We start from the raw sequence: 111,841 nt of genomic DNA, 5'->3' as shown, positions 1-111,841 counted from the left end.
TGTCACCGACGTAGTCGGCACCCCAGACCCGGTCGATGAGCTGCATACGGGTCAGGACGCGGCCCGCGTTGCGCAGCAGCATCTCCAGCAGGTCGAACTCCTTGAGCGGGAGGTCGACCTTGCCGCCGGAGACGGTGACCACGTGCCGGTCGACGTCCATCCGGACCGGACCGGCCTCCAGGGCGGCCGGGGAGATCTCCTCGGGCTCGCCGCGGCGGCGGAGCACCGCGCGGATGCGGGCGACCAGCTCCCGCGAGGAGAACGGCTTGGTCACATAGTCGTCCGCGCCTATCTCCAGGCCGACGACCTTGTCGATCTCACTGTCCTTGGCGGTCACCATGATGACCGGGACATTGGACTTCAGCCGGAGCTGGCGGCAGACCTCGGTGCCGGGCAGGCCCGGCAGCATGAGGTCGAGCAGCACCAGGTCGGCGCCATTGCGCTCGAACTCGTCCAGCGCGTCGGGCCCGGTCGCGGATATGGCGACCTCGAAGCCCTCCTTGCGGAGCATGTACGACAGCGCGTCGCTGAAGGACTCTTCGTCCTCGACGACGAGTACGCGTGTCACGGAAGGACCTCCGGGGCGGGGATGTGTTCGGGGAGAGAGCGGAAGAGCTGTTCGTCCGACGGCTCGTCCAGCGACTCCTGGTCGGAATCGAGATCGGAGTCGCGGTCGGAGTCGGGATCGGAGTCGGGGTCCGCGTCCGCCTCGGCCACGGGATCGGTGCCGGGCGGCAGTGCGCGGTCGCGGGCGATCCCGGCTTCGGGAAGCCGCAGTGTGAAGGTGGAGCCCTGACCCTCGGCGCTCCACACGGTGACCTCCCCGCCGTGCGAGGCGGCCACGTGTTTGACGATGGACAGCCCGAGCCCGGTGCCGCCGGTGGCCCGCGAGCGCGCCGGGTCGACCCGGTAGAAACGCTCGAAGACCCGGTCGCGGTCCTTCTCGGAGAGGCCGATGCCCTGGTCGGTGACGGAGATCTCAATGAGATCCCCGCCGGGTGCGTTGATCCTGCGCCCCGCGATGCCGACCCGCGTACGGGCCGGACTGTAGTTGACAGCGTTCTCGACGAGATTGCCGAGGGCGGCGGCGAGCTGGCCCCGGTTTCCCCATATGTGCAGGTCAGGGGTGGTTCCGGTAGCCATGGTGATCTGTTTGGTGTTGGCCTGGTGACGGCAGCGGTCGACGGCCTCGGCGACGAGGTCGTCCACGGCCACCGGCTCGGCGTCGTCGAGCAGGTCGTCGTCCTGGACCCGGGAGAGGTCGATGATCTCCTGGACCAGGCTGGTCAGCCGGGTGGCCTCGATCTGCATCCGGCCCGCGAAGCGGATGACCGCCTCGGGGTCGTCGGAGGCGTCCATGACGGCCTCCGACAGCAGGGAGAGCGCCCCCACGGGGGTCTTCAGTTCGTGGCTGACATTCGCCACGAAGTCACGGCGGACCGCCTCGATCCGCCGGGCCTCGGTGAGGTCCTCGACCAGCAGCAGCACCAGCCGGGAGCCCAGCGGGGCGACCCGCGCCGAGACCGCGAGACCCTCGCCGCGGCTCACACCGCGGCGCGGCAGGTCCAGTTCCACCTGCCGTATCTCGCCGTCCCGCCGGGTCTCGCGGGCCATCTGCAGCATCTGGTCGACGGCCAGCCGGCCGCCGCGTACCAGCCCGAGGGCGTACGCCGCCGAGCTGGCCTTGACCACCGTGTCGCCCTCGTCCAGGACGACGGCGGAGGACCGCAGGACCGAAAGTACGGTGTCCACGCCCGGCGGCAGCGCGCCGGTCATGTTGTCGGGCCGCATGGCCGTACGGGTGGGGCGGGCCTGTTCCCGCTCGCTCCAGCGGAACGCGAGCACGGCGATCACACCGGTCAGCAGACCGGCTATCGCACTGGCTGCGGCGACTGCCGCGTTCACGTCCATAGCCCCAGGTTAGGTGGGTCGCGCAAGCGATCCACAACCCCGGAAGCTACCTCTCGGATGCTCGTTGCCAAGAGTTCACCTTCACGTGGGGAGTGGTTCACTCAGGGTGTGCGGTCGGTACGCGTACGCCCATCAGCGTGGCAGCGTGGAGGAGAAACCTCTGTTCGGACGGAAGGAAAGCGATGCGGGACGCATATCACGAGGAGCTGGACTCGATCGGTGACGGTCTGGTCGAGATGGCCCGGCTCGTCGGCTCCGCGATCGGCCGCGCCACCACCGCGCTGCTCGACGCGGACCTGAAGGTCGCGGAGAGCGTCATCGCCGCCGACGAGAAGGTCGACGAGATCCAGCGGGAGCTGGAGAACCGGGCGATCACCCTGCTGGCCCGGCAGCAGCCGGTCGCCACCGACCTGCGGATCGTGGTCACGTCGCTGCGGATGAGCGCGGACCTGGAGCGGTCCGGCGACCTCGCCCGCCACGTGGCCAAGCTGGCCCGCCTGCGCTTCCCCGAGTCGGCCGTGCCGCGCGACCTGCACAGCACCATCCTGGAGATGGGCCAGCTCGCGCAGCGCCTGGTCGCCAAGGCCGGCGAGGTCATCGTCAGCAAGGACGTGGACGACGCGCTCCAGCTCGAAGCGGACGACGACCGCATGGACGAGCTGCACCGCACGCTCTTCCAGCACCTGCTGGACGACCGCTGGAAGCACGGCATCGAGACGGCCGTGGACGTGACGCTGGTCGGCCGGTACTACGAGCGCTTCGCCGACCACGCCGTGTCGGTCGCCAAGCGCGTCGTCTACCTGGTCACCGGTGAGCACGCGGACGAGATGACGCCGCAGACGCCGTCGGCGGTGGAGGGCGCGTAGCGCCGTCCGGCGGGGGCGGGGGCTTTCGCGGCGCGTCGCGGGTCGGTGGCGGCGCGGAGGTCTTTCGCGGGGGCGGGGGGCTTTCGCGGGGGCGGGGGTCTTTCGCGGCGCGCGGGCCGGTGGCGGCACGGAGGGCTTTCGCGGCGCGCGGGTCGGTCGCCGCGCGTAGGGCGCGTAAGGCATTCGGGGGAGGCCGGAGTGCGCTCGTGCGCCGGGGGTGCGCTATTGAAGGGCGCGGCCGGCGCGGAGTTCACTGGTGGGTAGGCAAGCCTGAGGAGGGTGTACTGATGCAGGAATCCCCCGTCACGCCAACTCCCGTACGCGACCAGCCGTCTTCCGACCACGCCCCGCGGCCGCTCCGGACCCCGCTGCCGCTGGTCGCCGCGTGCGGCTGCGGCTCGGGGTGCGGCTGTGGCTGTCAGTCCGGCGGCGCCTGCCAGTGCGGAGGCTGCACCGGCTGACGCCCCGTCCGTCCCGACTCGTCTGATCCGTACCGTCCCGTCGCACCAACCGTTCACACGGACGACGGCCCGCGCTTCCTGACGGACGCGGGCCGTCGTCTGCCCGGCCAACGACGACGGCCGCGCCCTCGGACCGCCCTTGTGAAGACTCGGAAGGCTCCGTCGAGGTCCTGCCGGCCGACGGGCTGCTCGGCCGCCGACCCGCCGTCGACCCGTGAACGACAACGCCCCCCGTCTGCGGGAAAACCCGCGGACAGAGGGCGTGGCGGTGCGAGAGGACTACTTCTTGCCCTGGTTCTTGACCGCCTCGATGGCGGCTGCCGCGGCGTCGGGGTCGAGGTAGGTGCCGCCCGGGTTGAGGGGGCGGAAGGAGGCGTCGAGCTGGTAGGAGAGGGGGATGCCGGTGGGGATGTTGAGGCCCGCGATGTCGGCGTCGGAGACGCCGTCGAGGTGCTTGACCAGGGCGCGCAGGGAGTTGCCGTGCGCGGCGACCAGGACGGTGCGGCCCGCGAGCAGGTCGGGGACGATGCCGTCGTACCAGTACGGGAGCATGCGCAGGACGACGTCCTTGAGGCACTCGGTGCGCGGACGCAGCTCCGGCGGGATGCTCGCGTACCGCGCGTCGTCGCTCTGCGAGAACTCGGCGCCGTCCTCCAGCGGCGGCGGCGGGGTGTCGTACGAGCGGCGCCACAGCATGAACTGCTCCTCGCCGAATTCGGCGAGGGTCTGCGCCTTGTCCTTGCCCTGGAGCGCGCCGTAGTGCCGCTCGTTGAGCCGCCAGGAGCGGTGGACGGGCACCCAGTGGCGGTCGGCGGCCTCCAGGGAGAGCTGCGCGGTGCGGATCGCGCGCTTCTGGAGGGAGGTGTGCACCACGTCGGGGAGGAGACCGGCGTCCTTGAGCAGCTCGCCGCCCCGGACCGCCTCCTTCTCACCCTTGTCGTTGAGATTGACGTCCACCCAGCCGGTGAACAGATTCTTCGCGTTCCACTCGCTCTCGCCGTGGCGGAGCAGGATCAGTTGGTACGGAGCAGCAGCCATGGGCCCGAGCCTAATAGAAATCCCCTGGCGCCACCCGACCGCCCTCTGTAATATTCTCCAGCCGGTAGAGGTCATTACACAAAGGGGTCGCGGTGACGGCGTTCAGTCGGGCGGTACGGGAGACGGTGAGCGGTCTTCCCCGCCAGTTCTGGTGGCTGTGGACCAGCACCCTGGTGAACCGCCTCGGCGGCTTCGTCGTGACGTTCCTCGCCCTCTATCTCACCGTGCAGCGCGGCTACTCCGCCTCGTACGCGGGCCTGGTCGCGGCCCTGTTCGGGCTCGGCGGCGCCGCGGGCGCGGTGCTCGGCGGGGTCCTCGCCGACCGGATCGGCCGCCGCCCCACACTGCTCGCCACCCAGCTCGGCGCCGCCGCCACCACCGCGGTGCTCGGCTTCGTGACCAACCCGCTGGCCATCGCCGCCGTCGCCACCCTCGTCGGCCTGACCAGCAGCGCCTCCCGGCCCGCGCTCTCCGCGATGATCGCCGACCTCGTACCCCCGAAGGACCGGGTGCGCGCCTTCTCCCTCAACTACTGGGCGATCAACATCGGCTTCGGCGTCTCGGCCGCCGCCGCGGGCTTCATCGCCTCGGAGGGGTACGTGTGGCTGTTCGTCGGCGACGCGCTGACGACCGTGCTGTGCGCGGTGGTCGTGTACGTCAAGGCGCAGGAGACGCTGCCGGTGACGGCGAAGGTGACGTACGTGGACGGGAGGACGGTGAGCGGGAAGGCGGTGAGGGGGAAGGCTGGGTGCGAGAAGGCTGGCAGTGGGACGACGGCGAGCGGGACGACGGCGAAATCCCGTCCCCGTAAGGCGACTTCGCGGCGCGCTGCGGACTCCACCGACATCCGGCTCTCCGACGTCCTCCGCGACCAGCGCTTCATGGCCCTGGTCGGCCTGACTTTCCTGCTCGGCTCGGTGATGAACCAGGCCAACTCCACACTCGCCGTCGACATGGGCGCGCACGGCCTGTCCGCCCGCCAGTTCGGTGTCGTCATCGCCATCAACGGCCTGGTGATCGTGCTGCTCCAGATCCCCGTCACCCGGCTGGTGCGGCGGTACGGCAACGCGGCGCTGCTGGGCGTCGGTTCACTGCTGATGGCGTGGGGCTTCGGCCTGACCGTCCTCGCGGGCTCGGTCGCCCTCTACTCGCTGACCGTCGTCGTATGGACGCTCGGCGAGATCGTGCACGCCCCAGCCTCGATGTCGGTGGTCGCCGACCTCGCCCCGGCCACCGCCCGTGGCCGCTACCAGGGCATGTACACCCTGTCCTGGTCCGGCGCGGCCTTCGCCGGTCCCCTGGTCGGCGGCGTCACCCTCGACCAGCTCGGCCGCACCACCGTCTGGCTGGGCTGCGCCGTCCTCGGCACGCTCGCGGGCGCCGGTTACTACCTGCTGCTGCGCGGCCGTCCGGCCGCCCCGGTCCTCCCCACCGCCCCTGTGGCGGCCGGAGTCGAGGCCCAGGCCCCGGCTCCCCGCGACGCCCCGGAACAGGTCGGCGGCTGAGGCGCTGCGGACCGTTCGCCGACAGGGGCCACCGACAGGGGCCACAGACCGGGCCACGAAGGCGCTCGACCGGAAGCCCCGGTCAGCGGCGGAGCCGCAGAGCGCGCTGCGCCTCGTAGAGGTTCGGCGGGTCGATCCCCGGAGTGCCGTAGGACTCCAGGCGCGAGTGCAGCGGGCCCGCGAAGTCGGGGACGTCGATCTGGCCGAAGGGGGTCACCGTGGAGATGCCGACGGTCGCGCTGTAGGGCGCGATGTCGTCGATCTTGACGCAGCCCGCGCGGCCGTTGGTGACGGTGACGTTCCAGTGGGTGAAGCGGGCGCCGTACAGCGGTCCGGCGGAGGCGTCGCCGCCGTGCTGACCGTCGTTGGAGACGGTGATGTCGGTACGGACGCAGGCGAACGGCAGGCCGCGGTGGGTGTCGAAGGTGCCCATCTCCATCCGGCCGCGCGACCAGACGTTGTACGACGACAGGCCCTCGGCGTTGATGCCGTGGAGCTGCGTACCGGACGGGGCGGGCACGGTGCGCCGGTCGATCGCGAAGTCCTCGACGAGGTTGTCGTGCGAGCCCTCGCGGCAGGCGTACGGGTGGTGGCTGCCGCGCCCCGAGACGCGGGTACGGCGGAAGGTGGTGGCCTTCGCCGCGACCATCAGGAAGCCGTTGTCGACGTCGACGGCGTGCACGTCGTCCACCCAGCAGTCCCAAGTGCACTGCGCGACCAGCCCGTTGTACCCCTTGTCGAGCAGGTGCGGCGACTGCGGTGTGGGCGTCATTTGGATGGTCAGGCCCTCCACACCGGAGTTGACCAGCGGCTCGACCATCGTGGTGATCCTCGGCCGCCACAGCAGCCGGGTGTCCAGCGGCAGCGGCCGGTCGAAGGTGACGCGTCGTCCCCGGACTTCGGTGATCAGGGCCGGCCATTCGTAGGGGACGTACGAGAGCAGCTTGCTCTTGTCGGACCAGTCGTACGTGGCCGCGCCGTCGACGTCGCCCGCCATGTGGTCGAGCAGGCCGTGCGCGGGGTCGTCGGCGTATTGGAGCAACACCCGTGCGCCGGGCTGCAGTTGGCGGGCGCTGTCGACGGCGACGCTCCAACTGCCCTGCGCGGCCTCCTCGGTGACGGTCGCGAGCGTCCGCCACTGGTCGCGCTTGTTGCCGGTCCAGCCCTCGAACGGCCAGTCCTTGGCGCGGATCGCGCCGGTCAGGGAGGCGTAGCGGTCGGCCGGGCACATCCAGACCAGGCCGCCCGCCCAGGACCACGACGACTTGTCACCGCCGTACCGGCTGCCGTACGGGCCGATGAGGTCGGTCAGCGACCTGGTCGCGTACAGCACGGTGCGTCCGCTGCCCGCGCCGCGCAGGGTGGTGTTGCTCCAGCCGAGCCGGATGACGTCGTCGATGCGGTACGTGCCCGGCGGGAGGTGGACGGTGCCGCCGCCCGCCCGGCCGACCTCGCGCAGGGCGCGGTTGATGGCGGGGGCCGCGTCGGCCGAGCCGTCCGCCTTGGCGCCGTAGCGCAGGACGTTCGCACGGACGGGGTGGCGGCGGAAGCGGCGGGAGCCGCCGTCGTAACCGGTGCGGGCGACGTACGGGATCTGCGGGTGGGTGTACGGGGTCGCGGTGAACTCCCGCCAGAGGGCGAGGGGTTGGCGGCCCCCCTGCCCGGACGGGTCGACGGCCGCGTCGGCGGCCTTCGCCGTACCGCCGAACGCCGTACCGCCGAACGCCGTGCCGCCGAACGGCGTGCCGCCGAGCGCCGTCGCGGCTGCCGCCGCCGAGGTGACCTGGACGCTCGCGGTCAGCAGCTTCCTGCGGCTCATCGCCATGCTTCCACCCTTCACACGTAGGCCGCTATCACGTATCTGAACGTGGTTCAGATCTACGACTGACGTGAGGGTGTCATGTGGTACGGACCAAGGGGAAGGGGTCGTGCGGTGATTCTTAGGACTGACCTTCGGTCAGGTGAGTGAACGCGTCCAGATTCCTGGTGGACTCGCCGCGCGACACCCGCCACGCGTACTCCTTGCGGATGGAGGTGGCGAACCCCAGCTCCAGCAGCGTGTTGAAGGAGCCGTCCGCGTTCTCCACGACCGCGCCGAGCAGCCGGTCGACCTCTTCCGGCGTGACGGCGGCCAGCGGGAGGCGGCCGTTGAGGTAGACGTCACCGAGCCGGTCGATGGCGTAACTCACCCCGTACAGACGGAGATTGCGCTCCAACAGCCAGCGGTAGAAGGCTTCCTGGTTCTCGTCGGGGTGGCGGACGACGAAGGCGTTCAGCGACAGGGTGTGGGCGCCGACCAGGAAGGAGCAGGTGGTGGAGAGCTTGCGGGTGCCCGGCAGTTGGGTGACGTACGTGTCCGGGCGCGGCGACTCCCACGGCAAGTCGGCTTCGCGCAGGGCCTGTTCGAGCGCGCGGACGGCTCGCGCCCGGAGGTCGCCGCGCGGGGCGCCGGGGGTCGCGCCGCCATGGGCACCGTCATGGGCTCCGTCGTCGGTGTCACCGTTGACGTCCACCGGGGTCTCCTCAGCCATGCGCCGATCGTAGGTGACGGCGGTGTTCGGCCTGCGCAGCCGCGTACACCTCGGTGGTGTCGGCCGCGGCCTTCCCCCAGCCGAACTCCCGCGCGTGCCGGGCCGCCGCCGCGCCCAGCGAGTCGCCGAGCGCCGGGTTGTCGATGAAACGGCGCAGCACCCGCGCGTAGTCCCGGGGGTCGTGCCCCGGTACGAGGAAGCCGGTGCGGTCGTCCGCCACCGCGACCGGCAGCCCGCCGACCGCCGCCGCGACCACCGGCGTACCGCACGCCTGCGCCTCTATCGCGACCAGCCCGAAGGACTCGTTGTACGACGGCATGACCAGGACGGTCGCCGCCCGGTACCAGTCCGCGAGCCGCTCCTGGTCCACCGGCGGCTGGAACCGTACGACGTCGGACACGCCGAGCCGCGCGGCCAGCTTGTGCAGCGCCTCCGGCTTGGCCAGGCCGCTGCCGCTGGGGCCGCCGACGATCGGCACGAGGAGGCGGTCGCGCAGCGTCGGGTCCTCGTCCAGCAGCACCGCGACGGCGCGGATCAGCACGTCGGGGGCCTTCAGGGGCTGTATCCGGCCCGCGAAGAGCGGGATCACCGCGTCCTGCGGCAGCCCGAGGCGCCGACGGGCCGCCGCGCGGCCCGGCTCCGGGCGGAAGCGGTCCAGATTCACGCCGGGGTGCACGACCGCGACCTTCGAGGCGGTCGCCTCGTAGTACCGCACCAACTCGTCTGCTTCCTCGGCGGTGTTGGCGATCAGGCGGTCGGCCGCCGCCACGACCTGCGTCTCGCCGATCACCCGCGCGGCGGGCTCGGGACAGTCGTCCTCGGCCAGCGCCGCGTTCTTGACCTTGGCCATGGTGTGCATGGCGTGCACCAGCGGCACGCCCCAGCGCTGCGCCGCCAGCCAGCCGACGTGGCCCGAGAGCCAGTAGTGCGAGTGCACCAGGTCGTAGTAACCCGGGCGGTGGCCCGCCCACGCCTGCATCACCCCGTGCGTGAACGCGCAGAGCTGCGCGGGCAGCTCTTCCTTGGCCAGGCCCTCGTACGGACCCGCGTCCACGTGCCGCACCAGCACACCGGGGGCCAGCTCGACCGCCGGGGGCAGCGCCCCCGTGGTGGCCCGCGTGAAGATCTCGACCTCCACGTTCAAGTCGGCGAGGCGCTTGGCCAGCTCCACGATGTAGACGTTCATGCCGCCAGCGTCGCCGGTGCCCGGCTGGTGCAGCGGTGACGTGTGCACGCTCAGCATCGCGACTCGGCGTACGCGGCGGCCTCCGGTGCGGCGACCCCTCATCCCCAGCGCGTGCTTGTGCTTCTGCGCACCGCGCAGCGCGGCGAGCCGGGACGACGTCTGCTGGGTCACCATGCGTTCCTTCCGAAGGCCGTACCCCCGCGTTCAACCATGGGGAACGCCGGAACTGGCGGTTCCATTTCCTTGTTGCCGAAGCGTGACCTTGGGGGGTGGGTGGTGTCTTGGTCTTTTTGTCTTTTTTTCCCGCCCGCCCACCCGTGCGGGTGCTTTCTTCGTCTGCGGGTGCCGCTTGTGCCTGGTCGGTCCCGGCCCGGGGCACCTCCTCGGGCGACGAACCTGCGGCCACCTGCGCCTGCTTCTGCCCCTGCCCGTTCGTCCCCCTGCGGGGGCACCCCGCACCGTCCCCTCCGGTCCATCGGCGCCCGCCTGTCCACTGTGGCTGAGGAGGGAGGGGGTGGGAGGGGGTGCGGCCCCCACGCGACCGACCGTCAGCCGGGCGGGAGGAGGGGGTGGGTGGGGTTCAGCCCGGCGCAGGCTGAGGAGGGAGGCGGGCGCCCGCGCGCGAGGCTGGGGAGGAGGGCGGGCGCAGGTAAGCCTGGCGGGGGGCCCATCCGTGGGGGCCGGGGAAGGGGTCGAGGCTCTCGGAGGTCGCTCGCCCATGGGGGCCTGGGAAGAAGGGGTAAGCCCTTCGGTGGTGGCCCATCCGTGGGCGCCGGGTGGGTGACGCAGGGCGGCTCGCCGAAAGACCCCCCTCCCCCGGCAACCCCCACCGGATAGGCGGACGCCGACGAGCGAGGAGGGGACGGGCCGGGGTGCCCCCGCAGAAATGCGGTGACAAGAAGGGCACCGGATACAGGAGACCAGGTAGCCGCATTTCGAGGAGGTACCCCGGACCGGCACCGACCAGGCACAAGCGGCACCCGCAGACGAAGAAAACACCCGCACGGGTGGGCGGGCGGGAAAGACTAGAGTCGAGGAATGCGCGGCATGGTGGGGGTGGTGACCAGAGGAACCACCGGGCCCAACCGGCTGCGCCGGATGGACCGGTGGATTGCCACCGCGCTGGAAGCGGAACTGCGGCGAGCCGACCACCCCGTCGTCGTAGACCTCGGATACGGCGCCGCCCCCTGGACAGCGGTGGAACTCCTGAGCCGCCTCCAAGCGGTAAGAGAAGACGTCCAGGTCGTCGGCGTCGAGATCGACCCGGCCCGCGTCGCGGCAGCGAAACCGTACGAGCGCGACAACCTGAGCTTCATACACGGCGGCTTCGAAGTCCCCCTCCCCCACGGAAGCCGCCCCGTCCTGATCAGGGCGGCGAACGTCCTGCGCCAGTACGACGAAAGCGAGGTCGCCGCCGTATGGACCCGGCTGCGCGGCCGGCTCGCACCTGGCGGCCTCCTCGTGGAAGGCACCTGCGACGAGATCGGCCGCCGCCACGTCTGGGTGGCGCTCGGCCCCGAAGGCCCCCGAAGCGTCACCTTCGCCACCCGCCTCGCCTCCCTCGACCGCCCCTCCGACCTGGCCGAACGCCTCCCGAAAGCGCTGATCCACCGGAATGTGCCCGGCGAACCCGTGCACGCCTTCCTCACCGCCTTCGACCGGGCCTGGGCCTCGGCCGCTCCCCTGTCCGCCCTGGGCGCGCGCCAGCGCTGGATCCGCGCCGTCACCTCGCTGCGCGCGGACGGCTGGCCGGTCGTGGACGGCCCCGCCCGGTGGCGCCAGGGCGAGGTCACGGTCGCCTGGCCCGCCCTCGCCCCGCACGCGTAACGCCCTCTCGCCCTTCCCCTTTACGGCTCGCCGTGCCACCATCCGCCAAGATGTGACGGCCCGTCAGATAAGCCCTGCGTTCAGCGGCGCGAGGAGCCGCGCGAACAGCCACCGCGCCCGTGACGTGAGGGAGGCTCCGATGACCCGCGGAATCCGAAGCGGTGCCTGCGCGGCGGCGCTCACGGCGCTCACCGCCACGGTCGCGCTGACCACCGCCACGGCCACGGCCCCGGCGCAGGCCGCACCCCCGCGCACCGTGGCGCAGGTCAGGGCCGAGGTGGACGCGCTGTACCGGCAGGCGGAGGCGGCGACGGACGCGTACAACGCGGCCGGGGAACGCGTACGGGCCCAGCAGCACGACCTAGTGGCGCTGGCGGTGGCCATCGACCGTACGCAGACACGCCTGCGCACACTCACCGCGCAGGCGGGGGCGCTGGCCCGCGCGCAGTACCGGGCCGGCGGGGTGCCGGACACGCTGCGGCTGGCGATGTCGGGGGACCCCGACACCTTCCTGTCGGACGCGGGACTCGCCGCCCGCGGCGCCCGCGCGGCGAGCGCCACGATCGACGCGCTGGCCGACACGCGCGGGAAGCTGGACGGCTACGCGCACGCCGCCACCGAGCGGTGGCAGCAACTGGTCGACGCGCAGCGGACGGCGGCCGGGGCGCGGCAGCGCGTACGGGCCAGGCTCGCCGAGGCCACCGCGCTGCTGGCCACGCTCAAGGAACAGGAGCGCGTCCGGCTCGCGCGGCTCGAGGACGAGGCGGCGTACCGCGCGCAGAGCGACTGGCTGGCGACCGGTGACGCGAAACGCCTGGTCACCGCCGCGTCCACGGCGTCCTCCGCCGCGGGCCGCCGCGCCGTGGCCTTCGCGACCCGGCAGATCGGGAAGCCGTACGTGTGGGGCGCGGCGGGCCCGTCCTCGTACGACTGCTCCGGGCTCACCTCCCAGGCGTGGGCGGCGGCGGGCCGTCCCATCCCGCGCACCTCGCAGGAGCAGTGGGCGCGCCTCCCCCATGTGCCCGTGGACCGGATGCGCCCCGGCGACCTCGTCATCTACTTCTCCGACGCCAGCCACGTCGGCATCTACGTCGGCGGCGGCGCGATCGTCCACGCGCCGCGCCCGGGGCGGGACGTGGTGGTGGCGGGGGCCGGTTCGATGCCGATCCTGGGGGTCGTACGACCGGGTTGATGACGGTTCGCGTACGTCTGGACGGAGGGAGACGTGGGGCGCGGAGGGATACGTGGGCGGGTACGCGTACGGGCGGCGGTCCGGATGCGGGCGGCGGTCCGGATGCGGGTCGCGGCGGGGGCGGGGTTGTGGCCGCCCCGCGTGACCTTGGTCATGTGCGGATCAACACATCCACCGCGAAATCCCCTGCTGACCGCCGCATATGACGCTGACGGTTCACTCTCTGCCCTCCCGTCACCTTGCCTCCAGCCACTAGGGTCTCCGGAGATCCTCGGGGGAGGGAAGGAGTCGCTTGATGTCCGCAGCCCAACGCGGCACCGATCGGCCCTCAGCCACCGACGAGACGCGCGGGGCCGAGGGCCCCGCTGCCGTACCCGGATCGGGGACGGCTTCCACGGTCGGGCCCTCGCCCATCTCCGTACCGCCGTCCGTACCGACATCGGTCGCCGTGCCGGGGTCCGTTCCCGTACCGCCGTCCGTTCACGTACCGGCGTCCACCGCCGTACCGGCGTCCGTCCCCGTACCGGCGTCCACCGCGCCGTACACGGAGTCCGGCGCCCTCTCGCTGCCCCGGCAGCGGCAGGATCCGGGCAGCGGTCCCGCGATCTTCACGCTGCTGGTGATCGGCGAGGACGCGACGGACGCCTTCACCGCGCCGTGGTTCCAGGAGGGCGGCGGGCCGCGAATCCGTATCCTGCGGGCACGTAATCTCACCGCGGCCGGCCGTCTGCTCACCGACGATGTGCACTGCATCCTCCTCGACCTGCCCGACGTGCTGGACGGCCTGCGGCAGGTGCTGCGGCTCGCGCCCGGCACCGCCGTACTCGTCCTGACCGACGGCGCGGACGACGGGCGGGCCGCGGAGGCCGTACGGGTCGGCGCCCAGGACCACCTCGCGCGGCACGAGGTCGACGCCGGGACCGTCACGCGCGCCGTCCGCTACGCCGTCGAGCGCAAGCGCGCCGACCTCGCGCACCGGCAGCTCACCGAGACGAAGCTGCTCGCGCAGGAGAACTCCCGGCTGGAGCGCGGCCTGCTGCCGACCCCGCTGCTGGACGGCGCGAGCCTGCGTTTCGCGGCGCGTTACCGCCCGGGGCGCAGCCGCGCCCTGCTCGGCGGCGACTTCTACGACACCGTCCGCGCCCCCGACGGCACCGTCCACGCGATGATCGGCGACGTCTGCGGCCACGGCCCGGACGCCGCCGCCCTCGGGGTCCAACTCCGCATCGCCTGGCGCGCGTTGACCTTCGCCGGGCTCGGCGGCGACGCGCTGCTGCGTACGCTCCAGCAGGTGCTCGAACACGAGCGGTCGGACGACGAGATCTTCGCGACGCTCTGCACCGTCGACATCGCGCCGGACGCGCGCAGCGCCGATCTGCATCTGGCCGGACACCCGGCGCCGCTGCTCTCGACCCCCGGCGCTCCCGGCAGCGTGCCGGAACTGCTGCCGTACACGGAGGGCGGCCCGGCGCTCGGCCTGCTCCCGGACGCCCGCTGGCAGCGGATACCGGTACGGCTGCGCGGCGAGTGGAGCCTGATGCTCTACACCGACGGCCTGATCGAGGGCCGGATCGGCCAGGGCACGCAGCGGCTCGGGCAGGACGGGATGGTACGGATGACCGCCCGGCTGCTGGCCGAGGGCCTACGCGGCGAGGAACTGCTCGACGCGACGCTCACGGAGGCGCGGGAGCTGAACGGCGGGGAGCTGACGGACGACGTGGCGGTCGTGCTGCTGGAGCGGCCGAAGCGGATCTGAGGCCGGTCCGCTGGGGGGCCGGTCCGCTGGGGGGCCGCCCGCCCGGTGGATACGGCCCGGTGGGTATGTGCCCCGGTGGATACGCCCGGCGGGTACGCGTCAGCCGTTGTACGGGCCGTACGGGCCGTCGCTGCTGCTGCCACCGCCGCGGCGCCGCCGCAGGCCCCCGCCACGGCGGGGTCCGGTGATCTGCCGTACGGCGGGGCGTACGTCCACCATGTACACGATCACGGCGACCAGGCCGATGACCGGCAGGAACGACAGCACCGAGAACAGCTTCATCACCACGGCCGCGATGCCGAGGATGATCAGCCAGAACGCCTTGGTGTTCTTGTCCGCCGCCCGGTACGCGTCCTCACGGCGGATCGCCGCGTCGACGAAGGCGAAGGCCGCGAAGAGGAAGAGCGCCCACGACACCAGGCCGAGCACCCCGAAGAACCCCGTGATCAGCACGCCGTCCACCGCCCTTGTCGCTGTCGGCCGGCACCGTGCCGACCGTCCGCTTGTCGCCCGCCCAACCGTACCGGCTCCTGTACGAACAACGGGCCGGGCTCGCAAAGCGTGCCCGGCCCTCGCCTCACTCCGCGGACTTGTCGGTCGCCTTCTTCGCGCCACTCGGCTTGCGGGGCGTGGTCTTGCGGGCGGCCGGCTTGTCGCCGGACGTGTCGGCGGGCTTCGCGGCCAGCCGGTCGCCGATCGACTCGGTCAGCGGCTCGTCGGCCGGGATGTCCGCGAGCTTCACGGCCGGCGGGACCTCCATGATTTCGTCGGCCGCGCCGCCGCGCCACTGAGCGACCGCGCCCTTGCCGCGCTCGGCCAGCTCGTCGTACGTCTCGCGCGCCTTGACGGCGTACTCGGCGGCCCGGCCCACGCCCTGGAGCGCCAGGTCCTGCACGGACCCGCCGATCTTCTTCAGGTCCAAGTCGATGCCGCTGATCGTCTCGTTCAGCCGCGTCTGCGCCTTGGTCGACGCGTCCTTGGCCTGCGCGGTGACCCGCTGCTGCACGTCCTTGGGGTCGGTGCCGCGGATCTTCTCGATCCGCTCGGGCGCCTGGTCCTTCAGCTTCTCCAGCAGCGCGGGCACCTCGCGGAGCTTCGCCGCGGCGAGGTCCGCCGTGCCCGCGACCGCGTACAGCGGGGTCGGGTTGCGCAGGCTCTTGACGATGTCGTCGGTGATGGTCATTTCTCGGATTCCTCCCGTACGAGTGTCGGAGACGAATCCGCCTCCACGTTCTTCCGCTCTTCTTCGGCGTTCTTCTGTTCTTCTTCGGCCTGTCGTGCGGCTTCCTCGGCCTTGGCGGCCGATTCCGCGGCGGCGTTCTCTTTCCTGAAGGACTCGTAGATCTGGATGAGCACCTGCTTCTGCCGCTCGTCGATCGACGGGTCCGACATGATCACCGCCGGCACCTCCAGCTCGTCCCGCTCCCGCGCGTCGAGCATCCCCGCCTGCACGTAGAGCGTCTCCGCCGAGATCCGCAACGCCTTCGCCAACTGCTGCAGGATCTCCGCACTAGGCTTCCGCAGCCCGCGCTCGATCTGGCTCAGATACGGATTCGACACACCGGCCGCCTCCGCCAACTGCCGCAGGCTGAGCCGCGCCCCCCGACGCTGCTCCCGCAGGTACTCCCCGACGTTGCCCACCTTCAGCGAAGCCATGCCTCCACCTTCCCCCACCCCGCTAACTTTTGCAAGCACACCGCTTGCAACAGTGACCCTCCCAGCCTCACCGGCTGCTCCCCCTGCCCCCGATGCCCCCCTGCGGCCGGTACGTCCGGGGCCGGTGCTGTCAGGGCCGGGAGATAGCGTTTTCGGCGACACCCGGACCCTGGAGGCCACTTTGAACTGGGACCTTCTCCTTCTGCCGCTTCCTGCGGACATCCCGTCGGTCGGCGAGCTCCCCGAGGGCTACCGCGACCGGGTTGCCGGTGACTCGCGGGGCGGTCGCTGACGGCCGACCGGAGAGAGCGGCGGCCGGATGCGCGATGGGAAAAATGGGCGCCTCGGGGGCGACGGAGAGGGGGGTTGAGGGGGCTCAGACGGGGTTTGGCCGCGCTTCCGGCGAGGGTGGGGAGTCGCGGGCCGGGAGGGGGCCGGGGGGCGGGCAGCGGGGCGGGCACGGGTTCGTTGCATGGCGTCTGACCTGGTGTTTTACGCGGATTCGCCTAGGCTGGGGGGCTCGGGTGGACGCGGTCGGAGGGGGATCTCGTGAGTCGGGGCGGCGCGGAGGACGGCAGGGAGAAGGCCGGCGCGGAGGAGGTCCGCTGGCGGTACGAGGCCAGCGACATCACGGTGCTGGACGCGAGGGAGACCATTCGGCGGCGGCCTGGCATGTATGTCGGGACGACCGGCCGACGCGGGTTGCATCAGATGGTGTTCCAGGTCATGGGCCGGGCGGTGGACGAAGTGCTGGCCGGGCGGGCCGGGACCGTGGACGTCGTCCTGGGACCCGGCGGCGAGGTCAGCGTCGCCGACGACGGGCCGGGGGTCCCGGTGGAGGTCGCGGAGGACGGCGACGGCCTCGAAACGCTGCTGACCCGCACGGCCGCCAGGCCGAAACCCCCCGGTCGGCACTGCGCGGTCCTGGAGCGGGCGGGCTTCGGGCCCTTCGTCGCCAATGTCCTGTCGAGCAGCCTGACGGCCGAGGTACGGCGCGACGGGGTCCGGTGGGTGCAGGAGTACGAGCGCGGCGGCGCGATCGCGCCGCCGACCGTCGTGGGACCGGCGGCCGGCACCGGGACCACCCTCAGCTTCCGGCCCGACCCGGAGATCTTCCCGACCACGGAGTGCTCGTTCGCCGCGCTCGCGGACAGCTTCAGGGAGCTGGCGTTCCTGAACAGGGACCTGGAGATCTCGCTGACCGACGCGCGGTCACCGGGCGAGCAGCAGTCGGTACGGTTCCGGTTCCCGTACGGGTTACGGGACTTCGTCGTCTTCCTCGACAGCCCCCACGGTCACGACGACCCCGACGCCCCGGCCCGGACACCCCTGCACCCCGACGTCATCGCCTTCGCCCGGGAGGACCCGCGGATTGAGGGGACGGCCGAGGTGGCCCTGCGGTGGTGCTCCTCCCCCGACGAGCGCATCCGGAGCTTCGCCAACAGCGCGCCCACCCGGAACGGCGGCGCGCACCTGGCGGGCTTCCGCGACGGACTCGCGCTCGCGGTCAACGCCTTCGCCCGCGAGCGGAGGCTGCTGTCGGCGGCCGATCCCGATCTCGGCGGCGACCGGATCGGCCAAGGACTGACCGCGGTCGTGTCGGTGAAGGTGGACCATCCCTGTTTCGAGGACCCGGTCCACGGCACGCTGGGCAACGCCGAGGTGCGCGCCTGCGTGAGGGAAGCGGTCAGGGAGCACGTCGGCAGGTGGGCGGAGGAGCACGCGGACCGGGCCGCGGCCGTCGTCGGGCGGATCGTAGGGGTCAGCGGGCGGGCGGGGTGAAACGGTCGTGGAGACCTCCGGACCCGACCGCCGCCGACGCGCCCGCCTCACCGGTCTGAGCGACGAGTCCGGCTCGGGAGGAGGAGGTAGGCGAGGAGGAGGGTCATGACGGCTACGCCGGCCCACATGGCTTGTTGCCAGCCGTCGACGAAGGACTGCTGGGCGGCGCGGACGAGGGCGGGGGCGGTGGGGCCGCCGGTGGCATGGGCGGCTTCGACGGCGTTGGCGATGCCTTCGCGGGCGGTGGCGGCGGTGGCCGGGGGCACGCCGTCGAGGCGGGGGCCGATGGCGCCGCGGTAGCCGGAGGAGAGGAGGGCGCCGAGGAGGGCGACACCGAGGGCGGTGCCGAATTCGCGGGTGACGTCGTTGAGCGCGGAGGCGACCCCTTGGCGTTCGCTGGGCAGCGAGCTGGTGATGGCCTCGGTGGCGGGGGTCATGGTGAGGCCCATGCCGATGCCCATGGCGAGCATGCCGGGCAGGACGGAGAGGTAGCCGCCGTCCACGGAGACGAGGGTGGCCATCAGGGCCAGGCCCGCGCCGCCGAGGAGGATGCCGAGGGCCATGGTGCGACGGCTGCCGACCCGTTCGGCGAGACGCGGCGCGAGGCCCGAGGTGGCCATCATCAGGACGGCCATCGGCATGAGGGCCAGCGTGGACAGCAGACCCGACCAGCCCAACACGGCCTGGAGGAACGGGAAGAGGACGACGAAGATCCCGGCCTGGACGCCGAAGACGGCCAGCAGCGCGACGGAACCACCGGCCAGGCCGCGCTCGCGGAAGAGGCGTACGTCCAGCAGCGGGCCGTGCCGCCGCAGCTCCCAGACCACGAAGCCGGCGGCGGCCAGGACGCCGACCAGCAGGCTGAGCAGGGTCACGGGCGCGGCCCAGCCCCGCTCGGGCCCTTCCTGGAGTACGAAGATCAGCCCGACCACCGCGACCACCGAGGTCAGCGCCCCGACCGTGTCGAAGGAGTGCGTCGCCGCGTCGCGCGAGTCGGGCACGGACCGCAGCGTCATCACGGCGGCCACGAGCACGAGCGCCACGGGCAGGACGAAGAGATAACGCCAGCTCGCCACGTCGACCAGCGCGGCCGACAGGAACATGCCCAGGATGCCGCCGCCGCCCGCGACGCCGGTCCACACCCCGATCGCCCGCCCGCGCTCCTCGGCCGGGAAGGTGGAGGTGATGACGGCGAGCGTCACCGGCATGATCATCGCCGCGCCCACACCGCTCAGCACCCGCGCCGCGATCATGACCTCGGCCGACGTCGCCAGACCGGCGACGACGCTGGCGCCGCCGAAGACGGCAAGTCCCGTGAGCAGTACGGGCTTTCGGCCCCATCGGTCGCCGACCGCGCCGAGCGGCAGCAGCAGCGCCGCCAGGCTCAACGTATAGATGTTGATGATCCACAGGATCGTGCTCTGCGAGGCGTCGAACGCGACGGCCAGGTCCGGCTGCGCGACGTTGAGGCCGGACACCGAGGCGATGACGGCCATCAGCGCGACGCAGACGGAGATCAGGATCGCGCGGCGCCGACGCGGGTCGTCAACACCCGCCGCGTCAGGGGCTGTTACGTCGACCGGTACGTCAACGCCCGTGCCCACGGCTGCGGCTTCGGCACTGCCCCGCGCGGGCCGGTTCGGACTCTCCGTACTCATCTGGACGGACCTTTCACCAGGGACGGTCAACAGGGGAAACGCGGGAGCGATCGTCACCACGACCGGCCCCGATGTGCAAAATTGTTTGCCGATCGGCAAACTGGGCTCCATGGATCACACGGACGGCGCGGCTGGCACGGGCGGCACGGCTGGCATGGCTGGCGCGGCTGGCGCGGGCGGCACCGACGACGAAGTGGGCCGCACCCTCGACGCCGTCGGCCCCCGCCTGAAGAATCTGCGGCTCGGCCGGGACCTGACGCTGACGCATCTGGCGGCGGCGACCGGCGTCTCGGTCAGTACGCTGTCGCGGCTCGAAGCGGGCCTGCGCCGCCCCACGCTGGAGCAACTGCTGCCGCTGGCAAGGGTGTACGGCGTCACCATCGACGAGTTGGTCGACGCGCCCCGCACCGGCAACCCGCGCCTCAACCTGCGCCCGATCGCCTGCAAGGACGGCTCGACCGTGCTGCCGCTGACCCGCAGGCCCGGCGGCATCCAGGCGTACAAATTCGTCCTGCCCGCCCCGCCGCGCGGCCCCGTGGAGCCCGTCCTGCGCACCCATGAGGGCTACGACTGGATCTACGTGCTCAACGGCACGCTCCGGCTGGTACTCGGCGAGCACGACCTCGTGCTGAAGCCGGGCGAGGCGGCCGAGTTCGACACCCGTACGCCGCACTGGTTCGGCTCCACCGGCTCGGGGCCCGTCGAATTCCTCAGCCTCGTCGGCAAGCAGGGCGAGCGCGCGCACGTACGGGCGGCGCCCGACCCCGCCGCGTCAGAGCGCTCTTAGGGCGTGTCCGCCGCGGCGAGAGCCGCCTCGGTGTCGGCGGCGGCCAGGTCGGCGTTGATGTGCGCACCGGCCAGGGCGCCCGCGGCGGCGGAGGCGCCGACCTGGGCCGTCAGGTCGGTGGCGTTGCCCGCGACCCACACGCCCGGCACCGACGTGGTGCCCGCGGGGCCGGTGGCGGCGAAGCGGCGGCCCATCCCGCCCGGCAGCTCCTCCATCGGCAGACCGAGCCCGGCCAGTCCGTCGGTACGGGCCAGCATGCGGGTCGCGACGGCCAGGACGCGGCGCGGTACGAACCGGCCGTCGGTCAGCCGTACGCCCGCGATGTGCCCGCCCGCGGCGGACCCGGAGCCGTCCGTGGACCCAAGGCTCTCGGCGGACCCGGAGCCCCGTGTGGACCCGGAGCCCTCCGTGGACCCGGTCGACTCGACCGCCGCCACCGGGGTGTCCTCGACCCGGATCGCGCGGGCGGCGAAGCGCGTACGGGTCTCGTCGTCCAGGTCGGTGCCGCGCGTGAAGTAGACCAGGTCGTCGGTCAACTGCCGGAAGAGCAGGGCGTGGTGGACGGAGGCGGGACCGACGGCGAGTACGCCAATGGGCTCGTCACGCACCTCCCAGCCGTGGCAGTACGGGCAGTGCACGAGGTCGTGCCCCCAGTGCCGGGCGAGGCCGGGGATGTCGGGGAGTACGTCGCGCAGGCCGGTGGCGACCAGGAGGCGGCGGGCGCGGAGGGTGGCGCCGTCGGCGAGGGTGACCGTGAAACGCGGGTCGGCGCCGGGGACGGCCTCGGCGGCGGTCACCTCGCCGACCAGCACCTTGCCGCCGTACCGCCGTACCTCCTCCCGGCCCCGGCGCAGCAGCTCCGCCGGGGGGATGCCTTCGAGGCCGAGGAGGCCGTGGACACCGTCGGCGGGCGCGTTGCGCGGGGTCCCGCTGTCGACCACGGCGACGGAGCGGCGGGAGCGGGCGAGCATGAGGGCGCCGTTGAGCCCGGCGGCGCCACCGCCGATCACCACGGCGTCGAGGGTCGGGGCGAAGGCGTCGGCCCCATCGGCGGGATCGGTCACACCGGCGGGATCGGTCGCACCGGCCGGATCGGCCGGATCGTTCACGTGCGCGGGAAGCGTCGCGGGCATGGGCGTACCTCTCTATACGTGTCGGCTCTCTACGCGTCGGCTTGCGCCCTTGCGCTGAGCGGGAGCCCCGTCCGGGGCCCGGTACGACCACGCTAAGCGGACTTTGCGCGCGAGGCATAACATGTTGCCTATGACGCAAGACGATGAAGATCTCGACAGCCTGGTGCGCAAGCGGATTCGCGCGCTGCGGGTGGCGCAGGGCTGGTCGCTGGACGAACTGGCCGGCCGCGCCCGGCTCAGCCCCTCCACGCTCAGCCGGATCGAGAACGGTCAGCGCCGCCTCGCGCTGGACCAGCTCGTGACCCTCGCGCGCGCCATGGACACCACGCTCGACCAGCTCGTCGAGACGGCCACGGAGGACGTCATCTCCAGTCCGATGATCGACTCCGCGCACCAGACGATGCGCTGGGCCGTGAAGGCCGACCCGGGTATGACGGTCGTACGGCAGCGCCTGACGAATCCGCCGCCGGACAGCCCCTCCCGGCTGCGTGCCCACCCCGGCCGCGAATGGCTCGTCGTCCTGTCGGGCACGGCCGTGCTGCTCCTGGGCAACCGGCGCTTCCGCGTGGAGACCAACCAGTCGGCCGAATTCCCGACGATGCTGCCCCACGCCATCGGCGCGGAGGGCGGGCCCTGCGAACTGCTGGGCATCTTCGACCGTGACGCGCGGCGCGGGCACCAGCGCGGCGACGAGAAGAGCGGCGGCGAGGGGGACGGGGTCTGAGCCCGTTCGGCAAATCGGGTACGCCGGGGCCCGCGAATCCGGTACGTCGAGGCCCGCGCAGGCCGGAGCCGGCGAATCGAGCAGGCCGGGGCCCGAGCAGGTCGGAGCCCGCGACTCGCGCGGGCCAGGGCACGCGACTTGCGCCGTCGGCAGCCCGGACGCCCACCGTCTTGCCGTTCCCGAAAGCGACCGGGCGGCCCGCCCACGGCCCTCATACGGTGGGCGCCATGACTCACGCAGCCCCGCACGCGGCCCACGACGCCCATGGTCACGCCCATGGCCACGCCCCGCACGACCACGATCACGGCACCCCAAAGGCCACCGCCTCGCACCACGACGCCGAGGCCGACAGCCAGGCGGACATCCTCGACCTCGACGCCGAAGTCCTCGCCGAGCACACCGCCTCGATCACCGCGTGGCTGCCCGTCGAAGCCGCCCCCCGTCACATCGTGGACCTCGGCTGCGGCACCGGAGCCGGGACCCTCGCCCTGCTCCGGCGCTTCCCCGAGGCCGAGGTCATCGCGGTCGACACCTCGGCCGACCACCTGCACCGCCTGCGCCGCAACGCGGAGGCGGCCGGGGTCGCCGGGCGCGTCCGTACGGTCCGGGCGGACCTCGACACCCGGTGGCCCGACCTCGGCTCGCCCGACCTGGTCTGGGCGTCGGCCTCCCTGCACCACATGGCGGACCCGGAGCGCACGCTGCGCCAGGTCCGCGACACGCTCGCGCCCGGCGGGCTCTTCGCCGTCGTCGAGTTGGCGGGCTTCCCGCGTTTCCTGCCCGAGGACGCGCCCGCGGAGCGCCCGGGGCTCGAAGAGCGCTGCCACGCCGCGCTCGACCACCACCACGCCGAGCACGTGCCGCACCGCGGCGCCGACTGGGGGCCCATGCTGAGCGCCGCGGGCCTGACCGTCGTGGGCGAGCGCGTCGTGACCGTGAACATCGGCCCGCCGCACGCCGAGGCCGTCGGCCGGTACGCGCTCACCAGCCTGACCCGTATGCGCGGCGGCATCGCCGAGACCCTGGCACCGGAAGACCTCGCCGCGCTCGACCGGCTCCTCGACGCCGAGGGACCGGACAGCATCGCGCGCCGCGACGACCTGACCGTGCGGACCGAGCGGACGGTGTGGGCGGCGCGGCGCGCGTGAGTACGACCGTGGCCAGCGCCTGATCCGGGACGTTCGTCCGTACGACCATCCGCCGGTACGCCCCGCCGTGGACCGGCACCGCACGGCCGCGGTGCGGGCCGTGCGGCGCGGGGGCAGCGGGCGGTGCGGGTGACCGGGCGGACAGTCGAGGCGCCAACGCCCTTGCCCGTCAAGGCCCTTGCCAGTCAAGGCCCTTGCCCTCGACTGCCCTTCGGCCAGAGTTCACCCGCCACCGGTGGGCTTGTCCGCCGCCCCGCTGCTCCAATGGATGCCGCCGATGGCCAACTGGCCTTGTCAGCGGTCGACATGGAGGTTCGGGCTGATGAAGATCTGGCGAGCGGGAAGCACGGTGGCCGTCGCGGCCACCCTGGCGCTGCTGCCGCAGGCGGCGTACGCGACGACCTGGCAGCGCCTCCCCGCGTACTCCACCTGGACGGGCATCACCGCCCTGGAGCGCGGGCAGGGCATCGCCACCGACGGCACGTACTTCTACTACTCGGGCACGTACAGCCTCGACAAGGCGACGGTCGAGGGGAACCACGAGACGGCCTCCAACGCCCTTGCCATTCCTGGTGCGTTGAGCGGCGCCTACGGTTCCGACCACATCGGGGACATCGACGTGTACGGGGGCTACGTCGTCGCCCCGATCGAGGACGGCAACGGCTACCGGAACCCGCTGCTCGCCCTGTACTCCGCCAACGACCTGAGCTGGACGGGCCGTTACGTACGCCTGCCCCTCGCGCTGCTGCCCGGCGGCGTCCCGTGGGTGGCCGTCGACCCGGCCACCGGCCTCGTCTGGACCGCCCCCTGGAACCAGGACAGCGCCCAGGGCACCGACGAACTCGTCGGCTACCGCCTCAGCGACCTCCTCTCGCTCCCCGCCGGAGCCGAACTCCCCGTCGCCACCACCGTCCGCCTCTCCCGCCCCCTCAGCCGCATCCAGGGCGCCACCATGCTCGACGGCTCCCTCTACGCCTCCGTGGACGGCGACGGCGACAAGGCCGTCTACGCCATCGACCCCGCCACCGGCACCGTCACCCGCGCCTTCACCCAGGACGTCCAGCCCGACGACGAGGTCGAGGGCATCACCGCCCTCGACCTCGGGCCCTCCGGCGGCCGGCTCCACGTCCTCAACGTCGGCAGCGGCTGGAAGTCGATCTTCCTCTACCTCCAGCACTACCAGCCGGTGGGCTGACGCACCGGCGCCGTTCCGACCCGCCTCAGCGGGCGAGGCGGGTCGGGACGGGGCCGAGGCGGGTGAGTTTCTCGGCGTTGGCCACCGCGTGGCGGCCGGGGCCGGCGAGGAGGGCCGCGACGCGGGCGTCCCCGTGCACGGGGACGCGGGAGGCGGGGGCGGGGCCGTCGGCAACGGCGACGAAGGCGACGTCGGGGGCCGTCAGCAGCGGCTCCGGCAGCCACTCGCCGACGTACTCCTCGCGGCGGCGCGCCAGCGTGCACAGCCGGTTGAGCGACTGCCGCGTGACGACCCGTACGAGGTACGCCCGCGGGTCGCCGACCCGCGACCGCGGACCAGATCTCCCCCCGTGTACGGGGACCTGCACACCCACCGCGACCAGGCCGAACGGATCTTCACCGTCTGACCGTCGCCGGAGCCGGAAACCGGCGGCACCGCACCCCCGACGGGCACGGGTCCCGTCGGGCCGCCACGGCCCGCCACGCGTCCCCGACCGCGTCGTGTTCCGGCGGGCGGGCCTCCGGATCAGCGGGCGAGGAGGTCGCGGAGGGCCGTGACGACCGTCGCCGGGGACTCCTCCGCCATGAAGTGGCCGGTGTCGACCGTGGTGTGCCGGAGGTCGGGGGCCCACGCGGACCACAGCGCGGCGGCGTCGAATCCGAGCGCCGCGCCCCAGTCCTGCTGGAGGACGGCGACGGGCATACGCAGCCGGTTGCCCGCGGCGCGGTCGGCCGCGTCGTGGGTGACGTCGATACCGGCCGAGGCCCGGTAGTCCGCGACGATCGAGGGGATCGCGGCCCGGCAGGCGGCCAGGTAGACGGCGCGCACGTCGGCCGGGACGGCTTCGGGAGCCCGGACCCACAGGTCCAGGAAGTGGCCGAAGAAGAGGTCGGGGTCGGCGGCGATCATCCGCTCGGGCAGACCGGGCGGCTGCGCCATCAGGTAGAGGTGGAAGCCGACGGCGGCCGTGGTGCCGTGCATGGCGTCCCACATGTCGAGGGTGGGCAGGACGTCGAGGCAGGCGAGGTGCGTGACCGCTCCCGGGTGGTCGAGGGCGGCGCGGAAGGCGACCAGGGCGCCGCGGTCGTGGCCCGCGAGCGCGAAGCGGTCGTGGCCGAGGGCTGCGGCCACGGCCACGATGTCGGCGGCCATGGTGCGCTTCGCGTAGACGGCTGGTGCCGTCCCGGCGGGGCCGGCCGTGTCGTCGGCCTCGGCCGGCTTGTCGCTCGCGCCGTAACCCCGCAGGTCGGGGCAGATCACGGTGTGGTCGGCGGCGAGGTCGACGGCCACGTGCCGCCACATCAGGTGGGTCTGCGGAAAGCCGTGCAGCAGGACGACGGGCGGCCCGGAGCCGCCGACGGCGGCGGTGAGGGTGACGCCGTCGGCCGCGGGGACGCGGCGGAGGTCGAAGCCGGGGATGGCGGGTGGCATGGGGGCCCCTTTCGGTGGGTGGACGTACGCGGGCCGTGCCCCGTACGCGGCGATGCCGGTCGGTCGTACGCGAGCCGTGCACGTACGCGGCGGTGCCGGTCGTACGCGAGCCGGGCGCGTACGCGGTCCGGGCGTATACGCGGTCTGTGCGCGTACGCGGTCCGGGTCGTACGCGGGCCCGGCGCGTCAACGGGCTCGTGCTTCCAGCGTGTGGGCGACGGATGAGCAGCCGATGAGCGCGCTACCGTGACCTGGGGGAACTCCCGGAGAGGCGGTACGCGGTGCGGGTGGCGTTCGGCGTGCTGGGGCCGGTGGCGGCCTGGGCCGAGAGCGGGGACGGCCCGGACGAGGCGGTACGCGGTGCGGCCCTCGCGCTGAGGGGGCCACGGCACCGGGCCGTACTGGCCCGCCTGGTCATCGGCCGCCGCCGCGTCGTACCGGTCGCCCGGCTGGTCGAGGACCTGTGGCCGGAGCGGCCGGGGAACGACGGCGCGGGTCCCGGCCGCTCCCCCGCACCGCCCGCCGACCCCGTCGGCACCCTCCGTACCTTCGTCGCGGCCCTGCGCCGCACCCTCGAACCCGACCGGCCACCGCGCGCGCCCGCCCGGCTGCTGGTCACCGAGGGCCCCGGGTACGCGCTGCGCGCCGCGCCCGACACGGTGGACGCGTGGCGCTTCGAGCAGGCCGTGACCGAGGCCGCCGGGCTGCCGCCGAAGGACGTACTCGCCCTGCTCCAGCGCGCGTTGGGGTGGTGGCGCGGGCCCGCGTACGCCGAGTTCGCCGACCAGCCGTGGGCCCGCGCCGAACGCTCGCGCCTGGCCGAACTGCGGCTGCACGCCGTGGAACGCCGGGCCGAGGCCCGCCTCTCCCTCGGCCTGGCCGCCGAGGCCGCCGCCGACCTCGACGCCCACGCGGCGGAGCACCCCTGGCGCGAGGACGCCTGGCGCCTGCTGGCCCTCGCCCTCTACCGTTCGGGCCGCCAGGGCGACGCCCTGGCCGTGCTGCGCCGCGCCCGCGCCCTCCTGGTCGAACAGCTCGGCGTCGACCCCGGGCCCGGCCTGCGCGCCCTCGAAGCCGACATCCTCCGGCAGGACGACGACCGCCTCGACCCCGGCGCGGGCGGCGCCGAACGCGTCTGGGCCGAGGCCACCGCCGCCTACGACCGCACCGTCCCCACCGGCGCCCGCGCCCGCCTGGAATCCACCGTCACCCTCCTGCGCGGCCTCGCCGTCACCGGTGGCGACGGGCTCCGGTCCGCCCGCCGCCACCGCCTCGCCGCCGTCTCCGCCGCCGAAGAACTCGGCGACCCCCACCTCTGCGCCCGCGTCATCGGCGCCTACGACGTCCCCGCCGTCTGGACCCGCCTCGACGACCCCGCCCAAGCCGCCCAAGTGGTGGCCGCCGCCGAACGCACCCTGACGGCCCTGCCGCCGGGCCCCGCCGAAGAGGCCCTGCGCGCACGGCTGTTGGCGACGATCGCGCTGGAGACGCGGGGCGCGGACGTCGGCGGCGCGAACGTCGGCGGCGGGCGCGGTGGCGGCGGGCGCGGTGGCGGCGGGCGCGGGGCGCAGGCGGCGCGGTTGGCGCAGGAGGCGGCGCGGCGGCTGGACGATCCGGTGCTGCTGGCGTTCGCGCTCAACGCGACCTTCATGCAGACGTTTCAGCGGGCGGGTCTGGCGCCGGAACGCGATGCGATCGGTGCGGAGCTGGTCGAACTCTCCTCGCGGCACGGCCTGTTCACGTCCGAGGTGCTCGGCCGGCTCATCCGGCTCCAAGCGGCCTGCGCACGGGGCGACTTCGGGGCGGCGGACGAGCACGCCGCCGCCGCCGACCGGCTGGCGGAGCGTCATGAGCTGCCGCTCGTAGGGGTGTTCACCCGGTGGTACGGGGCGCTGCGGCTCGCGGAGACCGGGACCTTCGAGGCGGCCGAGGCCGCGTACGGGGATGCCGCCGCCGAGCTGACGGGGGCCGGGATGCCGGGGCTGGAGCGCGGGCTCCTCCCCCTCGCCCTTCTGTGCCTGCGGCTCCGGCACGGCCGCGACCTGCTCGTCCTCGCGCGGACCGACGCCGACTGGGGCCCGTACGCCCCGTGGGTCCGCCCCCTCCTCCTGCTCGCCGAGGACCGCCGCCTCGAGGCCGCCGCCGCCCTCCGGGGTGCCCCCGCGCCCCCGCACGACCTCCTCTACGAGGCCATGTGGACTCTCACCGCCCGCGCCGCCCTCGCACTCGACTCCCCGCCAGCCAAGCGGCGTGCCCACGCCGAACTGCTGCCCGCCGCAGGTGAGCTGGCCGGCGCCGCCAGCGGACTCCTGAGCCTCGGCCCCGTCGACAGCCACCTGCGCGACCTGGCCGCCGCCCTGCGGACCCCCTGACCGAATTCGACGTGCCCCGACCCGCCTTCCCCCGCCATCATCAGCGCATGGTCCACATCGAGGTCGTCCAGGGCGACATCACCAAACAGGCCGTCGACGCCATCGTCAACGCCGCCAACGAGTCCCTCCAGGGCGGCGGCGGAGTCGACGGCGCCATCCACTGGGCCGCCGGCCCCCGTCTCGCCGAGGCCGGCGCCGCCGTGGCGCCCTGCGCGCGGGGGGACGCCGTCGCCACCCCCGGGTTCGACCTCGACCCCCCGATCCGGCACGTCATCCACACCGTCGGTCCCGTATGGAAGGGCGGCGCCTCCGGCGAGGCCGACGTCCTCGCCTCCTGCTATCGCCGCTGCCTCGAAGTGGCCGACACCCTCGGCGTCTCCACCCTCGCCTTCCCCGCCATCTCGACCGGCATCTTCGGCTTCCCCGCCGACCAGGCGGCCCGCATCGCCGTCGCCGTCCTCACCCACGCGTCGACTCGCGTCGAACACGTACGCCTCATGGCCTTCGACCGCCCCTCCCACGCCGTCCTCACCACCGCCCTCGCCGAAGCCTGACCCCTCCCCGGGACCCGTGGCGACACTCAGCCCCGTCGTGCCTCGTCACGCCCACGCGGCACCAGCCGCCAATAACACACAGCCCCGCGCCCCTAAAAACCTCGACCCACCCACCCCGCACGAGGCCGAGCCCCGCAGCGGCGCGGGGAACGGCGCGGACAGCCACGGCGGTGGCGCGCCGTTCGCACGGCGGGTCGTGCCCCGAAGGGGCGCGGGGAACGGCGCGGGCAACCCCCACCGGACCGGCGGCCGGGAAACCACCGACACCACCCCGGCCGACGAGGCCCAGCGGGCCACCGCAGGGGCGCGGGGAACGGCGCGGGGAAGCCCTGCCGGACCCGGGGGCGGGAAAGCGGGGGCCGGGCCGGGAGGGGGCGGGACCCCCGTCAGGGGGGCTGGTCGCGGTGGAGGGTGAGGCGGGTGAGGTCGATGACCAGGCGGAGCAGAAAGGCGAGGAAGACGAGGTCGATGAGGACCTGGACGCTGACGAGGATGCGGGCGAAATCGCTGGTGGGGGCGATGTCGCCGTAGCCGACGGTGCCGAGGGTGACGATGGCGAAGTAGAGCCCGGCGGTGCGGTCGACCGGCTCGGTGAAGCTGCCGGGTGAGAGGTGGGAGAGGGAGACGTAGGCGCTGGCGAAGAGCGCGAGGAAGAAGGCGAAGGTGACGACGAGTGTCTCCACGGCGCGGAGCTGAGGAAGATCGGCGTGGAGGATGCGGCGGAGTTCGAGGAGCATGACCGCGACGAAGACGACGGCGCCGATGCCGAGCCGGATCAGGGCGGCGGCGTCGGGACGGCCGCCGTTGAGCGGCAGGAAGTAGTACAGGACCAGGATCGCCGCCGTGGACAGCACGCAGCGGACCACACTCGCGGCCATCGCCCGGCGCCGCTCGGGGCGGTCGAGGTCGGCCAGCCGCCGCGCGCTCATCGCATCACTCCCTCGCCGGACGGACCGCCGGTCTCGATCGTCCGACGCCCGCACCCCGGCGGCAATCCGGCCGGGTCCGAACGGGAACGGACGGGAACGAACGGGTCCGAACGGGAACGCACCGCGTTCCCTATTTCCCCTCCTCCCCCTCCCACCCCTTCCATAGTTCGCGTCACGAACCACCACCCGATCGCCCCTATCCCGTAGGCTGGCGGTATGGGGAAGGACGCGGGCGAGCACATGGGAGTCGTCACCGCATTGGTGCGCTCCTCCTTCCTGGTGAACGCCGTGTACGCGGAGGCGGGCCGGGGGTACGGACTGACGCCGCAGCAGGGGCAGTTGCTGTGCGTGCTGATGGGACAGCCCCTGGGGATGGGCGAGTTGGGCAGCATCCTGGGGCTGGCGAAGTCGAGCCTGACCGGTCTTGTGGACCGCTGCGCGCAGCGCGGGCTGGTACGGCGGGAGGCCGATCCGAGCGACGGCCGCGCGGTACGGGTCGCGCTCACCGCCGAAGGGCGGTCGCTGGTCGACGCGTTCTACGCCGACACCTGCCGCCGCGTCGAGGAGTTGCCGTCCGGCCTGACCGAGGCGGAACGGGTCACGCTCGCGGGTCTGCTCAGCCGCGTGGTCCGCGACAACAAGGTGCCCGCCGTCTTCCTCGAACTGGACGAGGGCCCCGTCGCGCACTGAGCGCGCGCCACGTCCCGTACCCGAGGGCTCAGCCCGTGCCGAAGAGCGCCGCGAATCGCCCCACGAGCAGATCCCGCCCCTTGTACGCGGCCACCCGCTCGGCCGGCAGGAGCACGGGTACGGGGGTCGGCCGGTCGTCGGACAGGGTCTGGCCGACACCCCCGCCGGGCCCGAGCGGCAGCAGCACGGACGGTACGGGCGAGGGCCGGTAGACGGCCGAGGGCCGTTCGCCGCGCACCTGGGCGAGGATGTTCTCGGCGACGACGGCGGCGTGCTTCATGGCGTACCCCGCCATCTTGGCCTCGGCGAGGTCGGTGAGGTCGCCGAGCGCGTAGACGCGGTCGTGGACGTGGTCGTAGACGCGGTCGTGGACGCGGTCGTACGTCCCGCCGTTGCCATGGACGTTGAGCGTGTCGGTCACGCGGACCTGCCCCTTGGCCGTACGGGCGGTGAGGCGGCCGTCGGCGAGGTAGTGGCTGTTGACGCGTACGCCGTAGCAGCGGAACCAGATGTCGGCGGTGACCTGGTCACCGGAGGACGTGGCGACCGTGAACGTCTTCGCCTGCCCCGGCTCGGTCGGCGGCTGCGCGGCCAGGGTCGTACCGAGCCGCAATTCGACGTCCAGTGCGTCCAGTTGGCGCAGCAGGTCGTCCCGAAGCTCCGGCATGAAACCGGACAGCAACCGCTCGGCCGGGTCGAGGACGACGATGTGCTTGTCCGGCCACACGGCCCTGATCTCACCGGCGAGTTCGAGCCCGACGGGGCCCGCGCCGACAATCAACACCCGCTCGGACAGCGCCAGTTCGTCGTGACCGACGCGCAGCCTGCGCAGCGCCTCGGCCGTGGAGTCGGTCTCGGTCTTCGCCGGGAAGGCGTAGTCGGAGCCGGTGGCCAGGACGAGGAAGTCGGCGTCGACGCGGGCGCCGGAGGCCAGCGTGACGCCGCCGGGGTCCACCGAGGCCGCGCGCTCGCGGACCACCCGGCCGCGCGCCAGCAGCCGGTCGTACGGGAAGAACATGTTCGCCGCCCAGTCGGGCCTGACCAGGGCGCGCAGCGCGCCCGCCGCGTGCACGAAGGCGTCCTTCGGCTCGATCAGGACGACGTCCGTGTCCTGGTCCAGCGCCTTGGCGACGGCGGCGCCCCCGTACCCCCCGCCGACGACCGCGACCGTCCGCACCGCACGCGCCGCACGCGCCGCGCCCTCCGTACCCGCACCAGCACCACCACCGACGCCTGAATCCGCACCCGCACCCGCCATGTTCACCACTCCCCGCACGCCTCGACATCTCGTTCGCTCTACGAACCATATTAGTTCGTAGAGCGAACCGTAAAGCCGCGCAGGTGAGGGCGCGGACGGCGGGAGAGGCGGAAGGCCGCGGACCTGCTTGACTCTCACGTCGGGGAAGACCCCAGCATCGGACGCGCGCCGGACGGAGGCCCGGCGCGAGGAGGGACGGAGGAGCGCGGGCATGGAGCGGGACACGGGACCCGGCCTGATGGGCATCGGGGCCTTCTCGAAGGCGGCCAGGCTGTCGCAGCGGGCGCTGCGGCTCTACGACGAGCTGGGCCTGCTCTCCCCCGCCCGCGTGGACCCGGCGACCGGCTACCGCTGGTACGCACCGGAGCAACTGGAGAAGGCCCGCCTGGTGGCGTGGCTGCGCCGCCTCGGGATGCCGCTGGCCGGAATCCAGGAGGTCTGCGCCCAGGAGGGCCGGGACGCGGCCCTGTCGGTCCGCGCGTACTGGACCCGCGTCGAGGCCGACACCGCCGCCCGGCGGGACCTGGCCGCCTTCCTCATCGACTACCTGTCCTGGAAGGACCCCGCCATGTCAGCCGCCACCGCACCGCTCGGCATCCGTTACGCCGCCCTGTCCGACACCGGGCTCGTCCGCGAGAGCAACCAGGACACCGCCTACGCGGGCTCCCGCCTGCTCGCCGTCGCCGACGGCTTCGGGACCGGCGGCGCCCCCGCGGGCGCCGCGGCCGTCGACGTACTGAAACGCCTCGACGCGGGCGCGAACACCGTCCCCGCCGGTGAGCTGCTGAATGCCCTGGAGGACGCCGTCGAGCAGGCCGGGCGGGCCGTCCGCGGCGTCGCCGCCGCCGAGCGCGAGCCGGGACACGTCGGCACCACCCTCACCGCGATGTTCTGGACCGGCTCCCAGCTCGCCCTCGTCCACATCGGCGACTCCCGCGCGTATCTGCTGCGCGACGGCGGCTTCTTCCAGATCACCCACGACCACACGATGGTCCAGTCGATGGTGGACGAGGGCCGCCTCAGCCCGGCCGAGGCCGAGTCCCACCCCCAACGATCCCTGCTGGCACGGGCGTTGTCCGGTACGGGCCCGGCCACCGACGGGAGCGCGGGCGCCGACATCCGGCTCCAGGACGCCCGCCCCGGCGACCGCTATCTCCTCTGCTCCGACGGGCTGTCCGCCGTCGTCCCGGCCGATGACGTACACGCCACGCTCGCGACGACCCCGGACCCCGACGACGCGGTCCGCGCGCTCGTGGCCCTCGCCAACCGCAACGGCGGTCCGGACAACGTCAGTTGCGTGGTCGCGGATGTCGTGGAGCTGCCCGCCTGACGCCCATGGCCCGCTGATCCGCCGGACGGGCCCTAGGACTTGGGCCCTAGGACTTGGGCTCCAGCACGTCCACGCGCGGCAGGTCCCGGTGCCGGTGGTGCGCGTCGGCGACGGCGGCCAACGCGGGCCGGTCCAGGGCACGGTAGGCCGCGGCCAGCAGCTCATGGGCGTGACCCTCGCGGGTCGCGTCGCCGACCGAGGCCCAGTGCAGGTCGCGGCCGAGGACCAGCGCCTCCGTCGGATCACCGGCCGCGAGGCGCCGCCGCGCCTCGGCGACGGCCGCCGCCAGCTCGCCGGGGTCCGCGAAGACCGCGGCCATGTGCGTGCCGAAGGCGTGCTCGTCCGCGCCGTTGTGCGGCGGGCGGCCGAGTGCGGTCTCGCCCGCCGCGAGAGCGCCGCCGCCGTCGAGCGTGGTGATCCGGCCGGGCTCGACCGGCGGGCGCCGGTAGCCGTACGTGTGGGCGCGTACGTAGTCCGCGCCGGTCGCGGTACGGTCGCCGGTCTCGAACTCGCCGATTTTCGACCGGAGTCGGGCCATCCCCGGCGCGCGCTCCGCGACCTCCTCCGGCTCCCGGCCGGTGTCCTCGTGCAGGTCGTACCAGTGGCGTTCGAGCGTGACGCGGACCGCCTCCAGCGGGGTGCGGCAGGTGCGGTCGATGCCGCCGCCGCCGTCGTTGTTGTAGTACGAGCCGACGCCCGCGCAGGTGCGGCCGTCGTCGTACCAGAGGCCGTAGTGCAGGCCGTCGGTGCCGCCGTGCAGGAAGGTCAGGAACTCGGGCGGGTCGCGGTAGTAACGGCCGTGCGCGCGGATGTCGACGCCGTCGCGGGCTCGCGCGCCGGGGGCGTCGAAGAGGTCCATCACGCCGTACGGCCACAGCTCCAGGTCCGCGAAGGCCGACGCCTCGACGGGGTCGAGCGACCCGATGAAGTCGTGGAACCGGAACAGCGAGTCCGGCAGCTCGAACCCCCAGTCCGCCAGCACGCGCGCCTCGACCGCCGCCCGCAGCCGCTCCCGGTCCCGTTCCCGCTCCCGGTTCCGGTCCCGCTCCCGCTCTCGGTCCCGCTCCTGCTCGCTCATCCGTCCGCCCCGTTCCACGACGCCCCGCGCCCGGCTCTGTCCCTGACCCGCGCAGGCTAGCGAAGGCCGCGCGGCCGGGGCGGTGGCGGGGCCGGGCGCGGGGCGGGGCCGGGCGCGGCACTTGGGCGGGCGGCAGGCGATGATCGGACCATGAGCGAAATCGTGCTGATGTCGGACCCGCGCATCGCGGCCATCCCCGTCGAGGACTGCGACGAGCCGCTGCTCGACGTGCGGAGCGACGTGCGGGGCAACGTGCGGGGCGGCGGACGAGGCCGCGTACGAGGCGGTGGCGGACGAGGCGGTGGCGGACGAGGCGGGGCGGGAAACAGCGGCCCCGGTACGGACGGACCGCTCGGCGCCGTCGACCCGCGCCGCCAGGACGACGACGGCAGCTTCGCCCACCTGCGCGAGGGCGTCCTGACCCGGCTCGCGCACGCGCGCACGCTGCTGCCCGACGGCGTCGGCCTGCTGTTCGTGGAGGGCTACCGGCCGCCGTCCCTCCAACGCGCCTATTTCGAGGGGTACTCGGCGCAGCTGCGCGCCGCACGGCCGGAGTGGACGCCCGCGCGGATCAGGGAGGCCGCCAGCCGTTACGTGTCCCCGCCGGAGATCGCGCCGCACAGCGCGGGCGCGGCCGTCGACCTCACCCTCGTCGCGGACGGCCGCGAACTGGACATGGGCACCCGCGTGAACGCCAACCCCGAGGAGAGCGCGGGCGCCTGCTACACCGACGCGCCGGGGCTGTCGGCCGAGGCCCGCGCCAACCGCCGTACGCTGTCCGCCGCGCTCACCGCCGCGGGCCTGGTCAACTACCCCACCGAGTGGTGGCACTGGTCCTACGGCGACCGCTACTGGGCGCTGGCCACGGGTGCGCCGCACGCCCGCTACGGCCCCCGCGAGCGGCCCGGTTCCTGACCCCGCCGACACTCCCGTACCGAGGCGTACGGCCCCCCGTACGCGACGTCCGATACCCGCCAGCGACCGGCGGCCCCGCGCACAACACTGGCCGTATGACCTCAGAGATCACCGCGGCGACCGCACCCGCCGTCCACTCACGCATCGAGCCCGGAATCCTCTACTTCGGCACGCCCGTCGTGCTGCTCTCCACCGTGAACGAGGACGGGTCGGCGAATCTCGCGCCGATGTCGTCGGTGTTCTGGCTGGGGTGGCGGGCGATGCTGGGGCTCGGGGCGCGGTCGCAGACGGCGCGCAATCTGCTGCGCGACGGCGCGTGCGTACTGAATCTGCCCGAGGACTCGATGGCGGCGGCCGTGGACCGGCTGGCGCTGACCACCGGGCGCGATCCGGTGCCCGAGGGGAAGGCGCGGCGCGGATACCGTTACGAGGGCGGCAAGTTCGAGCTGGCCGGGCTGACCCCGGTGGCGTCGGAGACGGTCGCGGCGCCGCGCGTCGCCGAGTGCCCTGTGGCGCTGGAGGCGGTGGTCGAGGCCACCCACCCGCTGGCCGAGGACGACCCTCAACAGCGCGGCGGGATCGTGGTGTTCGAGGTACGGATCACGCGCGTGCTGGTGCACGACAAAATACGGGCGGCGGGCACGCGGGACCGGATCGATCCGGACATGTGGCGGCCCCTGGTGATGAGTTTCCAGCACTTCTACGGGCTCGGCCCGCGACTGCGGGATTCGGCGCTGGCCACCATCCCCGAACGCCTCTACCGGGGGCCCGACATCGGGCGGTCGCGCGCCGACTCGGGTGCCACGGGGCGCTCTTGACACCCGGGGGCGGCCCGCACAGCCTTGGGTGGCGCGCCCACGGCACCCGAACTCCGCTACTCCGCCGGTGGCGCGCGATGTGCGATACGCGGCGCGCCGGTTCGGAGCGCGGTGGGGGTGGGCACGGCGAGTGGACGCCGCCGTGGTCGTGGATATGGGACGAGGAGGAGCCGTCATGCGCGGGCCAGACGCGTATCCGACCGTGTCAGGTGTCGCGGCGGCGGCCCGCGTACTGACCCGGCGGCATCCCGACCTGTGCCGGATGCGGCTGGCCGGGGAGTCGCGGGCCGGGCGGCCCCTGTGGCTGCTGTCGGTGGGACACGGCAGCCGGCACGTGCTGGTGGTGGCCGGAGCGCACCCGGACGAGCAGACGGGCGGGGCGAGCGCGCTGTGGCTGGCCGAGCACGCGGTCGCCGACCGGCAGCGGCAGGCCGACGCGGATCTGACCTGGGACTTCCTCCTCTGTCTCGACCCCGACGGCACCGTGCTCAACGAGACGGGTCCGGCCGGGCCCCGGCCGCCCGCCGTCCACTACCGGCACACCTACCGCCCGGCGTCGGCCGATCAGCCCGAGCGGGCCGGGGCCTTCCGCGCGCCGGGTGACGAACTCCCCGAGACGATGGCCCTGTTGGCGGCGATCGACGAGCTGAAGCCGTTCCTCCAGTGCACGCTGCACGGCACCGACGTCGGCGGCGGTTGGGTGCGGCTGACCGCCGATGTGCCGGGCCTGGCCGAGCCGTTCGGCAAATACGCGGCCGAACTGGAGATCCCGGTGCAGACCGGCGCCTACGACGCGCTGCACTGGACCGGGTCGGGGCCCGGCGTCTTCGTGCGGCCCCCCGCGGGCACGCCCGGGCGGTTCACCGACGAGCCGGAGAACGCGGCGGGCTCCACCTGGGCCCGCCCGCACCGGCACGGCGGGCTGACCGCCGTGGTCGAGGTCCCGATGTGGGCCACCCGGCGCGTGGCCGACCAGGACGCGCACCCCGGCCCCGCCCAGGCCGTCGCCTCGCTCGCCGCCCGGCTGCGCAAGGACGGCGCCGCCACCGCGTCGGCGCTGGACCGCGCCTGGCGCCTGCTCTCCCCGCAGGCCGCGCACAGCCCGCTGCTGCGCGGTGTCGAGCAGGCCGTCGGCGCCTTCTCCGGCCTCGCCGACGACTACGAGACGCTCGCCGACGCCTCCCCCGTCCCCCTGACCATGGCCCACGTCGCCGCCCTCGACATCGCCGCCCGCCGTATGCCGCTGCGCGCCTCCGGGATGCTGCTGCGGCTGCTCGACGAGGAGCGCTGCGGCGAGGGCGACCCCGGCGGCGACCACGGCCGTCTGCGCGGCCGGCTGGAGCGCCGGATCGACTCCGGCGCCCGTGACCTGCTGGCCGCGACCGACGCCCACTGGGTGCCGGTCGGCGACCAGGCCGAACTCCAGGCCAGGACCGTCCTGGCAACCGTCGACCTCACGTCAACGCGGTGACCCGCCCCCTCAAGGACCCCGCCCGCACCCCGGAGAGATCGGCGCACCGTGCCGGGGGCACGTCCCGGCCGAAGGCCGAGGAACCGCGCGCCCGACCGCCACGCTCCCCGTACGTCACCACCCGCCCCCGAGGGGAAGCCCGGTGGTGTCCGGGCCACCCGCCGGTGGGGGGTTGCTCGCACCCCTGACGGGGCGCACCCCCTTTCGTCCGGGCGGCGAGCCGGTCAGTTGGGCGGGCCCGGGCACGACGCTTCCGCAGGTCACCACCCGCCGCTGGGGCCTTGGGCCCTTACGTGGGGTGGTCGAGCGGGCCGCAGGCCGGGCAGTCGGGGCGGCGCGGGTGGCGTTGGAGTACGGGGTCGCCGAGCGCCATGAGGTTGATGCCGTAGCGGAAGCCGGGGCGCATCCGCGGGACGCCGGTGAGCAGGGCGATGGCGGCGTGGGCGACGAGCGTGCCGGACAGACCGGCGGTGACGGCGCTCGCCGGATTCCACGGCATGCGGGGCGAGGCGGCGTCCTCGCTCTGGCCGGGGCGCAGCCGCAGATCGCGCCGTGCGTCCTCGCCCGCGCGCTGGCACTCCCAGCAGGGCCCGTCGCCGGGTACGTGGACGCCCGCGGTGACCAGCGGGCCGCGGTAACCGCCTTCCACCCAGGGCAGGTTGAGGGCGATGCAGACGCGGTTGGCCCAACGGCGGATCTCCGGCGGCCGGTCGGCGCCGAGGACCAGCAGGTCGTACGGTGACCGGCCGCCGCCGTCCGGGGCGAGGAGCGCGGCGAGGGCGTCGGGGCCGCGGATCTCCCGCCGTTCACCGGTGACGGTGACATCGGAGTTGAGGGCGCGCAGCGCGGCCACCGCCGCGTCGGCTTTCGGCCGCCCGATGTCGGCCTCGCGGTAGAGCGTCTGCCGGTTGAGGTTGGACAGTTCCACGACGTCGGGGTCGACGGTGTGGACGTGACCGACGCCGGAGGCGACCAGCGCCTGCGCCGCCATGCCGCCCGTACCGCCGACGCCGAGGACCAGCACGCGGGCCCCCGCCAGGCGCAGTTGGGCGTTCCACGGGCTGGCCCGTGAGCTGAGGTCCATCCAGCGCAGCAGCGCGACACCGCGGGCGTGCCGTACGCGGTCGCGGTCGACGAGCCCCGCGGGCAGCGGTGCCGCCGCGTCGTCCACGAAACCCGCCTCCCGTAAGTCCGCCATCGCGGAGCCGATCGTGGCGGCGGGCAGAAGTAAGCGGGGGTGCGCGGCGGCGACTTCGGCGGCGATCTGCGCCGCGGTGCGTGTGCCGTCCATCGCCTCGGTAAGGGTCCAGATCCAGCCGTCAGGGTCCTCGATCTCGGCGCCGATCCCGTAGATCACACTGCCGATCCTGACGTTGCCGTCGGCGGTGCGATAGGGCTGGTGTTCGGGTTTGATCCGCGGCCTGAGCAGCGCCTCGGAGTCATCGGTGTGCGGTTCGGTGTGCGGTGGTGCCGTCATCAGCCGACCCCCTCGTGCTCCGCCCGTACGCATGAGTACGTACGGACCTTGACACTGTCGCCGGGCCGCCGGAGCCTTGGCAAGGTGCGGGGGAATCAGTGGGGGATCCAGGGGCCAAACCGTTCAACTCCTCAGCGCTGCACCCTGCTTGGACAGAGAGGAGTCACCGTGGCGAACACCACTCTCGTCATCCGACGGCTGGACAAGGAAGAGACCACCGGCGACAGCAACTCCAACGGCACGTGACGTCGGACGCCGACGCCTATCCCAGCGTCGCGGAGGTCGCAGCGGCGGCCTCCGCGTTCGCGTACTCGCGGCCCGTGCTGAGCACCCTGCGGGTGGTCGGCCGGTCCCGGCAGGGGCGTCCGCTGCATCTGCTGACCGTCGGGCGCGGCCGTCGGCACATCCTGGTCGTCGCGGGCCCGCACTCCGACGAGCGCGTCGGGCCCGCGACCGCGCTGCGGCTGGCGCACCGGGTCGCCGCCGACAGCCGCCTGCACTCCGGGGCGGGCGCCTCCTGGCACTTCCTGCTCTGTCTCGACCCGGACGGGACCGTACGCAGCGAGGCCGGGCCGCCGGTGCGGCGCACGCCCGCCGAGCACTTCCGGCACGCCTACCGTCCGCCCGCCGACGAACAGCCGGAGTGGGCGCCGTCGATCCGGCCGCCGGACGACCAACTCCCCGAGTCCCAGGCGCTGGTGAGCCTCATCGACGAGCTGCGGCCGGAGTTGCAGTGCTCGCTGCACGGCAACGACCTCGGCGGCAGCTGGGTCCAACTCACGCGTGACATACCGGGGTTGGCGGAACCTCTCGGCAAGCTCTCCGCCGAGCGCGACGTGCCCGTGCAGACCGGCACGTACGACGCCCTGTACTGGACGGTGTCGGGGCCCGGCGTCTATCTGATGCCCGCGCCGGGCCAGCGCGCCCAGTTCGAGAACCTGCCCGAGGACGTCAACCGTTCGACCTGGATCCGCCCGCACCGCTACGGCGGGATGACCGCGCTCTTCGAGGTCCCGATGTGGGCCAGCCGCGATGTCGCCGACACCACGGCGCACCCGGACCCGGCCCGCGCCCTCGCGGCTCTCGCCGCGCTTCTGCGCCGCCACGCCGACCGTACCCACGCCCTGCTCGACGCCGTACGGCCGCTGGTCCCCGACCCCGGCTCCCCGGCCACCCGCCCGCTCCTGCGCATCACGGGCGGCATGCCCGCCATCATGCGCAGCGTCGCCGACGACTGGGACGGGCTCCACCCCTCCCCCGTCCCCCTCACCCTCGCGCACCTCAACGCCCTCGACATCGCCGCCCGCCGCATCTCCCTGCGCGCCACCGGGATCATGCTCCGCCTCCTCGACGGCCGCGGCGGCTCCGCCGCGCGCACCCTCCACGGCGTCTGTTCCGCCCAGCACGCCCGCTGGGCGGCCGAGTTGGCCGCCGGTCATGAGTTGACGTGGGTGCCGGTCCCCGACCAGGTTGACCTTCAGTCGGAAACAGTTCTCGCCGCCTTTCGCCTCCTCAACGAGACCTGACCCCCCTCCGAGGCGCGCCCCCACCCCACCGCCCTCGCGCAGGGCGGTGCTTTCAGGGCGCTGGGGGCGTACGCCCGAGGGGGGCTAGAGCGCCGCGGTAGCGGCAAGCTCGGCGGCGACGAGCTCGGCCACCTGAACGGCGTTCAAAGCGGCCCCCTTGCGAAGGTTGTCGTTCGAGACGAAAAGCGCGAGCCCGTTCTCGACGGTCTCGTCGAGGCGGATGCGGCCGACGTACGACGGATCGCGCCCGGCGGCCTGAAGCGGCGTGGGAATGTCGGAGAGCTCGACGCCGGGTGCGGACCGCAGAAGGTCATAGGCACGGGCGACGCCGAGCGGCCGGGAGAAGCGGGCGTTGAGCTGGAGGGAGTGGCCGGAGAAGACGGGGACGCGTACGCAGGTGCCGGAGACCTTGAGCTCGGGGATCTCGAGGATCTTGCGCGACTCGTTGCGCAGCTTCTGCTCCTCGTCGGTCTCGAAGCTGCCGTCGTCGACGAGGTTGCCCGCGAGGGGGACGACGTTGAAGGCGATGGGCCGGGCGTAGACGGCGGGCTCGGGGAAGGCGACGGCGTCGCCGTCGAAGGTGAGCTGGTCGGCGGATTCGACGACCTTGGTCGCCTGGCCGTGCAGCTCGGCGACGCCGGACAGGCCGGAGCCGGAGACGGCCTGGTAGGTGGTGGCGACCAGGGCGGTCAGCCCCGCCTCGGCGTGCAGCGGGCGCAGCACCGGCATCGCGGCCATGGTGGTGCAGTTCGGGTTGGCGATGATGCCCTTGGGGCGGTGGGCGATGGCGTGCGGGTTGACCTCGGAGACGACCAGGGGGACGTCGGGGTCGCGCCGCCAGGCGGAGGAGTTGTCGATGACGACCGCGCCCTGGGCGGCGACCTTCTCGGCGAGGGCGCGGGAGGTGGCACCGCCCGCGGAGAACAGCACGATGTCCAGGCCGCTGTAGTCGGCGGTGGACGCGTCCTCGACGGTGATCTCGCCGTCGGCCCACGGCAGAGTGCTCCCGGCGGACCGGGCGGAGGCGAACAGCCGCAGCTCCGTCACCGGGAACGCGCGCTCGGCCAGCACCTTGCGCATGACCGAGCCGACCTGTCCGGTCGCTCCGACGATTCCGATCCTCATCCGGCTCTCTCCGATCGATGTGTGCCGTTCCGTACGGCTGCGTGCCGTTCCGTACGACTGCGTGCCCGCCCGGTCGAGTATCCCCCGAGGCGGGAGCGGGGCGGCGGGGCATTTCAGGGGACGAGACGCAGCCTGGTCAGGGCGTCGTCCACGACGGCGGGCGGCGGGGGCAGCAGCGGCAGCCGTACGTCGGGGGTCGGGATGCGGCCCTCCGCGTGCAGCACGGCCTTGATGACGGTCGGGTTCGGCGCGCGGAAGAGGGCGGCGGCCAGGGCGGCGAGGCGGTGGCCGAGGGCCGTGTCCCCCTTGGCGTCCCCCGTGGCCGCGGCCTTCGCCAGCCCGGCCCAGCGGGCGGTGGCCAGGTGCGCGGAGGCGAGGATGCCGCCGGGGGCGCCGAGGGCGAACAGGGCGGGCGCGAAGATGTCGTCGCCCGCGAGGATCTCGAAGCCGTCCGGGTGATCGCCGAGCAGGTCGACGGTCTCGGCGTCGATGCCGCCGGTGGCGTACTTCACACCGGCCACGCCCGGCAGCGCGGCCAGCTCGCGCAGCGTGCGGGCGGTCAGCGGCTGCCCGGTGCGGTACGGCACGTGGTAGACGATCAGCGGTACGGGCCCGGCGGCGGCCAGCGCCGCGAAGTGGGCGAGGACCCCGGCCTCGCCCGGCCGGGAGAAGGACGGCACCGTGGCCAGTACGGCGTCAGGCACCACCGGCGCCCCGGCGAGCGCCCCCAGCTCCCGTACGGCCGCCGCCGTGGCGCCGCCGGCCGCGCCGAGCACGAAACGCGCGCCGTGCTCGCGGCAGACCCGGCCGACGACCGCCGTCACCTCGGCGCGTTCGCCGGGGTCGAGGGCGGCGGCCTCCGCGGTCGTGCCGAGCGCCACGAGCCCGGCCGCGCCGTCCCGCAGCACCTCGTGCGCGAGCCCTTCGAGGGCGCCCACGGCGACCCGGCCCTGTGTGTCGAACGGCGTGACCAGCGGTACGAGGATCATGTCCGCGAGTCTGACCCGAGCCCATGGCGAAGGTCCAGTTAATTGTCGTGCACGGAACCGTTAAGCAGCGCTACTCTCCCGCGCATGTACGAGATCTCCGCGGACCCGGCCCGCCTCGACGTCCCCCGTATCCACGACTGGCTCTCCACCGACGCCTACTGGGCCCTGGGCCGCACCCTCGCCACCCAGCAGGCCGCCATCGACGGCTCCCTCAACTTCGGCGCCTACCACCCCGCCACCGGCGCCCAGCACGCCTACGCCCGCGTCGTCACCGACCTCGCGACCTTCGCCTACCTCTGCGACGTCTACGTCGACCCCGCCACCCGCGGCCAGGGCCTCGGCACCACCCTCGTCACCGCCATCCGCGACCACCTCACCCCCTACGGCCTGCGCCGCGTCGTCCTCGCCACCGCCGACGCCCACGCCGTCTACGCCAAAGTCGGCTTCACCCCCCTCACCGACCCCGACAACTGGATGACCCTGGGCCTCCAGAACCCTTCGGTGCGGGAGCCGCGGAACCGCTGACGCGGCCTCAGCGACGCAGGCGGCCCGCACGGCCTACGGGGATACGCGGCTCACGGGGCCTGCGGGCATACGCGGCCTACGCGGCCTCGGCGATGTCACCGCGCAGCGGCGGGACGCGCACGCCGTCGCGCTGCCGCTTGCGCACCCAGTCCACCAGCGCCCGCTCGACCTCCGTACGCGTGGCCACCCGGCGCAGCCGCAGCGGCACCGCGGCCAGGTGCAGCGCCGCCCGCACCCGGCTCACCCCGGCCCCGACCATGCCAGGACCCGGATGCGCGTCGAGCGCGAGCGCCACGCGCATGGTGTCGGCGAACAGCGACTGGGCCCGTTCGTAGGCGGTGTACACCGGCAGGTCCCGTTCGAGCCCGGCGGCGGCCTCCGGGTGTACGCGGAGCACCGCACGCCGCCAGCGCTCGATGACCTCGGGCCGCTGGTCGGCCGGGTACCGCATCCGCACCAGGTGGATGGCCAGGTCGTGCAACGGGTCGCCCCACATGGCGAGTTCCCAGTCCACGACGGTGAGGCCGCCGTCGGCGCGGACGATGAGATTGTGCCGGTGCAGATCGCCGTGGAGCAGCGCGAAGGGCCGTCGGCGCAGCGGCGGCATCCGGTCGCGGAACCAGCGCAACGCGTTCGCCGGGACTTCCAGCGCGGCGAAGAGCGGTGCGAAGTCGGCCCAGTTGGCGGCGCGCACATCGTGCTCGGCGAAGTCCGCGCGGGCTCTGAGGAAGGCGTTGGAGTCGCCGTCCGCGGCCCAACCGGCGGGCAGCGGGGGCAGATCGGCCGCCGACACCCGGGTGAACCCCGCCATCTGACCGACGATGGCGTCCACGACGAAGGGATCCACCGGCTTGCCCGGCGCGCAGACCTCCGCCAGCGCCTGCCCTGGCACGTACTCGTGGACGGAGAATCCGCCGAGTCCCACGTAGTGCCGGGGGGTGTTCTCCACAACCGCCGTGCGCTGCAAGGCGTTCAGGATCTCGCCCTCGTCGGGCCAGACGCGCTCCACGACCTTCAGCGAACCGTCCAGCGGCACCCGCACCTTGACCGGGGTGTGCGCCTCGAAGCGCAGACGCTCCGCCATGCCGGGCGCCAGATCGATGACGTAGTTGCTGTTGTGATGACCTGTCAGCCGCTCACCGAAGCGCGTGGCATCCTGCCGGACCGTGTCCCAAGCGGCAGCAAGGCTCTGCTCCCGGCCGGTCGTCAGGACGCCCAAAGCATCGCTCCCACGCGCTCGCGCACTCACGAGACCGCCGAAGGGCGGCCAGTGTTTGGCACGAACATTAGTGGGTAACGGCAGCCCCCGCCATCGGAGAGCCGTTAAGACCCGGTTACGGACCGCGACGCCTCACCCGTTCGGGCGACGACTCAACGCGCTCGCGGCGACGACGAGGTCACCCATCCCGACGACCACCGGATGGGGCTCGATCTCCTGGAGCCGCGCCACCCGGCTCCTGGACCGCGCGTAACCGAGGAAACGTACCCGCGCCGCCCGCGCCGCCTCCGCGTCCCGCGGCGAGTCACCGATCATCAGGCACTGCTCCGGCCGTACCTTCAGCGCCGTCATGGCCCGCAGCAGGCAGTCGGGGTCCGGCTTCATCCTGGCCGGGTCGTACTGGTCACGGCCGTAGATCCGCGACCCGAAGACGCTCTCCAGCGAATGGCTCTTCAGATACGTCTCGACGGCCTGGGGCGAGTTGTTGGTGGTGATGGCGAGCAGTCGGCCACTGAGCGCCACGGCCCGTACGAATTCGTCGGCGCCCTCTGTCTCGCGCGCGGACGGTACGGCCGACTCCTCGCCGTGCGCGAGTATCCGCTCGAGCTCGGCGGCCACTCCGGGCGGCCAGGGCTCGCCGAGCATGGCGTGCGGGTCCTTGCTGCGCGCCGTCGCCGGATTCGGGGGACGTATCCCGTGCCGGTCGAGGTACCGGCGCATCTCTTCCGCTATCAGGCTGGCCGGATGCCTCGCGAACAGTTCGCAGACCGGTCCGTCGAAGTCGAGCAACAGGCATTCTGCCGCGTCGAGCAGGGCGAACGGGCTGCTCTCAGGTGATTCGAAGTACGTAGGAGTCACTCAAGGAGTGTCAGCGGCTCGGCGATCGTTGACCAGAGTGAGTCAAACCACTCCTGGGACTCGGTGACGAACTGCGAGTCCCGCTCCTTGGGCTTCTCGGTGTTCAGGCCGAACGAGAAGAGCGTCGCGGTGATGCCGAGGACGTCGTAGATGTTGCCCTTGCCCCGCTGGCCGAACTCGACCTCGCGGTCGATCACTTGATAGTGGCCGAACAGCGCGGTCCGCCCGTTGATGAGGTAGAGCTTGTGCATCGGGGTGATCGGTACGGTCCGCACCTCGACCGACTGCTCGACGTCGGGCTGGAATTCGGCCAGGGCCGCGAAAGCGGCGCGCACCGTGAGGACATGGGCGCGGACGAGTTGTCGTAGCCGCCACAGCGGGCGCTCGTCGGAGGCGTCGGCGACCAGCCGGGGAATCGCCAACTGCGCGGACAGGCTGGGCATCATGAGGCGGAGGCGGATCGACTCGGGCTTGAGGTCGCCGTCCTGAACCCGCGTCAGAGGTACGACCAGCGCGCGGCTGAGGGTTTCCGTGGTCAGCGAGTAGGCGTCGATGGTGACGTGCTGGTGCGTGAACGCCTCGTCGATGTGCGGCCGGAGGGCCTTGGAAGCACGTCCCGGCTCCTGGAGCCGAGTCTGCGAATCCGGGCGGTCTTCCTCCCAGCGCAGCACCTCGGACGGGCGTCCGCGCTGATTGTCGATGTAGCCGTCGTCGCGGAGTACGCCCAGCGCACGCTGGATCGTGGGACGGGAGACGTTGAAGCGCTCTTCCAACTCCGCCTGAGACGGTATGCGTCCGCCGACCGGGTAGCGACCGTCGACGATCTCACCGCGGAGTACGTCCGCGATGTAGCGGTATGGGGGTCGGGAACCGTTGGTTCCGGCGTCTTCCTCGTCCACAAGACGACGTTACAACTTCCGGCGGGACAACGGTGCTTACCTGACCCGAGTTTATCGATCTCGGCCAACTGGGCACACCCTTGATAGAGGCAGCCTCTCTCAACTTCTCATTCGGGTAGGGAAGTTGAATGATCCAGCCTCATCGGGGGTCGCCAACTTCCCGTCCGATGGCGTGCGGGACATCGCAGCCACCCGCCTTCTGCAAAAGCGCGGAGTCGCGAAGGAGGGATCGGTCATGCTCGCTCTCAGTTTGTGCGCATATGCCTTCGAAGAGATCATCCAGTGGCGGTACGGCGCGGCAGGGGCCATCGCCGTCGGGCTGGTGGGACTCGGTCACAAGATGCGGAACACCACGTTCACCTGCATAGGGATCACCGCGATAGCGCTGCTGCTGGCGCAGTGACGGGCCGCGGAAAAGCGGGCAACCGGGTAAGCGGCTAACGGGTAACGAGTAACGGCTAACGCGGGGATCAGAAGACGTCGGGGCACCAGGGCCGGCGTGGGGTGCGGAACAGGGCGTCGGCTGTCCTGGCCGCACCCGTTCGGTGTTCGGAGACACGGCCGAGGGCGGCGAGGCGGACCGGGGACTCGTCGCCGAGGTAGAGGCAGCCGAGGTCGGCGACGGACAGGGAGAGGTCGGCGGAGGCCGAGGTGGGGGTGCAGGAGGCGGCGCCCGAGGGCGAGGTCTCCAGGAGGAAACGGCCGCCGGCCAGGCCCGCGGGGTCGTGGACGTCGAGGACGAGGGCGGCGGGGCCGCCCGCGTAGGTGCGGGCGGACAGGGCGGCGGGCACGTCGAGCATCCGCAGCCACATGAAGTCGGCGTAGGTCTCGGTGCGGGCGGCGCGCGGGTCGCCGAGGAGCAGCGGCAGGAGGTCGTCGGGCGCGCGGTGGCCGGACTTCAGCAGCGTCACCCAGTCCAGCGCGAGCAGGAAGCGCCACAGCGCGGTCTCGGCGGCCGGGGAGGCGGCGATCAGCCCGTGCACGCTCAGCTCGACCTTGGGGAACTTGCCCGGCCAGTGCTCTTCCTTGGCGGCGTACGCGGCCAGGCCGTCGACCCGGCCGCCGGCGTCGCGGTAGACCACGAAGAAGGGCTCGGTCCACGGCTGGGAGTCCAACGGCCGCTGTCCGGTGTTGACTTCCCACCAGTAGGGGGTGCGGTTGATCGCGCCGGGCGTCACCGCGCGGACCCGCTCGTGCAGCGCGGGGCCGACCTTGCGTACGTCCTCGACGGTCACGAGGTCCACCCGGCCGCCGTCCGTCGGACCCGCCCAGCGCCGGTCGAGGCCCGCGCGCGGCACGTCGATCTCCCAGTCCGCCACCCAGGTCGCCGCGCCGAAGCCGTACCGTCCGTAGATCGGATATTCGGCCGCGACCAGGATCGACACCGGCTCGCCGCGCTCCTTGGCGGCGGCCAGGTCGGCCGCCATCATCCGGCTGGCCAGGCCGCGGCGGCGGTGTGTGCCGGTCACGGACACGTTCGTGACGGCGGAGGCCGCGACGGCCGCGCCGCCGGGCACGGTGAGCTGGCGCGGCATGCTGCGGAAGGTCGCCACGCAGCGGCCCTGGTCGAAAGCGCCCTGCGTCCGGCTCAGGTCGAACGCGGCCCTGCGGGCCTCGACCTCCGCCGCGCTCACCGAGGGCGCGAGATGGAAGCCGGCGAGCTTGGCCCGCACCCAGTCGGCGACGTCGGATTCGGCCAGCGTGCGGATCTCAGGGCTCGAGGTCATACGCGCACGCTACGGACGCTCCCGGCCGTCCGCACCCGAATTTCGGCCGGGGAGCCGCCGGGCGCGCCGCCCCGCCGCCACCCCGCGCCCACCCACCGCCACCGCGCACCGAACCGCCCTCACCCGTCCGACGGCACCGCCCTCACCCGTCCGACAGCAGGTCGTCCACCTTCGCCTCGCCCTCCCGGTACCGCCGGGTGATCTCCGCGCTGCACCCGTCCACCGTCTGCTGGAGGGCCTGACGGCGGCGTGAGACCTGCTGCTCGTTGCGGACCAGGCGGCCCATCGCCGCGTCCAGCTCCGGGTCGGTGCGGGCGTCGAGGTCGGACAGCTCCACCTCGGCGAGCATGTCCTCGGCGAGCTGCCGCACCCGCTCGGTCAGCGGGGTGCCGAGCGTGACGTGGCGGGCGGAGGAACGGACCCGCGAAGGCCCGTCGGTCAGGATCTCCGAGAGCCGGTCGAGCACGGGCGACGTACTCGGCGCGTCGGGGCCCTGCCCCGCGGCCGTACCGCGCGCGTCCCGCCCGCTGCGCCTGGCCTGCTCGGCCTGGAGGATGTCGATCCTGCCGTGCAGCATCCGCCGCAGATACGACAGGTCGGCCTCCTCCTGCTGCGCGTCCCTGCGCAGGGCGCGCAGCGCGCCCAGGTCGAGCGCGCCGAGGTCGGGCGCGGGCAGGTCGGCGAGCGGGTTGCGCGGCGCGGGCGTGCGCAGCGGACCCCGTGAACCCAGCGGACCAGATCCGTCGGCCTTCAGCATGCGGTGGCCCTTCGTGGTGGGCGCCGTCGGTACGGCAGTGCCGGAAGTCTCTCCAGCGCCGGAAGTGGTCATGCCTGTTGTCCCCTCCGTGGCGGCGCCTGCGCCGCCACCCTTCCGATGCTGCCACCTGCCCCTGTCACCCCGCAGCGACTCTGCACCCGAACGGCCGTCGCAACTGTTGTGCGAAGCCGCCGACCGGGCGTACGTTCCCCTCCCCGCGCTCCCCCTCACCCGTGTGGGTGGCGTGGGGGCGCGGCAGGCCACAATGGGCGCATGCGAGCGGTGGCCCAGCGGGTGAGCGAAGCGGAAGTCGTGGTCGACGGGGAGAGCGTCGGTGCCATTACGGGGCCCGGCCTGTGCGTCCTGGTCGGCGTGACGCACGACGACACGAAGGAGAAGGCCGCGGCGCTGGCCCGCAAGTTGTGGACGCTGCGGATCCTGCCCGACGAGCGGTCCTGTTCCGACATCGGCGGCCCGCTGCTCGTCATCAGCCAGTTCACGCTTTACGGTGACGCCCGGAAGGGTCGCCGCCCCACCTGGAACGCCGCGGCGCCCGGCGACCTCGCCGAGCCTCTGGTCGACGAGGTCGTCGCCCAGCTCAGGGCGCTCGGCGCGACCGTCGAGACGGGCCGGTTCGGCGCGGACATGAAGGTCTCGCTGACGAACGACGGCCCGTTCACGGTGGTCATCGACATGTGAGGCGGCACCCGCGCCCCGAAAAGCCATACGCGCCAACGGACCTACGGCGCCACGACCGTCTCCTGCGACGCCGCCGTCTGCTCCGCCATCAGCACCGCGTCCTCCGGCGTGTTCCGCTTCACCAGGGCCAGTGCGATCGGCCCCAGCTCCCAGTGCCGGGCCGAGGACGTGACGAAGCCGATCGCGCGGCCGTCCTCGCCGTCCGAGGCGAGCCGGACCGGGGCGCCGTGGCCCGGCAGCCGCACCTCGCTGCCGTCCAGGTGCAGAAAGACCAGACGGCGCGGCGGGCGGCCGAGGTTCTGGACGCGGGCGACCGTCTCCTGTCCGCGGTAGCAGCCCTTCTGGAGGTGCACCGCGGTCTCCAGCCAGCCCAGCTCGTGCGGGATCGTACGATGATCGGTCTCCAGGCCCAGCCGCGGCCGGTGCGCCTCGATGCGCAGCGCCTCCAGGGCCAGCGCGCCGATCGGCGGCGCGGCCTTCGCGGCGAAGGACTCCAGCTCGGCGCGCGGCACGAAGACGTCCCGGCCGTACGCGGTCTCCCGCACGGCCCACTCCGACGGCACCGCCGTGATCGAACCGGCGGGCAGGTACACCACCGCGTAAGCGTCCGTGGCGTCCGCGGTCTCGACGCGGTAGAAGAACTTCATGCTCTCCAGGTAGGCGAGCAGCGCGCCCTGCGTGCCGGGCTCGACGTGCATCCAGGTCGTGGTGCCGTCGTCCACCAGGTAGAGGGCGTGCTCGATGTGGCCGTTCGCCGACAGGACCAGCGCCTCGGTCGCCTGCCGGGGGGGAAGTTTCTCGACGTGCTGGGTGAGCAGCAGGTGCAGCCAGGACAGCCGGTCGTCGCCGGACACCGTCACCACACCGCGGTGCGACTGGTCCACGAAGCCGGTGCCGTCCGCGAGGGCGCGCTGCTCGCGGAAGAGGTCGCCGTAGTGCGCGGCCACTCCCTCGTCGGGGCCCTCGGCGAGGACAGCGCCGGGCAGCGACAGCAAAGGACTCTTCTTCACGCCGGTGGTCGCGCCGTCCGTCATGTTCACGCCGTCAGTCATGCCGTCAAGACTACGACTCCGCGCCGGTGCTACGACTCCGCGTCCGAACGCCTGTCCGCGCAGTCCCGGCAGCGGCCGAATATGGCGAAGTGCTTCATGTCCGTCTCGAAGCCCAGCTCCGCGCGCAGCCCGTCCTTCAGCGGCTCGGCCAGCGCGACCGGCACCTCCGTGACGGAGTCGCAGTCGCGGCAGACCAGGTGCATGTGGTCGTGCCGGTCGGCGAGGTGGTACGTGGGGGCGCCGTGGCCGAGGTGGGCGTGGCTGACCAGGTCCAGCTCTTCCAGCAGCTCAAGGGTCCGGTAGACGGTGGAGATGTTGATCCCCGAGGCGGTCTTGCGGACCTCGCACAGGATGTCGTCGGGCGTCGCGTGCTCCAGTACGTCCACGGCCTCCAGCACGAGCTGGCGCTGGGGCGTGAGCCGGTAGCCGCGCTGCCGCAGATCGGTCTTCCAGTCGATGGTCACCACACGGCCAGTGTAGGACCGTCCCGGAAAGCCGACCGTCCCGGAAAGGCGCCCTGGCTTCCCCGGCGTACGCGGGGCGCGGACCCGGGCGTACGCGCGACGCCGGGGCGTACGGCCGGCTCCGCCTCCGTGAAGCCCGGCCTACTTGAAGAAGGCGATGCCGTCGTCCGGCAGGTCCTTCAGGTCGGCGGCCCACTCCCGCGGGTCCACGACCTTCTTCAGGTGCGCCGACATGTACGCGCGCAGCGGCACCGCGGGGGTGGCCTTCTCGCCGACCCACATCAGGTCGCTGTTCACGTACCCGTACAGCCGCTTGCCGCCGCTGTAGTCGGGCGCGCCCGCGAGCCGTGCCACGGCATCCGTGACCAGGTCGATCTGCGGCTTGCCGTCGGCCAGCTCGCCGGTCCAGATCTCCACGACGCCCTCGTCACGCGTGGTGGTGACGTCGACCTTGCGGTCCTTGTCGATCCGCCAGAAGCCGCTCTCGCTCTCCAGCGGCCTGACCTTCTTGCCCGCCTCGTCCAGCACCCACGAGTGCGAGGTGTACTCCAGGAACGGGCGGCCGTCGTGCGTGAAGACGACCTCCTGCCCGAAGTTGCACTTCTCGGAGCCCGGGAAGTCGTGGACGCCCGCGCCCTCCCACCGGCCGAGCAGGAACACCAGCGGTACGAGGTCGGGGTGCAGGTCGGACGGGATCTCGATCATGTCAGCGCTGGCCCTGGTAGAGCTTCTTCACCGCGTAGAACGCGAAGAGCGCGACGCCCAGGCAGACGAGCACGAGCAGGGCGTCGTAGACATACTCAATTTGCACGGGACGTGCTCCTCGGACGGATCATGCGGACGGGCCGCGCACGAGTCTAGTGCGCCGCCCGTCCGAAGGCGCGGCCAGGCCGCGTGACGTGCGCCCCAGCGCCCCGCCCCGCCGCCCGCGGCTTCAGGCGCTCAGCCGAGCAGTTGCGCCTGAAGCCGTACGGTCTGGCGGAACGGCACCGCGGGTGTGCCCCGCTTGACGCCCGCCTGCCGGCCCGTCGACTGCACGACCAGCGCCAGCGTGTCCCCGGCGTGGACGAAGGCGTACCGCGTCGCCGTGTCGTCGTACGGCGGGGTCTGGGCGTACGCGGAGACGGTGACGGGGACGGGCAGGGAGTCCGACTCCACGGAGTTGTCGCCCTCCTTGCTGTCGACGTCGGTCAGCGTCGTGTACTCGGCGCTGGTGGCGTAGTCACCGGCGTAGGCGGTGCTGATGAACTGCACGAGGTAGATCTGCGTACGGGTGCCGTCCGGCATGGACCAGGCGCGGCCCGCGATGTGCCGCAGGCCCTGTGCCGTGAGCGTGGTCCCGGCGGCGGCGCGGTCGCCGACGTCGAACCGCCCGACGTAGTCCTCGGCGGCCACCCAGCCCTTGACGCCGGGCAGCGTGGCGTCCTCGACCGCGCCTTCGGGCAGCGGCAGCAGCAAAGACCTGAGGTCGGCGTAGTGGCGGCCCGAGGGGTTGACGCCCGTGTCCAGCGCGCCCGGCTTGCCCGCGGGCAGCTTCGGCAGCGCCAGCGGCGGAAACGTCCACCGTCCGTCGTCCGGCGTCTTGAGCCCCGGCACCTTCGTCCGCTCCGGCTGCGTCACCGCGTACGCCGTCGCCCCGCCGAACGCCGCGAAGACCAGAACGGCGGCCGTCCACCGCGCCAGCGCCCGCAGCCGCCGCCTCGGGCGGCGGGCCACGGGAAGGAGGTGCGGCTCGACGGCCGGCGCGTCGCCGGGCCCCTGGGACTCCGGCCGGGACTCGGAAAGCCGCTCCGGCTGAGACGGCGGCTGCGGCGCGAGGGGGGTGGCGGGCTCAGCCGCAGGCGAATTGTCGGGCATCAGACGGCCTCTCCCGGGTCCTTGATGCGGTCGAGTTGCTGGGCGAGGAGTTTGGCGGCCTCGTTCTTCTGGAGCGGGACGACACCGGAGGCGGTGACCGTGACCATGAGGTCGCCCTCGGTGGCCTGGCAGAGCATCTCGTCGAGTTTTTCGCCGGGCTCGGTCGGCGGCAGCACGCACGTCGCGCCGGGGTGGCCGTCGATCGTGGGCCCGTCGCGGAAGACGCCCAGCGCCTTGGTGAACTCGGTGAAGTAGTCGGTCTGGGCGTGCGCCGCCGTTTTGTTCTTCATCTGGACGATCTCGATCTCGACGATCAGATTCTCGATCGACCGGTACGTCCGCATGCCCGCGCCCTCGATGTGCAGCTGCGCGAGAGCCTTCTCCGTCTTCGCGCGCTGCTTCTTCGTCAGCCCGCCGAGGTCGCCCTTGACCAGGTCGGCGGCCTTCGCCGCGTTCAGTTCCACGTCGTTGCCGAAGCCCTCGACGTCCGGCCCCGGCCCGTAACCGGCGGGCATCGGCAGCAGCAGCTCGCTCAGGCTGCCGTAGTGGCTGCCGCCGGACTTCGCGCCGAAGTCCTCGGTGGCGGTCGGCGCGGGCGGCGTCCAGGGCGTGGCCACGGCGGGCTTGGCCGACGTGCCGTCGTCGCGCTGCTTCAGCACCGCGTAGCCGATCCCCCCGCCCGCCGCGACGGCCACCAGCGCGCCGACGGCGATCAGCGCGGGCCCGCGCCGCGACCGTACGGGAGCGGGCACGGGTGCCGGAGCGGGAGCGGGAGCGGGAGCGGGCGGGGGAGCGGGAGCGGGAGCGGGCGGGGGTACTGCCGGGGGCCCGAAGGGGGCGGCGGGGACGGACGGCGGTACGTTCTCGGGCTCGTCGGTCACAGCCGCTCCAGTTGCCGCTTGATGAGGGACAGGACGGCCTTGACCTTGACCGGGTGCTCCGAGTCCAGGACGACCTCGACGAAGAGGTTGCCGACGCGGGCGAATCCGATGCCCCGGTACTGGGGCAGATAGCCGTCGCTCTCGTACGGCCTGCCCGAGCCCCACGCCTGGCCGTCGGCGGTGCCGGGCACGGGCGCGTTGTGGGCGAAGTGCGGGTTGGTGCCCGCGGCTCCCACCTGCTCGGTGAGGTGCCTGCCGGTGTACAGGGTCGCCTCGTCACGGAACTGCACGACTTCCACATGGGAGAAGTCGAGGCGGGCGTCCGTCCAGCCGGCGCCCGCCACCCGGCGGAAGTCGTTCTGGGCCAGCCGGGTGAAGGCGATATCGGGGCGGCCGTAGCCGTCGGCGTATTCGACCAGCGACTGCCAGCCGCGTTCCAGCTCCTTCGTACCCTTCGTCTTCGGTGTCGGCACGAGCAGTTTCAGCAGGTCGCCGTCGTAGACCGCGTTCCGGTCCTGGGCGACGGGGAGGGCCGGGACGTCCGGGCCCGTCCCCTTCGGCTGGGCCAGCGCGGGGCCGGTCAGCGGGGGCAGCGGCGTCGGCTCACGGTCGTGCTGGATCTTGTAGCCCACGCCTCCCCCGGCCAGCACGCCGAGCACCAGCGCGGCGGTGATCAGCAGCGTCGTGCGCCCGCGCGGGCGCGGCGGGTGCGGCGGCGTGGGCGGGAGGTCCTGCGTGGGCGGCGTGGCCGGGAGGCCCGGCGCGGGCGGCGTGGGCGGGAAGTCCGGCGCGGGCGGCGCCTCGGGCTCCGGCTCGGGGCCCCGCTCCTGGGCAGGGGTGTCTTCGGACAGGGACAAGGGGATCTCCACGAGATGGTTCGGAAGGAGAAGGTCGCGCGGCCGGACCCGAGGTCAGTGACCGGTCTTCAGCCGCTGGAACTGGGCGTCGAGCAGGCGCTGGACCAGCGCGGCGGACGGTGCCTTGCCGCCGGTCAGGGTGATCGTGATGTGGACGTCGCCCTGGTGGGCGACGGCGACCACGGCGCTGGTGCTCTCGGCCGAGGAGGACTGGAGGTTGTAGGCGCGGGCCGGATAGGCGGTGGTCAGCGGAATCCGGGCACCCTGGTACGAGTGCTGCGCGTCGTACGCGGCGGTCTGTTCCGCGCTGCCGAAGCGGATCAGCCGGGCGCTGACCTCGAAGGCCCCGTCCCCGGTGAGGTACGTGCGGTAGGCGCCGGTCCGGAAGCCGTACGTCTTCAGGGCCGCTCGGGCGTCGGACGGGTCGGAGGCGCTGCCCGCGATGTCGTCGGCGGTGTACGGCGAGCCGTCCGGGTCGCCGTAGACGTCGGCGTCCGAGGGCGCGGGGAGCAGGAAGAAGCGCAGGTCACCGGTGTGGACGCCGTGCGAGACCCGGCCCGGGACGCGCGCGGCGGCCGTGGGGGATGCCGTAGAGGGCGTGGCCGCGCCGGTGGTCGGGGCCGCTGCCGCGGCGGAGGGCCTGGCGGGCGGGGCGACGGACGCGTCGGCGTGGCCGGAGGAGGAGCCGAGGGCGACGACCGCCCCCGCTGTCACGGCCGCCACGGCGACCAGTCCGGCCACGGCGCCGAACAGCGCGCCACGGCCGCGGCGGCGTACGCCACCGTCGTTCAGTTCCACAGAAGCCCCCCCGGGCGTACACGCGTGCGATGCACGCGGACTCGCATTATGTCGAGACGACACAGCGGCTTCACAACGAAATTTGCCGACGCCTGCGTGACGTACGACACAGCCGGAGGGCAGAGGTGCCACCGGTACGGGTGCCGTGCGGCTCCGGGACGGCTGTGCGGCTCCGGGACGGCTGCGCCTACGCTGGCCGGATGGCGAAGAAGCTCGTGATCAAGGTGACGGCGGGCGCCGACGCGCCCGAGCGGTGCTCGCAGGCGTTCACGGTGGCGGCGGTCGCGGTGGCCAGCGGCGTGGAGGTCTCGCTCTGGCTGACCGGTGAGTCCGCGTGGTTCGCGCTGCCCGGCCGCGCGGCGGAGTTCGAGCTGCCGCACGCGGCGCCGCTGCCGGATCTGATCGACGCGGTGCTCGCCGCCGGGCAGGTCACCTTGTGCTCGCAGTGCGCGGCCCGCCGTGACATCAAGGAACAGGACGTCATCGCGGGCGTACGGATCGCGGGTGCGCAGCTCTTCGTCAGCGAGATCATGCCGGACGGCGTGCAGGCGCTGGTCTACTGACGGCGCGGGCGCTACGGCGGACCGCCGCGGTCCAGCTCGTCCCACCACCGGTCGGACTCCGGGTCGCCGGACGAACCGTAGCTCTGGCGCTCGGACCGCGCCGGGGTCATCCTCCGGTGCTCCTCCATCGAGGTCGCGCCCGGCGGGGGCGGGTCATCGCGCTCTCTCCCGGTCGGCTTGCGCTCCTCGGGCCGCAGCGGCTCCTCGTCCCACCACCGGTCCTCAGGGCCCTTCCGGTTCGCCACGATCGCCGCGACCGGCGGGATCACCATCGCCACCAGGCACATCGCGATGGCCGCCGGCACCGACCAGATGCGGACAACCGACCACGCCATGACGAACAGCACCACGCAGGTGCCCATCATGGCGAAATACCAGTGACGGCGACGCGCGTTCACCCTTCAACGGTACGTCCGCCACGCCGGATCAGCACCCGCCGCGCACCCCCCGCCGGACGGAGTCCGGCACAGCAGAGCGGCGGCTTTGGGCGGGAACAGCGAAGGGCCGCGCCCCCTTGCGCGGGGTGCGGCCCTTCACGGCGGGGTCAGACCGCGATGGCGACCTCGGACGGGGCGCCCTGCTGGGCGACGACGGTGCGGTCGACGGTGGCGCCGGGGACGAGGGCGCGGAGCGTCCAGGTACCGGGGGCCGCGAAGAAACGGAACTGCCCGGTCGCGGAGACCGGCACCTCGGCGGTGAACTCGCCGCCGCCGTCGAGCAGCCGGACGTAACCGGTGACCGGCTCGCCGTCGCGGGTCACCGACCCCTGGATGATCGTCTCTTTCGCCACGTCAACTCCTGCCAGATCGGGCCCACCGGCCTTGGCTCCACACATAACGTTCAGTCCTCCGGGGTCAGTTGGAGCCGAGCTCGATCGGAACGCCGACCAGCGAGCCGTATTCGGTCCACGAGCCGTCGTAGTTCTTGACGTTGGCCTGGCCGAGCAGCTCGTGCAGCACGAACCAGGTGAGCGCGGAGCGCTCGCCGATGCGGCAGTACGCGATGGTGTCCTTGGCCAGGTCGACCTGCTCCTCGGCGTACAGCGCCGTCAGCTCGTCGTCCGACTTGAAGGTGCCGTCGTCGTTGGCGTTCTTCGACCACGGGATGTTGCGGGCGCTCGGCACGTGGCCCGGGCGCTGCGACTGCTCCTGCGGGAGGTGCGCCGGGGCGAGCAGCTTGCCGGAGAACTCGTCGGGCGAGCGGACGTCGACCAGGTTCAGCGAACCGATCGCGGCCACGACGTCGTCGCGGTAGGCGCGGATCGAGGTGTCCTGCTCCTTGGCCTTGTACGTGGTCGCGGGGCGCTCGGGCACGTCCACGGCCAGGTCGCGGGAGTCCAGCTCCCACTTCTTGCGGCCGCCGTCGAGCAGCTTCACGGAGTCGTGGCCGTACAGCTTGAAGTACCAGTAGGCGTAGGAGGCGAACCAGTTGTTGTTGCCGCCGTAGAGCACCACGGTGTCGTCGTTGGCGATGCCCTTGGCGGACAGCAGCGCCTCGAAGCCGGCCTGGTCCACGAAGTCGCGGCGGACCGGGTCCTGGAGGTCGGTCTTCCAGTCGATGCGGACGGCGTTCTTGATGTGGTTCTTGTCGTAGGCCGAGGTGTCCTCGTCGACCTCGACAATGACCACCTTGGGGTCGTCGATGTGGGCCTCGACCCAGTCGGCGTCCACCAGGACGTCACTGCGGCTCATCTTGTTTCTCCTCCGGGGCAGTACGGATGTGCGGTGCGCGACGGGCGCGCGGGGCTTGCGAGGGATACGCGATGCGCGTGATGCGCGGGGATTCGCCTGGCAGGCAGGGGAGGCAGGCTGCGCCGGGGGCCGTTACGGCCGGCATCGGCACGGAGGAACCGCCACCCCTAGGGCATGCGACAGAGCATGGCGGCGACGCGGCACAGGTCGACTGCCCGCCGCTTCGTGAGATCCGCCTGTCGCTTCATGGTCCCGATCGTAGGGATATCAACCCGTAGGTGTCACCGTCGTGTCATATACCGAGACAAGATTGTCCGCATGGCGGAATCACCATGCCACGCAACCCGTGTCTCGGCCCGTCCGGCGGCCTGCCGACGGCGTACGAGCGGCTTAATACCCCATGCCGGACCGTTCCGAACCACCCGATCGGGCGATACGGTCACCCCGCCCACCTGCGGAGGACTGCGGTACGGACACCGCCGTCTCAGTTGGCGAGAACGACGTTCTTGCCGCCCGCCGCCACCGACAGCCCGTCCGGCGTGCTGGTCACGGACGTCAGCGCGATCCCGGAGGGCAGGTGGGTGAGCTGCCGGGTGAAGTCGATCTGCTGCCGCACCTGGTCCTCCAGGCCCAGCTCGGTGAACGCCTTCGGCAGCTCGGCCGCCTGGAGGCCGATCTCGTCGGCGCCGCGCACCGTCACCTCGCTGAGCACGCTCAGCCTCGCGCCCATGAACTCGCCGGTGATCTTGACCAGCGCGCCGCCGTCCTTGCTCTTGGCGTCGCCCGCCGACGAGACCGTGATCCCGGTGGGCGCGGCCTTCGTCAGGTCCTCGTAGGTGAGGAAGGCGATGCCGTCGGCGGTGTCCGCGACCGCCCGCCGGTAGCTGTCGGAGAGCCGTACGCCGTGCAGGTCGGCGTGGAAGGAGTCGATCCGCAGCGTCTGCTCGCCGTTGCCCGCCGCGATGTCCTTCGCGGAGATCTTGACCTCGTCCAGCTTGCCGCCGACGGCCTGGGTGAGGAACGGGAAGCCCTCGATGGACACCTTGGGCTTGGTGGTCAGGCCCTCGGTGAGCGCGGCGCGGTCGGCGGCCTTGTTCTGCGCCACCGACACCGTGATCCGGTCGGCCGCGACGAAGAGGCCGCCGAGGATCACCAGGACGATCAGAACTGTCCGCGCCACTCGCATGTGCTGTCGCTCCCCGCTCGTTCCCCGCTGATCTCCCCTCAGCCCTGACGGCGGGGCAGACCCGACGGTTCCCCGCGCGGCCAACCGTTACCGCGGCTCAATCCGCCCTTCACACGGTGCGCACGTGACCTGTGCGCCGCCTGTGCGAACAATTCACCGCCCACGGGGACGGACCACCGCCCAGGCAGACGGATCACCGCCCGCGCGGACGGATCACCGCGCGGGCGGATCGAGCCGGTGGTCGCCGTCAGCCCGTGAGGACGCGGCCGAGGATGTAGACGGCGGGGGCCGCGGCGGTCAGCGGCAGCGCCACACCCGCGGTGAAGTGCACGAAACGGGACGGGAAGTCGTAGCTGGCGACCCGCAGGCCGATCAGCGCGCAGACACCGCAGGCCGCGGCGAGCAGGACGGCGTCCCCGCCGCTCATCCCGGTGGCCGGTCCGGTGGCGAAGCCGGTGGCCGCGGCGGCCAGCAGCGCCACGACGACGGAGGCGGCGCCCGGCAGTGGCAGGGCGCGGACGAGGGCCGCCAGGGCCACCGCGACGGCGCCGACCACGACCGGATCGGACCCGGCGTCGGAGGCCGCGGTGGCGAGGTAGCCCGCCGCGACGACCGTGAGCAGCGTGGACGCGGAGGTCGCCGTCAGCGAGGACATGCGTTCGTCGGCCGAGCCGTGGTGCCGCAGTTGCAGGACGAGCACGAGGAGCAGCCATACGCCGAGGGTGCCGATCAGCACCGCGGGGCCGTGGTCGTCACCGGCGATCAGCAGGCCGATGTCGGCGGTCACGCCGGACAGGAACGCCAGCGCGATGCCCTGCCGGGCGGGCCACATGCCGTTGAGCCGGAACCATCCGGCCGCCGTCACCGCCTGGAGCACCACCAGCAGCACCGCGAGGCCCGGCTTGCCGAGCGCCGCGCCACCCGCCATCAGCAGGCCGAGCGCCGCCGTCAGCGCCGCGGGCTCCAGCCCGGGGGCGATGATCGGTGAGCCGGTCCTGACCGGTGCCTGCGGCTGCCCCTGGGCCGGGGACTGGCCCTGGCCCTGGCCCTGGTCGCCGTGCCTGCCCGGCGTCTGCTGCGGCAGGCTCTCGACCACCGGCAGCACGGCGGTCTGCTCGACCCCGCCCGCCTGCGGGTGCGGGTGCGCCGCCCCCTGGGCCCAGTCCGCGCCTCCCGCGTGCCCGCCCCACGCGTCCCCGGGCGTCGGCGGCGCGTACGGCGCCCCCGGCTCCGAGTACGGCGGCATGGGCCCGGCCAGCGGCTCCGGCACGTACGTCCGGCCCCCGTCCGGGTGGTCCCCGTACTCGCGCGCGCCATAGCCCTCGTCGTGGCCGCCGACCGGATAGACCCCGGCCCCCTGACCGGCGTGCCGGCCGCCGCCGTCCTGACCGTCACCGGCGTACGCGCCGCCGGGCGCCGCGTATCCCTGGCCCGCGTATCCCTGACCCGCGTATCCCTGCCCCGCGGGCCCGCCGGGTGCCTGGCCGCCGTACGAACCGCCGCCGGTCCCGCCGTACCCGGCGTCCTGGCCCGCGCCGTGGCCGCCGCCCGGATACGCGGTCCCGCCGTTGTCCCCGGGCGCTCCGTACCCCGCGGCCGGGTAGCCCTCGGGCGCCTGGCCGCCGTACGGGCCCCCGTGGCTGCCGTACCCGGAGTCGTGTCCCTCGGGTGCGTAGGAGCCAGGGACGTAGGTGCCGCCGTGGCCCTCGGCCGGGTACGTGCCGGGGAGCTGACCGCCGTAGCCGGGGTCGTAGCCACCGCCGGTTGGCGCGTCACCCGGGGCTCGGTGCCTGGCGTGGCTCGGGTCGGACGGGGAGCGGCCGTCGTGGTCGCCCTGGGCGGTGTCCGGGTCCGCGGGCCGCCGGCCGGATTCGTCGCCGGGCTGGAAGCCGTGCCATTCGTTGGTCATGTCATCCTCCCGCGAACGGTGGGAGGACCTCCACCGTGCCGCCGTCGGCCAGTGCGACCGAAGTGTGGTCCCGGGTGCCGACGGGGTTGCCGTCGACGAGGTAGGAGCTGCGCAGCAGGACGCGGGCGAACTCCGGGCGCTGGGCGTGCCGTTCGCGTGCGGCGGCCAGGGCGTCGGCGAGGGTCGCCGCGCGGTACGGCTCCTCCGCCGTGCCCGCGGCGGCCTTGGCGGCGGCCCAGTAGCGGATCGTGCCCGCCGCCGGGCGCGCGGCCGTGTCGGGTGCGGCCATCGCGGCTCCGTCCTTCGTTCTGTCCTGTGCTCGCCGTGCGTGTCACTCGCCGTACGTGTCACTCGCCGTGCGTGTCTGACGTGTGGTGCGGCGTCCATCATGGCCCGTCCACGTCACCTCGCGGGAACGCGGCCCGTCAGCCAGTCGCCGATCCGGCGCAGCAGCGCGTCGTCCGCGGCGTTCTCCGCGTGGCCGAAACCGGGTTCGATCCACAGCTCCGCCCGGTCCCGCCCGGCCGCGTCGGCCAGCGAGAGCGGGTGGTCCAGCGGGAAGTAGCCGTCCCGGTCGCCGTGCACGATGAGCAGCGGGATGTCCGGGTCGATCAGCGGGACGGCCTCGACCGGGGAGAGCGGCACCGGGTCCCAGTCCGCCGCGCGGATGCGGGTCTTCAGGCCGAGCCGCGAGACCAGGCGGCCCGCCGGGCGGGTGATCGCCCAGTGCACGCGGCGCATGGGCGCGGTGCCGCGGTAGTACCAGCGGGCGGGCGAGCTGACGGAGACGACCGCGTCCACACGCGCCGGTGAATGCGCCGTCGTGCGCCCTTCACGCGCCGGGCGCACGACCCCCCGCCCGTTCCGTCGTACGTCGCCACGTACGCCGTCCCCGCCTGCGTCGTTGCCGCGTACGTCCTGGGGCCCCGCCGCCGAGCACACCGCCGCGTGCACCGTCTGTCCCGCCGCGTGCCGCAGGACCACGGAGCCGCCCATGGAGAAGCCGACGGTGGCCACCCGCCGGTAGCCGAGGCGGCGGGCCCAGGAGACGGCCGCGTCGAGGTCGAGCACTTCGAGATCGCCGACCGTGGACAGGCCGCCGGACCGCCCGTGGCCGCGGAAGGAGAAGGTCACGACACCGGCCGAACCGCCGAGGACACGGGCCGCCCTGCGCACCGCGGGCCGCTCCAGCGCACCGGTGAATCCATGGGCCACGACGATCGCCAATTCGCGCTCTTCGGCCATCGATTCGCGCACTTCGGCCGCCGATTCACCCCTCGAATCGGCGGCCGATTCACGGGTCGTTTCGACGCGCCGGACATCACCTGTCCGGTCCGCCGTATCGACCGCCGATTCCGTGTCCGCGGGCCGGTGTTCCGCCTCGATCCGTACGCCGTCGGCCGTCAGGAGCGTTCTCCGCCCAGCGGCATTACCGTCGCCGGAAGTGATCGGTGCTACACGGAAACGCTGGTCATCGGTCTCGGCAGGGCTGTCCATGTGGGCTATTCTTCCGTGCAAGAGGACCTGGGCAATGTCGCCCCCGGGTCCTTTCGTGCTTTCCGGCACGAGGTACGTCCTCGCAGGGACCGAGGAGGGTTCGGAAATGAGCAAGCGCACCGCGTGCGGAAACCGCGCACAGCCACGAGCACACCGACGAAACGTCCGGACGACCGACGGGAGCTGCCGGTGAGTTCTCTCCTGCTTCTGACCAATGCCCTCCAGCCCTCCACCGAAGTGCTGCCCGCGCTCGGGCTGCTGCTGCACAGCGTCCGCGTGGCGCCCGCCGAGGGCCCGGCCCTGGTGGACACCCCGGGCGCCGACGTGATCCTGATCGACGGCCGCCGCGATCTGCCGCAGGTGCGCAGCCTGTGTCAGCTCCTGCGCTCGACCGGGCCCGGCTGCCCGCTGATGCTGGTCGTCACCGAGGGCGGACTCGCCGCGGTGACCGCGGACTGGGGGATCGACGACGTGCTGCTGGACACCGCGGGTCCCGCCGAGGTGGAGGCCCGGCTGCGGCTGGCCATGGGCCGCCAGCAGATCACCACGGACGACAGCCCGATGGAGATCCGCAACGGCGACCTGTCGGTCGACGAGGCCACGTACAGCGCGAAGCTCAAGGGCCGGGTTCTGGACCTGACCTTCAAGGAGTTCGAGCTGCTGAAGTACCTGGCGCAGCACCCGGGCCGGGTCTTCACCCGCGCCCAGCTCCTCCAGGAGGTGTGGGGCTACGACTACTTCGGCGGCACCCGCACGGTGGACGTGCACGTACGGCGGCTGCGCGCCAAGCTCGGCGTGGAGCACGAGTCGCTGATCGGCACCGTCCGCAATGTCGGCTACCGCTTCGTGACCCCGGAGAAGGTCGAGCGGGCCGCCGAGGAGGCCGCCAGGAGCGAGGCCGCGCAGGGCCGCGGGCCGCAGCGTTCCGACGAGCCCGCGGACGTCCCCGTCGAGCGGCTGAAATCCGCCGAACAGACCGTATGACGAGCCATGTGACGACTGGATAGACACGCGTAGACTGCGCGACGTGCCCAAGGTGACGCGTGACGACGTGGCAAGGCTGGCGGGGACGTCCACCGCGGTCGTCAGCTACGTCATCAACAACGGACCCCGGCCGGTAGCCCCGGCCACCCGCGAGCGCGTGCTCGCGGCCATCAAGCAGCTCGGCTACCGCCCGGACCGTGTGGCCCAGGCGATGGCGAGCCGCCGTACCGACCTCATCGGCCTGATCGTGCCCGACGCGCGCCAGCCGTTCTTCGCGGAGATGGCGCACGCGGTGGAACAGGCCGCGTCGGACCGCGGGAAGATGGTGCTGGTCGGGAACTCCGACTACCTCGACGAACGCGAGGTGCACTACCTGCGGGCCTTCCTCGGCATGCGGGTCTCCGGGCTGATCCTGATCAGCCAGGGCCCCAGCGAGAACGCGGCGACCGAGATCGACGCCTGGGACGCGCGTGTGGTGCTGCTGCACGAGCGGCCCGAGGCGATCGACGACATCGCCGTGGTCACCGACGACATCGGCGGCGCGCAGCTCGCCACCCGCCACCTGCTGGAGCACGGGCACGCGTACGTGGCCTGCCTCGGCGGCATGGAGAAGACGCCGGTGATCGGCGACCCCGTCACCGACCACGTGGTCGGCTGGCAGCGGGCCATGCAGGAGGCGGGGCGGTCCACGGAGGGCCGCCTTTTCCAGGCCCCGTACAACCGGTACGACGCCTACGAGGTCGCGCTGGGCCTGCTGGCCGGGCCCGACCGGCCGCCGGCCATCTTCTGCGCCACCGACGACCAGGCGATCGGCGTGCTGCGCGCCGCGCGTGAGCTGCGGATCGACGTGCCGGAACAGCTCGCGGTCGCCGGGTTCGACGACGTGAAGGAGGCCGCGCTCGCCGATCCGCCGCTGACCACGGTCGCCTCCGACCGGCAGGCGATGGCCAGGGCGGCGGTGGACGCGGTGCTCGACGACTCGCTGCGGGTGCCGGGCGCCCGGCGCGAGCGGCTGCGGCAGTTCCCCTCCCGGCTCGTGGTGCGGGGGTCGTGCGGCTGCCACGGGTAGCCGCGGGAGCCGGGGCGCACGGCCGCCGCGCGTAGCCGTACGGGCGGGGGTGCGCGGGCGGCGGTGTACGGGCGGTCGCGGGCGGGCCGCGGTGCACGGGCGGTCGCGGGCGGTCGGGACCGGGGGTTCCCGATCTTGTTTATATGGGGCATACCCACTTCTGCCGGGCTTCTCAGCGAGTGCTCAGGAAGCTCTCATCTTCCGGGCACAGAGTCATTGTCATGACCGAGAGCAGCCGCACCGGCGGCGAACACCAGAACCCGGACGAACCGCAGCTTCCGCTCTACTTCGGCAATGAGGCCCCCCAGGTCTCCGAGCCGGAGGCCCCGCAGTACCGCCAGGCCCCCGACTACGACGCCCCCTCCGCGACCGGCTTCCCGCCGCCGCCCCCGTACGACCCCGCCACGCCCGCCGTCGCCGGGGCGTCGCCCGCTCCCCGCCGCAAGGCCCGCAAGCCCGTCGCGCTGTTCGCCGCCGTCGCGCTCGCGGCCGGTGTGATCGGCGGCGGCGCGGGAGCCCTGATCGGCAACGCGACGCACGACAACGGCACGACGACGACGGCCAGTTCGGCGGTCAACGCGAGCGTCGTGAACGGCAGCGTCAGCAGCGTGGCCAAGGCGGTCAGCCCCAGCGTCGTCGAGATCAACGCGACGTCCGGCGCGGGCAAGTCCACCGGCGCCGGTGTCATCATCACCAGCGGCGGCGAGATCATCACCAACAACCACGTGGTCGCCGGATCGACCTCGGTGTCCGTGACGTACAGCAACGGCAAGACGGCCACCGCGACGGTGGTCGGCACCGACTCCGCCAAGGACCTCGCGCTGATCAAGGTGCAGGGTGCCAGCGGACTGCCCGCGGCCACGCTCGGCGACTCCTCGAACATCGCCGTCGGCGACTCGGTGGTGGCCATCGGCTCCCCCGAGGGCCTGACCGGCACCGTCACCAGCGGCATCGTGTCCTCGCTCAACCGCGACGTGACCGTCTCCACCGACGAGAACCAGGGCCAAGGCCAGGGCGGCCAGGGCAACGGCCAGTGGCCGTTCTCCTTCGGCGGCAACCAGTACAACGGCGACACCGGCAACTCCACCACCACGTACAAGGCGATCCAGACCGACGCCTCGCTCAACCCCGGCAACTCCGGCGGCGCCCTGATCAACATGAGCGGCCAGATCATCGGCATCAACTCCGCGATGTACTCGGACGCGTCCTCCTCGGGCAGCAGCTCCGGCAGCGTCGGCCTCGGCTTCGCGATCCCGATCAACACCGTGAAGTCCGACCTCGCGAGCCTGCGCGCGGGCGGCACCAGCGGCAGCGGCAGCGGCACGACCGACAACAACGGCAGCAGCAGCGGCAACGGCAACGGAAGCAGCACCGGCGGTAACAGCGGCGGCGGCTTCGGCGGCTTCTGAGCCGACGGGACCGCGGGACGCGGAACCGCTGAGGGGCCGCCCTCGCCTCTCGGCCTCACCCGACCCTCCGCATCACCGACTCTCCGCCTCACCAACCGTCCGTCCCCCCGCCCCTCCGGAAAGAACGGCACCACCCCGAACCACCCTGGGAGAACGCCATGAGCAGCAGCACCCTCACCGTCAGCGCCAACCGGCTGCGCCGCGCCCTCAGTGCCGCCGTCTCCTGGAGTCCGCACAGCGCGGCCGTCGCCACCGGGCCCGCCGATCTCGACCTGCCGCTCGCCCACATCGCCGCCGGCGCGGCCCGCGACGCGGCGGCGGACCGGGCCGTCCGGCGGGAGTCGGCCCCGCGCCCCGCCGAGGTCTCCGCCTCCGCGAAACCCGTGAGCCGCGCGCACCGCGGGACCGCACGACGCGGGACGCGCGCCGTGCGACGCTGAGAGAGTTCCGGCACCATTCCGATGTCCATCAGTGAGGTACCCGACACCATGAGCCCCGGCGACAGCGGCGAGGCCCCCGCCCGCATCCTGATCGTGGACGACGAGCCCGCCGTACGGGAGGCCCTGCGCCGCAGCCTCGCCTTCGAGGGGTACGACACCGCCCTGGCCGCGGACGGGCTCGCCGCCCTCGACCAGGCGGAGGCGTACCGCCCCGACGCGATCGTGCTCGACGTCCTCATGCCGCGCATGGACGGCCTCACCACGGCGCGGCGGCTGCGCGCCACCGGAGTGACCACCCCGATCCTCATGCTCACCGCGCGGGACACCGTCGGCGACCGCGTCACCGGCCTCGACGCGGGCGCCGACGACTACCTCGTCAAGCCCTTCGAGCTGGACGAGCTGCTGGCCCGGCTCAGAGCCCTGCTGCGGCGCAGTTCCTACGCCACCGTCGGCCACGAAGGCGACGGTGGCGGCCACGCGCTCACCTTCGCCGATCTGCGGATGGACACCACCACCCGCGAGGTCACCAGGGACGGGCGCCCGGTCGAGCTGACCCGGACCGAGTACACCCTGCTGGAGCTCTTCCTCACCCACCCGCGCCAGGTCCTCACCCGCGAGCAGATCCTCAAGTCCGTCTGGGGCTTCGACTTCGAGCCCTCGTCCAACTCCCTCGACGTCTACGTCATGTACCTGCGGCGCAAGACCGAGGCGGGCGGCATGCGACGGCTCGTCCACACGGTACGAGGAGTGGGGTACGTCCTGCGCGCCCCGGACGGCGGCCACGCGTGAAGCGGCTCCCCCTGAGGTCCCGGCTCACCATCCTCACCGCGGCGGCGGTGGCCGTGGCGGTGGCGGTGGTGTCGCTGGTCTGCTGGCTGCTGGTGCGCGACCAGCTCATGAGCGAGCTGGACAAGTCGCTGCGCCAGCCGGACATCGTGCCGGTACAGCAGATCTCGCGCACGCTCAACACCCAGGGCTGCCAGTCGAGCGTTCCGGCGATGAACAGCACGCAGGGCGCCAACGGCGGCTCCGTCGGCTTCATCACCACCAACACCCTGGCCCAGGTGGTGCTCTCCGACGGCACGCCCTGCTGGGTGCAGGGCCGTACGACCATCCCCGTCGGCCCCGCCGACCACGCGGTCGCGGACGGCCAGCGACGCGACGCCCTCCACACGGTGACCGCGCCCAACGGCCAGAAGCTGCGCGTCTACACCTCACAGGCACGGATCAATCTCCAGCCGGCGGCGATTTCCGTGGCCCGGCCGCTGAGCGATGTCGACCGCCCGCTGACCACCCTGGCCTGGGTCCTGCTGGCCGTCGCCGGGATCGGCGTGGTCGGCGCGGCGAGCGCGGGGCTGTGGATCGCGCGGACGGGGCTGCGGCCGGTGGACCGGCTGACCGAGACCGTCGAGCACATCGCCCGCACCGAGGATCTGAACGTCAACATCCCGGTGGAGGGCGAGGACGAGATCGCCCGGCTCAGCGCGTCGTTCAACGCGATGACGGCCGCGCTGGCGTCGTCGCGCGACCGGCAGCAGCAGCTCATCGCGGACGCGGGGCACGAACTGCGCACGCCGCTCACGTCGTTGCGGACCAACATCGAGCTGTTGGAGCGCAGTGAGGCCACCGGCCGGGCGATCCCGCCGGAGGACCGGAAGGCGCTGATGGCGTCGGTGAAAGCGCAGATGACCGAACTGGCCTCGCTGATCGGCGACTTGCAGGAGCTGTCCCGGCCGGACGCCGTACCGACCCTTGAGGTGGTGGCGCTGCACGAGAGCGCGGAGACGGCGCTGGAGCGTGCGCGGCTGCGCGGGCCCGACCTGAAGATCAGCGCGGAGCTGGCGCCCTGGTATGTGCGGGCGGAGCCCGCCGCGTTGGAGCGGGCGATCGTCAATCTGCTGGACAACGCGGTGAAGTTCAGCCCGCCCGGCGGCGGGATCGAGGTGCGGCTGGCCGACGGGCAGCTCACCGTACGCGATCACGGGCCGGGCATCCCGGAGGACGAACTGCCGCATGTCTTCGAGCGGTTCTGGCGGTCGCCGTCGGCGCGGTCGCTGCCGGGCAGCGGGCTCGGGCTGTCGATCGTGGCGCGCACGGTGCAGCAGTCGGGCGGCGAGGTCGCGCTGACCCGGGCGCCGGGGGGCGGCACGCTCGCCGCCCTCCGGCTGCCGGGAGCGCCGACCGCGCCGCCCGAGGGGCCCGCCGTGTCGTCCGGCGGCTCGACCGTATTCGCCGGTTTCGACGAATGACCGTGCTCTGAGCCCTACTTGATGACGGTGACCCGGTCGGCGGCGGGCGGGGCGAGGGGCGCCGCGGCCGTGGAGTGGGCGGTCAGGTAGGTGGCGAAGGCGGCCAGGTCGTCGCCGCCGATCAGCAGGGACGTGCCCTGGGCGAGGACGGGGAAGCCGTCGCCGCCGCCGGTCAGGAAGTTGTTCATCGCGACGCGGTAGTTGGCGGCGGGGTCGATCGGGGCGCCGTTGAGCTTGACGGAGTCCGCGACGACGCGCGCCGCGCCGGACTTGGTCAGGTCGAGCGTGTAGGTGAGCCCGGCCGAAATCTGGAGGATCTTCGTCGCCGCCTCGTTCGGCCCGCTGACCTGCTGCTGGAGCGCGGTCACGAGCTGCGCGCCGGTCAGCGTCTCCAGGTTCACGGTGTTGCTGAACGGCTGTACGGCGAAGCCCTCGGCGTAGGTGACGACGCCGTCGCCCTCGTTGCCGGAGGCCGCGTAGACCAGGTCGGTGCGGATGCCGCCGGGGTTCATGAACGCGATCTGCGTGGTCGGGTCGAGGGTCTTGGCGTATTCGAGCTGCGCGTCGGCGATGAGGTCGCCCAGCGGCGTCTCGTTGGTGCCGGTGCGGGCGATGTCGCCGCTGATCCAGCCGACGGTGCGGTTGGCGATCGGGGCGGCCAGCGCGTTCCAGCGGGTGATTAGCGAGGTCATGTCGGCGGCCTTGGGCTGGACGCGGTCCACGACGTGGTTGCTGCCCTTGACCGAGGTGCGCACGATGTCGCCGGTGCGCTTGTCGACCTTCATGTCCAGCTCGGTGTAGAGCCGCCCGAAGGACGAGGCGCTGGTGACCAGCCGGGGCTTGCCCGCCGGGTCGGGGATGGTGCAGACGTACGCGTTGTGGGTGTGGCCGGTGACCAGCGCGTCGACGTCCGGCGAGATCTTCTTCGCGATGTCCACGATCGGACCGGAGATGCCGGTGCCGGGACCGCCGCTGTCGCAGTCGTAGTTGTAGTTGCCGGAGACCGGGAAGCCGCCCTCGTGGATCAGCGCGACGACCGACTTGACGCCCCGCTTGCGCAGTTCGGCCGTGTACTTGTTGACCGTCTCGGCCTCGTCGAGGAACTTCAGGCCCTTCACACCGGACGCGGTGACGATGTTCGGGGTGCCCTTGAGCGTGACGCCGATGAAGCCGACGCGGACGCCCTTGACGTTCTTGATCGTGTACGGGGCGAGCAGCGGGCGGCCGGTCTTCTCGTTGACGACGTTCGCCGACAGGATCGGGTAGTCGGCGCCCTTGAACTTCTTGCCCTTCTCGTAACAGCCCTCGACCGGGTGGCAGCCGCCGTTCTGGAGACGGAGCAGTTCGTCCTTGCCCTCGTCGAACTCGTGGTTGCCGACGCCGGTGACGTCGAGGCCGATCTTGTTCATCGCCTCGACGGTGGGCTCGTCGTGGAAGAGGCCGGACAGCAGCGGGCTCGCGCCGACCAGGTCGCCCGCGGCGACGGTCAGCGAACGGTCGTGGCCCTTGCGGGCGTTGCGCAGGCTGGTCGCCAGGTACTCGACGCCACCGGCGTCGATGGTCTTGACGGTGCCGTCGGCCTGCTGCTCGGTGACGCGGCCGGAGGAGCCGGCCGGGGGCTCCAGATTGCCGTGGAAGTCGTTGATCGTCAGCAACTGGAGGTCGACCGTGTTGCCGGACTGCCCGTGGCCCGGCTTTCCGGGGTGGCCGGGCCGGTCGTGGCCGCCACCGTGCTGGGCGGGCCCGGCCGCGACAAGCGCGCCGACGGCCACGAGCCCGACGGCCGCGACGGAGATTCTGCGCGTCAGAGACATGGATCCCCTCGGATCAAGGACTGGCGTCGGCTGGGGTCAGCCGCCGTCAGATGAAGTCAACAACTGGTCAAATACGGGTCACGCGGAGGGCAGCATAGAGTCAACGCGCGTAGCGCGGCAGGGGGGCGGGGGTTAAGACCCGGTTACCGCCCGGTGGGCCGGGATCGTCCGGGTGAGGCCCGGTGGCGCGATGTCGCCGTACCGAGTCTCACGATGCGAAACGAACTGTCTCAAACTGCGGAGCAGCCGCCATAGTTGGATGCACCACCCACTCACCGAGGAGGTGCTTCCGACGTGCGTCGTTGGATCATGCTGGCGCTGGGAACGGCCGCGCAGACCGCGGCCTGCGCCTTCGTGTACGGGGTCCCGTATCTGGCCGACGAGCTGCGCGGACAGCAGGGGCTGAGCCTCACGCGGGTCGGTTTCCTGGTGGCGTGCCCGACCGCGGGGCTGGTGCTCGCGCTCTATCTGTGGGGCGCGGCGGCCGACCGGTGGGGCGAGCGGGTGGTGATCGCGCTCGGCCTCGGCATCGCGGCCGGCGCCCTCGGCGGGGCCGCCTGGGCCGCGCACGGCATGGTCGCGCTCGGCGCGCTGCTGGTGCTGGCGGGCGCGTCCGGCGCCTCGGTCTACTCGGCCAGCGGACGCCTGGTGATGGGCTGGTTCTCCGCCGAGGAGCGCGGGCTGGCCATGGGCATCCGGCAGACCTCCACCCCGCTCGGCATGGGCGTGGCCGCCCTCGCCATGCCGCCGCTGGCCGCCGCGCACGGGCTGCGCGGCGCCTTCGGCTTCCTCGCCGCGATCTGCGCCGTCATCGCCGTGCTGATCGCGGTCTTCGCCGCCGACCCGGCGCGCGCCGAGGCCGCCGCGGCGGGCCCCGCGCCGAACCCGTACCGCGGCTCGCGGCTGCTGCCCCGCATCCACGGGTCGGCCGCGCTGCTGGTGATCCCGCAGTTCACCGCGGGGGCCTTCGCGCTGGTGCTGCTGGTCGACGTACGCGGCTGGTCGCCGGTGCACGCCGGGCAGCTCATCGCCGTCGCCCAAGGTCTGGGCGCGGTGTCCCGCATCCTGGTCGGCCGCTGGTCGGACCGGGTCGGCGACCGGCTGCGGCCGATGCGGCAGCTCGCCGTCCTGACCGCCGCCGTGGTGGCCGCCACCGCCGTGAGCACCGCCTTCCCCTCCCCGCTGACCCCCGTGCTGCTGGTCGCCGCCATCGCGATCACCTCAAGCACCAACGGCCTGTCCTTCACTTCCACCGCCGAGCACGCGGGCCCCGCCTGGTCGGGTCGCGCCCTCGGGGTCCACAACACCGGCCAGAATCTGACCGCCGCCGTCGTCCCGCCGGTCATGGCCGCCGTCATCTCGGCCACCGCCTACTGGCCCGGCTTCGCCCTCGCCGCCGCCACGACCTGCGTCTCCGCCGTCCTCATCCCGATCCCCCGCCGCGCCGCCCCCGCCGACGCCGAGGCCGCCCGCCGTACGGTCTCGGCCTGACCGACGCTTTCGGCTCCGCGGGCACCCGCCGCCGCCGATGCCGGGGGCACCCGCCGTACGATCTCCGCATGACCGACGCGCGGATCGAGGCCCTGACAGAACTGCCCGCTGACACCGCCGAAGCGGTGCTCGGCCTGATCGGGGCGGCGACCGCCGCGGACGGGCAGCCCGCCGTCTCCGAGAGCGGACGGCTCCATGTGCGCGGCGGCGCGCGCGAGGGCGTCCGTCACCTGCTGCTGTGGACGCCTGGACAGGACGGGGCCGAGGGGGGCGACGGCGCCGGGGCCGACCTCACCGGATACGCGCAGATCGACGGCTCGGACCCGGTCGAGGCGCCCTCCGCCGAACTCGTCGTCCACCCCGCGCGGCGCTCCCGTGGCCACGGCCGCACCCTGGCCGCGGCCCTTCTGGACGCCACCGGCAGGCGCGTACGCGTCTGGGCCCACGGCGGGCACCCCGCCGCCCGGCACCTCGCCGTCCAGCTCGGCCTCAAGCTCTTCCGCGAGCTGCGGCAGATGCGGCGGCCCCTGACCCCGGACGCCGCCGACCTGCCCGAGCCGCGGCTGCCCGACGGCATCACCGTCCGCACCTTCGTCCCCGGGCGCGACGACGCCGCGTGGCTCGCCGTCAACGCCGCCGCCTTCGCCCACCACCCCGAGCAGGGCTCCCTCACCCAGCGCGACCTCTCCGACCGCCTCGCCGAGCCCTGGTTCGACCCCGCCGGCTTCTTCCTCGCCTTCCGCGGCGAGGACCTCGTCGGCTTCCACTGGACCAAAGTCCACCCCGAAGGGCTCGGCGAGGTCTACGTCGTCGGCGTCCTCCCCGCCGAGCAGGGTTCCGGCCTCGGCCGCGCCCTCACCGCCGTCGGGCTCCGCCACCTCGCCCGTGACCGCCGCCTTCCCGCCGCCCTGCTCTACGTCGACGCCGACAACCCCGCCGCCCTCTCCGTCTACGAACGCCTCGGCTTCACCACCCACGAGGTCGACCTCATGTACCGCACCGAAACCTAAGCCGCCCCCGCAGGGCCTGCCCTTCCGGGGGGCGCGCCCCCCTTGGGTCCACCCCCCGCACGGCCTGCCCTTCTGGGGGCGCGCCCCCAGTGCCTCCACCCCGCGCACGGCCTGTTTTTTTAGGGGCGCGGGGAACTGCGCGACCAGCCCCCACCGGGCTGTCAGCCCGAAAACAACCGCATCTGCCCCGCTGGGGCCGGTTCATCACCCGCGCCACCGCGCGGGCTGAGCGCGCAGTTCCCCGCGCCCCTAACTACACGGCGTGCCGCCCCGGCAGAAGAACCGCCCCGGGGCCGCGCCCCTAAAAGATCGGCCCACCCCCCGGCAGAAGCCCCCCCGGGCCGCGCCCCAAAAAACACGGGGCCGGCGCCCGGCAGAAGAACCGCCCCAGGGCGCGCCCCTGAAAAGATCGGCCCCCGGCAGAAGAACCGTCCAGGGGCGGCCCCTGGAAAGAGCGGCCCACCCCCCGGCAGGGGACCCGCGGGGCCGCGCCCAGGGGAAGGGGCTCACCTGCGCGAGGTGGAGGTGGAGGTGGAGGGGGCGGACCGGAGGGTTCGGACGGGGCGCGAGCCGTGCTTCGAGGGCACCCCCGCTGGAAGCGTCCCGCTTGCCTGACGGCAACGCTCTCGTTACCGGCGATTCAACCTCGCTTGCGAGCATCGCAGGATGCAGCCCGCTGCCCCCGCACCCCCTCCCCCGCCCGACCTGCCGAAACCCTCGGGTACACGGGACAATGGACCGACGGCCCACGGTCGCCCCGAGCCGGCCGCAGGCCGCCCCGTGCCGGACCAGGAGGAGGGCTCGCATCCCATGGCCCAGACGAATCACCCCAGTTTTCCCGCCCAGCCCCAGCAGTCGTTGGCGTCCGGGACGTTCCGCCCCCGCGTCGTACCGAATCCGGACCCGGGATCGTCGAGCCTGGGCGAGGCGAGCGAGGAATTCGGTGAGGAATTGCCGCAGGGCCGCTTCCTGGACCGCGAACGCAGCTGGCTGGCGTTCAACGAGCGGGTGCTCGAGCTGGCCGAGGACCCGGCGACCCCGCTCCTCGAACGGGCTAACTTCCTGGCGATATTCGCCAGCAACCTGGACGAGTTCTTCATGGTCAGGGTCGCGGGCCTGAAGCGGCGTATCGCGACCGGTGTCGCGACCCGCTCGGCGTCCGGCGCCCAGCCGCGCGAAGTGCTGGACCTGATCCTGACCAGGTCGCGGGAGCTGATGGCCAGGCACGCGGCCTGCTTCCAGAACGACGTGGCGCCGCAGCTCGCGGACGAGGGCATCCACGTCATCCGCTGGCACGAGCTGACCGAGAAGGAGCAGGCGCGGCTGTTCACGCTGTTCCGGCAGCAGATCTTCCCGGTGCTGACCCCGCTGGCCGTCGACCCGGCGCACCCGTTCCCGTACATCTCGGGTCTGTCGCTGAATCTGGCGGTGGTGGTACGGAATCCGGTCTCGGGCAACGAGCACTTCGCGCGGGTGAAGGTGCCGCCGATCCTGTCGCGCTTCCTGGAGGCGGGCCCGCAGCGGTACGTGCCGCTGGAGGACGTGATCGCCGCGCACCTGGAGGAGCTGTTCCCCGGCATGGAGGTGCTCGACCACCACATGTTCCGGGTCACGCGCAACGAGGACCTGGAAGTGGAGGAGGACGACGGCGAGAACCTGCTCCAGGCGCTGGAGAAGGAACTCATGCGCCGCCGCTTCGGCCCGCCGGTCCGCCTGGAGGTCGAGGAGTCCATCGCCCCGCGCGTGCTCGACCTGCTGGTGCACGAGCTGAAGATGAAGCACAACGAGGTGTATCCGCTGCCGGGTCCGCTGGACCTGACCGGGCTGTTCGCCATCGCGGGCCTGGACCGCCCCGAGCTGAAGTACCAGAAGTTCGTGGCGGGCACCCACCGCGACCTGGCGGAGGTCGAGTCCGCGTCGGCGCCCGACATCTTCGCGGCGCTGCGCCGCCGGGACGTGCTGCTGCACCACCCGTACGACTCCTTCTCCACCTCCGTGCAGGCGTTCCTCGACCAGGCCGCCGCCGACCCCGACGTCCTGGCGATCAAGCAGACGCTGTACCGGACGTCGGGCGACTCGCCGATCGTCGACGCGCTGATCGACGCGGCCGAGGCGGGCAAGCAGGTGCTGGTGCTGGTCGAGCTGAAGGCGCGCTTCGACGAGCAGGCCAACATCAAGTGGGCGCGCAAGCTGGAGGAGGCGGGCTGCCATGTCGTGTACGGCCTGGTCGGCCTCAAGACGCACTGCAAGCTGTCGCTGGTGGTCCGCCAGGAGGACGACACCCTGCGCCGCTACAGCCACGTCGGCACCGGCAACTACCACCCGAAGACGGCCCGGCTGTACGAGGACCTCGGTCTGCTGACGGCCGACCCACAGGTGGGCGCGGATCTGTCGCACCTGTTCAACCGGCTGTCCGGCTACTCGCGCCGCGAGGTCTACAACCGGCTGCTGGTCGCGCCGCGCAGTCTGCGCGACGGCCTGATCTCCCGGATCATGGAGGAGATCGCGCACCAGCGCGCCGGGCGTCCGGCGTATGTCCGGCTGAAGGTGAACTCGATCGTCGACGAGCAGATCATCGACGCGCTCTACCGCGCCTCGCAGGCCGGGGTCCCGGTGGACATCTGGGTGCGCGGGATCTGCGCGGTACGGCCGGGCGTCGCCGGTCTGTCCGAGAACATCAAGGTCCGCAGCGTGCTCGGACGCTTCCTCGAACACTCGCGGGTGTTCGCGTTCGGCAACGGCGGCGAGACCGAAGTCTGGTTCGGCAGCGCCGACATGATGCACCGTAACCTCGACCGCCGCATCGAGGCGCTGGTCAGGGTCGCCGACCCGACCCACCGCGCCACCCTCAACCGCCTGCTGGAGGACGGGATGTCGGACACGACCTCCTCCTGGCACCTGGCGGCGGACGGTAATTGGACCCGGCACAGCACCGACCCGGACGGGAAGCCGCTGCGCAATGTCCAGGAGATGCTCATCGACGCCCGGAGGCGCCGGCGTGGCCCAGCAGCAGCTACCTGACAGCCCCCCGCTGACCCCCGCGGGGAGCGGCGACCCGGGCCCACCGGCCGCCGCCCCCGCACCGGGCGGCACGACGGGGACACGTACGGCGCAAGCGCGTACACAGCAGTCGCGGACGGCCGCGGCGCCCACGGCCGACGCGGGCCCGGCGCCCGCGGGCCCGCCCGGCGGTACGGCGGGCGGCACCCTCGCGCGCTATCTGCACGACCAGGCCACCGCCTTCCTGCGGGCCCTGAGCCTGCGGGGCGAGCACGAGGGCGACGCCGACGAACTGCTGCGGGCCAGCGCCCGGCGGATCGGCGGGGTCCTGCACATCTACGCGCCGCTGACCGACCCGGTGTGGGCCGAGTCGCTCCGCGCCGAACTGGGCTGGCTGGCCACCACCTTGGCCCGCGAGCCGCAGTACACCGCCCGGCTGGCGCGGCTGCTGGAGGCGCTGCGGCGGCTGTCGGCCGCCGCGGACCCGGACGCCGGCGGCAAGGCCCCCGCGGACACCGGCGACGTCCCGGGGCCGCCCGCGCCCGCGGTCCCGCCGCCCCCGGCCGGGAGCGGTCCGCTGGCGCTGGGCGCCGCGCGCGCCGGGGCGCTCCTGGAGCGGCAGCTCACCCTGGCCCGTACCCGGGCGCACTCGGCGACGCTCCAGGCGATGGGCTCCTCGCGTTTCCACGCGCTCGCGGACAACATCGCCGTCCTGGCCTCCGAGGTGCCGCTGACCGCGGCGGCCGAGGGACCGGCCGCGACCGTACTGCCGCCGCTCGCCGCCCAGGCCGACCGGCGGCTGGCCGACGCGGCGGGCGCGCTGCCGCTGCTGCGCGCGGCGCACCCGTACAACGCGGAGGCCGTCCAGGCGGCGCTCGGCACCGAGCTGACGGCCGACCTCCAGGACTCCCCCTGGCACCAGGTGCGGGTGCTGCTGCGGCTGAGCCGTTACGCGGCCGAGGTCTGCCGGGGCATCGACCCGGACGGCGAGGCGGCGGCGCAGCGGCTGGCCGAGGCGGCCGTGCTGCTGGCCAGGCACCGCGAGGCGGCCGAGTGCGCGGCGGCCGTCGCGGCGGCGGCCCGCACCCCGCGCATAGCTCCGGCGACCGCGTACGCGCTGGGCGTGCTCCACGCCGACCAGCGGCACGAGGTGGAAGCCGCGCGTTTCGCCTTCTCGCGGCTGTGGCAGCCGGGCTCTGGCGCCTCTCGGCCCGGTCCGCCCGGTCCCGCAGCGAGTGCCGCGCCGGGGTCCGCACCGGGACCCGTACCGGGCCCTGGGCCGAATTCCGTACCGGGGGCGCGCACGGAATGAAACGCGCGGGCGACAAGAGCGGAACGACCGTACGGGCGGCGGGCGTCGTGCTGTGGCGCGTCTCGCCGTACCACGGCGGGATCGAACTGGCGCTGGTGCACCGGCCGCGTTACGACGACTGGAGCCTGCCGAAGGGCAAGCTGAAGCGCGGCGAGGAGTTCCCTGCCGCCGCGCTGCGCGAGACCCGTGAGGAGACCGGCCTGGGCTGCTCACTCGGCGCCCCGCTGCCGACGTCGCGCTATCTGGTGGACGGCCGCCCCAAGGAGGTCCGCTACTGGGCGGCCGAGGCGTGGGAGGGCTCCTTCGTCCCCAACGACGAGGTGGACCGGATGATCTGGCTGCCGCCCTCCGCTGCCCGCCGCAGGCTCACCCACGACCGCGACCGGCCCCTCGTGGACGCCCTGCTGCACGCGCTGGCGGGCTGACGGCGGTCGGCGGAGCGGTCCCACAGCGGGCTCATCGGGCCGCCCGCACCGGCTCGCGGGGCCCGAGCGGGGGCACGAGCGGGCACCCGAGCGGGTGGACGGCCGGTGAACCGGCGTACCACCGCGTGCCGATCGGCCCGCCCGGCGGCCGTAACCGGCCCGTGTCACCCCCGTGACCTGCCCGTGTTCCTTTGTGACACAACGACAGCCCCGGATACCACTTCGTCACCACGGCGCGCGTAACGCGCGTAGCGGCACCACCCTGATAGACGAGGTTCACCTGGCGTTCACTCCCTTCCGTCGGTCGCTTCACTTCATCTGCCTAATTTCGGGCTTACCGGTGAGCATCACGCGACGCCGGGTGGATGCAGAACCCATAACCCTCTGCTTCGCCGTCCACCGGCGGGCTTTTGGAAGGAACACACGAAGGTGAAGCTTCAGCGTAAGAACGGGCTGCGGGCCCTGACCGTCGGCGCGGTCGCGATTACCGGCGCGCTGGTCCTGAGCGCCTGTGGTTCGGACAACAACAACGACTCCACGTCCACGCCCAGCGGCAGCGCCTCGGCCAGCTCGTCCGACAGCAGCGCCAACGCGAGCGGCATCGCCTGTGAGAAGGGCCAGATCCTGGCCTCCGGCTCCAGTGCCCAGCAGAACGCGATCGAGTCGTGGGTCAAGGACTACCAGCAGGCCTGCTCGGGCGCGACGATCAACTACAAGACCTCGTCCTCCGGTGAGGGCATCGTCGACTTCAACCAGGGCACGGACGCCTTCGCGGGCTCCGACTCCCCGCTGAAGCCCGAAGAGGTCACCGCCTCGAAGAAGGTCTGCACCAACGGCCAGGGCATCAGCATCCCGATGGTCGGCGGCCCGATCGCCGTCGGTTACAACCTCTCCGGTGTGAGCAACCTGGTTCTGGACGCGCCCACCCTGGCGAAGATCTTCAACTCGAAGATCACCAACTGGAACGACGAAGCGATCAAGAAGCTCAACCCGGGTGTCACCCTGCCGAGCTCCAAGATCCAGACCGTGCACCGCCAGGACGAGTCCGGCACCACGGACAACCTGACCAAGTACCTGAAGGGCGCCGCTCCGGCCGACTGGCCGTACGAGCACGCGAAGGCGTGGATGGGCAAGGGCGGCCAGGCCGCCGCGAAGTCCGCCGGTGTCGCCGCGCTGGTCAAGCAGACCGAGGGCTCCATCGGTTACTTCGAGCTGTCCTACGCGACCGCCAGCACCATCCCGACGGTGAAGATCAACACCGGTGCCTCCGCGCCGGTCGAGGCCACCTCGCAGAACGCGTCGGCCGGTATCGCCTCCGCCAAGGTCGTCGGCACCGGTTCCGACCTGTCCCTGGACCTGGGCGCCGCGTACACCACCAAGGCGGACAACGCCTACCCGATCGTCCTGGTGACGTACGAGATCGCCTGCGACAAGGGCAACAAGGCCGACACCCTGCCGCTCACCAAGTCCTTCCTGACCTACATCGCCAGCGACGCCGGTCAGGCGAAGCTCTCGGCGGCCGGCTACGCCCCGCTGCCGACCGAGATCGCCACGAAGGTCCGCTCCACCATCACCGCCCTGTCCTAGTCGAGTCGGCGGGCCCCGCGGTCCTGGCGACCGCGGGGCCCGCCGTACATCCGGTGCACCGCCGCCGGGGGACCGAACGTCCCCCACCCAGACCGGAGAAATTCCTATGACCACCACCGCCCCTCCCCCTACCGCGCCACCGGTGGAGACGAAGACCGTCACCCGGCCCGGCGACCGGATCTTCGCGGGACTCTCCCGCGGGTCCGGCATCTTCCTCCTCGTCGTGATGGCGGCCATCGCCGTCTTCCTGACGGTCCGCTCGGTGAGCGCGATCTCCAAGGACCACGGCAACTTCCTGACCACCTTCGAGTGGAACGCCAGCCTCAACCCGCCGGTGTTCGGCATCGCCGTACTGGCCTACGGCACGGTCGTCAGCTCGGTCATCGCGATGGTCATCGCGGTCCCGATCGCCGTCGGCATCGCCCTGTTCGTCACGCACTACGCACCGCGCCGCCTGGGCGGTCCGATCGCCTACGTGATCGACCTGCTCGCCGCGGTGCCCAGCATCATCTACGGCCTGTGGGGCGCGCTCTTCCTGGTGCCGCACCTCAAGGGCCTCAACCTCTGGCTGGACAAGTACTTCGGCTGGACCGTCATCTTCGAGAAGCAGGACCCGAACTCGGCCGCCCGGTCGCTGTTCACCGTCGGCATCCTGCTGGCGATCATGATCCTGCCGATCATCACCAACGTCAGCCGCGAGGTGATCCGCCAGGTGCCCAAGATGCACGAGGAGGCGGCGCTCGCGCTCGGCGCGACCCGCTGGGAAGTCATCCGCCTGTCGGTGCTGCCCTTCGCGCGCTCCGGCATCATCAGCGCCTCGATGCTGGGCCTGGGCCGCGCGCTCGGCGAGACCATGGCGGTGGCCACCGTGCTGTCCGCCTCGCCGCAACTGTCCGCGCACATCCTGGACCCGCTCGGCGGCACCTTCTCGCAGAACATCGTCGCCAAGTTCGGTGAGGCCGACGAGTTCGGCCGCGACGCGCTGATCGCCTCCGGCCTGGTGCTCTTCTTCATCACCCTGCTGGTCAACGGCGCGGCCCGACTGATCATCGCCCGCCGCAAGGAGTACTCGGGGGCCAACGCATGAGCGACCTGATCGTGGACGACAAGCCGCCGGCCCCGGCGGAGGCTCCCGCCACGCCGCCGCTGGCCTCCCGTCAGCTCCCCAAGTGGGCTCCGCTGGCCATCGCGGCCGGAGCCGTCGTCGTCGCCGGAGCGATCGGCGCGGGCTTCGGGCTCGACAGCAAGATCCAGTGGGGCCTGATCGCGCTGCTCCTCTTCGTCGCCGGTTCGTACGTCATCACCGCGCAGGTCGAGGGGCGCCGCCAGGCCAAGGACCGGGTGGCCACCAGCCTCGTCTGGTCCAGCTTCATCCTGGCCGTCATCCCGCTCTACTCGCTGGTCGAGACGACGATCAGCAAGGGCGTCAAGGTCCTCGACGTCAACTTCCTGACGCACTCGATGAACAACGTGCTGACCATCCAGCCCGGCGGCGGCGTCTACCACGCCATCATCGGCACCCTGGAGCAGGTCGGCATCGCCGCGGTCATCGCCGCGCCGCTGGGCATACTCACCGCGATCTACCTGGTCGAGTACGGCAAGGGCGCGCTCGCGAAGTGGGTCACCTTCTTCGTCGACGTCATGACCGGCATCCCGTCGATCGTGGCCGGTCTGTTCATCCTCTCGATGTGGTTCGTGCTGATCGGCAAGGCCCCCGCGACCGGTTTCGCCGGCTCGCTGGCCCTGGCCATCCTGATGATGCCGATCGTCGTCCGCTCCACCGAGGAAATGCTCAAGCTCATCCCGAACGAGCTGCGCGAGGCCTCCCTCGCCCTGGGCGTCCCGAAGTGGCGCACCATCGTCAAGGTCGTCATCCCCACCGCGATCGGCGGCATCACCACCGGCGTCATGCTCGCCATCGCCCGCATCGCGGGCGAGAGCGCGCCGATCGCCCTGCTGGTGTTCGGCAGCAACCTGATCAACACGGACCCCTTCAAGGACCCGCAGTCGTCGCTGCCGTTCTTCATCTACCAGCAGTACGGCAACGGCAACGAGCCGAGCTACGACCGCGCGTGGGCCGCGGCTCTGGTGCTCATCGCCTTCGTGATGATCCTCAACCTGGTGGCCCGCGGCATCGCCCGCTGGAAGGCCCCGAAGCATCGATGAGCGGCTCCGCCGCGTGGCAGGTCGCTGACGCGGCCGACATCAGACGACCTTGAGAAGAGAAGTGATCCCCATGGCCAAGCGAATCGACGTCAGCGGCCTCACCGCGTACTACAGCGCCTTCAAGGCCATCGAGGACATCTCGATGACCGTGGAGCCCCGCACCGTGACCGCCTTCATCGGCCCGTCCGGCTGCGGCAAGTCCACCTTCCTGCGCACCCTGAACCGCATGCACGAGGTCACCCCCGGCGGCCGCGTCGAGGGCAAGGTGCTGCTGGACGACGAGAACCTGTACGGGACGGGCGTCGACCCGGTGACCGTACGCCGCACGGTCGGCATGGTCTTCCAGCGGCCGAACCCGTTCCCCACCATGTCGATCTACGACAACGTGGCGGCCGGCCTCAAGCTCAACGGTGTCCGCAAGAAGGGCGAGCTGGACACCATCGTCGAGAAGTCCCTCAAGGGCGCCAACCTCTGGAACGAGGTCAAGGACCGGCTCAACAAGCCCGGTTCCGGCCTGTCCGGCGGCCAGCAGCAGCGGCTGTGCATCGCCCGCGCCATCGCGGTCGAGCCGCAGGTGCTGCTGATGGACGAGCCGTGCTCGGCGCTCGACCCGATCTCCACCCTGGCCATCGAGGACCTGATCGGTGAGCTGAAGACCCGCTTCACGATCGTGATCGTCACGCACAACATGCAGCAGGCCGCCCGTGTCTCCGACCGCACCGCGTTCTTCAACCTGGCCGCGGTCGGCCAGCCCGGCAAGCTCATAGAGATCGACGACACCGAGCGCATCTTCTCCAACCCGTCGGTCCAGGCCACCGAGGACTACATCTCGGGCCGCTTCGGGTGACAGGACCGCCGCGCGGTGCTGCATGGCGGTGCCACCGCAAGGCGCAGGCCCCGCTTCCCGGTGACGGGAAGCGGGGCCGAACCCATGTCAGGGGGCGTCGCCTTGATGCGCGCGACGGGTCAGCCGGAGACCAGCCGGGGTCGCGCGACGGGTGAGCCGGAGAGCAGCCGGGGTCGCGCGACGGGTCAGCCGAAGATCAGCCGCACCAGGTAGAAGCCGATGGCGGCCACGAGACCGGCGGCGGGCATCGTGATGAACCATCCGGCCACGATGTTCTTGGCCACCCCCCAGCGCACCGCCTTGACCCGCTTGGTCGCACCGACGCCCATGATCGCGGAGGTGATGACGTGGGTCGTGGAGACCGGCGCCTGGAAGATGTACGAGGTCGCGTAGAGGATGCCCGCGGACGTCGTCTCGGCGGCGAAGCCCTGCGGCGGGTCGAGGTCGATGATGCGACGCCCCAGCGTCCGCATGATCCGCCAGCCGCCCGCGTACGTACCGAGCGACATCATCGCGGCGCACACGAACTTGACCCAGATCGGGATGCCGTACCCGTTGCTCGGGTCGTGGATGACCAGGGCGAGGACGACCACGCCCATCGTCTTCTGCGCGTCCTGGAGACCGTGGCCGAGCGCCATCGCCGCCGCGGAGACGGTCTGCGCGATACGGAAGCCGCGCTTGGCCTTGTGCGGATTGGCGCGGCGGAAGAACCAGAGGATCGCCAGCATCACGAGATAGCCGACGACCAGGCCGACCACGGGCGAGACGAACATCGGGACGATGACCTTGTCGACCACGCCCGACCAGTGCACGGTGACGCCGCCGGCCAGCGCGGCGCCGACCAGACCGCCGAACAGCGCGTGGCTGGAACTCGACGGCAGACCGAAGTACCAGGTGACCAGATTCCAGATGATCGCACCGGCGAGCGCGGCGAAGAGGATGCCCATGCCGTTGCGGCCGGTGGGGGTCTCGATCAGCCCCTTGCTGACGGTCTTGGCGACGCCGCTGCCCAGGAACGCGCCCGCGAGGTTCATCACGGCGGCCATGGCCAGCGCGGCCTTGGGGGTCAGCGCGCGGGTCGACACCGAGGTGGCGATGGCGTTCGCCGAGTCGTGGAACCCGTTGGTGTACGTGAAGAAGAGCGCGACCCCGATGGTCGCGACCAGAGCGAAGGTGTCCACGTAGGTCAGGACTCCTTGACCGCGATGGTCTCCACCGTGTTCGCCACGTGCTCGAAAGCGTCCGCGGCCTCTTCCAGTACGTCCACGATCTGCTTGAGCTTGAGCACCTCTATGGCGTCGTACTTGCCGTTGAACAGGTGCGCGAGCAGCTTGCGGTGGATCTGGTCGGCCTGGTTCTCCAGCCGGTTGACCTCGATCCAGTACTCGGTGAGGTTGGACATGGTGCGCAGGTTCGGCATGGCTCCCGCGGTCAGCTCGGCCGCCCGTGCCAGCACCTCGACCTGCTGCTCGACGCCCTTCGGCAGCTCCTCGACCTTGTAGAGGACGACCAGGTCAACGGCCTCCTCCATGTAGTCCATGATGTCGTCGAGCGACCCGGCGAGGGTGTAGATGTCCTCGCGGTCGAAGGGGGTGATGAAGGAGGAGTTGAGCTGGTGGAAGATCGCGTGGGTCGCGTCGTCCCCCGCGTGCTCCGCCGCCCGCATTCTCTCGGCGATCTCGGTCCGGGTAGCCGAATCGGCCCCGAGCAGTTCCATGAGGAGCTTCGAACCGGTGACGATGTTGTCCGCGGACGCGGCGAACATGTCGTAGAAGCTCGTCTCCCTGGGGGTCAGACGAAAGCGCACGTGAGGTCCTCGGTGTGCATCGGATTCGGTCTCGTTGATGCTAGGCGCATCATCCGGCCACGGCTAATGGGCGTCACCCAGTGTCGCCCATCCAGAAGTGTCCCCCTCACCGGGGATGCGTCGCACAAGGTGTCGATTCGGTACGATATACCCGGCAGGGGTATAACGGGACAGGAAGGGCGGGGTTGACGATGACGACGGAGGCCAGGGAACCGGCCGGGGTTGAGGCGGAGATCACGCCGGAACAGTCACCTCGGGACGCGGGGGCGGACACGGGTTCCGGCCCATCTTCGCGCCCCCAGGGGCCGCATGGATACAGCCATGACAAGGAGTCCCACCTCAAGCGGCTGCGCCGGATCGAGGGGCAGATCCGCGGCTTGCAGCGGATGGTCGAGGAGGACGTCTACTGCATCGACATCCTCACCCAGGTGTCGGCGAGCACGAAGGGCCTCCAGTCCTTCGCCCTCCAGCTCCTGGAGGAGCACCTGCGGCACTGCGTGGCCGCGGCGGCGGTCGGCGGCGGGCCGGAGATCGACGAGAAGGTGGCGGAGGCGACGGCGGCCATAGCGCGGCTGCTGCGGACGTAGGCGGGGGCGGCTCTTCCGGGGGGTTCGGGGGTTCCAGGGGGTTCCAGGGGTTCCGGGAGCGGCTTTCCCGGTCGTTCCGGGGGGCGTACGGGCGGCGCGCCCCGGTGTCAGCCGGTTGCGCGGTCGGAGAGCGGGGCGCGCACCAGGAGCGCGGGCATCGACTCTCGGTCGCACGCGACCCCCAGCACCTCGTCGATCCGGGCGAAGCTCAGCCGCTCCTCGTCGGCGGTGGACGCGGCGATCATCAGCTCACCGCAGAGTTCGATCTCCGCGAGGGCCACCGGATCGTCCTGGACGACCAGCATTCCGGGCGACGGCGCCATACGCGCACCACCTCCTCGTCCACGAGTGCCTGGCTCTTGGCTGTCTGCCACTGCCTCAAGCCAGGGTAGGGACCGGCACCCGGTCCGCGCATGGCACGGATGGACCATTTCGACAACGCCCTTTCCGGTGAGGGCCGTTACCGCGAAGACCCCTTACCCCTGCTGGGAAGAAACGATCTTGCCCGTCCAGATGTCGGCAGCTCGGGGCATGGTGACGGGGACGGCGCGGCCGAAATCGTCGAAGCGAGTGGTAGAGACCACGGTGACGTCGGGCGCGGCGGCGGTCGTCGTACGGCCGCTAACACCGGTCGTCGTACGGGGGGTGTCGGGGCCGCCCTTGGCGTTCTCGCCGGTCTGCTTGTCGTTCTGGCCGGCCTGCTTGTCGTCCTTCTTGTCGATCTTCTTGTCCTTCTGGTCGTCCGAGCTGAAGGTGAACCGCTGGCTCACCTGGCGCAGCCGCCCCGCCTCGTCCAGCCACGCGTCGAAGGGCACCCGGGTGACCGTGAATCCCTTGGCCGCCGCCTGCAAGGGCCCGCGTACGCCGGGCGCGGCGGCCTTCGCCGCGCGCCCGATGTCGGCGGTCCCCCGGTAGTGCCACACCTTCGTACCGCGCAGGGTCTCGACGCCGACCAGCTCGACGTCCTGGGCGCCGCGCAGCAGTTCGGCGGCGGCCAGCGGCTCGGTGGCGCCGCCGGTCACCAGATTGCCGTCCGGCAGCCGGTCGGTGTCGACGCGTACCCACTTCCCCTCGGGCACGCCCTCGCCGCGGTCCTTCATATAGAGGGCGCCCGGCGTGAGCAGTTCGATGATCGGCTTGTGCTCCTCGGCGCCCGCCGCGTCCCTGGGCAGCAGCAGCCGCAGTTCGCCCTGCCGCTTCACGTAGTCGAATCCGCCGGTGCCGGTGATGGTCAGCCAGGTGCCGCCACTGGCCATCCGCATCGAGGTGTCCACGTGCGAGCTGCCCGCCCGTACGAGGACGTCCGCGGCGCCGCGCACCGCCTGCGCCGGGTCGTGCCCCTTGGCGTCTTTGCCGCTCTCGGCCGCCGCGCCCTGCCCGACGCAGCCGGTGAGCAGGGCGGCCCCGCAGGCGCAGCCGAGCGCCGCGGCCATGGCGGCCTTCGTACGTCCTCGGCGCCGCCGTACTGCCGTCGCGCGCCGTACCGTCGCTACCCCCGGGGCCATCGCCGCCACCATCCCTGAGCCATTCCTGGAGCATTCCTGGACCGGCCTCGACCGGCCGGGGCCTTATGGCGTCTAACGACTGTCGGAAGTGCGCCGTCACGCCCGCTACGGTGGTCTCGTGCTCAACTTGCGTGCCGAGCAGGATTCCGCCAGGGCCTCCGTCACAGCTTCAGCCGGAACTCCGTCGGGAACTCCGGCCGACGCTCCGGACGGTGGCCACCGGACGTCGATCGTCGAGCGCGGCTCCTTCGCCGTCGCCCGCTGCTCGTGTGGCTGGAAGGGTCCGGCCCGGCGGGCCAGGGACCGCGCGAGACGCGATGCGGAGGAGCACATCTCCGGCTGACGCGCGCCGCGTTCCCGCTCTTCGCGCCGGTCGCGCCGGTCGCGCCCGGCTGTACTGCGCTCACCCGGCCGTACTGCGCTCACCCCGCCGTACTGTTCCCGCCCCGCTGTAGTCTTCTCGCCCCGCGCCTCGCGCTCCGCAACCGGGCTCATGATTCGCACGTCTACGGATAGGCGAAGGCGGTGGGGCAAGTGAGTCGTGTGGAGCCTGCGGTCCTGACGGACCCGGAGGACCGAAGTGACCGGGGTGACCGTATGGACAAGGGCGACCGGGTCGAGCGCAGGACCGCGCTCAAGGCGGGCGGGGCCGTACTGGCCGCCGCCTGGCTGACCGGCTGCGGACCCGACAGCGGCGACGACGCCAAGGGCGGTACGTCCGCGCCCTCGTCGTCCTCCGACGGTTCCGCCACGCCGACCGCGGCCACCACCGCGCCCCCCGTCAAGCCCGACTGGCCGGCCCTCGCCACGTCCCTGGACGGCGGCCTCGTACGCCCGGACGACAGCGCGTACGCCGCCGACCGGATCCTGTACAACACCCGCTTCGACGGCCTGCGTCCGGCGGGCATCGCGTATGTCACCGGCACCTCCGACATCCGCGCCTGCCTGGACTTCGCCCGCCGCACCGCCACCCCGCTGGCCATCCGCAGCGGCGGCCACTCCTACGCGGGCTGGTCGAGCGGCGACGGCCGCCTGGTCATCGACGTCTCCCGGCTCAACTCGATCCGCCTCGACGGCACCACCGCCACGGTCGGCGCGGGCGCCAAGCTCATCGACGTCTACTCCGCCCTCGGCAAGCGGGGCCGGACGATCCCGGCCGGGTCCTGCCCGACCGTCGGCGTCTCAGGACTCGCGCTCGGCGGCGGCCACGGCGTCATGAGCCGCTCCATGGGCCTGACCTGCGACAGCCTCGTCGGCGCCACCATCGTGACCGCCGACGGCCGCGTCCTCGACTGCTCCGCCGACTCCCAGCCCGAGCTGTTCTGGGCGCTGCGCGGCGCGGGCAACGGCCAGTTCGGCGTCGTCACGTCACTGCGCTTCGCCACCCACCCGATGCCCGACGGCGTCGTCACCGGCTACCTCACCTGGCCGTGGAGCCGGGCCGCCGCCGTGATCCGCGCCTGGCAGCGCTGGGGCCCCGACCAGCCGGACCACATCTGGTCCGCCCTGCACCTCGACTGCGACGCCGGCGGCTCCCCCACCGTGGCCGTCCCGATGCTCTCCACCGGCTCCCGCGACGACCTCGCCGCCGCCACCGACCGGCTCGCCGCCGGCATCGGCGCCGACGCCAGCACCGTCTCGCTGCGCCCGCACAGCTACCTCGACGCGACCTTCTCGTACGCGGGCTGCGCCGGTCTGTCCGCCGCCCAGTGCCGTCTGACCCCCGCCGGGCACCTGCACCGCGAGACCTACACCGCGCGCTCCGACTTCTACGACAAGGACCTGCCGGACGCGGGCATCTCCACGCTGCTCTCGGCCGTCGAGCGGCTCTCCGCCCAGTCCGGCGACGGCGCCGGCAGCATCGCCCTCACCGCCCTCGGCGGCGCGGTCAACCGCCCGTCCCCCACGGACACCGCCTTCTGCCACCGCACCTCACGCGTCCTCACCCAATACCTGGCCTCGGACGCCCTCTCCACCACCGGCTGGCTCGACACCACCCACAAGGCCATGTCCCCCTACGCCTCGGGCGCCGCGTACCAGAACTACGCCGACCCCACCCTCCCCACCTGGCGCACCGCCTACTACGGCCCCAACGCCCCCCGCCTCACCGCCCTCAAATCCCACCTCGACCCCCACCGCCTCTTCACCTTCCCCCAGGCCCTCTAGCCCCCCCGGGGGAAACCCGAGCAAAGGTGAAGCGACCCACCGCGATTCAGCGGTTGACAGCCTGAATCTCCTGCACGGTGACGTCCTGCTCGGACGTCGTATAGCCGTCGTCCATCGGCCCGGCCACCGGACCGTTCTGATCCGCAGTCGCCGTCCAGTGCACCTTCCAAGTGATCTGAGCTCGCAGGGTGTAGGCCCCGCCAGCCGCTGTCGCCTTGCGGTAGGTGATATTGCAGCCGGAGCCCTCGGTGTCGATGTTGTACTGATTCCCGACGCGCTTGAACACGTAGTCACACGACTGCGGACTCGCGTATGACGTTCCCGCCTCTACGTGCAACGCGTAGGGCTGGGCAACCACGGTCGCCGCCACAGGCGGATGGGGCACCTGTGCGGTTACATACACCTGCGGAAGGGCATCAGCGAATTTCACGTACGTAGCCAGATTGACCTTCTGGTTGTTTGCACCGGGGCTCAGTGTCACCTTTCGTGCGGGCAACTTCGTCGCCGCGTAGGCCACTTGTGAAAGTTGCTCCGCTGTGATCGCGCCAGGGGGAGGTGGATTCCCAGCGTCCACCCATTTCCATCCGTCGCTGAGAGTGCACGATCCTGCGGTGTTCTCCGGAAGGTCGCGGTTGTATACGAGCAACCACCAACTGCCGTCGTCGCCCCTGTGGTACTTGATGGCCGTCATATCCGACCGGACACCGTACAAGTAGTTGTAGACCGAGCCTGCATTCCTGTTGCCCGCCGCGTAATAGCGCTCATCGAGTACAGCTTCGAACTCGTCCGGGGTGAACGCCTCATACCAGCAGTCGGGCGGGGACCAGTTGGCGTTCGATGACGTGATCGGCTGCGTTCCATTGCCCCCGGTGTAACCTGTACCTCCCAGACTCACTCGTGAAGAGAGCACGCCGTCATTGCTTTTCGGCGTGACGACGGGTGCCGGACCATTCGCATGCTCTCGGTCCGCCTGCGCCTGGGGCGATGTCAGAAATACCATCACGAGACTCAGCGCCGACACCGAAAGTGCATTGGTGCGTCGCGTCAGGAACCTGCGCACTTCGACACCCCCTTCTGCTGCGAGTAGTCGGCCACCCGCCAGTCCCCGGCCTCGTTCTTGACCAGGCCCATGCGCCAAAGACTGTAGTCCTTCACCGAAGGCGTGGACCGCTGCACTTCGCCAGTCGAGATGAGCTTGTCGTACGCGTGGCTCTGATCCTCGCAATACGTGACTTGAGCCCGATCACTGGCGTCAAACTTCACTGTCGGTCGGTAGTCCTTCACCGTTCCGGTGATCGTGTATCCCGACTTTCTATAGGCGATCGCCATGTCCGAAAGCGTCGCCGCCTGAATCGGCATAAAGTACCGCTTGATGTTGGGAGTGTTCCCCTTGCCCAGCGCCTCGGCTTCCTGAATGGTCAAGATCGCGTTCTTCACGTCCCGCAGAACGTCCTTCTTGGCACCGTCGGAGGCGTCGAACCCGGTGAACTCCGCCTTGGCGTCCGACGGAAGGTCGAACGTCGGCGCGTTCGCCGCCTGCGTAGGCGAAGCCGTCGTCGCCGTAGGCGCCGCCGTCGTCACCGTCCCCGACGGCTGAATCTTGTCCGAGCTGTCCGACCCACCCCCACCGCAAGCGGTCAGCAGCAGGCCCGCCGACGCTGCGAGGGCGACGGCGATGGGCAGGGATGAGCGGGTCACGATGAGATCCCCCGTGAGTCGTCCAGTTACCGAGTCAGTTGCGCGTAGCCCTTGACATTACCGGCGCGCGTCGTGGGGCTGTAGGGCCCTCCCGTGATCGGTACCGGTTCGCAGCACACTTCACACACCCTTCACTCCCGGAATCGCGCCCACCCCAGGGGCCCCACTTGTCACGTCGATCACCGTACGTATAGCGTCGATCACTCGAACACCAGAGCTTCGGGCGGGGCGGGGAGGGTGGGTTCGATGGGGGACGCGCGGGCGGGGAAGTTCCCGCTGCTCGGGTTCGACCCGACGCCGGGGGACGTGGACAGGACGCGCGCCCTGGCGCGCCAACTGGGCGACCTGCACGGAGAGTTGACGGCGACCGTCACCGAGCTGGACCGGCTCGACTGCGGCTACTGGAAGGGCGAGGCCGCCACGGCCTTCGTCTCCCACATCGACAGCGACGTCGCGCCCCTGATCAAGAAGGCGCACGATTCGTTCGGCCGTGCCTCCAGCGCCCTGTCCCGCTGGGCCGACCAACTCCACGGTTTCCAGGCCGAGGCCGACGCCCTCGAAAAGGAAGCCGCTACCAAACAGGGCTCCCTCGACCACGCGAAGTCCGCCGCCGACCCGCCCCACCCCCCAGGCGACCGGCCCGCCTTCGTCACCCCCGCCCAACTCGGCAAGGACGCCAAAGCCCAACAAGCCGTCACCGACGCCACCAACGCCCTCGACGGCGTACGCCACCGCGCCGAAGAACTCCACAATCGCTTCACCAACGCCGCCACATCCATCAGCCACGACCTCGACAAGGCCGGCGACATCGCCCCAGACAAACCGGGCCTGTTCAGCCGCCTGGCCCACGGCGTCGAGGACGCCTGGAACGACACCGTCCAGTGGGTCAAGGACCACGCCGATCTCATCAAACTCATCGGCGACCTGCTCAGCGACCTCAGCGGCATCCTCGGAATGCTGGCGATCCTGACGCTGCCCTTCGAGCCCATCGGCGCGATCTTCGCCGGGCTGGCGGTGGCCACGAGCGCCTTGGCGCTGGCCACACACTTGATCGCCAAATTGGCGGGCGCGGACGTGAGTTGGCTGAGTGTCGGCTTCGACGCGCTCGGCTCCGTTCCGGGACTCACCGCGTTCACCAAGGGCGCGTCGACGGCCGTGAAGGGGGTGACAGCCGCGGAACGGGCAGTTCAGCTCGGCAGGGCCTACAAGGTGGGTTCGGCGATCACGAAGGGCGCCACGGAGGGGATCAACTGGGTGGGGAAGGCGGACGAAGTCGTCTCCGGGGGCGTCAAGTTCAAGAACATCGCCCTGTGGGGGAAGAAGAGCGTGGAGGGGATCAGCGCGACCGGGATGAAGGGGCGCCTGGCCATGGTGGCGGAGAACAACATCGCCAAGGGCCAGCTCATCGGTACCAAGGGATGGAACCTCATCGCCAAGGAGAGCCGACTCGCCGTCGATCCGTTGACGGGCCTCGGCCGCAACATCGACGCCGGGCTCAAGCTCGCGCCGAAGGTGTGGTCCATACCGCAGCACATCGGCGAGGCTGTACACCTGGGGGACCGCTTTCATCAGTCCGCGAGCGATCACTGAGGTTGGGCACAGGGAATGACATGGCAGCCGGCGCCCGGTGAGGTGCTCCAGATCCGATGGCCGATCGAATTCGCGACGGGTGTGTCCCGCCTCGTGGAGGGGCGACGGTCGTTTCGCGGCACGGACAGGCGCGACATCGAAGCGGAGTTGCAGGCCGACGAGGCCTGGCCGGCGCGGCCGGAGTTCGCGGTGCTCGACGCCTCGGAGCAGCGCGAGCAGCGCGCGGTGAACGGAATGCTGCGGTGGGTTCCCGCGGTGGTCGGAGCGATCGTCAATCTGGGCGGGCCGTCAGGGGTGGGCGGTGGGCGCGAGCCGCGGGGGCCGCGCGAATCGCAGGACCCGGAGAACGAGGTCGAGGACTTCCCCGTCATGTGGGCCGAGCGTGGCGCGCTCGCACGGAACGTGCCATGGGAGCTGGACCCCGGCCGGGTGCCGCGCCGCGCGGGCGTGGCCCTCCTCGCCACGGACCTCGCGGTCACCGACCGGAGCGTGTACGTCGTCGGTTACGGGCCGAAGAGCCCGGACGAGGCCGAAGTCCTCTGGTCGACGCCGCGTTCCACGATCACGCACGCCGAGGTCATGTCGTACTCGGGCGCCCATCCCGATCTGCGTCTCACGTTCACCGACGGTTCGTGGATACGGCTGAACGCGAAGGCCACGAGCCAGGCCAAGCTCCTGGTGAACGCCGTCAACGGCGCCTCGCGTGTCATCACCGAGGCCGATCTCACCGACGGCCAGCGCGCACAGGTGACCGAGACGGCCAAGCGCTTCAAGGTCGACGCCGGTCTTCCCCGGGTCTTCACCCGGCTGCCGAGCGGTCTCGTCCAGGCGGAGCTGTGGCGTTCTTCACACCGGACGGGGCAGTCCGTCTCGGTGTGCATGACCGACGACGGCTCCCCGGCCGCTCCTCACCCCGACGACATGTGACGACGTGCCATAGCCGCGTGAGGGAGCGTCAGGCGGCGAGGTCCTTGTCGTGGGCGCTTTGGTGGGGGTAGTGCTGGCCGCGGCGCGGGGGTGCGGGGGTGGTGGCGAGGCGGTGGCGGGAATGGATGAGGGAGGCCGCGCGGGAGTGGGAGACCGCGGTGGTGAGTGAGGTGAGGAGGGCCAGGGCGAGGGGAGCGAGGAGGAGGGCCGTGGCGGCGCCGAGGGCGAAGCCGCCGATGACGTCCGTGGGGTAATGGACACCCATGTAGACGCGGCAGAAGCCCTCGCCGAGGGCGAGCAGTATGGCGACGGTGCCGACCTTGCGGCTGACCATGAAGAGGGCGACGGCCATGGCGGCGGTCAGCGTGGCGTGGTCGCTCACGAAGGAGTAGTCGGTCTTGCCGTGGACCAGGACGTCGATGCCGTCGTGGTCCACGAAGGGTCTTGGCCGCTGGACCAGGGCGCGGATCGGGATGTTGAGCAGCAGGGCGATGCCGGCGGCGAGGCCGGACCACAGCACACCGGCGACGGCGGCCGGGGCGTCCGGGACCGGGGCGCGGCGGGCGACGCGCCACCAGCACAGGGCGGCCAGGAGTACGGTGAGGCCGATCAGCCCGTACTCGCCGATGAACTCCACGGCCCGGTCGACACCGCGCGGGGCGTGCTTGGCCAGGTCGTTGATGTCGCGGAGCAGGCTGATGTCGGGGTTCACGCTGTCATTGGCGACCGCTGCCATGGGTGGTGCCCCTTACCTAGCAACTCACTGACTGTGCCTGTACGGCTCGGCTCGTCTGCAACCCCCGTCGCTTGCGTCCCGCGCCATTCTCCCCCGTACAACGACCGACACGCTACGTAGCGTTCCGGTCTTCGCCAGAAGATCACCATGCCGTTATCCAAGGGTGACCGGAGAGGACGATCTGGCCCATTTGCGGCCCGGCGCACAGGCCAGAGCCTTACGCAGAGCTGACACGAAAGCCGCGTCGGGCGGCGGGGACTTACAGAGCCGTCGGCAGCGCCGCCGCACCGTCGCGCGTGACGCGGGTCGCCCCGATGTAGTCCGCCGAGCCGATCGGGTCGAAGCGGATCTTGGCCCCGGTGTGCGGCGCGTCGATCATGTAGCCGCCGCCGACGTAGATCCCGACGTGGTGGATGGTGCGCGGGTCGGTCAGGTCGGTGGCGAAGAAGACGAGGTCGCCGGGGAGGAGTTCGGCCCGCGACGGGTGTGCCCCGGCGTTCCACTGGTCGTTGGCCACGCGCGGCAGTTCGATCCCCACCGAGTGGTACGCGGCCTGCGTCAGCCCGGAGCAGTCGAACCGCCCGCCCTGCGCCGCCGTACCCTCACCGCCCCACAGATAGTCGGTACCGAGCCGCTGCTGCGCGTAGTAGATCGCCCCGGCCGCCTGCTGCGACGGCGCGACCCGGCCGACCGGCGCGGCGAAGCTCTTCGACAGGCTGGTGATGATCTTCACGTAGTTCTGGGTCTCCGCGTACGGCGGGACACCGCCCGCCGTTATCACCGCGTACGCGCCCGCGTTGTACGACGCCAGCATGTTCGCCGTCCGGTCGCCCGGCACGTTCTTCACGTACGACGCCAACTCGCAGTCGTACGAGGCGGCCGACGGGATCGCGTCCTCCGGGTCCCAGACGTCCGCCTTGCCGTCACCGTTGGCGTCGATGCCGTGGGTGGCCCAGGTGCCCGGAATGAACTGCGCGATGCCCTGCGCGGCGGCCGGACTCTGCGCCCGCGGGTTCCATCCGCTCTCCTGGTAGAGCTGCGCGGCCAGCAGCGCCGGGTTGAGCGCGGGGCAGAGATTGCCCCACTTCTGGACGAGCGACTGATATATGGCCGGAACCGATCCCTTGGCGAGCGTCACCGTCCCGCCGCCGCCACCGCCCGCGAGCCCGGCCGCGGCCGAGTACGTGCCCACCACGAGCAGCGCGAGGAACGAAAAGCACAGGCCACAGCCGATAATGACGGGGAGCCAGATCTTCCGCGCCACAGGGCGACCCTTCCTCTCGGTTCCCGAACACGCACTCGTACGGTCTCGTACGTTCCTATCGTTGCCCTACGGTGACGCTCGTGATACACAGAGTAGTCGTCTACGTCCTATCGAACACCGGTCCGCGCACTATTTTGACGGCTACGGGCCGGATCACACGGACGATCCGCCGAGAAAGTCGTTGAGTCGACATGCAACAGCGTCATCCTCGGCCAAGATAGACCCTGGACCCTTGCGCCCCGGCGAGGGAGCCAACTGATCGAGCGGGGTGGTGAGTTACATGTTCGTGGCAGCCGCTAAGGGCGACATCAACACCATCATCGGTGGCATCGCACCGGACTGGGGACCCTTCGGGTCCCTCGGCAATGAAGCACGCGTGATGATCGAAGTGGTCATGGCGGTGGCGATCCTGCTGTGCCTGGCCATCGCGATCTGGGGCGCGGCGAAACAGAGGATCGGCGCGACCGCGCTGCGCGACACCTTCAGCGCGGAGCAGGGCAAGGGATTGATCATCGCCGGGCTGACCGGCGTGTTCATCATCGGATCACTCGGCACGCTGTTCACCATCGTGTACGGGATGGCCGTCTAGACCCGAGACCCGAGACCCGCTGGAAACAGCCGCCCGTCCCACTTCGTATCCGCTTCTCCGTCGACGTCCCTGGAGCCCGTCCCAGGCTCCACCTTCCCACCTGAGGCTGCGTGCTGATGCCCACTCAACCAAGCAGCGGTGCCGTCCGTGCCACACGCCGCTCCGGCGTGCCCGCGGCGCGGGCGCCCCAGGGGGCGAAGGCACGATGAGCCTCGGCCAGGACGGACCCCCGACCAGGACCCGGATGCCGGAGGGCCACGGCGGCCACGGAGGCGGTGCCCGCCGCCCCCAGCCCCGGCGCGCCCTGGTCACCGTCGTCAGCATCGTCGCCCTCCTCGTCGCGGCCCTGGCCTTCGCCAACCGCGGCTCCCACCCGTCCTCCTCCGGCTCCGCCGACAACGGCACGGCGGCCGGTTCCGGCGCCACCGCCGGCTCCAGCGGCGGTGGCGGTGGCGGTGGCAAGACCGGCACGGACGCCCCTACCGCCCCCTCCGGCCAGAAGCCGGTCACCGGCAAGAGCGGCGGCATCCCCTCCGGCTTCGCGCACAGCGGGGAGGGGGCGCAGTCGGCGGCGGCGAACTACGCCGTCTTCCTCGGAGGCGACGGCATGTACTCCGCCGCCCGCCGCCACGAGATCGTCGACACCGTGTACGCGGCCGACGCCGCCGCGAAGGTGCAGAGCGATCTCGACAAGGTTTACTCCGACGCGGCCTTCCTCCAGCGGATAGGGCTCAAGCCCGACGGCACGGCACCGGCCGGGATGACGTTCATCTCCCGGGTTAACCCGGTCGGCGCCAAGGCGGAGAAGATCAGCGGGGACACGGCCACCGTGAGCGTCTGGTTCTCGTCGCTGTTCGGTCTGGCAGGCGAGGGGTCCACCAACCCGGTTGCCGAGAGCTGGTACACGAATACGTTCGAGATGAAGTGGGTCGGCAACGACTGGAAGATCGTCTCCTTCCAGCAGAAGGACGGCCCCACTCCGGTAGGACGTGACCAGGCCGCCTCGTCGGCCCAGGACATGACCAACGCAGTGAACGGGTTCGGAGGCTTCACCTATGCCCGGTAGTCGTCGTGTCCTGACCCTGGCCGCCGTTCTGGGCAGTGTTCAGGTCTCCGCGGTGCTGCTCGCCACGCGCACGCTGGCCGATCCCTCGCCCAGGGCCACGGCCCCGGGCTCGGGTACGGCGACCAAAGACCCCTGCGCGCTCATCCGCGGCCCGGCCAAGTCGTACTGCGAGAACGGCGCGCCCTCCACCTCCACCAAGGGCGGGACCGACTCCAGCACCACGCTCGACCCGCTCACGTCCCTAGGGCGGGGCTGCGCCGACGCCGCCGCGTGGACGATCGACAAGCTGTCCCAGGCGGTGACGAAGACGACACAGGTCGACTTCACGAACACGGCGTTTCTGCGGCAGTACGCGGTGGTGTTCGCGGCGTCGACGATTCTGACGCTGGTGCTGTGGCTGCTGGCGGTGGCCAAGCGGGCGGTGCGCGGGGTGCCGTTGACGGAGGCGCTGACGGAGGCCGTCGGGTTTCTGTGGCTGACGGTCCTGGCGTCGGCGTTCACACCGCTGGTGTTGTACACGGTGGTGACGGCGACGGACGCGGTCACGGAGGTGATCTCGTCGGGGACGTCGTCGAACACGGATGTGTTCTTCGGGTCGTTCTCGGGGGCGCTGACGAAGGGCAAGGACATCGGCGGCGGCCCGATCATGCTGATCGTGGTGTCGATGGTGTCGATCCTGGCCGCCGGTGTGCTCTGGCTCGAACTGGTGATCAGGGCGGCCCTGCTGTACGTGGGGGCGCTGCTGGGCACCGCGGTCTACGCGGGTCTGGTGGACAAGAACATGTGGGGCCACGTGCGCCGCTGGGCCGGGATCATGATCGCGGTGATCCTGGTGAAGCCGGTGATCGTGATCGTGCTGGGTCTGGCCGGGGCGCTGTCGTCGTCCAAGGACGGGCCTGACGCGTTCTCAGCGGTGGTGTCCGGCCTGTCGATCATCCTGCTGGCGATCTTCGCGAGCGCGATGATCTACCGCTTCGTGCCCGGCTTCGGCGACGACGTGGTGAATCTGCGGAACAACCGCAAGGCCAGTGGCCAGAGCCAGGCCGCCGCGGTGATCTCGTCGCCCGCGGCGCTGGTGCGGCAGGGCATCAACACGCACAGCGCGCGCGGCGGCCCGCAGGAGCAGGCGCAGGGCGGCGGCTCGCAGCCGTCGAACCCGGTGGCGGGCGGGGTGGCCGCGCACAGCAGCCGTACCGGCAATCCGGGACCGTCCGGCGGGAGCGGCGGCTCCGGCGGTGGCTCACGTACCGGTGGCAACGGCTTCGGGGGCGGAAACTTCGGCTCGAACTTCGGCAGAGGCTCGGGCTCAGGATCGAACAACGGCAATTCGCAGGGAGGTGATCGCCGGTGACGACCCAGCCCTTCACCCAGCCGCGCCGTACGTATCTGATCGGCAAGGCCCGGCCCAACGCGATCGTGGGCAAGAACCGGGAGACCGGCGAGATCGCGCTGATCGTGGCCGGAGCGGGCCTCGGCATGCTGTGCGGCCTGCTGGTCCCGGTGCTGCTTCTGCGCATCGTCGGCCTGGTCGGCTGGCCGATGCTGGCCCTGGCCGCGGTGTACATGCCGTACCGGCGGCGCACGTTCTACCGCTGGTTCGAGATCAACCGCACCTTCCGCCGTACGCTGCGGGTCTCTCCCACCTACCGGTCGGGGATCGAGGAGGCCGGGATCGGGCTCGACGGGCGCGAGGTCGAGGTCGGGCCGCCGCCGGGGATCGGGCGGATCAGTTGGCTGGCGGCGCCATTCGGGCCCGACGAGATCGCGGTGCTGCTGCACGTCGACCGGCGTACGGTGACGGCCGCCATCGAGATCGAGGGACCCGGCGTCGGGCTGCGCGACAGCGAGGACCAGGAAGCCCTGGTCGAGCGGTTCGGCACCCTGCTGAAGCATGTGGCCAACGGCGACGGCTTCGTGACCCGGCTTCAGATGCTCGCCCGCACCCTGCCCGCCGACCCTGACGCCCACGCCAAGGACGTCGCCCAGCGCGGCGACCCGGCGGCAGAGAACTGGCTCAAGGACTCCTACGACCAGCTCCAGTCCATGGTGTCGACCTCCTCCGAGCAGCACCGCGCGTATCTGGTGGCGTGCATGCACTTCACGCGCGAACTGGCCGCCGAGGGCAACGCGATGGCACGCGCCACCTCGGGCCGCGGCGTGAAGGTCGACAAGGACGCGGGACTCGCCGCGGTGATGGCCCGTGAGCTCAACGACATCTGCGCCCGTCTCGCCGAGGCCGACATCCGTGTCAGGCAGCCGCTGGGCCAGGCCAGGCTGTCGTCGCTGGTGCACTCGATGTACGACCCGGACCACCCCATCGACCACATCCAGGCGATGACCCGCCGCAACGCCTGGCCGGCCGAGCTGGACGCGACCGAGCCGACGTACTTGCAGGCCAAGACCCGTGAGTCATCGACCCGCGCGCCCTGGAACCACTCCACCGCGTGGGTCAAGGAGTGGCCCATGACGCCGGTCGGCGTGAACTTCCTGGCGCCGCTGCTGGTGCACACCCCCGATGTGATCCGTACGGTCGCGGTCACCATGGACCTCGAACCCACCGATGTGGCCATCGAGCGGATGCTGACCGAGAAGACCAACGACGACGCCGACGCCAGCCGCGCCGCGAAGATGAACCGGGTCGTGGACCCGCGCGACGTCGCGCACCACGGGCGGATCGACCAGCGCGGCGAGGACCTGGCGAGCGGCGCCGCCGGCGTCAACCTCGTCGGCTACATCACGGTGTCCTCGCGCTCCCCGGAAGCGCTGGCGCGCGACAAGCGCACCATTCGCGCTTCCGCCGGTAAGTCGTATTTGAAGCTTGAGTGGTGCGATCGTGAGCACCACCGGGCATTCGTTAATACGTTGCCGTTCGCGACCGGCATCCGCCGCTAGTCCGCCCGTACGAGGAGGCCACCGCCATGCCCATGCTGGACCCTCTTGCGGCGCTCACGGACGCCTTCACGAGCTTCCTGTTCGGCCGGGTCGAGTCGACGCGGCTGCCGGTGCGCACCTCCACCGGCCAGGCCCAGGCGGTGTACCTGCCCACCGCCGCCCCCGGCCTCGGCGACTCCGGCGTCATCATCGGCCGCGAGGTCTACTCGGGCAAGGGCTACATCTACGACCCCTTCCAGCTCTACGGCCAGCAACTGCCCGCCCCGCACTGGCTGGTCCTCGGCGAGTCCGGCAACGGCAAGTCGGCGCTGGAGAAGACCTACGTGCTGCGCCAGCTCCGCTTCCGCGACCGGCAGGTCGTGGTGCTCGACGCGCAGGGCGAGGACGGCGTCGGCGAGTGGAACCTCATCGCGAAGTCGCTGGGATTAACTCCCATCCGGCTGGACCCGATGGCCGCGCTGGACGGCGGCATCAAGCTCAACCCCCTGGACCCGGCGATCACCCTCACCGGTCAGCTCGCGCTGCTCCGGACGATCATCGAGGTCGCGATGGGCCGCGGTCTCGACGAGCGGTCCGGCTTCGCGCTGAAGGTCGCGCACGCCTATGTGATCGAGACGATCACCGACCGGCAGCCGATCCTCACCGACATCGTGGAACGGCTGCGGCACCCGCTGGAGGAGTCGGCGGAGGCCATGAACGTCGACCTGGACGACGTCCGCGCCTGGGGCCTGGACGTGGCCCTGGTGCTCGACCGGCTGGTCGACGGTGACCTGCGGGGCATGTTCGACGGGCCCACGACCGTCGGCATCGACCTGGACGCGCCGCTGATCGTCTTCGACCTCTCCCACATCGACCGCAACTCGATCGCGATGCCGATCCTGATGGCGATCGTCGGTGTGTGGCTGGAGCACACCTGGATCAGGCCCGACCGGAAGAAACGCATCTTCCTGGTCGAGGAGGCCTGGCACATCATCAACTCGCCCTTCGTGGCCCAGCTCTTCCAGCGGCTGCTGAAGTTCGGCCGCCGCCTGGGCCTGTCCTTCGTCGCCGTCGTCCACCACCTCTCGGACGTCGTTGACGGGGCCGCGGCGAAGGAAGCCGCCGCCATCTTGAAGATGGCCTCCACCCGCACCATCTACGCCCAGAAGGCCGACGAGGCGCGCGCCACCGGGCGGGTGCTCGGCCTGCCACGCTGGGCGGTGGAGATCATCCCGACGCTCACCCCCGGCATCGCCGTCTGGGACGTCAACGGCAACGTGCAGGTCGTCAAGCACCTGATCACCGAGGCGGAACGGCCCCTGGTCTTCACCGACCGCGCGATGACCGAGACCTCCCTGGAGCACGAAGCGGAGGTCGAGGCCGAAGCGGCGTCGGAGGCGGAGGCCGAGGCCCGTGCCGAGGCACACGCCGCCGCCGAGGTGGCGCTGGCCAAGCAGTTGGCCGACGACGCGGTGGCATGAGAGGTGGGGTGACATGGCCGGGAGGAAACGCGAGTCCTCTGGGGGCCTGCCGGACGGCCTGATCGTCGGCGTCCTCGGCTTCCTGCTGGGCGTGACGCTGCTGGTGTGGACGGCCACCGGCATCGCGGGGGTCCTCTCGCACGGCGGCTGGCCCGCCGAGGTGCACTTCACCCGCACCCCCCAGGCCATGCGGCACCTGATCGCGGAACCGCACGACGTCGCCGCGGCCTGGCCCGACTCGCCTCCCGGCCAACTGCCCGGCTCCGGGCTGTTCTGGGGCATCTTCATCAGCCAGTTCATGGTGCTGTTCGTCCTGACCGTCTTCGTGCTGAACGCGGTGGCCCGTACCCGCGCCCGCCTCAGGGCACCCCGCCAGGCCCCGCCCGCCCCGGCCCCTGAGGCGGCGCCCGCGCCGGTGGAGCGCGCCCCGCTGCCCTCGCCGCGCCGCCGCCGCGGCCAGCCGGTCGGGTCCAAGGCCGCGGGCGACGACGGCCTGGACGCCTGGTTCCGCTCCGTGCCGGGCGCGGCAGGCCCGCGCGAGGACGCGCCGACCACGGCCTTCGAGCCGATCCCCGCCACGGCCACCGAAGCGACCGGGCACACCGCCGCCGGAGCCACCGGCACCGCGGCCGCGGCCCCGATCCCGCACCCCGTCGCCGACCCACTGCCCGGCGGTGAAGTCACCCGCACCTATGCCCTGTTCGCCAGCCCGCGCGGCGACAAGTCCAAGCGCATCGTGCAGCCCGCCGTCCTGGCCGCCGCGGGACCCGCCGTGGTCACCACTGCGGACCCGGACACCTATCAGCAGACCGTCGGCAACCGCAGCAAGCTCGGTCCCGTCCACGTCTACGATCCGGCGCACCTCCTCGATGTGCCCGGGCGGCTGCGGTGGGCGCCGCACGGCGGCTGCGAGCGACCGGAGACCGCCGGGATACGCGCGGGCGCACTGCTGGCGCCACTGCGGCCCGCACGCGCCAACGAGGCCATCGTCCACGACACCGCCGTGACGCTGCTGCGCTGCTGGCTGCACGCGGCGGCCCTGGACGGCGGGCCATTCCGCCAGGTGCAACGCTGGGCGGCGAGCGGTTCAGCGGCCGGTGAGGCGGTGCGGATCCTGCGTACCGACACCGAGGCCGCCTCCGGCTGGAGCGGCGAACTGGAATCGGTGCTGCACGCCCACCCCGAACGCCGGGACGCGGCGCAGGCGTTGATCCGCCAGACCCTCGAACCGCTGAACGCGGTACACATCCGCGACGCCTGCAATCCACCGCGCTCAGGTGGCCTCGACGTGGAGTCATTCGTCGCGGAAAGGGGCACACTTTACGTAGTGGGTGAGCGCATCGAGGATCCGCGGACCCACTTGGGTGCGATGCCCCTGCTCACCGCACTCGTCTCCAGCGTGGTCGAGCACGGCCGGCGCATGGCCGCAACGTCATCCGCCGGTCGGCTCGACCCACCACTGACCTTCATCCTGGACGACGTCGCCGCGCTGGCCCCGCTCCCGGGCCTGTCGGACCTGCTGAGCACCGGTCACCACTCCGGTCTGCCCACCCTCGCCGTCCTGCGCTCCCCCGAACAGGCGCTCGCGCGCTGGCACGCGCCGCTGTGGCAGCACGCCGACATGCGCCTGGCCCTGGGCGATGAGACGGCCGACACGCTCCCGCCGTCGATCCCGGACGCGGTCCGCATCCGCTGATTCCGCGCGCGGGCGCCCGGCCGCACGCCCGCGCCCACGCGCCCGCCCGCATGTGCGCACACGCGGGCGAGAACGCACGGGAGAGAGGCCCCCGGCGGGAACGCGGGCGCGGCGCCCGCCCGGCCGGTTCGCGCCCCTGCTTCCTCTGCTCCCTGTTGAGTTGTCAATGTCCGCTTGTCACTGATCATCAGTATCCGCTCCACACCGTCCTCGTGGGGCAACTGATTTCCAGTCTGTGGATAACTCATTCGCCGAAAGTCGCCCTGTGGAAAACTCCGCGAGCGAATCCGCCGACCCTGTTACCGTTCGAGAGTCGACCGCGGGACTCCGTCGCGACTTCCGGAACCTGCCTCTGAAGCAATGATTCGCAGCTCGCGCCCTCATTCCCCGGTCGACGCCGAACACCTCGAACACACCAGCACTCGACGCCCCAACACACCTACGCGAGAACAGGAGTCACGTCATGCAGCCAGAAGGACTGATCGCCGCCGAGGACGTCCTCCTGTTCGCCAATGCCGCGACCACATCCACCGCCCAACGCGAATTCCACTCCGACGCCGACACCCAGCACCTCTCGCTCGACTTCCTGCACGCGTACATGCTGGGCAACTACCGCGATCTGTACGCCGCCGCGCTCGCCCTCGACATCAACGACCACAACGCCGCCCTGATCATCCGCCGACTGCTGGAGAGCGCCACCGAAGCGACCCCCGAACAGCGCCGCACCGAGGGCCGGTTGATTGCCCGACGGCTGACCGCACTGCCCCCGCAGCGGGTCTACGCCCTCTTCGCCGCGCTGCGCCGGGCCAAGGTCAACAACCGCCGCACCCGCGCCATCATGCGGGACTGGCTGGCCACCCGCCCCGACCCGGCGTTCGACGCCGTCAAGTACCGGACCGGGGTGAAGACGGCGCTGCGGCACGCCCACCTGCCCGCACGAGAAGCCGAGTTGGGTGACTTCCTGTTCGCCCCGCGCCGCCGCACGCGCTACGGGACGCCGCTGCTGGAGACCTGGCGCCGCGCGCACTACGAGCAGGCGGCGGTCTACGAGCTGCCGTTCACCGTCGCGGAGGGCTTCGCGGCCCGGCACGGCATCGCGCGCGCGGCTTTCCTGGAGCGGATCGCGCCCCGGATGACCCGGCTCGAGCGGCTCCGTTTCCAGGACTCGGCGCGCCGCCACGGCGCGACCGCCGTCCGGACCGACCTGACGCGGATGCCGCTGACCCGGCTTGCCTCGTACGTCCTCGGGCTGTCCCTGGACGAACGAGCCGGTCGACGGGCGGAGTTGACAGCGGCACTGCGGGCCGCCGCGCGCCGGGCCGCGCGCGGCGAGCGCGGCTGGGGCCGGGTCGCGGCAGTCCTGGACGACAGCTTCTCCTCCTACGGCTCCGGCCAGAAGCGGCGCCGCCCGCTCGCGGTGGCGCTCGCAGCCCACCACCTTCTGGAGGCACTCGCCGACTCGTACACACCCCTGTGGACATCGGGACGGAGCGATTCGCTGCTGGCGTTCCCGCACGGGGCGACCCCGCTCGGCGAGCGGATTCTGGACGCACTGGAGACCGGCCCGGACCGGCTGCTGATCATCTCCGACGGCTGGGACAACGCACCGCCGGGGCTGGCCGCCGAGGTGCTGCGCGTATGGCGGACCCGGCTCGACCCGGACGGGCGGGTCACCGTCGTACACCTCAACCCCGTGTACGACGCGGACGACTTCGACGTGCGCCGCCTGGCCCCGACCGTACCCACCGCTGGCATCCGCGACGCCGAGGATCTGCCGTCGCTGGTCGGCCTGGCGCGGTTCGCCACCGGCCGCACCGGCCTGCCCGAGCTGCGCGCCCACCTGGACAGCCGTATCACCGCGTTCATGACCGCACCCGAGGAGGCCCGATGACCGCCACCGGCACCCTCCGCCTCGACCTGGCCGGACTCACCACGCGCCCCTCGCAGGTCTGGGGCGGCATCCGCCTCGTCCCGCTGGTCCGCGCCGAACCGCTGCCGGGCCTGCGGCTGCACGCCGAGCTGTACGGGGACGGCATCGGTGTGGTGACGGTCGCGCCGCGCACCACCTACACGTCGTACATCCCGCACGGCTTCGTCGCCGACTGGGGCGCGGACAGCGGTCATGCGGGCGCCGCGGCGGCGTACGGGACACAGTTGCGCGGCGACCGGGACGCCGAGCCCGTGACCGCGATGCCGCTGCGCATCCACCGCCGGATGGCACGCCGAGAGGCCAAGCACCGACTGCGGTTCCTGCCGCTGCACCTCGCGCTCGACGGTTATCTGGCGCTGCACTTCGGCGGCCCGACCATCGCGTGGGAGGAGTGGTCGCAGCGGGCGCTGCGGCAGGGCCTGTCGCCTCGGGTGGAGGAGGCGTACGTCGGCGTGACCGTGCGCGGGCTCGGTGACGCGCTGAAGGTGTTCGAGATACACCCGGGCCAGTGCGGGGTGCTGCTCTACGCGGCCGACGCCCTCGCCGCGGCCTTCGTCGTACCGCACCCGGAGGACTACCGGGCGCTGCACGCCACGCTCGTCCAGGACCTGTACGGGGAACTCATCTACCAATACGCCCTGTTGAGCGCGGCCGTGCCGGACTTCGTGCCGAGGATCGACGAGACGCGGGTGCGGACGACGGCGGATCTGCGAGCGGCGGTGGCCGCGGAACAGCGGGCGTGGGCGGAATTCCACGACGGGACGATGGCGGCGGGGCTGCTGAATACCGAGTACGCGACGCGGAAGGTGTACCGGGCGGGCGGGTTCACGCTGTCGCGATTCATACCGGCCTTTCGGCCCCGCGAGGAGAACCACATAGGTGAGGTCATCACCGCGGCGGACGGTCGGCTCGCGTATCTGAAGACCTTTCGTCTGTCCGAGACGCAGATTCGGCGCGGACACCTGTTGGAACGGCTGGCAGCGCACGACTGGCACCTGGGCCGGACGGCGGAAGAATTCGGGCTGGACGAGAGGGAATTCGCTTCGCGCCTGCGGGCGGCGGGATTCGGTTCACTGCTCCGCCAGGGATGAGGACGCCTCCGCGGAGGGCCGCACCCGAGAAGAACTCGGGGACCGCCGACCGCGGGAGCGAATGCGAAGGACCGCGCTCCTAAAGCGCTGACTCCTCCGCCGTGAGCCGTCGCACGGACTCCCGCAGGACGATGTGCGTGCCCAGGAGATGGCGGGTCTGGGCGGTGCCGCGGGCGGAGCCGGGGAGGCCGGCGTCCTCTTCGGCGAGGGCCAGGCGGACGGCGGCGCGGCCGAGCTCGTAGGAAGGAATGTTGACGGTGGTCAGGGGAGGGTTGAGGTCTTGGGAAACATCGTCGTTGTTGTAGCCGACCACCGAGATGTCCTCGGGGGTGCGGAGCCCGCGCTCGCGCATGGCGGCCATCGCGCCCGCGGCGACCAGGTCGTCACCGGCGAAGACCGCGGTGAAGTCGGGGTTGCCGTCGCACCGCACGAGCAGATCCCGCATGGAGTTGTAGCCATTGGTGCGACCGAGGCCGATACCCGCGATCCGCTGGTGCTCCGGCCCGAGCCCGTGGTCGGCCAGCGCACGCTGGTAACCGCGCACGCGCGGCTCGGCCGTGCTGTGCCCCGGCATCGTGCCCAGGTAGAGGATCCGCCGGTGCCCGGCGGACAGCAGGTGGCTGACGGCGGCGTACGCACCGGCCTCGTTGTCGTACTCCACCGCGATGACCGGGGTGTCGGGGCTCGGCGCGGGGCGCCCGCACAGCACGAGCCGGGAGCCCGCGGCGGCGAGCCCGTGCGCGTACTCGGTCAGCCGCACGCGGTACGCCTCGTCCTCGACCGCGCCGCCGACCAGGATCACGATCTCGGCGCGCTGCTCACGCATCATCTGCACCAGCGCCAGCTCGCGCGCCTCGTCACCGCCGTGGCTGCACACCATGCACAGCCGGCCGCGCGCGGCGGCCTCCTGCTCGACGCCCTGGGCGACGGCGGCGAAGAAGTAGCTGTCGACCGACATCATGATCACCGCGACCGTCTTGGGCCCCGTCCCGGCCAGCGCCCGCGCCCGGCCGTCGATCACGTAGTCGAGGTCCTTGACCGCCCGCAGCACCTTGGCGCGCGCGGCGGCCGACGTCGGGTAGTTCCCGGCCAGCGCCCGCGAGACGGTGGCGACCGAGACACCCGCCCGGACGGCGACATCGCGGATGGTGACACGCCGACTCCCGCCGCCCGCACCCGCCGCGGTCCCCGCACCCATGGGGCTTCCCGCGCCCGGCCCGTTACCCGGCCCCGGCTCTGGTGCAGTCTCCGCCATCCCCGCCATCCGATTCCTCAGCGGCCCGCGGCTCCGGATCCGCGACGGCCAACACGCGACGCAAGGACCGACCCACGGCCCGGCGCCTGGCTCAGCGCAGGGCCTGGTCCCACGCCCGACGCTTCGTTCGACACATCGTTCGACGCGGCGCCCGGCGCCCCCCGCGCTGCCGCCCAGCGTAGTAGTGCGGGGCCGGGCGGCAGGCACAGGGCGTCAGTGGTTGGCCGCGTAATCCGCCGCGTACTCGTCGGCGATCTTGTTCAGGCCGTCGCCGCGCATCTTCTTCACCGCCTCGTCCCACGCGCTCAGCGGCTTGCGCCCGGCCACGATCGCGCCGATCGTGTCGAGCCGGTACTGCCCGATGGTGGCTCCCGACCGGGTGAAAGTCTCCGACTGGAGGCCGAACCGCGGATTGCGTACGAGCATCGGCGCGATCTTCACCTGCCAGGCGTGGCTACGCTTGACGTCGTCCGGCCGCCCCGGCAGGTAGAGCACCTGCGGCGCGTCGGACAGGTACTTGATCGGAAGATTGACGGTGCTCTCCACCAGACCGAGGTCCGTCGGTATCGGCGAGCCCTCCGCGTCCCGCGTGAAGTGCGTGCCCTCGATGCCGAAGTGCGTCAGCTCGTACTCCTTGGTGCCGAACGGCGCCGCCAAGTAGTCGAGCACCCGCAGGATCAGCTTGATCCGCTCGGGCGCGGCCTTCTTCAGCACCGTGTAGCCGAAGATCCCGCGCGCCCGCTCCATGCCGGGCTTGCCGCCGCCCGACGGCGTGTACGGCACCGCGCCGTCCAGGACGAAGGCGTCCTTGATGCTCGGGATGCTCGTGGTCAGTGCCCCGAAGCCGTCACCCATCGACGCGACCGTGCCGTTGTAGAAGAGCGTCTTGCAGTCGACGGTGGAGGTGCTGAGCGCGTTCGGCAGGTACGTTCCCGCCTGCCGCAGCTTCAGCATGAACTCCAGGCCCGCCTTGTACTCGTCCGTGCCGTACGCGTCGACGAAGTGCCCGCCGTCGAGCTTCCACTCCTGCGGCGCGCCGAACGCCATCGTGTGCACCGCGAAGCCGAAGCCGGTCTGCTGCGCCGCGCCCAGCGCGTACTTCTTGCCGTGCGTCGCCTCCTTGGCGACGGCCATGAAGTCGTCCGACGTCCAGCCGTCCTTCATGCCGGCCGCGCTGAAGATGTCGTTGTTGATCCACAGCGTGGTGCCGGGCGCGGACCGCTGCACCGGGATGCCGAGGATCCGCCCGCTGATCCGGCCCATGTCCTCCCACGCGTAGGTGGGGATGTTCGCCAGATTCGGGTAGTCCTTGACCGCGTCGCCCGCCAGGTACTCGCTCAGGTCCGCGCACTTGGCCTGCACGAATTGCGCCTCGCGGGGCAGTACGTGACCGCCGCCGAGGTTGATGACGTCCGGCAGGTCGTTGCCCGCCATCAAGGTGGCCATCTTGTTGTCGTAGTCGGAGTCCGGCACGACCGTGAACTCGATGTTCACCCCCAGCGCCTTGTTGACCGCCGCCCAGAACTTGTTCTCCGACGCGGGCTTCGGCGGCGTCCCGTACGAGATCGTCATCACCTTGATCGTCTCGCCGTTGCCCGGCTTGTCGGCGACCGCGCTGACCAGGTTCTTGGGATACGTCAGATAACCCGGCTGCACCCCGTCCGCCGTCCCCGGCAGATCGGGCGCGGGCCCGCTGACCGGCTTGTACGTCGGCCAGGGTGCGAGCTTCTTGCCCGCGTTGCTCACATCGTGGCCGCCGGAGGAGGAGGACGAGCAGGCGGCGAGAACGGATGGGGCGGCCAGAGCGGCGCCACTTGCGGCGATCGAGCGCAGCAGCGTACGCCGCGAGAACGACGAGGTGCTCACGGTCAGTCCTTTCAGGGGTACGGGTGCGATGCGGGTGCGGTGATACGGGTACGGCGGCACGGTCCGCGGCCACGCGGCCACGCGGCCACGCGGCCGCTCGGCCCGCGTACGGCTCAGCTCTTGATGGCGCCGGTCAGCACGCCCTTGGTGAAGTACTTCTGGAGGAAGGGGTAGACGACGAGGATCGGCACGGTCGCCACCACCAGCACCGCCATCTGGATCGTCTGGGGCGACGAGACCATCCCCGCCTCGCTGGCCCCGGAGTCCGCGAGCTGCGCGCCCCCGATGACATACGTGCGCAGCACCTGTTGGAGCGGCCAGTGGTCGGAGTTGAGGTAGATCGACGCGTAGAACCAGGCGTTCCAGTACGAGACCGCGTAGAAGAGCCCGACGACCGCGAGGGCCGCCTTGGACAGCGGGAGGACGATCCTGCGCAGGATCAGCCACTCGCCCGCGCCGTCCAGCCGGGCCGCCTCGTACAGCTCCTCGGGGATCGACTGGAAGAAGCCGCGCAGTACGACGAGGTTGAACACATTGATCAGGACGGGCGCGATCAACGACTCGTAGCTGTCGAGCATGTTCAGGCCCTTGACCAGCAGGAAGCCGGGGATCATGCCGGGCGGGAAGAGGAAGGTGAACAGGATCAGCAGCAGGATCGGCTTGCCGCCGAAGACCTGGGGACGGCTGAGCGCGTACGCCAGGCCGATCGTGCAGGCGAGGCTGAGGGCCGTGCCGATGATCGTCACACCGGCGCTCACCCACAGGGCGTGGGTGACGATGCTGCCGTCGAAGATCTCCCGGTAGGCGCGCAGGGTGGGGTGTTCCGGCCACAGCACCCAGCCGCCGTTGGCGACCACGTCCTTGTTGGACGCGAAGCTGGTCGACACGATGATCAGGAACGGGACGGTGACCAGCAGGACGACGGCGACCAGGGCCACCGCCTTGGCCGCCTGGGTGACGGGCTTCGGCTTCTCCATCCACGAAGGACGGACGGGACGGACCGGGCGACTCGAACGACGCGGGCGGACCGAACGGAGCGGGCCGGTACGAGGCGTGCGACCGGCGGACTGAACGGCGCTCATCGGTAGACCCCCTGCTCGCCCAGCCGGTGCGCGACCTTGTTGGCGGTGAAGACGAGTACGGCGCCCACGACGCCCTTGAAGAGACCGGCCGCGGCGGCATAGCCGAAGTCGCCGCCGATGATGCCCTTGTAGTAGACGAAGGTGTCGATGATCTCGGCCGCCTCCGGCCCGACCGCGGGCCGTTGGAGCAGCATCTGCTCGAAGCCGACCGACAGGATGTCGCCGAGCCTCATGATCAGCAGAAGAACGATGATCGGCCGCAGCGACGGCAGGGTGACGTGCCAGAACCGCCGCCACGGACCCGCACCGTCGATCGCCGCGGCCTCGTACTGCTGCTCGTCGACCTGCGACAGCGCGGCGAGGAAGATGATCGTGCCCCAGCCGCAGTCCTTCCAGATCACCTGGGCCACGACCAGCGGCTTGAACGCGTCGGGGTTGCCGATGATGTTCACGGTGTGCAGGTGGGCGTCGCCGAGCACGCTGTTGAGCAGCCCGGTCTCGCCGAGCACCTGCTGGAAGAGGGCCACCACGATGACCCACGACAGGAAGTGCGGCAGATACGCCACGCTCTGCACGAACCGCCGCACGCTGTCGCGGGTCAGGCTGTGCAGCAGCATCGCCAGCGCGATCGGCACGGGGAAGAAGAAGACGAGCTGGAGCAGCGCTATCCACAGGGTGTTGACGACCGCGGCCCAGAAGTCCGGGTCGCCAAACATCCGCTGGAAGTTCGCGAAGCCCACCCACTGGCTGGCCCAGAGCCCGTCGAAGGGCACGTAGTCCTTGAACGCGATGACGTTCCCGACCATCGCGCCGTAGTGGAAAAGCAGGAAGTACGCCACGCCGGGCGCCATCAGCAGGACGAGGGCGGCATCCCGGCGCAGCCGCTTGCGGCGCGAGCCGGGCTCGGGCTTCACACGGTTCGCCCCGCCCCTACGGGCCAGGCGTTTCGCGCGTCTCACGCGTCGTTCGGACGCGCCCACCGCATCGGCGCGGCTGGTGGCGTCCTGTTCGGCAATCGCCATCGCGTCCTCCTCGACGCTTAAGGTGGGACGGAACCTAAACCGGTTACTACGACAGGTCAACCCCTCGCGCAGCCCAAGACGTTGACCTCTGATGGCGTCGGCCCTAATCTCATAGCCAGAGAAAGAAACCGATTACACCGTGGTGCGCGGACAGCGGCCCGCACGCACGGCGCCGCACACGCACGACGACGAACATGAACACGAGCAGGACCACGAACACGAGCACGTCACCGTGCACAGACCCACGCAGACCTGCGGACACGTGAGGGGCAGACATGGCGGAGCGTCCGAATCTGGTGCTGGCGATGCGTCCGGACATCCTCGACCTGGTACTTCCGGCCCCCCTGCGCACCCGGCTCGACGCCCTCGCGGCCGTCCACCCCGCCCTCGTCACCGACACCACGACGCCCGCCGCGCGGGCCGCGCTCGCCGACGCCGACGTACTGCTCACCGGCTGGGGCGCGCCCGCCGTCGACTCCGCCGTCCTGGCCCTCGCGCCCCGGCTCGGCGCCGTCATCCACGCCGCCGGCACCGTCAAAGGCCACGTCGGGCCCGAGGTCTGGCAGCGCGGCATCGCCGTCTCGTCGGCGGCCGACGCCAACGCCGCTCCCGTCGTGGACTTCACCATGGCCACGGTCGTCCTCGCCGCCCGCCGCGCGCTCGGCACCGCCGCCGAGTACACCGACGGCCAACTCCTCGGCTACCGCGACCGGCGCGGCGCGGACGGCGCCGTCGTCGGCGTCATCGGCGCCTCCCGCATCGGCCGCGGCGTGATCGCCCGGCTCCTCGCCGCCCCCTCCGACTTCCGCGTCCTGCTCGCCGACCCGTACGTCTCCGCCGCCCAGGCCACCACTCTCGGCGCGGAACTCGTGGACCTCGACGAGCTGTGCGCGACCTCCGACATCGTGACCGTGCACGCACCCGATCTGCCCGAGACCCACCACCTGCTCGACGCCCGCCGCCTGGCCCTGATGCGCGACGGCGCCTCCGTCATCAACACCGCGCGCGGCCGGCTGGTCGACACCGCGGCGCTCACCCGCGAATGCGCCGCGGGCCGCCTCGACGCCTACCTCGACGTCACCGACCCCGAACCACTCCCCCGCGGCCACCGGCTGCACAGCCTCCGCAACGTCCTGCTCACCCCGCACATCGCGGGCTGCCAGGGCACGGAGGTCCAACGGCTCGGTGCCTACGCCGTCGACGAGGTCGAGCGCTGGACACGCGGCGAGGCCCTCCTGGGAGCCGTGCTGGCGGACGACTTGGCGCGCATCGCGTAAGGCGGCGCGCATCGCGTACGGCGGCGTGCAGCGGTACGGCGGTACGGTGCCGGATTCGTCGTCGTCCGGCGGCGCGGTCTAGCGGTCCCTGAAGAGCACCATCTCGTACTCCGTCTCGGACGGGTTCAGCGGATACTTCATCGTCTCGCCGGTGCGGATGAAGCCGAAGCGCTGGTAGAAGGACTCGGCACGGCCGTTGTCCTGGTGGACCCACAGGTACACGCGGTCGGTACGGTCCCAGGCCCAGGCGATGGCGGCGGCGAACAGGCGCTCGGCCAGACCGGTTCCGCGGGTCTCGGGGATCAGATAGACGGCGTTGACGGAGAAGTAGTCGGGGCGCTCCACGACGACGGTGAGCATGCCGACCCAGGCACCGCCCTGGTGTCCGTCGGTCTCGTCGGGTTTGCGGACCGCGTCACGGTCGATGGCGACGAACTGCTGGGATCCGGCACCGGACGCCCGTCGCTGCCAGACCGTGTCGCTCAGCGCGGCCTCCTCCTCGAAGGTCCGCGCGAAGGCCATGCTGCTGACCGGGTCCTGAAGCGCTGCCAACCGCAGTGCCCGGATCCGCTGCCACTCCGCCGGTGCCACCGGCCGTATCTCGTACCGCATCATCCGACGGTACAACGCAAAAAAGCTCGGGTCCTCCGAATTAAATTCGGAGGACCCGAGCTGAAAGATTGTTCGGCGGTGTCCTACTCTCCCACAGGGTCCCCCCTGCAGTACCATCGGCGCTGAAAGGCTTAGCTTCCGGGTTCGGAATGTAACCGGGCG

General features: G+C 72.0%; 102 protein-coding genes, 1 rRNA gene and 1 pseudogene (1 of these 104 cut by a window edge). 50 read left to right on the top strand and 54 right to left on the bottom strand.

Going from position 1 to position 111,841, the window contains the following annotated elements; all coding sequences use genetic code 11:
• Positions 1-568, bottom strand: partial view of a response regulator transcription factor gene (locus ACIQCJ_RS33100; RefSeq protein ID WP_093716893.1) — the 5' portion only. Its footprint begins 113 nt before the window's first position; 568 of the gene's 681 nt are visible here — the first part of the coding sequence; the start codon lies at positions 566-568; the stop codon falls past the left edge of the window.
• Positions 565-1,911: an ATP-binding protein gene (locus tag ACIQCJ_RS33095; RefSeq protein ID WP_355342080.1), complete on the bottom strand. Its 1,347-nt coding sequence runs from the start codon at positions 1,909-1,911 to the stop codon at positions 565-567. Before ACIQCJ_RS33095 ends, ACIQCJ_RS33100 begins: the two co-directional genes overlap by 4 nt.
• A 182-nt stretch (positions 1,912-2,093) precedes the next feature.
• On the opposite strand from ACIQCJ_RS33095, the gene phoU reads away from it, so the two are divergent.
• Complete coding sequence (phoU, locus tag ACIQCJ_RS33090; RefSeq protein ID WP_355342077.1) at positions 2,094-2,777, top strand: phosphate signaling complex protein PhoU; 684 nt, start codon at positions 2,094-2,096, stop codon at positions 2,775-2,777.
• 740 nt (positions 2,778-3,517) lie between these two features.
• Here phoU and ACIQCJ_RS33085 read toward each other — a convergent pair.
• The gene (locus ACIQCJ_RS33085) at positions 3,518-4,276 is read right to left on the bottom strand and encodes a phosphoglyceromutase (protein ID WP_401313784.1); all 759 of its coding nucleotides are present in this window, start codon (positions 4,274-4,276) and stop codon (positions 3,518-3,520) included.
• A 92-nt stretch (positions 4,277-4,368) separates the two neighbouring features.
• Between ACIQCJ_RS33085 and ACIQCJ_RS33080 the strand changes: the two genes are divergently transcribed.
• Positions 4,369-5,781 carry an MDR family MFS transporter gene (locus tag ACIQCJ_RS33080; protein WP_402713523.1) on the top strand — a complete coding sequence of 471 codons (1,413 nt, stop codon included), beginning with the start codon at positions 4,369-4,371 and terminating at the stop codon, positions 5,779-5,781.
• A gap of 82 nt (positions 5,782-5,863) precedes the next feature.
• On the opposite strand, the gene ACIQCJ_RS33075 is transcribed toward ACIQCJ_RS33080, so the two are convergent.
• From ACIQCJ_RS33075 to mshA, 3 genes are all read right to left on the bottom strand, one after another.
• On the bottom strand, positions 5,864-7,606 hold the full coding sequence (locus ACIQCJ_RS33075) for a glycosyl hydrolase family 28-related protein (protein WP_402713520.1): 1,743 nt from the start codon (positions 7,604-7,606) through the stop codon (positions 5,864-5,866).
• 115 nt (positions 7,607-7,721) lie between these two features.
• Entirely contained in the window at positions 7,722-8,312 is a 591-nt protein-coding gene (locus ACIQCJ_RS33070; protein ID WP_401856668.1) for a YbjN domain-containing protein, read from the bottom strand.
• A complete protein-coding gene (gene mshA / locus ACIQCJ_RS33065) occupies positions 8,305-9,600 on the bottom strand; it encodes a D-inositol-3-phosphate glycosyltransferase (RefSeq protein ID WP_391164089.1) in 1,296 nt (431 codons plus the stop codon). The genes ACIQCJ_RS33070 and mshA overlap by 8 nt, the downstream gene beginning before the upstream one ends.
• A gap of 936 nt (positions 9,601-10,536) precedes the next feature.
• Between mshA and ACIQCJ_RS33060 the strand changes: the two genes are divergently transcribed.
• From ACIQCJ_RS33060 to ACIQCJ_RS33050, 3 genes are all read left to right on the top strand, one after another.
• Complete coding sequence (locus tag ACIQCJ_RS33060) at positions 10,537-11,325, top strand: class I SAM-dependent methyltransferase (protein ID WP_402713518.1); 789 nt, start codon at positions 10,537-10,539, stop codon at positions 11,323-11,325.
• A 139-nt stretch (positions 11,326-11,464) separates the two neighbouring features.
• Positions 11,465-12,517 (top strand): NlpC/P60 family protein, encoded by a 1,053-nt coding sequence (locus ACIQCJ_RS33055; RefSeq protein WP_391049682.1) that lies wholly within the window; start codon positions 11,465-11,467, stop codon positions 12,515-12,517.
• 295 nt (positions 12,518-12,812) lie between these two features.
• Positions 12,813-14,273: a PP2C family protein-serine/threonine phosphatase gene (locus ACIQCJ_RS33050; RefSeq protein ID WP_402713515.1), complete on the top strand. Its 1,461-nt coding sequence runs from the start codon at positions 12,813-12,815 to the stop codon at positions 14,271-14,273.
• A 99-nt stretch (positions 14,274-14,372) separates the two neighbouring features.
• Here the strand turns inward: ACIQCJ_RS33050 and ACIQCJ_RS33045 are convergent, their stop codons facing one another.
• The 3 genes from ACIQCJ_RS33045 to ACIQCJ_RS33035 all read right to left on the bottom strand — a co-directional run bounded on the left by ACIQCJ_RS33045 (position 14,373) and on the right by ACIQCJ_RS33035 (position 15,929).
• Complete coding sequence (locus tag ACIQCJ_RS33045) at positions 14,373-14,726, bottom strand: DUF2516 family protein (RefSeq protein WP_355342053.1); 354 nt, start codon at positions 14,724-14,726, stop codon at positions 14,373-14,375.
• A gap of 124 nt (positions 14,727-14,850) precedes the next feature.
• Positions 14,851-15,456 (bottom strand): hypothetical protein, encoded by a 606-nt coding sequence (locus ACIQCJ_RS33040; RefSeq protein WP_402713513.1) that lies wholly within the window; start codon positions 15,454-15,456, stop codon positions 14,851-14,853.
• Positions 15,453-15,929, bottom strand: coding sequence for a helix-turn-helix transcriptional regulator (locus ACIQCJ_RS33035; RefSeq protein WP_355342047.1), 477 nt, complete (start codon positions 15,927-15,929; stop codon positions 15,453-15,455). The genes ACIQCJ_RS33040 and ACIQCJ_RS33035 overlap by 4 nt, the downstream gene beginning before the upstream one ends.
• 549 nt (positions 15,930-16,478) lie before the next feature.
• Here ACIQCJ_RS33035 and ACIQCJ_RS33030 point away from each other — a divergent pair.
• On the top strand, positions 16,479-17,711 hold the full coding sequence (locus tag ACIQCJ_RS33030; protein WP_402713511.1) for a DNA gyrase subunit B: 1,233 nt from the start codon (positions 16,479-16,481) through the stop codon (positions 17,709-17,711).
• Positions 17,712-17,758: 47 nt separating this feature from the next.
• On the opposite strand, the gene ACIQCJ_RS33025 is transcribed toward ACIQCJ_RS33030, so the two are convergent.
• Positions 17,759-19,207, bottom strand: coding sequence for an MFS transporter (locus ACIQCJ_RS33025; protein ID WP_402713593.1), 1,449 nt, complete (start codon positions 19,205-19,207; stop codon positions 17,759-17,761).
• Positions 19,208-19,523: 316 nt separating this feature from the next.
• Between ACIQCJ_RS33025 and ACIQCJ_RS33020 the strand changes: the two genes are divergently transcribed.
• Entirely contained in the window at positions 19,524-20,156 is a 633-nt protein-coding gene (locus ACIQCJ_RS33020) for a helix-turn-helix domain-containing protein (RefSeq protein WP_402713591.1), read from the top strand.
• On the opposite strand, the gene ACIQCJ_RS33015 is transcribed toward ACIQCJ_RS33020, so the two are convergent.
• On the bottom strand, positions 20,153-21,127 hold the full coding sequence (locus ACIQCJ_RS33015; RefSeq protein WP_402713589.1) for an NAD(P)/FAD-dependent oxidoreductase: 975 nt from the start codon (positions 21,125-21,127) through the stop codon (positions 20,153-20,155). The two genes, ACIQCJ_RS33020 and ACIQCJ_RS33015, sit on opposite strands and share 4 nt — an antisense overlap.
• A 283-nt stretch (positions 21,128-21,410) precedes the next feature.
• Here ACIQCJ_RS33015 and ACIQCJ_RS33010 point away from each other — a divergent pair, with 283 nt between their 5' ends.
• The 3 genes from ACIQCJ_RS33010 (at position 21,411) to ACIQCJ_RS33000 (ending at position 24,356) form a co-directional block, all read left to right on the top strand.
• Complete coding sequence (locus ACIQCJ_RS33010; protein ID WP_401313763.1) at positions 21,411-22,013, top strand: helix-turn-helix domain-containing protein; 603 nt, start codon at positions 21,411-21,413, stop codon at positions 22,011-22,013.
• A 227-nt stretch (positions 22,014-22,240) separates the two neighbouring features.
• The gene (locus ACIQCJ_RS33005) at positions 22,241-23,161 is read left to right on the top strand and encodes a class I SAM-dependent methyltransferase (RefSeq protein ID WP_402713508.1); all 921 of its coding nucleotides are present in this window, start codon (positions 22,241-22,243) and stop codon (positions 23,159-23,161) included.
• Positions 23,162-23,483: 322 nt separating this feature from the next.
• Positions 23,484-24,356: a hypothetical protein gene (locus ACIQCJ_RS33000; RefSeq protein WP_401724437.1), complete on the top strand. Its 873-nt coding sequence runs from the start codon at positions 23,484-23,486 to the stop codon at positions 24,354-24,356.
• 184 nt (positions 24,357-24,540) lie between these two features.
• Here the strand turns inward: ACIQCJ_RS33000 and ACIQCJ_RS32995 are convergent.
• Positions 24,541-24,687, bottom strand: a pseudogene (locus ACIQCJ_RS32995) (RNA polymerase subunit sigma-24); the annotation flags it as partial.
• A 194-nt stretch (positions 24,688-24,881) separates the two neighbouring features.
• A complete protein-coding gene (locus tag ACIQCJ_RS32990; RefSeq protein WP_402713506.1) occupies positions 24,882-25,787 on the bottom strand; it encodes an alpha/beta fold hydrolase in 906 nt (301 codons plus the stop codon).
• 281 nt (positions 25,788-26,068) lie between these two features.
• Between ACIQCJ_RS32990 and ACIQCJ_RS32985 the strand changes: the two genes are divergently transcribed.
• Together ACIQCJ_RS32985 and ACIQCJ_RS32980 are read left to right on the top strand one after the other, a co-directional pair.
• On the top strand, positions 26,069-28,159 hold the full coding sequence (locus tag ACIQCJ_RS32985; protein ID WP_402713504.1) for a BTAD domain-containing putative transcriptional regulator: 2,091 nt from the start codon (positions 26,069-26,071) through the stop codon (positions 28,157-28,159).
• A gap of 47 nt (positions 28,160-28,206) precedes the next feature.
• Complete coding sequence (locus tag ACIQCJ_RS32980) at positions 28,207-28,713, top strand: macro domain-containing protein (protein WP_391164045.1); 507 nt, start codon at positions 28,207-28,209, stop codon at positions 28,711-28,713.
• A gap of 386 nt (positions 28,714-29,099) precedes the next feature.
• On the opposite strand, the gene ACIQCJ_RS32975 is transcribed toward ACIQCJ_RS32980, so the two are convergent.
• The gene (locus ACIQCJ_RS32975; RefSeq protein WP_355341990.1) at positions 29,100-29,642 is read right to left on the bottom strand and encodes an ion channel; all 543 of its coding nucleotides are present in this window, start codon (positions 29,640-29,642) and stop codon (positions 29,100-29,102) included.
• A 240-nt stretch (positions 29,643-29,882) separates the two neighbouring features.
• Here ACIQCJ_RS32975 and ACIQCJ_RS32970 point away from each other — a divergent pair, with 240 nt between their 5' ends.
• On the top strand, positions 29,883-30,332 hold the full coding sequence (locus ACIQCJ_RS32970; RefSeq protein ID WP_355342340.1) for a MarR family transcriptional regulator: 450 nt from the start codon (positions 29,883-29,885) through the stop codon (positions 30,330-30,332).
• Positions 30,333-30,360: 28 nt separating this feature from the next.
• On the opposite strand, the gene ACIQCJ_RS32965 is transcribed toward ACIQCJ_RS32970, so the two are convergent.
• On the bottom strand, positions 30,361-31,509 hold the full coding sequence (locus ACIQCJ_RS32965; RefSeq protein WP_402713501.1) for an FAD-dependent oxidoreductase: 1,149 nt from the start codon (positions 31,507-31,509) through the stop codon (positions 30,361-30,363).
• Positions 31,510-31,801: 292 nt separating this feature from the next.
• Here ACIQCJ_RS32965 and ACIQCJ_RS32960 point away from each other — a divergent pair, with 292 nt between their 5' ends.
• Positions 31,802-32,920 carry a MerR family transcriptional regulator gene (locus ACIQCJ_RS32960; RefSeq protein WP_402713499.1) on the top strand — a complete coding sequence of 373 codons (1,119 nt, stop codon included), beginning with the start codon at positions 31,802-31,804 and terminating at the stop codon, positions 32,918-32,920.
• A 46-nt stretch (positions 32,921-32,966) separates the two neighbouring features.
• Here the strand turns inward: ACIQCJ_RS32960 and ACIQCJ_RS32955 are convergent, their stop codons facing one another.
• Positions 32,967-33,998: a hypothetical protein gene (locus tag ACIQCJ_RS32955; RefSeq protein WP_402713498.1), complete on the bottom strand. Its 1,032-nt coding sequence runs from the start codon at positions 33,996-33,998 to the stop codon at positions 32,967-32,969.
• A gap of 150 nt (positions 33,999-34,148) precedes the next feature.
• Here ACIQCJ_RS32955 and ACIQCJ_RS32950 point away from each other — a divergent pair, with 150 nt between their 5' ends.
• From ACIQCJ_RS32950 to ACIQCJ_RS32940, 3 genes are all read left to right on the top strand, one after another.
• The gene (locus ACIQCJ_RS32950) at positions 34,149-34,913 is read left to right on the top strand and encodes a M15 family metallopeptidase (RefSeq protein ID WP_402713496.1); all 765 of its coding nucleotides are present in this window, start codon (positions 34,149-34,151) and stop codon (positions 34,911-34,913) included.
• A 95-nt stretch (positions 34,914-35,008) separates the two neighbouring features.
• Positions 35,009-35,731, top strand: coding sequence for a flavin reductase family protein (locus ACIQCJ_RS32945; RefSeq protein ID WP_402713494.1), 723 nt, complete (start codon positions 35,009-35,011; stop codon positions 35,729-35,731).
• Between the two features lie 175 nt (positions 35,732-35,906).
• Positions 35,907-37,202, top strand: a complete 1,296-nt coding sequence (locus ACIQCJ_RS32940) for a M14 family zinc carboxypeptidase (protein ID WP_402713492.1) — start codon at positions 35,907-35,909, stop codon at positions 37,200-37,202.
• A 289-nt stretch (positions 37,203-37,491) separates the two neighbouring features.
• On the opposite strand, the gene ACIQCJ_RS32935 is transcribed toward ACIQCJ_RS32940, so the two are convergent.
• Positions 37,492-38,616 carry a HesA/MoeB/ThiF family protein gene (locus ACIQCJ_RS32935; RefSeq protein WP_402713586.1) on the bottom strand — a complete coding sequence of 375 codons (1,125 nt, stop codon included), beginning with the start codon at positions 38,614-38,616 and terminating at the stop codon, positions 37,492-37,494.
• Between the two features lie 305 nt (positions 38,617-38,921).
• Between ACIQCJ_RS32935 and ACIQCJ_RS32930 the strand changes: the two genes are divergently transcribed.
• Positions 38,922-40,205 carry a M14 family zinc carboxypeptidase gene (locus tag ACIQCJ_RS32930; protein ID WP_355341969.1) on the top strand — a complete coding sequence of 428 codons (1,284 nt, stop codon included), beginning with the start codon at positions 38,922-38,924 and terminating at the stop codon, positions 40,203-40,205.
• Between the two features lie 84 nt (positions 40,206-40,289).
• On the opposite strand, the gene ACIQCJ_RS32925 is transcribed toward ACIQCJ_RS32930, so the two are convergent.
• A complete protein-coding gene (locus ACIQCJ_RS32925; protein WP_391049713.1) occupies positions 40,290-41,330 on the bottom strand; it encodes an aspartate-semialdehyde dehydrogenase in 1,041 nt (346 codons plus the stop codon).
• 113 nt (positions 41,331-41,443) lie between these two features.
• A complete protein-coding gene (locus ACIQCJ_RS32920) occupies positions 41,444-42,319 on the bottom strand; it encodes a dihydrodipicolinate synthase family protein (RefSeq protein ID WP_402713489.1) in 876 nt (291 codons plus the stop codon).
• Between the two features lie 84 nt (positions 42,320-42,403).
• On the opposite strand from ACIQCJ_RS32920, the gene ACIQCJ_RS32915 reads away from it, so the two are divergent.
• Positions 42,404-42,844: a GNAT family N-acetyltransferase gene (locus ACIQCJ_RS32915; RefSeq protein ID WP_391049717.1), complete on the top strand. Its 441-nt coding sequence runs from the start codon at positions 42,404-42,406 to the stop codon at positions 42,842-42,844.
• A gap of 76 nt (positions 42,845-42,920) precedes the next feature.
• Here ACIQCJ_RS32915 and ACIQCJ_RS32910 read toward each other — a convergent pair whose 3' ends face one another.
• The 3 genes from ACIQCJ_RS32910 to ACIQCJ_RS32900 all read right to left on the bottom strand — a co-directional run bounded on the left by ACIQCJ_RS32910 (position 42,921) and on the right by ACIQCJ_RS32900 (position 45,820).
• On the bottom strand, positions 42,921-44,063 hold the full coding sequence (locus ACIQCJ_RS32910; protein WP_355341957.1) for an aminoglycoside phosphotransferase family protein: 1,143 nt from the start codon (positions 44,061-44,063) through the stop codon (positions 42,921-42,923).
• Between the two features lie 132 nt (positions 44,064-44,195).
• A complete protein-coding gene (locus ACIQCJ_RS32905) occupies positions 44,196-44,921 on the bottom strand; it encodes an HAD family hydrolase (protein WP_402713487.1) in 726 nt (241 codons plus the stop codon).
• Positions 44,918-45,820: a GntR family transcriptional regulator gene (locus ACIQCJ_RS32900; RefSeq protein WP_401313738.1), complete on the bottom strand. Its 903-nt coding sequence runs from the start codon at positions 45,818-45,820 to the stop codon at positions 44,918-44,920. Before ACIQCJ_RS32900 ends, ACIQCJ_RS32905 begins: the two co-directional genes overlap by 4 nt.
• A gap of 235 nt (positions 45,821-46,055) precedes the next feature.
• Between ACIQCJ_RS32900 and ACIQCJ_RS32895 the strand changes: the two genes are divergently transcribed.
• Positions 46,056-46,223, top strand: coding sequence for a hypothetical protein (locus tag ACIQCJ_RS32895; RefSeq protein WP_355341949.1), 168 nt, complete (start codon positions 46,056-46,058; stop codon positions 46,221-46,223).
• 67 nt (positions 46,224-46,290) lie between these two features.
• Here ACIQCJ_RS32895 and ACIQCJ_RS32890 read toward each other — a convergent pair whose 3' ends face one another.
• Together ACIQCJ_RS32890 and ACIQCJ_RS32885 are read right to left on the bottom strand one after the other, a co-directional pair.
• A complete protein-coding gene (locus ACIQCJ_RS32890) occupies positions 46,291-47,547 on the bottom strand; it encodes a GNAT family N-acetyltransferase (protein WP_402713484.1) in 1,257 nt (418 codons plus the stop codon).
• Positions 47,548-47,689: 142 nt separating this feature from the next.
• Positions 47,690-48,304, bottom strand: coding sequence for an ABC transporter substrate-binding protein (locus ACIQCJ_RS32885; RefSeq protein ID WP_355342334.1), 615 nt, complete (start codon positions 48,302-48,304; stop codon positions 47,690-47,692).
• A gap of 273 nt (positions 48,305-48,577) precedes the next feature.
• On the opposite strand from ACIQCJ_RS32885, the gene dtd reads away from it, so the two are divergent.
• Positions 48,578-49,003 carry a D-aminoacyl-tRNA deacylase gene (gene dtd / locus ACIQCJ_RS32880; protein WP_391049727.1) on the top strand — a complete coding sequence of 142 codons (426 nt, stop codon included), beginning with the start codon at positions 48,578-48,580 and terminating at the stop codon, positions 49,001-49,003.
• A gap of 41 nt (positions 49,004-49,044) precedes the next feature.
• Here dtd and ACIQCJ_RS32875 read toward each other — a convergent pair whose 3' ends face one another.
• The 7 genes from ACIQCJ_RS32875 to ACIQCJ_RS32845 form a co-directional block, all read right to left on the bottom strand.
• Positions 49,045-50,055, bottom strand: coding sequence for a folate-binding protein (locus tag ACIQCJ_RS32875; RefSeq protein WP_355341940.1), 1,011 nt, complete (start codon positions 50,053-50,055; stop codon positions 49,045-49,047).
• A gap of 29 nt (positions 50,056-50,084) precedes the next feature.
• Positions 50,085-50,522 carry a Fur family transcriptional regulator gene (locus ACIQCJ_RS32870; protein ID WP_355341937.1) on the bottom strand — a complete coding sequence of 146 codons (438 nt, stop codon included), beginning with the start codon at positions 50,520-50,522 and terminating at the stop codon, positions 50,085-50,087.
• 138 nt (positions 50,523-50,660) lie between these two features.
• A complete protein-coding gene (locus ACIQCJ_RS32865) occupies positions 50,661-51,224 on the bottom strand; it encodes an FABP family protein (RefSeq protein WP_355341934.1) in 564 nt (187 codons plus the stop codon).
• Between the two features lie 237 nt (positions 51,225-51,461).
• Entirely contained in the window at positions 51,462-52,376 is a 915-nt protein-coding gene (locus tag ACIQCJ_RS32860; RefSeq protein WP_402713480.1) for a hypothetical protein, read from the bottom strand.
• Positions 52,376-53,257, bottom strand: a complete 882-nt coding sequence (locus ACIQCJ_RS32855; RefSeq protein ID WP_402713478.1) for a hypothetical protein — start codon at positions 53,255-53,257, stop codon at positions 52,376-52,378. Before ACIQCJ_RS32855 ends, ACIQCJ_RS32860 begins: the two co-directional genes overlap by 1 nt.
• Positions 53,254-54,114, bottom strand: a complete 861-nt coding sequence (locus ACIQCJ_RS32850) for a hypothetical protein (protein ID WP_402713476.1) — start codon at positions 54,112-54,114, stop codon at positions 53,254-53,256. Before ACIQCJ_RS32850 ends, ACIQCJ_RS32855 begins: the two co-directional genes overlap by 4 nt.
• Before the next feature lie 54 nt (positions 54,115-54,168).
• A complete protein-coding gene (locus tag ACIQCJ_RS32845; RefSeq protein ID WP_402713474.1) occupies positions 54,169-54,912 on the bottom strand; it encodes a hypothetical protein in 744 nt (247 codons plus the stop codon).
• Positions 54,913-55,112: 200 nt separating this feature from the next.
• Between ACIQCJ_RS32845 and ACIQCJ_RS32840 the strand changes: the two genes are divergently transcribed.
• Positions 55,113-55,475, top strand: a complete 363-nt coding sequence (locus ACIQCJ_RS32840) for a DsrE family protein (protein WP_355341920.1) — start codon at positions 55,113-55,115, stop codon at positions 55,473-55,475.
• Between the two features lie 11 nt (positions 55,476-55,486).
• Here the strand turns inward: ACIQCJ_RS32840 and ACIQCJ_RS32835 are convergent, their stop codons facing one another.
• The 8 genes from ACIQCJ_RS32835 to ACIQCJ_RS32800 all read right to left on the bottom strand — a co-directional run bounded on the left by ACIQCJ_RS32835 (position 55,487) and on the right by ACIQCJ_RS32800 (position 61,506).
• The gene (locus ACIQCJ_RS32835) at positions 55,487-55,873 is read right to left on the bottom strand and encodes a DUF3099 domain-containing protein (protein WP_402713472.1); all 387 of its coding nucleotides are present in this window, start codon (positions 55,871-55,873) and stop codon (positions 55,487-55,489) included.
• A gap of 146 nt (positions 55,874-56,019) precedes the next feature.
• Positions 56,020-56,310 carry a DUF1416 domain-containing protein gene (locus ACIQCJ_RS32830; RefSeq protein WP_355341914.1) on the bottom strand — a complete coding sequence of 97 codons (291 nt, stop codon included), beginning with the start codon at positions 56,308-56,310 and terminating at the stop codon, positions 56,020-56,022.
• A gap of 19 nt (positions 56,311-56,329) precedes the next feature.
• Positions 56,330-57,166: a sulfurtransferase gene (locus ACIQCJ_RS32825; RefSeq protein ID WP_355341911.1), complete on the bottom strand. Its 837-nt coding sequence runs from the start codon at positions 57,164-57,166 to the stop codon at positions 56,330-56,332.
• A 167-nt stretch (positions 57,167-57,333) separates the two neighbouring features.
• Positions 57,334-57,414, bottom strand: coding sequence for a putative leader peptide (locus ACIQCJ_RS32820; protein ID WP_355342331.1), 81 nt, complete (start codon positions 57,412-57,414; stop codon positions 57,334-57,336).
• Between the two features lie 236 nt (positions 57,415-57,650).
• Complete coding sequence (locus ACIQCJ_RS32815; RefSeq protein WP_402713469.1) at positions 57,651-58,352, bottom strand: DUF2993 domain-containing protein; 702 nt, start codon at positions 58,350-58,352, stop codon at positions 57,651-57,653.
• 247 nt (positions 58,353-58,599) lie between these two features.
• Entirely contained in the window at positions 58,600-60,261 is a 1,662-nt protein-coding gene (locus ACIQCJ_RS32810; RefSeq protein ID WP_402713467.1) for a hypothetical protein, read from the bottom strand.
• A 1-nt stretch (position 60,262) separates the two neighbouring features.
• Positions 60,263-60,550, bottom strand: a complete 288-nt coding sequence (locus ACIQCJ_RS32805) for a MoaD/ThiS family protein (RefSeq protein ID WP_391049740.1) — start codon at positions 60,548-60,550, stop codon at positions 60,263-60,265.
• A 113-nt stretch (positions 60,551-60,663) separates the two neighbouring features.
• Positions 60,664-61,506 (bottom strand): alpha/beta hydrolase, encoded by an 843-nt coding sequence (locus tag ACIQCJ_RS32800; RefSeq protein ID WP_402713465.1) that lies wholly within the window; start codon positions 61,504-61,506, stop codon positions 60,664-60,666.
• A gap of 441 nt (positions 61,507-61,947) precedes the next feature.
• Here ACIQCJ_RS32800 and ACIQCJ_RS32795 point away from each other — a divergent pair, with 441 nt between their 5' ends.
• From ACIQCJ_RS32795 to ACIQCJ_RS32770, 6 genes are all read left to right on the top strand, one after another.
• On the top strand, positions 61,948-62,742 hold the full coding sequence (locus tag ACIQCJ_RS32795) for a response regulator transcription factor (protein WP_355341896.1): 795 nt from the start codon (positions 61,948-61,950) through the stop codon (positions 62,740-62,742).
• Between the two features lie 43 nt (positions 62,743-62,785).
• Complete coding sequence (locus ACIQCJ_RS32790; protein ID WP_355341893.1) at positions 62,786-63,811, top strand: LacI family DNA-binding transcriptional regulator; 1,026 nt, start codon at positions 62,786-62,788, stop codon at positions 63,809-63,811.
• Positions 63,812-64,032: 221 nt separating this feature from the next.
• Complete coding sequence (locus tag ACIQCJ_RS32785) at positions 64,033-65,220, top strand: S1C family serine protease (protein WP_402713463.1); 1,188 nt, start codon at positions 64,033-64,035, stop codon at positions 65,218-65,220.
• A gap of 158 nt (positions 65,221-65,378) precedes the next feature.
• Complete coding sequence (locus ACIQCJ_RS32780) at positions 65,379-65,660, top strand: hypothetical protein (RefSeq protein ID WP_391049745.1); 282 nt, start codon at positions 65,379-65,381, stop codon at positions 65,658-65,660.
• A 48-nt stretch (positions 65,661-65,708) separates the two neighbouring features.
• Positions 65,709-66,449, top strand: a complete 741-nt coding sequence (locus ACIQCJ_RS32775) for a response regulator (protein WP_391049797.1) — start codon at positions 65,709-65,711, stop codon at positions 66,447-66,449.
• Entirely contained in the window at positions 66,446-67,909 is a 1,464-nt protein-coding gene (locus ACIQCJ_RS32770; protein WP_355341884.1) for a HAMP domain-containing sensor histidine kinase, read from the top strand. The genes ACIQCJ_RS32775 and ACIQCJ_RS32770 overlap by 4 nt, the downstream gene beginning before the upstream one ends.
• Positions 67,910-67,923: 14 nt before the next feature.
• On the opposite strand, the gene ACIQCJ_RS32765 is transcribed toward ACIQCJ_RS32770, so the two are convergent.
• Complete coding sequence (locus tag ACIQCJ_RS32765) at positions 67,924-69,723, bottom strand: bifunctional metallophosphatase/5'-nucleotidase (RefSeq protein WP_402713460.1); 1,800 nt, start codon at positions 69,721-69,723, stop codon at positions 67,924-67,926.
• A 294-nt stretch (positions 69,724-70,017) separates the two neighbouring features.
• Between ACIQCJ_RS32765 and ACIQCJ_RS32760 the strand changes: the two genes are divergently transcribed.
• The 9 genes from ACIQCJ_RS32760 to pstB all read left to right on the top strand — a co-directional run bounded on the left by ACIQCJ_RS32760 (position 70,018) and on the right by pstB (position 81,561).
• Positions 70,018-71,214, top strand: a complete 1,197-nt coding sequence (locus ACIQCJ_RS32760) for an MFS transporter (protein WP_391049747.1) — start codon at positions 70,018-70,020, stop codon at positions 71,212-71,214.
• 68 nt (positions 71,215-71,282) lie between these two features.
• Positions 71,283-72,224: a mycothiol synthase gene (gene mshD / locus ACIQCJ_RS32755; RefSeq protein WP_402713458.1), complete on the top strand. Its 942-nt coding sequence runs from the start codon at positions 71,283-71,285 to the stop codon at positions 72,222-72,224.
• Between the two features lie 810 nt (positions 72,225-73,034).
• Entirely contained in the window at positions 73,035-75,245 is a 2,211-nt protein-coding gene (locus ACIQCJ_RS32750; protein ID WP_355341872.1) for an RNA degradosome polyphosphate kinase, read from the top strand.
• Positions 75,223-76,536: a CHAD domain-containing protein gene (locus tag ACIQCJ_RS32745; RefSeq protein ID WP_402713456.1), complete on the top strand. Its 1,314-nt coding sequence runs from the start codon at positions 75,223-75,225 to the stop codon at positions 76,534-76,536. Before ACIQCJ_RS32750 ends, ACIQCJ_RS32745 begins: the two co-directional genes overlap by 23 nt.
• Positions 76,533-76,961: an NUDIX hydrolase gene (locus ACIQCJ_RS32740; protein WP_355341866.1), complete on the top strand. Its 429-nt coding sequence runs from the start codon at positions 76,533-76,535 to the stop codon at positions 76,959-76,961. Before ACIQCJ_RS32745 ends, ACIQCJ_RS32740 begins: the two co-directional genes overlap by 4 nt.
• A 429-nt stretch (positions 76,962-77,390) precedes the next feature.
• Positions 77,391-78,548 (top strand): phosphate ABC transporter substrate-binding protein PstS, encoded by a 1,158-nt coding sequence (gene pstS, locus ACIQCJ_RS32735; protein ID WP_355341863.1) that lies wholly within the window; start codon positions 77,391-77,393, stop codon positions 78,546-78,548.
• 106 nt (positions 78,549-78,654) lie between these two features.
• Complete coding sequence (gene pstC / locus ACIQCJ_RS32730) at positions 78,655-79,635, top strand: phosphate ABC transporter permease subunit PstC (protein ID WP_401856732.1); 981 nt, start codon at positions 78,655-78,657, stop codon at positions 79,633-79,635.
• Positions 79,632-80,714, top strand: a complete 1,083-nt coding sequence (gene pstA, locus ACIQCJ_RS32725) for a phosphate ABC transporter permease PstA (RefSeq protein ID WP_355341857.1) — start codon at positions 79,632-79,634, stop codon at positions 80,712-80,714. Before pstC ends, pstA begins: the two co-directional genes overlap by 4 nt.
• Before the next feature lie 70 nt (positions 80,715-80,784).
• On the top strand, positions 80,785-81,561 hold the full coding sequence (gene pstB / locus ACIQCJ_RS32720; protein ID WP_188285540.1) for a phosphate ABC transporter ATP-binding protein PstB: 777 nt from the start codon (positions 80,785-80,787) through the stop codon (positions 81,559-81,561).
• Positions 81,562-81,746: 185 nt separating this feature from the next.
• Here pstB and ACIQCJ_RS32715 read toward each other — a convergent pair whose 3' ends face one another.
• Entirely contained in the window at positions 81,747-82,742 is a 996-nt protein-coding gene (locus tag ACIQCJ_RS32715) for an inorganic phosphate transporter (RefSeq protein ID WP_355341853.1), read from the bottom strand.
• Between the two features lie 5 nt (positions 82,743-82,747).
• Positions 82,748-83,368, bottom strand: a complete 621-nt coding sequence (locus tag ACIQCJ_RS32710; RefSeq protein WP_188285542.1) for a DUF47 family protein — start codon at positions 83,366-83,368, stop codon at positions 82,748-82,750.
• A gap of 191 nt (positions 83,369-83,559) precedes the next feature.
• On the opposite strand from ACIQCJ_RS32710, the gene ACIQCJ_RS32705 reads away from it, so the two are divergent.
• Complete coding sequence (locus ACIQCJ_RS32705) at positions 83,560-83,955, top strand: metal-sensing transcriptional repressor (RefSeq protein ID WP_391049799.1); 396 nt, start codon at positions 83,560-83,562, stop codon at positions 83,953-83,955.
• 107 nt (positions 83,956-84,062) lie between these two features.
• On the opposite strand, the gene ACIQCJ_RS32700 is transcribed toward ACIQCJ_RS32705, so the two are convergent.
• Positions 84,063-84,278 (bottom strand): hypothetical protein, encoded by a 216-nt coding sequence (locus tag ACIQCJ_RS32700; protein ID WP_355341850.1) that lies wholly within the window; start codon positions 84,276-84,278, stop codon positions 84,063-84,065.
• Positions 84,279-84,431: 153 nt separating this feature from the next.
• Positions 84,432-85,388, bottom strand: coding sequence for a hypothetical protein (locus ACIQCJ_RS32695; RefSeq protein WP_402713451.1), 957 nt, complete (start codon positions 85,386-85,388; stop codon positions 84,432-84,434).
• Between the two features lie 669 nt (positions 85,389-86,057).
• Here ACIQCJ_RS32695 and ACIQCJ_RS32690 point away from each other — a divergent pair.
• Positions 86,058-87,626 carry an FAD-binding oxidoreductase gene (locus ACIQCJ_RS32690; RefSeq protein ID WP_402713449.1) on the top strand — a complete coding sequence of 523 codons (1,569 nt, stop codon included), beginning with the start codon at positions 86,058-86,060 and terminating at the stop codon, positions 87,624-87,626.
• A gap of 46 nt (positions 87,627-87,672) precedes the next feature.
• Here the strand turns inward: ACIQCJ_RS32690 and ACIQCJ_RS32685 are convergent, their stop codons facing one another.
• Positions 87,673-88,686, bottom strand: a complete 1,014-nt coding sequence (locus tag ACIQCJ_RS32685; protein ID WP_402713447.1) for a hypothetical protein — start codon at positions 88,684-88,686, stop codon at positions 87,673-87,675.
• The gene (locus ACIQCJ_RS32680; RefSeq protein WP_402713445.1) at positions 88,671-89,324 is read right to left on the bottom strand and encodes a hypothetical protein; all 654 of its coding nucleotides are present in this window, start codon (positions 89,322-89,324) and stop codon (positions 88,671-88,673) included. Before ACIQCJ_RS32680 ends, ACIQCJ_RS32685 begins: the two co-directional genes overlap by 16 nt.
• A gap of 246 nt (positions 89,325-89,570) precedes the next feature.
• Here ACIQCJ_RS32680 and ACIQCJ_RS32675 point away from each other — a divergent pair, with 246 nt between their 5' ends.
• Entirely contained in the window at positions 89,571-90,914 is a 1,344-nt protein-coding gene (locus ACIQCJ_RS32675; RefSeq protein WP_402713443.1) for a putative T7SS-secreted protein, read from the top strand.
• A gap of 15 nt (positions 90,915-90,929) precedes the next feature.
• Positions 90,930-91,841 carry a hypothetical protein gene (locus ACIQCJ_RS32670; protein WP_402713441.1) on the top strand — a complete coding sequence of 304 codons (912 nt, stop codon included), beginning with the start codon at positions 90,930-90,932 and terminating at the stop codon, positions 91,839-91,841.
• Between the two features lie 28 nt (positions 91,842-91,869).
• On the opposite strand, the gene ACIQCJ_RS32665 is transcribed toward ACIQCJ_RS32670, so the two are convergent.
• Positions 91,870-92,577 carry a phosphatase PAP2 family protein gene (locus ACIQCJ_RS32665; RefSeq protein WP_401313693.1) on the bottom strand — a complete coding sequence of 236 codons (708 nt, stop codon included), beginning with the start codon at positions 92,575-92,577 and terminating at the stop codon, positions 91,870-91,872.
• A gap of 259 nt (positions 92,578-92,836) precedes the next feature.
• Entirely contained in the window at positions 92,837-93,841 is a 1,005-nt protein-coding gene (locus ACIQCJ_RS32660; RefSeq protein WP_355341827.1) for a bifunctional lytic transglycosylase/C40 family peptidase, read from the bottom strand.
• Between the two features lie 280 nt (positions 93,842-94,121).
• Here ACIQCJ_RS32660 and ACIQCJ_RS32655 point away from each other — a divergent pair, with 280 nt between their 5' ends.
• The 8 genes from ACIQCJ_RS32655 to ACIQCJ_RS32620 all read left to right on the top strand — a co-directional run bounded on the left by ACIQCJ_RS32655 (position 94,122) and on the right by ACIQCJ_RS32620 (position 104,565).
• Complete coding sequence (locus ACIQCJ_RS32655) at positions 94,122-94,430, top strand: hypothetical protein (protein ID WP_093717809.1); 309 nt, start codon at positions 94,122-94,124, stop codon at positions 94,428-94,430.
• 205 nt (positions 94,431-94,635) lie between these two features.
• A complete protein-coding gene (locus tag ACIQCJ_RS32650; RefSeq protein WP_402713437.1) occupies positions 94,636-95,496 on the top strand; it encodes a hypothetical protein in 861 nt (286 codons plus the stop codon).
• Complete coding sequence (locus ACIQCJ_RS32645) at positions 95,486-96,847, top strand: hypothetical protein (protein ID WP_402713435.1); 1,362 nt, start codon at positions 95,486-95,488, stop codon at positions 96,845-96,847. Before ACIQCJ_RS32650 ends, ACIQCJ_RS32645 begins: the two co-directional genes overlap by 11 nt.
• Positions 96,844-98,388, top strand: a complete 1,545-nt coding sequence (locus ACIQCJ_RS32640) for an SCO6880 family protein (protein WP_188285554.1) — start codon at positions 96,844-96,846, stop codon at positions 98,386-98,388. Before ACIQCJ_RS32645 ends, ACIQCJ_RS32640 begins: the two co-directional genes overlap by 4 nt.
• A gap of 32 nt (positions 98,389-98,420) precedes the next feature.
• The gene (locus ACIQCJ_RS32635; RefSeq protein ID WP_188285564.1) at positions 98,421-99,848 is read left to right on the top strand and encodes an ATP-binding protein; all 1,428 of its coding nucleotides are present in this window, start codon (positions 98,421-98,423) and stop codon (positions 99,846-99,848) included.
• Positions 99,849-99,861: 13 nt separating this feature from the next.
• On the top strand, positions 99,862-101,544 hold the full coding sequence (locus ACIQCJ_RS32630; protein ID WP_402713433.1) for a type VI secretion protein: 1,683 nt from the start codon (positions 99,862-99,864) through the stop codon (positions 101,542-101,544).
• Positions 101,545-102,007: 463 nt separating this feature from the next.
• On the top strand, positions 102,008-103,435 hold the full coding sequence (locus ACIQCJ_RS32625; protein ID WP_402713431.1) for a hypothetical protein: 1,428 nt from the start codon (positions 102,008-102,010) through the stop codon (positions 103,433-103,435).
• Positions 103,432-104,565 (top strand): ARPP-2 domain-containing protein, encoded by a 1,134-nt coding sequence (locus ACIQCJ_RS32620; RefSeq protein WP_402713429.1) that lies wholly within the window; start codon positions 103,432-103,434, stop codon positions 104,563-104,565. Before ACIQCJ_RS32625 ends, ACIQCJ_RS32620 begins: the two co-directional genes overlap by 4 nt.
• 79 nt (positions 104,566-104,644) lie before the next feature.
• Here the strand turns inward: ACIQCJ_RS32620 and ACIQCJ_RS32615 are convergent, their stop codons facing one another.
• The 4 genes from ACIQCJ_RS32615 to ACIQCJ_RS32600 form a co-directional block, all read right to left on the bottom strand.
• The gene (locus ACIQCJ_RS32615) at positions 104,645-105,763 is read right to left on the bottom strand and encodes a substrate-binding domain-containing protein (RefSeq protein WP_391164012.1); all 1,119 of its coding nucleotides are present in this window, start codon (positions 105,761-105,763) and stop codon (positions 104,645-104,647) included.
• Positions 105,764-106,033: 270 nt separating this feature from the next.
• The gene (locus ACIQCJ_RS32610) at positions 106,034-107,686 is read right to left on the bottom strand and encodes an extracellular solute-binding protein (protein ID WP_355341804.1); all 1,653 of its coding nucleotides are present in this window, start codon (positions 107,684-107,686) and stop codon (positions 106,034-106,036) included.
• Between the two features lie 113 nt (positions 107,687-107,799).
• Positions 107,800-108,663 carry a carbohydrate ABC transporter permease gene (locus ACIQCJ_RS32605; protein ID WP_188285559.1) on the bottom strand — a complete coding sequence of 288 codons (864 nt, stop codon included), beginning with the start codon at positions 108,661-108,663 and terminating at the stop codon, positions 107,800-107,802.
• Between the two features lie 101 nt (positions 108,664-108,764).
• Entirely contained in the window at positions 108,765-109,619 is an 855-nt protein-coding gene (locus tag ACIQCJ_RS32600; RefSeq protein WP_188285565.1) for a sugar ABC transporter permease, read from the bottom strand.
• A 446-nt stretch (positions 109,620-110,065) separates the two neighbouring features.
• Here ACIQCJ_RS32600 and ACIQCJ_RS32595 point away from each other — a divergent pair, with 446 nt between their 5' ends.
• Positions 110,066-111,067 (top strand): hydroxyacid dehydrogenase, encoded by a 1,002-nt coding sequence (locus ACIQCJ_RS32595; RefSeq protein WP_402713426.1) that lies wholly within the window; start codon positions 110,066-110,068, stop codon positions 111,065-111,067.
• 78 nt (positions 111,068-111,145) lie between these two features.
• On the opposite strand, the gene ACIQCJ_RS32590 is transcribed toward ACIQCJ_RS32595, so the two are convergent.
• Together ACIQCJ_RS32590 and rrf are read right to left on the bottom strand one after the other, a co-directional pair.
• Positions 111,146-111,679, bottom strand: coding sequence for a GNAT family N-acetyltransferase (locus ACIQCJ_RS32590; RefSeq protein WP_391164008.1), 534 nt, complete (start codon positions 111,677-111,679; stop codon positions 111,146-111,148).
• A gap of 70 nt (positions 111,680-111,749) precedes the next feature.
• A 5S ribosomal RNA gene (rrf, locus tag ACIQCJ_RS32585) occupies positions 111,750-111,841 on the bottom strand; the annotation flags it as partial.

Origin of the sequence: Streptomyces sp. NPDC093221 (genome assembly GCF_044753885.1) — a bacterium.
Lineage (GTDB): Bacteria > Actinomycetota > Actinomycetes > Streptomycetales > Streptomycetaceae > Actinacidiphila.
Note: the sequence above shows the minus strand (reverse complement) of the source record. Positions and strands in the feature narration are given on the sequence as shown.

What these genes read in the sequence shown, in the direction of transcription:
- ACIQCJ_RS33095 (WP_355342080.1), bottom strand. Translation starts at nt 1,911, where the DNA reads ATGGACGTGAACGCGGCAGTCGCCGCAGCCAGTGCGATAGCCGGTCTG.
- phoU (WP_355342077.1), top strand. Translation starts at nt 2,094, where the DNA reads ATGCGGGACGCATATCACGAGGAGCTGGACTCGATCGGTGACGGTCTG.
- ACIQCJ_RS33085 (WP_401313784.1), bottom strand. Translation starts at nt 4,276, where the DNA reads ATGGCTGCTGCTCCGTACCAACTGATCCTGCTCCGCCACGGCGAGAGC.
- ACIQCJ_RS33075 (WP_402713520.1), bottom strand. Translation starts at nt 7,606, where the DNA reads ATGGCGATGAGCCGCAGGAAGCTGCTGACCGCGAGCGTCCAGGTCACC.
- ACIQCJ_RS33070 (WP_401856668.1), bottom strand. Translation starts at nt 8,312, where the DNA reads ATGGCTGAGGAGACCCCGGTGGACGTCAACGGTGACACCGACGACGGA.
- mshA (WP_391164089.1), bottom strand. Translation starts at nt 9,600, where the DNA reads ATGAGGGGTCGCCGCACCGGAGGCCGCCGCGTACGCCGAGTCGCGATG.
- ACIQCJ_RS33060 (WP_402713518.1), top strand. Translation starts at nt 10,537, where the DNA reads ATGCGCGGCATGGTGGGGGTGGTGACCAGAGGAACCACCGGGCCCAAC.
- ACIQCJ_RS33055 (WP_391049682.1), top strand. Translation starts at nt 11,465, where the DNA reads ATGACCCGCGGAATCCGAAGCGGTGCCTGCGCGGCGGCGCTCACGGCG.
- ACIQCJ_RS33050 (WP_402713515.1), top strand. Translation starts at nt 12,813, where the DNA reads ATGTCCGCAGCCCAACGCGGCACCGATCGGCCCTCAGCCACCGACGAG.
- ACIQCJ_RS33040 (WP_402713513.1), bottom strand. Translation starts at nt 15,456, where the DNA reads ATGACCATCACCGACGACATCGTCAAGAGCCTGCGCAACCCGACCCCG.
- ACIQCJ_RS33035 (WP_355342047.1), bottom strand. Translation starts at nt 15,929, where the DNA reads ATGGCTTCGCTGAAGGTGGGCAACGTCGGGGAGTACCTGCGGGAGCAG.
- ACIQCJ_RS33025 (WP_402713593.1), bottom strand. Translation starts at nt 19,207, where the DNA reads ATGGCCGTCATCGCCTCGGTGTCCGGCCTCAACGTCGCGCAGCCGGAC.
- ACIQCJ_RS33020 (WP_402713591.1), top strand. Translation starts at nt 19,524, where the DNA reads ATGGCTGGCGCGGCTGGCGCGGGCGGCACCGACGACGAAGTGGGCCGC.
- ACIQCJ_RS33015 (WP_402713589.1), bottom strand. Translation starts at nt 21,127, where the DNA reads ATGCTCGCCCGCTCCCGCCGCTCCGTCGCCGTGGTCGACAGCGGGACC.
- ACIQCJ_RS33010 (WP_401313763.1), top strand. Translation starts at nt 21,411, where the DNA reads ATGTTGCCTATGACGCAAGACGATGAAGATCTCGACAGCCTGGTGCGC.
- ACIQCJ_RS33005 (WP_402713508.1), top strand. Translation starts at nt 22,241, where the DNA reads ATGACTCACGCAGCCCCGCACGCGGCCCACGACGCCCATGGTCACGCC.
- ACIQCJ_RS33000 (WP_401724437.1), top strand. Translation starts at nt 23,484, where the DNA reads ATGAAGATCTGGCGAGCGGGAAGCACGGTGGCCGTCGCGGCCACCCTG.
- ACIQCJ_RS32990 (WP_402713506.1), bottom strand. Translation starts at nt 25,787, where the DNA reads ATGCCACCCGCCATCCCCGGCTTCGACCTCCGCCGCGTCCCCGCGGCC.
- ACIQCJ_RS32980 (WP_391164045.1), top strand. Translation starts at nt 28,207, where the DNA reads ATGGTCCACATCGAGGTCGTCCAGGGCGACATCACCAAACAGGCCGTC.
- ACIQCJ_RS32975 (WP_355341990.1), bottom strand. Translation starts at nt 29,642, where the DNA reads ATGAGCGCGCGGCGGCTGGCCGACCTCGACCGCCCCGAGCGGCGCCGG.
- ACIQCJ_RS32970 (WP_355342340.1), top strand. Translation starts at nt 29,883, where the DNA reads ATGGGAGTCGTCACCGCATTGGTGCGCTCCTCCTTCCTGGTGAACGCC.
- ACIQCJ_RS32960 (WP_402713499.1), top strand. Translation starts at nt 31,802, where the DNA reads ATGGAGCGGGACACGGGACCCGGCCTGATGGGCATCGGGGCCTTCTCG.
- ACIQCJ_RS32955 (WP_402713498.1), bottom strand. Translation starts at nt 33,998, where the DNA reads ATGAGCGAGCAGGAGCGGGACCGAGAGCGGGAGCGGGACCGGAACCGG.
- ACIQCJ_RS32950 (WP_402713496.1), top strand. Translation starts at nt 34,149, where the DNA reads ATGAGCGAAATCGTGCTGATGTCGGACCCGCGCATCGCGGCCATCCCC.
- ACIQCJ_RS32945 (WP_402713494.1), top strand. Translation starts at nt 35,009, where the DNA reads ATGACCTCAGAGATCACCGCGGCGACCGCACCCGCCGTCCACTCACGC.
- ACIQCJ_RS32940 (WP_402713492.1), top strand. Translation starts at nt 35,907, where the DNA reads ATGCGCGGGCCAGACGCGTATCCGACCGTGTCAGGTGTCGCGGCGGCG.
- ACIQCJ_RS32925 (WP_391049713.1), bottom strand. Translation starts at nt 41,330, where the DNA reads ATGAGGATCGGAATCGTCGGAGCGACCGGACAGGTCGGCTCGGTCATG.
- ACIQCJ_RS32920 (WP_402713489.1), bottom strand. Translation starts at nt 42,319, where the DNA reads ATGATCCTCGTACCGCTGGTCACGCCGTTCGACACACAGGGCCGGGTC.
- ACIQCJ_RS32915 (WP_391049717.1), top strand. Translation starts at nt 42,404, where the DNA reads ATGTACGAGATCTCCGCGGACCCGGCCCGCCTCGACGTCCCCCGTATC.
- ACIQCJ_RS32895 (WP_355341949.1), top strand. Translation starts at nt 46,056, where the DNA reads ATGCTCGCTCTCAGTTTGTGCGCATATGCCTTCGAAGAGATCATCCAG.
- ACIQCJ_RS32890 (WP_402713484.1), bottom strand. Translation starts at nt 47,547, where the DNA reads ATGACCTCGAGCCCTGAGATCCGCACGCTGGCCGAATCCGACGTCGCC.
- ACIQCJ_RS32885 (WP_355342334.1), bottom strand. Translation starts at nt 48,304, where the DNA reads ATGCTGAAGGCCGACGGATCTGGTCCGCTGGGTTCACGGGGTCCGCTG.
- dtd (WP_391049727.1), top strand. Translation starts at nt 48,578, where the DNA reads ATGCGAGCGGTGGCCCAGCGGGTGAGCGAAGCGGAAGTCGTGGTCGAC.
- ACIQCJ_RS32875 (WP_355341940.1), bottom strand. Translation starts at nt 50,055, where the DNA reads ATGACTGACGGCGTGAACATGACGGACGGCGCGACCACCGGCGTGAAG.
- ACIQCJ_RS32865 (WP_355341934.1), bottom strand. Translation starts at nt 51,224, where the DNA reads ATGATCGAGATCCCGTCCGACCTGCACCCCGACCTCGTACCGCTGGTG.
- ACIQCJ_RS32860 (WP_402713480.1), bottom strand. Translation starts at nt 52,376, where the DNA reads ATGCCCGACAATTCGCCTGCGGCTGAGCCCGCCACCCCCCTCGCGCCG.
- ACIQCJ_RS32840 (WP_355341920.1), top strand. Translation starts at nt 55,113, where the DNA reads ATGGCGAAGAAGCTCGTGATCAAGGTGACGGCGGGCGCCGACGCGCCC.
- ACIQCJ_RS32830 (WP_355341914.1), bottom strand. Translation starts at nt 56,310, where the DNA reads ATGTGTGGAGCCAAGGCCGGTGGGCCCGATCTGGCAGGAGTTGACGTG.
- ACIQCJ_RS32825 (WP_355341911.1), bottom strand. Translation starts at nt 57,166, where the DNA reads ATGAGCCGCAGTGACGTCCTGGTGGACGCCGACTGGGTCGAGGCCCAC.
- ACIQCJ_RS32820 (WP_355342331.1), bottom strand. Translation starts at nt 57,414, where the DNA reads ATGAAGCGACAGGCGGATCTCACGAAGCGGCGGGCAGTCGACCTGTGC.
- ACIQCJ_RS32815 (WP_402713469.1), bottom strand. Translation starts at nt 58,352, where the DNA reads ATGCGAGTGGCGCGGACAGTTCTGATCGTCCTGGTGATCCTCGGCGGC.
- ACIQCJ_RS32810 (WP_402713467.1), bottom strand. Translation starts at nt 60,261, where the DNA reads ATGACCAACGAATGGCACGGCTTCCAGCCCGGCGACGAATCCGGCCGG.
- ACIQCJ_RS32805 (WP_391049740.1), bottom strand. Translation starts at nt 60,550, where the DNA reads ATGGCCGCACCCGACACGGCCGCGCGCCCGGCGGCGGGCACGATCCGC.
- ACIQCJ_RS32800 (WP_402713465.1), bottom strand. Translation starts at nt 61,506, where the DNA reads ATGGCCGAAGAGCGCGAATTGGCGATCGTCGTGGCCCATGGATTCACC.
- ACIQCJ_RS32785 (WP_402713463.1), top strand. Translation starts at nt 64,033, where the DNA reads ATGACCGAGAGCAGCCGCACCGGCGGCGAACACCAGAACCCGGACGAA.
- ACIQCJ_RS32780 (WP_391049745.1), top strand. Translation starts at nt 65,379, where the DNA reads ATGAGCAGCAGCACCCTCACCGTCAGCGCCAACCGGCTGCGCCGCGCC.
- ACIQCJ_RS32775 (WP_391049797.1), top strand. Translation starts at nt 65,709, where the DNA reads ATGAGCCCCGGCGACAGCGGCGAGGCCCCCGCCCGCATCCTGATCGTG.
- ACIQCJ_RS32765 (WP_402713460.1), bottom strand. Translation starts at nt 69,723, where the DNA reads ATGTCTCTGACGCGCAGAATCTCCGTCGCGGCCGTCGGGCTCGTGGCC.
- mshD (WP_402713458.1), top strand. Translation starts at nt 71,283, where the DNA reads ATGACCGACGCGCGGATCGAGGCCCTGACAGAACTGCCCGCTGACACC.
- ACIQCJ_RS32750 (WP_355341872.1), top strand. Translation starts at nt 73,035, where the DNA reads ATGGCCCAGACGAATCACCCCAGTTTTCCCGCCCAGCCCCAGCAGTCG.
- ACIQCJ_RS32740 (WP_355341866.1), top strand. Translation starts at nt 76,533, where the DNA reads ATGAAACGCGCGGGCGACAAGAGCGGAACGACCGTACGGGCGGCGGGC.
- pstC (WP_401856732.1), top strand. Translation starts at nt 78,655, where the DNA reads ATGACCACCACCGCCCCTCCCCCTACCGCGCCACCGGTGGAGACGAAG.
- pstA (WP_355341857.1), top strand. Translation starts at nt 79,632, where the DNA reads ATGAGCGACCTGATCGTGGACGACAAGCCGCCGGCCCCGGCGGAGGCT.
- pstB (WP_188285540.1), top strand. Translation starts at nt 80,785, where the DNA reads ATGGCCAAGCGAATCGACGTCAGCGGCCTCACCGCGTACTACAGCGCC.
- ACIQCJ_RS32705 (WP_391049799.1), top strand. Translation starts at nt 83,560, where the DNA reads ATGACGACGGAGGCCAGGGAACCGGCCGGGGTTGAGGCGGAGATCACG.
- ACIQCJ_RS32700 (WP_355341850.1), bottom strand. Translation starts at nt 84,278, where the DNA reads ATGGCGCCGTCGCCCGGAATGCTGGTCGTCCAGGACGATCCGGTGGCC.
- ACIQCJ_RS32695 (WP_402713451.1), bottom strand. Translation starts at nt 85,388, where the DNA reads ATGGCCGCGGCGCTCGGCTGCGCCTGCGGGGCCGCCCTGCTCACCGGC.
- ACIQCJ_RS32690 (WP_402713449.1), top strand. Translation starts at nt 86,058, where the DNA reads ATGGACAAGGGCGACCGGGTCGAGCGCAGGACCGCGCTCAAGGCGGGC.
- ACIQCJ_RS32675 (WP_402713443.1), top strand. Translation starts at nt 89,571, where the DNA reads ATGGGGGACGCGCGGGCGGGGAAGTTCCCGCTGCTCGGGTTCGACCCG.
- ACIQCJ_RS32670 (WP_402713441.1), top strand. Translation starts at nt 90,930, where the DNA reads ATGACATGGCAGCCGGCGCCCGGTGAGGTGCTCCAGATCCGATGGCCG.
- ACIQCJ_RS32665 (WP_401313693.1), bottom strand. Translation starts at nt 92,577, where the DNA reads ATGGCAGCGGTCGCCAATGACAGCGTGAACCCCGACATCAGCCTGCTC.
- ACIQCJ_RS32655 (WP_093717809.1), top strand. Translation starts at nt 94,122, where the DNA reads ATGTTCGTGGCAGCCGCTAAGGGCGACATCAACACCATCATCGGTGGC.
- ACIQCJ_RS32650 (WP_402713437.1), top strand. Translation starts at nt 94,636, where the DNA reads ATGAGCCTCGGCCAGGACGGACCCCCGACCAGGACCCGGATGCCGGAG.
- ACIQCJ_RS32645 (WP_402713435.1), top strand. Translation starts at nt 95,486, where the DNA reads ATGCCCGGTAGTCGTCGTGTCCTGACCCTGGCCGCCGTTCTGGGCAGT.
- ACIQCJ_RS32635 (WP_188285564.1), top strand. Translation starts at nt 98,421, where the DNA reads ATGCTGGACCCTCTTGCGGCGCTCACGGACGCCTTCACGAGCTTCCTG.
- ACIQCJ_RS32630 (WP_402713433.1), top strand. Translation starts at nt 99,862, where the DNA reads ATGGCCGGGAGGAAACGCGAGTCCTCTGGGGGCCTGCCGGACGGCCTG.
- ACIQCJ_RS32625 (WP_402713431.1), top strand. Translation starts at nt 102,008, where the DNA reads ATGCAGCCAGAAGGACTGATCGCCGCCGAGGACGTCCTCCTGTTCGCC.
- ACIQCJ_RS32620 (WP_402713429.1), top strand. Translation starts at nt 103,432, where the DNA reads ATGACCGCCACCGGCACCCTCCGCCTCGACCTGGCCGGACTCACCACG.
- ACIQCJ_RS32615 (WP_391164012.1), bottom strand. Translation starts at nt 105,763, where the DNA reads ATGGGTGCGGGGACCGCGGCGGGTGCGGGCGGCGGGAGTCGGCGTGTC.
- ACIQCJ_RS32605 (WP_188285559.1), bottom strand. Translation starts at nt 108,663, where the DNA reads ATGGAGAAGCCGAAGCCCGTCACCCAGGCGGCCAAGGCGGTGGCCCTG.
- ACIQCJ_RS32600 (WP_188285565.1), bottom strand. Translation starts at nt 109,619, where the DNA reads ATGGCGCCCGGCGTGGCGTACTTCCTGCTTTTCCACTACGGCGCGATG.
- ACIQCJ_RS32595 (WP_402713426.1), top strand. Translation starts at nt 110,066, where the DNA reads ATGGCGGAGCGTCCGAATCTGGTGCTGGCGATGCGTCCGGACATCCTC.
- ACIQCJ_RS32590 (WP_391164008.1), bottom strand. Translation starts at nt 111,679, where the DNA reads ATGCGGTACGAGATACGGCCGGTGGCACCGGCGGAGTGGCAGCGGATC.